Consider the following 113,602-nt stretch of genomic DNA (forward strand, 5'->3'; position numbering starts at 1 on the left):
CGCGCTTCGGAAGTGATATCTGCGCGGGCCTCATGGCTGACAAGCTGATTCCCCGCGAGAAGGATTTTTCCGAGTGGTACGTGGACCTCGTCCAGAAGGCGAAGCTCGCCGACTACTCGGACGTGAAGGGCTGCATGGTCATCCGTCCCAATGGCTATGCCATCTGGGAGAACATGCAGCGCGTCCTGGACAAGATGTTCAAGGACCTGGGCCACAAGAACGCCTACTTCCCGCTGCTCATCCCCGAGAGCTACCTGAAGAAGGAAGCCGAGCACGTCGAGGGCTTCAATCCCCAGCTGGCCGTCGTCACCCACGCGGGCGGCGCCAAGCTCGAGGAGCCCTACGTCATCCGGCCCACGTCGGAGACCATCATCAACCGCAGCTTCTCCAAGTGGATTCAGTCCTACCGGGACTTGCCGCTGCTCATCAACCAGTGGGCGAACGTGATGCGCTGGGAGATGCGCACGCGCCTGTTCCTGCGCACCACCGAGTTCCTCTGGCAGGAGGGCCACACCTGCCACGAGACGGAGGACGACGCGGAGAAGGAGACGCTGCAGATGCTGGAGGTGTACCGGAAGTTCGCCGAGGACTACATGGCGATGCCGGTGATGACGGGGCGCAAGACGGAGTCGGAGAAGTTCGCCGGCGCGCTGCGCACCTACTCCATCGAGGCGATGATGCAGGACAAGAAGGCGCTGCAGGCGGGCACCAGCCACAACCTGGGGCAGAACTTCGCCAAGGCCTTCGACACCCAGTTCCAGGGCCGCGACGGCAAGCAGCACCACGTGTGGCAGACGTCCTGGGGCGTGTCCACGCGCCTCATCGGCGGCCTCATCATGACGCACTCGGATGACGCGGGCCTGATTGTCCCGCCGCGCCTGGCCCCCACGCACGTGGTCATCATCCCGATCGCCGGCAAGGCCTCCGACGCCGAGAAGACGCAGGTGCTGGAGAAGACGCACGCGCTCGCCGCGGACCTCAAGAAGGCCGGCCTGAGCGTGTTGGTGGACGACGACGACACCAAGAGCCCGGGCTGGAAGTACAGCGAGCACGAGCTGGTGGGCACCTGCCTGCGCGTCGAGCTGGGGCCCAAGGACCTGGCCAAGGGCTCGTGCGTGATGGTGCGCCGCGACTTGAAGCAGAAGGAGTTCATCCCGCTGGATCAGGCGGTGGCCAAGGCCCAGGAGATGCTCGAGCAGATGCAGACGAGCCTCTTCGAGAAGGCGAAGAGCTTCCGGGACTCGCACACCTTCGAGGTGAACAGCTACGAGGAGATGAAGGCCCGGGCCGACGACGGCTTCCTGATGGCGCACTGGAACGGCGACCCCAAGGTGGAGGCGCGCATCAAGGAGGAGACGGGCCTCACCACCCGCAACCGGCCCTTCGCCCTCAAGCAGGAGCCGGGCAAGTGCGTGGTGACGGGCGAGCCCTCCCAGGGCCGCATCGTCTTCTCCAAGGCCTACTGAGTCAGACGGGCGAGGTCACCCGCACGCCCAGGGGAGGATTCACCGAGGGTGTGGGTGCCTCCGCGGTCAGCCGTGGAATGCTCGGCAGCCGCACGGTGAAGCAGGTGCCCTGGCCGGGCTCCGACTCCACCTCGATGCGGCCGCCGTGGGCGGTGATGATGCCGTAGGCGACGGCGAGGCCCAGGCCCGTGCCCTCGCCCACGGGCTTGGTGGTGAAGAACGGTTGGAAGAGCTTGTCGCGCACCTCGGCGGACATGCCCACGCCGTTGTCGCGCACGCGCACGAGCACCTCGCCGGGCACGGCCTCGGTGCTCACCGTCACCACGCCGCCCTTGCCGGACACGGCCTGCGCGGCGTTGACGATGAGGTTCACCAGCACCTGCCCTATCTGCCGGCCCTGGCCCACCACGGGGGGCACCTCGCCGAGCTCCACCCTCACCTGGCAGTGGCCCTTGAGCTCGCCCTGCGAGAGCCGCAGCGCCGAATTCACCTCCGCGTTGACGTCGAACGCCGCGGGCTCGCCGGAATCTTCCCGGGCGAAGCGCCGCAGGTCCGCGACAATCGCGTTGACGCGGCGGATGCCGTCGAGCGTCGCGGGCAGCACCTCCTCCACGTACTCGCGCAGCTCCTCGGGACGCTGGCCCAGGGTCTCCAAATCCCGGGCGAGCGCGCGCACGTTGCTCGTCACGAAGGCCATGGGGTTGTTGATTTCGTGCGCCACGCCCGCCGCGAGCAGGCCGAGGCTGGAGAGCTTCTCCTGCGCCACGAGCTGCGCCTGCATGCGCACGAGCTGCCCGTGCTTCTCGCGCGAGCTGTCCAGCGCGGACACGAGCATCTGACAGCGCTCCTCGCCGATGATGTAGAGCAGCCACGCGATGACGCAGAACGGGGCGATGGTCGAGACCGGGTTGCCCGCGCGGAACGCCAGCACGGCCGACACCGCGAGGAAGAGGCAGAGCCCGGCACGATTCAACACGGAGTGGGTCTCGCGCTCGCGGAAGCCGTTGAGGAAGACGGCCTGGAAGAGCACGTTGCACCAGGCCAGCGAGTTCCACTGAAGAATCACGGCGGTGGCCGTGCTGTTGAGCAGGTTGGAGCTCAGGATGACCCACACCCCGAGCCGCTCCAGCCCCTTGCGCTGAAGCCAGGGGAGCACCGCGGCGTTGATGCCGCCACGCACCGCGCAGAGCACGCACAGCGCCACCACCAGCGGCCAGTGGCCCCAGGAGGCCGCGACCAGGATGACCTGGAAGATGGCCAGGGAGAGGAAGGCCCAGAAGACGAGCCTCTCATTGACAGGATTGGCGTCCGCCTCACTCCCGATACCCGTCGTCCCAACGGGCGTGTGTCCCTTGTTCATGCCGCGCGACCCCCCACCGCCGATGGTAGAGCAGCACGCGGAGGACGGCGCTCCACCAGGGCGGAGCGCGGGTGCAAATTTCTCACATTTGTATAATGGGAGACGTCACACCGCGCCGGACAGGCCGCCGTCCACGTTGATGGCCGTGCCCGTCACGTAGGAGGCGCGCGCGGAGACGAGGAAGGCCACCACGTCGGCGAACTCCTCGGCCCGGCCGATGCGCCCGAGCGGCACGCCGGCCTCGCGGCTGCGCTCGGCGTACAACACCTCGGCGGGCTTGCCCGAGGCCGCGGCGCGGCGTTCCCACTGGCCGCTCTCGATCATCCCCACGAGCACCGCGTTGACGCGGATGTTGTCCGGCCCGAGCTCCTTGGAGAGCACCTTCATCAACGCCATGCCCGCGGCGCGCGACACCGAGGAGGGCGTGGTGTTCTTCCCGGGCTCCTTCGCCTTGATGGACAGCACGTTGAGGATGGAGCCACCACCGGCCGCGCGCAGGTGCGGCACCACGAGGCGCACGGCGCGCATCGCGGCGAAGAGCTTGAGCTGCAGGTCCTCCTCCCACTCGGCGTCGGTGACGGAGAGGAAGGCCTTGGCCGCGGCCGAGCCGGCGTTGTTCACCAGCGCGTCCACCCGGCCCCAGCGCTCGTGCGCGGCGGCCACGAAGCGCTCCACGTCCTCGGCGCGCGACACGTCGGCGGGCACCGCGAGCACCTCGCCCCCGAGCGAGCGCAGGCGGGCCGCGGTGGCCTCCAGCCGCTCCGGGTCGCGGGCACACAGCGCCACGCGCGCCCCCTCCTGCACGAGCCGCTGGCCCACGGCCGCGCCGAGCCCCTCCGAGCCGCCTGTCACCAGCACCACCTTGCCTGAGAGCTGTAGGTCCATTCGCGGAAGTCCCCTGCTGACGAGAGCGCCCTTCTTATACCCGCCGGGAGGAGTGTCGGGGTCCCTGTCCACTGGTGAGCCCGGAGGAAGAGGCCATCGCTTGCGGCGTGCCCCGAGCCCTCCCACCTTCGAGCGCGAGGAGGAGCAATTGACGAGACTCGGAGCGGGGCGAGGTGGGGCGAGGTCGATGCGGGTGGGACGACAGGGGCCGCGGAGCCTGCTCGCGCTGCTGATGGTGGCGGGACTGCTGGCCGGTGAGCGGACGGAAGCCTCCGAGGCTCCGGCGCCGAGCGCGAGCGCCTCGGACATCCAGCACATCGTGGTGGTGATGATGGAGAACCGCTCCTTCGATCACCTCGTCGGTTGGACGCCGGGCGCGGACGGGCGTCAGGCCGGGCTCGCCTATCCGGACCGGCTCGGCGTGCTCCAGCCCACGTACCCACTGGCTCCGGACTACCAGGGCTGCGGCCATCCGGATCCCGACCACTCCTATGAGGGCGGACGCGTCGAGTACGACGGCGGCGCGTGCGATGGCTGGCTCCGGGCCGGGACGAATGATGCGTTCGCCATCGGCTACTACCGGCAGGAGAACCTGCCCTTCCTCGGGCGGGCCGTGCCCCGCTGGACGACGTTCGATCGCTACTTCTCGGCGATCATGGCGGAGACGTACCCCAACCGCATCTACCAGCACGCCGCGCAGACCGACCGGCTCACCAATACCTTCGAGCTCTCCACGCTCCCCACCCTCTGGGATCGCCTCGCGGAGAAGGGTGTCACCGGGCGCTACTACTACACCGACGTGCCCTTCCTCGCGCTCTGGGGGCCCAGGTACCTGCCCATCGGCCGGCCCCTGGTCTCGTTCCTCGTGGACGCCGCCACCGGCCACCTGCCCCAGGTCTCCTTCGTGGATCCGCGCTTCCTCGGCGAGGAGCAGGGCGTGTCCGGCGATGACCATCCGCACGGTGACATCCGCAATGGCGAAGTGTTCCTGAGCCTCGTCTACAACGCGGTGACGCAGGGCCCCGCGTGGAAGAACACGGTGCTCATCATCAACTTCGACGAGTGGGGCGGCTTCTACGACCACGTGCCTCCGCCCACCGCGCCCATTCCCCCGGCGGATCAGCTCGCGGGCAACGCGGATGGACGGCTCGGCTTCCGCACGCCGGCCCTGCTCATCGCGCCCTGGGCCCGGCAGGGCGCCGTCTCGCACACCCAGTTCGATCACACCTCCGTGCTGCGCTTCATCGAGTGGCGCTGGGGCCTCGAGCCGCTCACCGTGCGCGACGCGACCGCGAACAACCTCGTCGAGGCGCTCGACTTCACGCAGCCGCCCCGGCGCGCGCCGCTGCTCCTCGTGCCGCCACTCCCCTACGGCCTGCCCTGCGCACCCGGTGGGCCGCCGCCGGACGCGGACCTCGAGAAGCTCGAGGACCTCGCGCACCAGTACGGCTGGCCGGTGTACCGCTGGCCCACGGCCTCGACGCCGCTCACGCCGTAGCGCGCAGCGCCTTGCCGGCCGGGACGAAGGTGGCCACCGGCTCGCTCTTGCCCGCCACCGGCAGCGGCGCCGCCGCCTCGAAGCGGAACTCCTCGCCACAGCGCGTGCGCGTGGCCTCGGAGACGAGCAGCGACACGCCCACCTTCTTGGTGAGCCCTTCAATCCGGCTCGCGAGGTTCACCGCGTCGCCAATCACCGTGTACTCGCGGCGCTGCTCGGGGCCCACGTCCCCCACCACCACGCTGCCCGTGTGCACGCCGATGCCGATGCGCAGCGGCTCCTCGCCCCGGGCGCGGCGCTCGGCGTTGAGCGACTCCAGCGCCTCGAGCATGGCCAGCCCGCACGCCACCGCCGCCCGCGGGTGCCCGCTCAGCTCCAGCGGCGCGCCGAAGTACGCGAGGATGCCATCGCCGATGAACTTGTCGAGCGTCCCCCCGTGGCGGAACACCACCTCCACCATGCGCGCGAGGTACTCGTTGAGCAGCCGCACCACCTCGGGGCTCTCCAGGCGCTCGGACAGCGAGGTGAAGCCGCGGATGTCGGCGAAGAGGAGCGTCACCTCGCGGTGCTCGCCCTGGCCCCCGTCGGCGCGGGCGCCGGACTCGAGGATGCGGCGGGCCACCTCGGGCGAGAAGTAGCGGCCCAGGCGCGTGCGGTGCGTCTGCTCCTCGGCCACCTCGAGCACCAGCCGGTACATCTGCCTGCGGGTGTACGCCGCCGCCATCGCCGCGAGCCCCAGCACCAGCGTCACGCCCGGGAGGTTGTCCGCCGCGCTCCGGCCGGTGCGCTGCACCAGCGCCGTCTCCAGGCCGATGCCCAGCAGCGTGGCCAGCCCCAGGCTCACGCGCGAGCCGCCCAGCAGCGCCATCAGCATCACCAGGACGATGTAGATGCCCACCGAGAGGCCGGCGATGACCTGCCCGTTGGGCGAGACGGCCACGGGCACCGCCTGGATGGCGAAGACGGCGGGCATGTCGAGCAGCAGCACGCCGAGCTCCGGCCGGCCGCGCAGCAGCGGGAGGAAGCGGCCGCCCGCCCACAAGGCCACCGAGAGCAGCAGGTACGCCCCCACGCCCGTGCGGGGCATGGTCCAGTCGAAGGCGAGCACACAGGCGAACCAGCCCAGGGCCGCCAGCACGCGGAAGCGGTACACCCAGTGCCCCATGCGCACGCGCTGGGTGTCGAGCCGCTGCTGGAGGATGTCGTCGAGAACGGACTCGTTGGCCACGGAGTGGGGAGGCTAGTCGAGTGCCCGGGCGTTCTCCAGGTGGGGTGTGGTGGACTATCCTTCGAGGTCCCATGGCGAGCATCGGTCACGTGGCGGTGGGCATGGCACTCGGACGGTGGGGCGCGGGCGCGGCGCCCCCGGGCCGGCTCGCCGCGTGGATGCTGGGGCTGTCCACGCTGGCCATGCTGCCGGACGCGGACGTCGTCGCCTTCGCGCTGCGGATTCCCTACGCGGCGACGTGGGGACACCGGGGGGCCTCGCACTCGCTGTGCCTCGCGGCGGTGACGGCGCTCGGAGTGGCGGCCGGGACGCGTCTGGGGCGGGGGCCCGCGCTCGAGGCGGGGCTGCTCGCCTTCGTGGCCATGGGGAGCCACGGCGTGCTGGACGCGATGACCACGGGCGGGCTGGGCGCCGCGCTCCTCTGGCCCGCCGACAACGCCCGCTACTTCCTCCCGCTGCGCCCCATCCCCGTGGCCCCCATCGGCGCGGGCATGCTCTCCGCCCGGGGCCTGTACGTGGTGCTGGCGGAACTGCTCCTCTTCCTGCCCTTCTGGGCCTATGCGCTCTGGCCGCGCCGCCGGGCCGTCCAGACCGCGGAGGGATGAAGCCATGCGCCTCTTCGTCGCCGTCACGCTGGGCAGCGCCATCGAGTCCTCGGCCACCACCGAGCTCCCCCGCCTCAAGGGCCTGGCGCCGCGCGCGCGCTGGGTGCCTCCGTCCCACCTGCACCTCACGCTGAGCTTCCTCGGCGAGGTGGACGCACAGAAGGCGGTGGCCGTGAAGGAGGCACTCGCGAGCGTGGGCCCCTCGCATGCCCCGCTGGTGCTCACCATCGAGGGCGGAGGCGCCTTCGGTGCGCCCGCGCATCCCCGGGTGCTGTGGGCGGGCGTGGGCGGGGACACGCGGGCGCTGGGGGCGCTGCAGGCGGACGTGGCGGCGGCGCTCAAACCGCTGGGCTTCGAGCCCGAGCACCGCGAGTACACCGCGCACCTGACGCTCGCGCGGGCCAAGGTGCCCCGGGGAGACCGCGAGCTGGCCGAGTGCGCGCGCGCCCTCGAGGACGCGAAGTGGGGCGAGGCGCGGGTGGACCGGCTCGTCCTCTTCGAGAGCCTGGGGGGCAAGTACCACGTCCGCGCCGAGGTGCCGCTGAGCCGGTAGCGCTGGCACCCGCCGTGCACAGGGGCCAGGGCTGGCGCGGGCTTCGCGCCTGAAAGGACCGGGTTTCCATGCATTGGCCGAGGCTCTCGCTGCTGTCCCTGCTGCTCCTGGCCCACACCGCGGCCGCCGCGCCACGGCCCCTCGAGGGCCAGTTGAAGACGGGGGACCTCGTCTTCCACACCTCGCGCTCGCAGCAGTCGGTGGCCATCCGCGCCGCCACGCACAGCCCCCTGTCGCACGTGGGCCTGGTGGAGGTGACGCCCTCGGGCGTCTTCGTGGTGGAGGCGGTGCAGCCGGTGCAGCGCGTGCCCTTCGCGAAGTGGAAGGCGCGCGGGGTGGACGGCCGCATCCTCGTGCTGCGCCCCGAGCAGCTCCCCGAGCAGCAGCGCGCCGCCGCCGTGGCCGAGGCCAAACGCCACCTGGGCAAGCCCTATGACTGGCGCTTCGGCTGGGGGGACGAGGCCCTGTACTGCTCGGAGCTGGCGCGCAAGGCGTACTCGGCCGCCGCGGGCGTGGACTACGGGATGATGGAGCGCCTGGGCTCCCTGGACGTGAAGAAGCTCGCCCCCGCCCTCCAGCAGCGCTACGGCGGCAAGGTGCCCCTGGACCTGGAGCTCATCACCCCCGCCAGCCTCGCCGCGGACGCTCGCCTGTCGGTCGTGTACTCGGACTTCCAGGGACTTCGCTGAAAGCCCAAATGGGGCATGATGGGGGGCATGTTCGCGCGTTTCGTGCTCCTCGCTGGCCTGCTGTCCCTCCTCGGCACCGGGTGCCGCAACGATGAGGGGGCGGTGAAGCTCACCGTCACCTACTCGGGCTTCCGGCCCGGCTGCATCCGCGTGGGGGTGAAGGACGCCCAGGGCCTGGGCGAGGCGCGCACCACGGAGCTCGCGGGCAAGGGCGAGGCCACCGGTGGCTCGGTGACGCTCGCCGCCTACCGCGAGTCCGGCTGGAGCACCACCCTCGCGGTGACGGCCGAGGCCTTCGAGCAGCAGTGCTCGGGCACGCCCGTCGTCACCACCACCGGGACGGTGACGGTGGACAAGGGCCAGACGGCCGAGCAGGAGCTGAAGCTCTCGGCCAGCGACGTGGACCAGGACGGCTACGTGTCGCGGGGCACGGGCGGCACCGACTGCGATGACGCGAAGGCCCCGGTGCACCCCGGCGCGCGGGAGCTGTGCAACGGCGGGGACGACAACTGCGACGGCATGCAGGACGAGGGCCTCGACGTGGGCGCCCTGTGTGACGCCGCGGGCGGCTGCCCGGGCCAGCGCGCCTGCGCTCCGGATGGCACCGTGATGTGCGCCGGCCCCACGCCCACCCCGCTGTACGCGGACACGGACAACGACAAGCACGGCGCGCCCGGCACGGCGGTGACGAGCTGCGAGCCCACCCGCGCCGGCTACGTGACGAGCTCGGATGACTGCGACGACACGCGGGCCAACGTGTACGCCGGCGCGCCGGAGCTGTGCGACAGCCTGGACAACGACTGTGACGGCACCCCGGACGACGGCTTCGGCCTGGGCGACAGCTGTGACCCGGGCCAGGGCTGCTCGGGCAAGCGCGCGTGCGAGACGGATGGCGGCACCCGCTGCGACTTCGTCACCCCGCCCTCCACCTGGTTCCCCGACGAGGACCTGGACCAGCACGGCAAGGCGGACGCGGGCGTCGCCACCTGCGCGCCGGACGCCGGCTACATCGCCCAGGCCGGCGACTGCAACGACGGCAACCCCTTCACGAACGCGGACGCGCGCGAGCTGTGCGACGGCGAGGACAACAACTGCAACGGCTCGGCGGACGAGAGCGGCGTGTGCCCCGCGGGCGGCGCGAAGTGGGTGGACATGTCCCCGAGCGACACCACCGCCCTGCGCTCGGTGTCCATGTACGCGGACGGCGGCGTCTGGGTCGCCGGAGCCAGCAGCCTGCTGCGCGTGCGTCTGCCGGGGGCCGCCACCTTCACCTCCTTCGACAACCAGTGCACGGGCGAGTGGAATGGCGTCTGGGCCCATCCGCAGAGCGGGTACGCCGTGAGCGGTGGCGACAACGCCGCCTTCGCCCTCCACTGGCCGACGACCACCGCCTGCGATTACGGCGGAACCGCGGCCACCGACACCCACGTGCGGGGCGTCGTCGGAGTGCCCGTCGGCTCGGGCAACTTCGAGTACCACGCCGTCGGCTTCGACAAGCTCGACTCGTACGGCGGGCGCGCGCTGCGGTGGACCGGCACCAGCTTCCAGAACATCCCCGTGCAGGGCCTGCTCTGGGACGTGCACGGCATCTCGCGCGAGGTCCTCTTCGCCGTGGGCGGCTACGACACCACCTCCACCGCCGGCGTGGGCGCGCGCATCTACCGCTTCAAGCCGGACACCAACACCTGGACCGACGAGGGCGTCCAGAACCTCTCCGGCGTGGTGGACGACCGCCTGAGGGGCGTCTGGGTGGTGAACCCGAAGCTGGCCTACGCCGTCGGCGAGAGCGGCTCCTTCCTCATGTGGAACGGCACCACGTGGAGCCCCATGACGGGCCCGTCCTCGGAGAACTTCACCTCGGTGCTCGCCTTCGGGAAGAACGCCGTCTACGTCTCCACGAGCACCGGCAAGGTGTACCGCTACAACGGCACCGCCTGGAGCAGCATGCCGGGCCTGACCTCCGTCAACGCCTCGCTCAACGACCTGGCGGGCCTCAGCCCGGACGACATCTGGGTGGTGGGCGACCTCGGGTGGCGCCTGCACTGGCCGCGCTGACGCGGGGCCTCAGGCGCGCGTGGCCACCACGAAGCGCCGGCGGAACAGGTAGGGCGTGCCGTGGGGGGACGCCGGGTAGTCCTGGCGCAGCAGGGGCCGCAGCATGTCCAGGAAGACCTGGCCCTCCGCGGGGCCGAGCGCCGTGAGCACCGGCCGCAGCGTCGTGCCCAGCAGCCACTGCGACACGGCGTCCTCGCCCGGGAGCACGTGGAGGTACGCCGTCTCCCAGGCGTCCACGGAGAAGCCGAAGCGCGTGAGCAGGGCCTCGTAGAAGGCGAGCGACTGCGCATGGCCCCGGCGCACCGAGGCGAGCGCGGGGGCGAAGCGGGGCAGCGCCCGCACCTCGTCGATGCGCCGGTGCGAGGGCTCGTCGAAGTTGGCGGGCACCTGGAAGGCGAGCACCCCGCCCGGAGCCAGCAGCCCCACCAGCCCCGAGAGCAGCGCGGCATGATCCGGCAGCCAGTGCAGGGCCGCGTTGGAGACGAGCACGTCGAGCGGCGCCGGGGGGCTCCAGCGCGCGATATCCGCGAGCTCGAAGCGCACGCGCTCCGGGGCGGGGCGGCGGAGGGCCTCGGCAATCATCGGCTCGGACGAGTCGACTCCCGTCACGCGGGCCGAGGGCCAGCGCTCGGCGAGGGAGAGGGTGAGGTCCCCCGTGCCGCACCCCAGGTCGGCGACGAGCGAGGGAGAGGACGCGGGCACCCGCGCGAGCAGCTCGAAGAAGGGGCGTTTGCGCGCGTCGCGGAAGTGCTCGTACTGCTGGGGATCCCACACGGCGGGCATGCGCGAGTCCTGGCCGCGAAAGACGCTCCCGCGCGGTGTCGCGGGACGGGGAGTGTCTCGACGCGGGACCGCGGCCGGCCGGCGAGGGAGACGGGGTGGAGCGAACCGCCCGGTGGCGGAACCCAGCGCACCGGGCGGCCGGGACGCGCGAGCACCGAGGCCCCGCGTGTCCCGGAAGGAGGGACTACTTGCGCGGCTTGGGGGTGCCGGCGTCGGCGCCGCCCGGGGTGCCGGCGTCGGTGGCGGGGGTACCGGCGTCAGCGGCGGGAGTGCCACCGTCCGTGGCGGCGGCGCCCGAGGCGGCCGGGGTGATGGCGGGCGGCGGGTTCACCAGCTCGAGCGAGGTGAGGAAGGCGTCGGCCTGGGGAGCGCCGATGCTCGGGTTGTAGAGGACGAGCAGGGTGTAGAGGCGCGGCCCGACGAGGAAGTTGCGCGCCTTCACCTCACCGGAGTCGGAGGAGACGGTGAAGGCCTTGCCGGGGTAGCCCTGGAGGGTGACGTCCTCCTCGGCCTTGACGGTGCCCTTGAGCTGCTTGACGAGGCCATTCTTGCCCTCGTTGAGGAAGGCGGCCGTGGGGTTGGCGGCGACGATCTTCTCCGGGTAGTCGGCGGTGCTGATGGAGAAGAGGACGCCCTCGACGTTGGAGGTCCAGGCGGCCGTCTTCACCTTGCCACCGGGGATGGCGACCTCGCCGAGCTGCGGCGGGGGATCCCCGGGGAACATGATGTTGAAGCCCTCGGCGGTGGTGAGCTTCTGGAGCTGCGCGGCGGGCTTGGCCTGCTCGGGGGTGCCACCCTCGTTGGGGACATCCTCGACGGTGGAGGAGCCGCCAGCGGTGGTGCCGGTGGTGGAGGACTCCTTGGTGGCGCAGGCGACGCCAATCAGCGAGAGCGTGAGGAGGGCGGCGAACAGGCGGGACAGCGATGACATATGAGCGAGTCCTGACGGTGGGTGGGTGGAGGAGATTGGCGGCGGAACCTAAACGAGTCCGCCGCCGGTCGCTACGTTCGAGTAGGGGGAGTGATGGGTTTCGAGAGGAACGAAACGCTCACGCCTCAAGGGCAGGAAGAGAGGGGAGTGTCGGGGTTGCCGGTGTTGCGCGAGTCGTGCTGGTACTTGGGCCAGGGCGCCGCGCCGTCCAGCCCCCGGCTGTCGACGACGAAGGCGAACAGCTTGCCGCCCTCCGCGACGTAGAGGGCCCCGAGGTTCTCGGCACGCGCCGCGCCCGTGGCATCGCGAGCACAGTCGAGGGCGGGCGAAATCGAGGTGGGCCCGACGCCGCTGGCCAGCGACCAGCGATTGGCACGGATGTCCGTGGACCATGCGCCGACGAGCGCCGTTCCATCCGTCGCCGCGAAGAGCGCATTGCCACTTCCGAGCACGGGCGCGCCCTTGAAGCTGCCAGCTCCGGATTGAAAGACATTGAGGCTGGTGCCACCCAGCGGAACCGTCGCCAGTCCCGCCGAGCTCGCCGGACTCGGTAGATTCTCCGAACCGAAGAAGATGTTACTCCCAGCTCCGATGGAGAACTGGTTGATGAACATGTCCGACGTCGTTGGGTAGCGCCAGGCTGGAGACGTCCCTCCGCCCATCTTCGGAATCGAGAACAGCAGCCCCTGGTCCGAGAACTGCCCACCGTTCGCCCCAACGACATCGCTTCCCGCCAGCGCCAGGCCGTTGATGGAGAAACCCGTGGGCACCGGCCAGCCCGAGCGCGCGGTCGTTGAGCCAAGTTGGTAGCTCGTCAGACGCCCCGAGGATTCGGCGTAGAAGACGGTGTCGCCTTGAATCACCAGGGGAGCAACCCCGGTGCTACTCGACTGGCTACGGACAACAGGATCCGTGGTGTTGCACGGAGTCACAGCCCCCTCTGGCCGAAGCGCGACCAGGGAGCCCACAATGCCACTCGTGCCCCCCAGGTTCACATTGATGACTGCGAGCGCGGTTTCGACGGAACCACCCCCGGATGCAATCTGCGTCAGCGCCAGGCTGCTCCCGATCTGCCCCTTGTTGATGTCACAGCGGCCGACCTCGACGCCAGTGCTTCCATTCAATGCGAGCAGCGTGGCCGCGGAAGTGCTGGGATTGACCCCCACATAGACCTTCTCCACGTTGGCATTCAACGTCCCTACGGTGGGCCCGCTGACAAAAAGCCCCGTGTTGACCTCCCACTGCGTCGTTCCATCAGGACGGAGCGCGAAAACCTTTCCCACCGAGGCGGAGCTAGCACCAAAGTAGATCGCGCCCTGCGCTCCGACTGCGGGAGGCGCCTTGATGGCAAGGTTGCCCCCAGAACTGCCATCGAACACCCACCTCCACCGCGTCACGTTGACGTTGGCAGCGGGTGCATTGCTCGCGTTGCCGACCCTGTCTCGTCCTTGCACCACGATGGGGAGCGCGCCACGGAACGCATCGAACGCAGGCTCCCAGAGCTTCAACTCCGCCGTCCCGCAGAACCCCGCGTCGCAGGCTCCCGTCACGGGCGTCACCGCCACCGCAGGCGCACTCCCTCCATCCGTGCCCTGCAACGCGACCATCACCGTGCTCGGATCCAGGTTCGGCTCGTTCGTCCGAATCTCCACCGGCACCACCTGATCGCGCCTCCACGCCGTGGCGAATCCCGCCGCCGGATCCGTGTACGTCGTCCCCCCATCCGCCACCCCCGCGTCCGCCGCGGGCACCACCACCGTGAAGCTCGGCGGCGTCGTGTCCACCGTCAGCCGCACCGTCGTGCTCGGCCCTCCGCTCGCCGGGTACGCCGCCGTCAGCAGGAACTCGCCCTCCCCCGGCGGCGTCCACTGCGTCGTGTACACCCCTCCACTCCCCGTCACCGGACCCAGCGTGCTCGCCGTCCCTCCATCACTCCGCACCACGCTGAAGCTCAACGTCTCCGGGAAGTTCTCCGCGAAGCCACTCGCCACCCGCAGCTCGGCCCGCACCGGCACCGCCCCCGCTCCCACCACCCCTCCGTCCCCCGGCGTCACCACCAGCTCCGTGTACCTCGCCACGCAGCTCCTCGCCGGCCCGCACGCCTGGTACTCCGCACACGCCGGCTCGCACGCCCCCAACAACTCCGTCCCGCCAAAGCACAGGTGCCGCTCCACATCGCACAGGCCACCGCCCGGGCAATCCCCGTCCGTCTCACACACTCGCAACGGTTGCGTACATGCCGAGACAGCCCCCAGCACCAGCAGCATTCCGAGGACCTTGCGATGCATCACGTCACCTCTCCAAACCCTTTGACGGCCTTCCCACGGTGGATAGCATGGGCTCCCTACTCGCGGAAGGTTGCGGCCCCTCGGCCAGCTCCCCTCGTTCCTCCGCTCCGCGAGCCCCTTCCGCCCTCGCGAGGTTCACCGTGAAACATCTCTCCTCCTCGCGCTCCCTCCTCCTCGCGCTCGGCCTGCTGCTCGCGCCCGCCGCCCAGGCCATGGAGCCCGAGCAGGCTCCGGCCGCGCCTCCCGCCCCGCTGGATATCGCCGCCCTGCATCCCTGCGCTGTCGAGGGCGAGAAGAACAAGGAGTTGCTCCAGAAATACCAGGCCGCCTGCGCCTCGGAGTTCGGCAACGTGCCGCTCGTGCCGGCAGACCAGGTCCTCGCCTTCCTCGAGAAGCAGCCCAGGAAGTCGTGCGCGCTGGCCGCGAAGGCCAAGGAGGCCAAAGAGGCCAGGGAGGCCGCCCAGTCCGAGTGTCTCGGCAGGCTCGCCACCGCCACCCAGGCCAGCCGGGCCCTCCTCATCACCATTACCCGCACACCGACCACGTTCGTCGTCCACGGGCTCGTGGTGGACTCCCACGGCCAGCTCGTCAAACAGCTGACCACCCAGAAGACCAACAACGGCGACCTGCCCGAAACGCTCGTCCGCGCGGCCCTTTCCAATCTGCACAAGCAGCTCAAGCCCGCGCTCCCAGAGAACCCCCCCGCCACCAGGCCGCCGCCGTCCCCGACGCTCACGGAAGCTCCCCCGCCCTCCCCTCAGCCCTCCGAGCCCACTCCGGACACGGCCCCGCCCGAGTCCATTGCCAACGCCAAGCTCCCGCCCGCGACCGTCGAGGCGGGTCCGCTCGAGCCCATCGCCGTGCAGACCTCGAGCCGCGCGCCCTCCTGGAGGCGGCCCGCGGCCTATGCCTCCGCGGGCGTGGGCGTGGTGGCGCTCGGGCTCGCGGGCTTCTTCGCCCTCTCGAGCAACAGCGACGTGGCCAGATCCAACACGTTCTACAAGGACAACGCCTACCCGGCCTTCAACCAGCTCGATGAGATCGCCCAGCTCCGCGAGAGTGCCAGCACCAAGCGCACCCTCGCGGGCGTGAGTGCCGGCGTGGGCGCCGCGCTCATCGGCGCGGGCGCCTTCCTCTGGCTCCAGGACCGGCCGGCCTCTCACGCTCCGGGCGTCGCCGCGTTCTCGGTGGGGCCCCACGGCGTGAGCGTGCTCGGCTTCCTGCCCTGAAGCGCCGGTGCGCGTGCGCTACTCGTACTCGAAGCGCTTGACCACCCAGATGCCCACCTCCCGGGCCATCTCCACCGTCCCGGGCTCCTTGCTGCCCCAGAGCTTCGGGATGCCCGGCTTGCGCTCGATGTCTCCGCCGAGCGCGAAGCACACGGGGATGATTTCCCCACTCGGGAGCTTCGCGCGGTCCCAGTGCCCGAGGATGCGATTCCCACTCACCCAGAGCTGGCCGTACACCAACGTCCCCGGGGGCATGCTCCGGTAGCCTTCCGGCAACACGCTCACCACGGGACCGTCCCGGAAGGTCGAGACGTCGGATGCACCGCCTGGACGATTGACGTCGAGCACCAGGCCAAACTCGTCGCCCAGCGTCACGTGCAGCTTCTTCATGGCCGCGCGCGCCTCCTTCGGGCAATCCCGCTCCGGGGGACGCGCCGGAACCGAGGCACACGCGGAGAGGACCAGACCGGCGGCGGCGGCCGCGGCGCACCACTCCAGCCCCTGCGCCTTGTCCTTCACCGTGGGACCGGCATCCGCCTGTTCCTGCAACGGGGCACTGCGAGCCTTCTCTGTCTTCATGGGTGGACCATCCTTCGTGAGAGACACCAGCGAAGCAGCGCGAGACAGCGCCACTTCACGAGTGAACCACACGAGTCCCACAAGACAGGTGACGGCCAACAACCTCCACGCGACCCTCCTGGCCGGCCATCCGAGTCCACGCATCGGGACCGTGGAAGGGGCGGGCGTGAGGGACTCGGAGGGACGGGGGCGCTTGCGCAGAGCCCGTTGTCTCCTCTGCCTCTGCTTCAGCTCGTGTCGCTGTGCGGAGACGTGGATGAGCGCCATTTCGTGCCCGGGTGCAGCGGGGCCCAGGAACTCCGTCTCTTCCGTAGACCGCGAGTGGGTGGACGGGCCGTCATCCCACTCGAAGAGGAGGCCGTCCCACCGGGCATCCCCATCCGCCATCGCCGCCCGGAGGGCCTCGTACACCTCCTGCGCGCTGGCCCCTCGTTCCTCCGGCCTCTTCGACAACAGGCGCATGGTCAACGCGCTCACGGAACGCGGCACCCGTGGATTGAGCAGCTCCGGCGCGGTGGGCTCCACCTCCTCGATGCGCTCGTAGAGCAGGGGCAGAAGGAACTCGGGCGCGAAGGGATACTCGTCCGTCAACAGCCGGTAGAGCATGACGCCCAACGCGTAGAGCTCGTCCGAGATCGTGAAGCAATACCGGGCCTCGGCCGGGTCGTGGCCTTCCAGGAGGAAATGCACCGCCTGCGCGCTGCGGTAGTGCGCGGTGCCCGGCGGCAGCGGCGTCCCCGTGAGCGTGGAGGCCCCCTCGTGGACCCCCGCTCCGAAGTCCAACAGCACCGGCTGATCATCCGGCTCGCGAACGAGCACGTTCCCGCCCTTCACGTCTCGATGGAGCACCCCGGCTTCATGCACGGCGTGCAGAGCCTGGGCGAGCGCACGCACCTGACCGACTACCTCCCGCGCCGTCCCGTTGCGCGCGGCCGACCAATCGTAGAGGTCGAGACCCGGCACGTACTCCAGCACCAGATAGGGCACGCCCTGGTGCTCGCCCTGCCCGAGGCACCGCACCACCCGGGCATGCACGACCCGGCGTAGGATGTCCCCTTCCCGGAGCAATCTACGCCGCGCTTGGGGATCCCCGTCCCGCGTCCGGCCCATGGCCAGCTTCAGCACCACGAGCCCCGCCACGCCCCCGGCTGACACCGGCCGCGTGTCCTCGGCGAGGTACACCACTCCATAACCGCCCTGCCCCAACCGCCGCAGGATGCGCCACGGGCCCACGCTCATTCCCGGCTGCAACCAGCGCAGGAAGACCTCGTCGACAGGCCGTGTCTCCGCGCTCTCGAGCTGAGACGATGCCGGAGAGGATGCGCTCTCGTTCATCGGCGGCCGTCCCGCACCAGCCTCAACCCGCGGCCCGCCTCGCGGTCCCGTACTTCCAGCCGAAAAGCCTCCAGTTCCTCTTCGAGGGGCCACTCCAGGACGACCCAACCCGTCTCACCCGGCAGGAGCTGGGGCACGCGCATGTGGGCCACGAGCGTCACGGGTCCCGGCCCCAGCGATTCACTCGTCAGCCGCACCACCCGGGGCGCCCAGGGAGCCGCTCCCTCGGGATTGTGAAGCAGGAGGGTGACCACCCGCTGCTCACCCAATCGGTAGAACCAGGGTGGATTCGCTTCCACGCCCTCGGAGAAGACCGTGGCCTGGAGCCAGTTCCCGACGAGCTTCGTCCCCGGCTCCAACGCGCCCGACAGCAGCAGCTTCACGAAGTCCGAGGGCTCGCGCGGCTCCTCGGGCTCCGCCTGCTCGGGCTTCCGCGGCAGAGGCTCCCGCCCCCTCGCATCCGCCCCGCTCGCGTCCGACACGAGCGCCAGCACCGCCCGCAACTCCTCCGGCTCCCGGGGCTCCGCCCACGCCTCCACCGCCACCCCCATCGCCAACACCGGCACCCACCTCAGAAGCGCTGCGAACACGTGACCTACCTCCCCGGTCACTCCATGCTAGCAGTCTTCTGCCGTCAGGTCAGCGCACGTTCCTCGGGCGCTCGGGAACACAGGCGGAACAACGTGGGAGGCGAGCTACCCTCACCCCGACCCTCTCCCGGAGGGCGAGGGAGTGTGGTTACTCGCCGAGGTACGCCTTGCGGATCTCCGGGCTCTCCAACAGCGCCTTGCCCGGTCCCGCCATCACCACCTCGCCCGTCTCCAGCACGTAGCCGTAATGGGCGAAGTTCAACGCCAGGTGCGCGTTCTGCTCCACCAGCAGGATGCTCACCCCCGCCGCGTTCACCTCCCGCAGATTCCGGAAGATCGTCTCCGTCACCTGCGGCGCCAGCCCCAGCGAGGGCTCGTCCAGGAGCAGCAGCTTCGGCCGGCTCAGCAGCGCGCGGGCAATCGCCAGCATCTGCTGCTCGCCTCCCGACAGCGTCCCCGCCTGCTGCTTGCGCCGGTCCTTCAGCCGCGGAAACAGCGTGTAGCTCTTCTCCAGGTCCGCCGCGATTCCCGCCGCGTCGTCCCGCAGGTACGCGCCCAGCTCCAGGTTCTCCAGCACCGTCAGGTTGGGGAAGATGCCCCGGCCCTCGGGCGCGTGCGCCATGCCCCGCGGCACCAGCGTGTGCGCCTTGGCCCCCGTCGTGTCCTCGCCCCCGAAGGTAATCCGCCCGCCCACCGGCTTGAGCATCCCGCTCACCGCCCGCAGCGTGCTCGTCTTCCCCGCGCCGTTGGCTCCAATGAGCGCCACCACCTCGCCCTTGCCCACCTTCAGCGTCACGCCCCGGAGCGCCTGGATGGCCCCGTAGGACACCTTCACCCCGTCCACCGTCAGCAGCGGAGGGAACTCCTGGCGCTCGCCCAGCCACTTCACCTGCGCCTCGCTCACGCCGCGCCTCCGTGCGACTCCAGGTAGCTGTCACCCAGGTACGCCTCAATCACCTTGCGGTCATTGCGCACCTCGGCCGGCGCTCCCCGGGCAATCATCTCGCCGTGGTCGAGCACCGTGATTCTCTCGCAGATGCCCATCACCAGCTTCATGTCGTGCTCGATGACGAGGATGCCCAGGTTGAAGTCGTCCCGGAGCTTGCGGATGAGCACCATCAGGTCCGCCTTCTCGCGCGTGTTCATGCCCGCCGCCGGCTCGTCCAGCAGCAGCACCTTGGGCCGCGTGCCCAGCGCGCGGGCGATCTCCAACCGCCGCTGCTCGCCGTAGGGCAGGTTGCGCGCCTCCTCGTCACGCCGGTGCGCCAGCCCCATCACCTCCAGCAGGCGCTCGGCCTGCGCCGTCAGGTCGCGCTCCTCGGCCTGGAAGCCCGGGGTGAGCAGCAGCGCGCGCCACCAGTCGGCGTAGTTGCTCATCGCGCCGCGCAGCTTCGCGCCCAGGCCCACGCCCCCGGACTCGAAGGCCTGCGCCCGGCACGCCACCTTCACGTTGTCCAGCGCCGTCAGGGCGCGGAACAGGCGGATGTTCTGGAAGGTGCGCGCCAGCCCCAGGTGGTTGATCTGGTGCGGCAGCCGCCCGTTCACCCGCAGCCCGGCCACGCGCACCTCGCCCTGGGTGGGCTGGTACACGCCGGTGAGCACGTTGAACGCGGTCGTCTTCCCCGCGCCGTTGGGGCCGATGAGCCCCTGCAGGTCTCCCTTGTGGATGGCGAGGTTGAAGTCCGAGAGCGCCTTGAGGCCCCCGAACTGGATGCTCACCCCCACCGCCTCGAGCAGCGGGGGGCTGGCCAGCCCTTCAATCGATTGGGGGGAGCCGCTCATCACATTCCCTTCCGGCGGCGGGGAATCCACCGCGGGATGACTTCCCAGAGCTCCCGCGTACCGAACAGCCCCTGCGGGCGCGAGAGCATCAGCACCACCAGCAGCAGGCCGTACACGGGCATGCGAATCTGGTCCACCTGCTGCGCCAGGCTGCCCCCACCGCCGAACTCGGTGAAGAGCGAGCGCAGGGCCTCGGGCAGCAGCGTGAGGAACACCGCCGCCACGATGGCGCCCGTCGTCGAGCCCAGCCCGCCCAGCACCACCATCACGACAATCTCCATCGACTTCACGAAGGTGAAGGAGCCCGGGTTGATGATGGGGACGAAGTGGGCGAACAGGCCGCCGGCCACGCCCGCGAAGAAGGAGGAGATGACGAAGGCGCGCACCTTGTAGCCGGTGGTGTTGACGCCCATGGCCTCGGCGGCCACCTCGTCCTCGCGGATGGCCCACAGGCTGCGGCCGTGGCTGGAGCCGGCGATGCGCCGCGCCACCAGCACCACGAGGAACACCCAGAAGCCCACCATGGCCACCGACGACGTCTGCGGAATGCCGCTCAGGCCCAGCGCCCGCCCGAAGGCCTCGGTGTTCGTCACCGCCACGCGGATGATTTCGCCAAAGCCCAGCGTCACGATGGCCAGGTAGTCGCCCCGCAGCCGCAGGCTCGGCAGGCCCACCAGGAAGCCCGCGAGCGCCGCGCAGATGCCGCCCACCAGCAGCGCCACCAGGAGGAAGACCTGGTCACTCACCGCCACGGGCAGGAACGAGAGGGCCACGTCCTTGAGCGCCAGCGACGTGACGCCCGCGAGGTAGGCCCCCACCGCCATGAAGCCCGCATGGCCGATGGAGAACTGGCCCGTCATCCCGTTCACGATGTTGAGGCTCACCGCGAGGATGATGTTCACCCCCATGATGGACAGGAGGTAGACGGCGAAGGGCGAGTCGCTCAGCAGCCACTCCACCAGGAGCAGCACCGGCAGGGCGACCAGCACGGGGAGGATGCCCTTGAGCCCCGCGGGCACCCGGGACGAGGACTTGTCGGAGGCAGAGGACACGGCGGCGGCGGTTTCCATGCGCGGCGTCAGACCTTCTCCGCCGCGACCCGGCCGAAGAGGCCTCCGGGCCGGACGAGCAGCACGAGGATGAGGAAGCCGAAGGCCACCGCGTCACGCCAGGTGCTCGCGCCGTAGCCCACCACGAACTCCTCCACCAGCCCCAGCAAGAGGCCCCCCACCATGGCGCCCGGCACGTTGCCGATGCCCCCGATGACCGCCGCCACGAAGGCCTTCAGGCCCACGTACAGCCCCATCAGCGGGCTCACCGAGGTGTCCTTGATGGCGTACAGCAGGCCCGCTCCCGCGGCCAGCGCGCTGCCAATCATGAACGTGACGGAGATGACCCGGTCGGTGGGGATGCCCATCAGCGCCGCGACCCGGTGGTCGAAGGACACCGCCCGCATCGCCCGCCCGAAACGCGTGCCGTACACGAGGTACTGCAGCCCCACCATCAGCCCCACCGCCACCAGCAGCGAGATGATCTGCCAGTTCCACAGCACCACGTCGGGGAACTCGGGGTCGCCCAGGGCGAACCACTGCGCGGGCTTGATGATTTGGGGGAAGGCGCGCGGCGCCGAGCCCGGCAAAAAGCCGATGTCCAGCTGGAAGCCGTAGGAGAGCGCGAACGAGATGCCAATGGCGGTGATGAGCGCGGTGAGCCGGGGCTTGTCGCGCAGCGGCCGGTAGGCGAAGCGCTCGATGAGGAAGCCCAGGAGGGCACACCCGCCCATGGCCACCAGGAAGATGACCGCCACGCCCCACAGCGAGCTCTGCGCCTGACGCCCCAGCGCGAACGCCGTGGCGTAGCCCATGTACACGCCGACCATCATCACGTCGCCATGGGCGAAGTTGATGAGCTTGAGCACGCCGTACACCATCGTGTAGCCGAGCGCGACGAGCGCGTAGATGGTGCCGGCGGCGATGCCGTTGATGAGATGCTGGAGGAGCTGGGCCATTAAGGATTGATGGTGGTGACGAACTGCGTCTTGCCGTCGCCAATCTTGAGGACCACCGCGGACTTCACCGCGTTGCGGTTCTTGTCCAGCGAGATGGTGCCGGCCACGCCCGGGAAGTCCTTCGTCTGGGCGATGGCATCCCGGATGGCCGGGCCGCTCAGGTCCGGGGCCTTCTTGAGGGCGGCGATGGCCACCTTCGCCGCGTCGTAGCCGAGCGCCGCCAGGGCATCCGGCGTGCCTTTGTAGGCCGCCCTGTAGTCGGCGATGAACTTCTGCACGCGGGGATCCGGGTTGTCCGGCGAGTAGTGGTTGGAGAAGTAGCTGCCATCCAGCGAGTTGCCGGCGAGCTCGAAGAGCTTCTCCGAGTCCCACCCGTCACCGCCCATCAGCGGCACCGTCAGGCCCAGCTCGCGCGCCTGGCGGGCGATGATGCCCACGTCGTTGTAGTAGCCCGGCACGTAGATGGCCTGCGGCTTCTTCTCCTTCATGTCGGTGAACTGTCCGCGGAAGTTCGTGTCGCCCTGCGAGTAGGTCTGCTTGGCGACGATCGTCCCGCCCATCTCCGCGAACTTCTTCTCGAACACCTCGGTGAGGCCGATGGAGTAGGCGCTCTTGTTGTCCTGGAGGATGGCCACCCGGTCGGCCTTCAGGTTCTCGCGGGCGAACTTCGCCATCACGTAGCCCTGGAACGGATCGATGAAGCAGACGCGGAAGATGTAGTCGCCCTTCTCCGTGACGGCGGGGTTGGTGGAGGAGGGGGTAATCATCGTCACGCCGGCCGCCTGGGCCTTCTCCGCCATGGCCAGGGAGTTGGACGAGGCCACCTCGCCGAGGATGAGCACCACCTTGTCCTGGGTGATGAGGCGCGTGGTGGACTGGGCGGCCTCCTCGGGCTTGCTCTGGTCGTCGTAGACGCGCACGTCGAGCTTCTTGCCCTTCACCCCACCCTCGGCGTTGGCCTCCTTGATGGCCAGCTCGATGCCGTTGCGCGTGGAGACGCCGAAGGTCGCCTGGGCGCCGGTGAGGCTGCCCACCTCGCCGAGCAGAATGGTGTCACCGGAAGCCCCCCCGCCCGAGACCGGCTGGCCCATCTGGCCCCCCTCGGGGGCAGTCGGAGTCTTCTTCTTGCAGCCGGCCGCGAACAGCGCGAGCGCGACGAGCAGCATCGGAGCGAAACGGCGCATGCGGGGCATCTCCTGGACCGGGGCGACTGAAAAGCCCCGGTTTTCTATGGGGACCCGGAAGGGGGGTCAAGCTCGCAACACCTCGGCTGGTTGCCCCCCCGGCGTTTTTCCACCCCGAGTCCCAGCGCGTCACGAGCCCCCTCCCCCGAGGGGCCACCGGGCCGCCGAGCCTTCCCTGCCCTTCCCTCCCGGGAACGCCCGGGGGCCCCCACCTTTCGGGAAGAAGAACATCCATCAGGAGGCGGACATGTATCAGCGCGGAGACCTCAAGGAAGGCATGACGGTCCGCAGCGTCGACGGCCACAAGCTGGGCAAGGTGTACGCCGTGGGCGAGACGGAATTCCACATCGAGAAGGGCCTCTTCTTCCCCAAGGACTACTCGGTCCGGTACGCGGAAGTCAGCGACATCCGCAACGGGGAGATCATCCTGGCCCACGGCAAGGAGAGCCTGCGGGCGTTCTCCGACGAGGTGCCCTATCAGTCCGGCCCCATCGCCCAGCGCGAGGGCATCGGCACCCGCCCCGTCACCCGCGCCGACGCCACCACGGACGCGGCCTGGTTCAACGCGGGCGAGGGCACCCACCTCCCCATCGGCTCGCGGCCCGAGGACCTGCGCACGGATGACCTGGGCAACCAGGAGATCGGCTCGTTCAACACCGAGGGCGCCCGGGCCAGCCCCATCCTCACCGAGGAGGACCGCGAGCGGGGCGTGGGGGACATCGGCATGCCCATCCCCCCCCAGGTGGTGGAGCGGCCCGTGATGCACGCCGGCCCCATGGACACGACGGTGGGGACGCCGCTGCGCGCCGAGGAGGAGTCGGCCCGCGCTCGCACGATGACGGACGAGGACGTGCCCGTCGTCCATGACGAGCTCTACGACGACCCGCGCCGCCTGGAGCACCTGGGCTCCAAGTCCGACGGGGAGACCGTGCGCAAGCTGAACCTCGGCGGCGAGGACGACCCGGAGAACAAGCGCGGCTTCTAACGGCCCGACCGGTCCGGCGCGGCGGGACGCAGCCGCGTCGGCTCGGAGGACGTGCCCGCCGGTGCCCCCGGGGACAGGTGCACCCGCTCCAGGCGCTCGAAGCCCCGCAGGCGCTCGGGGAAGTGCACCGACACCAGCCGGCCCACCTCCCCCTCGCGCGCCGCGGGACACACCTCCCCCAGCGCCTCCGCCAGCTGCAGCGCGCTGGCGTAGCGGTTCTCCGGCTTCTTCTCGAGCGCCACCTCCAGCACCTCCCACAGCGCCCGCGGAAGGCTGTCCGGCCGGCGCGGCGTGTCGTCGCAGATGGCGTGCATCGACGCCAGCTCGTCCCCCTTGTCGAAGGCCCGCTCGCCCGTGAGCGCCTCGTAGAGGATGAGCCCCATGGCGAACAGGTCGCTGCGCGCGTCCAGCCGGTTGCCCCTCGCCTGCTCCGGAGACATGTAGAGCGGCTTGCCCTTCACGATGCCCGGCAGCGTCACCGTGCGCTGCGCCCGCGCCTTGGCCACGCCGAAGTCCAGCACCTTCACCCGCCCGTCGAAGCCCACCATCAGGTTGTTGGGCGACAGGTCACGGTGCACCAGGTTCAACGGCACGCCGTCCTCGCCCCGCGCCAGGTGCGCCGCGTGCAACCCGTGCAGCGCCTGCACCACCACCGCCACCGTCACCGCCGCCGAGGGCCGCGTCGTCCTCAGCAACCGGTCGAAGTCCACCCCGCGCACCAGCTCCATCACCAGGTAGTACGCGCCCTGGGACTCGCCGAAGTCGTGGAAGGTGACGAGGTTGGGGTGGCTCAGCCGCAGGCCAATGCGCGCCTCGTCCAGGAACTGCTTCACCATGTCCGGGTCCGAGGCCATGTGGGGCAGAATCCGCTTGAGCGCCACCAGCCGCCCGAGCCCCTCGGGGCCTCGCGTGCGCGCCACCAGCACCTGCGCCATGCCCCCCGTCCCCAGCGGCGTCACCAGCTCGTAGCGGCCGATGCGGCCCCTGGGGCCCGTGAGCGGATCCTCCTCGGGCGCCAGGTCGTCCAGCCGTTCGAGGACGCTCCGCCCATCCGTCAACGACAGGAAGGCCAGCACCGCGTTGTCGAGCTGGTCTCCAATGGCGTCCACGAGCTTCATCACCAGCTCGCCGCCGTCCTCGAAGCGCCCCTCCACCACCAGCCCCAGCGTGCCCAGCTCCAGCTTGCCGAGCGCCAGCGGGGAGCAGAAGAGCATCCGCCCATCGCTCAGGCGGCGGGCGCCCTTCCAGGCCGAGGCCTCGAAGACGTCCACGCCCAACTGGCCCAGCACCCGGGTGAGCACGGGACGCGCGGTGCCCTTGAGGCAGACGAAGCCCGCCGAGGCATGCACCAGCCGCGCGCATTGGGTGAGGAAGACATCCACCGCCGCGTCGAGGCACAGGCCCCGCTCCAAGCAGTCCTCGAGGATGTCATCGGCCATCCGCACCACGGCGTTCAAGCCGCGAAGGAAGGCGACTTCGGCTTCGAGCGAGCGGAATTCCACGGGGCGCATTGAACACCGGGAAGGCGGGCCCCGGGAAGAGGCCCGCCCCGGCGCTCGGCCCGGCTCAGGAGCCCGACTTGGACTGGTCGGCGTAGAGCGCGTCCGCGATGCGGTAGGCGCTCGTCTCCAGCTGCTGGTAGGCCTCGCGGATGGCGGCCGGGTCCGAGCCGCGCAGCAGCTCCTTGAGCTTGTCCACGTCGGCCTTGATTTCCTCGCGCTCCTTCTCCTGGAGCACGTTGCCGTACTCCTCGAGGCTCTTCTCGGTGGTGTAGATGAGCGAGTCGGCGTTGTTGCGCAGCTCGGCCAGCTCCTTCTTCACCTTGTCGTGGGACTGGTTGGCCTGGGCGTCGGAAATCATCGTCTGGATTTCCGCCTCGGACAGGCCGGAGTTGCCCACCACGCGCACCTGCTGGACCTTGCCGGTGCCCAGGTCCTTGGCGCTCACGTGCACGATGCCGTTGGCGTCGATGTCGAAGGACACTTCAATCTGCGGCACGCCGCGGGGCGCGGGAGGAATGCCGACGAGCTCGAAGCGCGCGAGCGTCTTGTTGTCCGTGGCCATCTCGCGCTCGCCCTGGAGCACGTGCACGGACACCAGCGGCTGGTTGTCCACGGCGGTGGAGAACACCTGGCCCTTCTTGCAGGGGATGGTGGTGTTCTTGTCGATGATTTTGGTGAACACGCCGCCGGCCGTCTCGACGCCGAGCGACAGCGGCGTCACGTCCAGCAGGAGGACGTCCTTCACCTCGCCCTTGAGCACGCCGCCCTGGATGGCCGCGCCCACGGCGACGACCTCGTCCGGGTTGATGCCCTTGTGCGGCTCCCTGCCGAAGAACTCCTTCACCTTCTGCTGCACCGCCGGCATGCGCGTCATGCCGCCCACCAGCAGCACCTGCTGCACCTGGGCCGCGGTGACGCCCGCGTCCTTGAGCGCGACGCGGCACGGCTCGATGGAGCGCTCGACCAGGTCGGCCACCAGGGCCTCGAAGGTGCTGCGCTCCACCGTCTCGGTGAGGTGCTTGGGGCCCGTGGCGTCCGCGGTGATGAAGGGGAGGTTGACCTCCGTCTCCGTGGCGCTGGACAGCTCGTGCTTGGCGCGCTCGGCCGCTTCCTTCAGGCGCTGCAGCGCCATGCGGTCCTTGCGCAGATCCAGGCCGTTGTTCTGCTCGGCGAAGCGCTTGGCCAGGAAGTCGATGAGGCGCTGGTCGAAGTCCTCACCCCCGAGGAAGGTGTCGCCGTTGGTGCTCTTCACCTCGAAGACGCCGGAGCTGAGCTCGAGGATGGAGATATCGAACGTGCCACCGCCGAGGTCGTACACGGCGATGCGCTCGGAGGTGGTATTGCCGACCTTGTCCAGGCCGTAGGCGAGCGCGGCGGCCGTGGGCTCGTTGATGATGCGCAGCACGTTGAGGCCGGCGATGCGGCCCGCGTCCTTGGTGGCCTGGCGCTGGCTGTCGTTGAAGTAGGCGGGGACGGTGATGACGGCCTCGGTGACGGGCTCGCCGAGGTAGTCCTCCGCCGTCTGCTTCATCTTCATCAGCACGATGGCGCTGACTTCCGGCGGGCTGTAGCCCTTGCCGCGGATCTCCACCCAGGCGTCGCCGTTGGGGCTGGGGGCCACCCGGAAGGGACTCACGCTGATGGCCTTCTTGGCCTCGGGCGAGTCGAACTTGCGGCCGATGAGCCGCTTGACGGCGAACACCGTGTTCTCCGGATTGGTGATGGCCTGCCGTTTGGCAATCTGGCCCACCAGGCGCTCCCCGGACTCGGTGAAGCCCACCATGGACGGCGTGGTGCGGCTGCCCTCGCTGTTGGGGATGACGACGGGCTCACCGCCCTCCATGACGGCGACGCACGAGTTCGTCGTCCCGAGATCGATTCCAATCACCTTGCCCATGACGTCCTACTGGCTCCCCGCGGGAGAGGTACCGGTCTGTTCGGCGGTGGTCCCCCCCGTGGGTCCACCCTCCGGCGTTGAAGTTGAAACGGCTTCAGGCGCGGGCGGCTGCACCGCCGGCGCACGCGCCACCACGACCAGCGCGGGGCGCATGAGGCGCTCGTGCAGCGTATAGCCGCGCACGGCCTCGTAGAGGACATGGCCCGCGGGCACCGCGGCGCTCTCCACCTGCTGCATGGCCTCGTGAAGGCGTGGGTCGAACGGCAGGCCGGCGGCGGAGAAGACCTTCACGCCGTGCTTGCCGAAGGCGGTGTCGAAGAGCTTGCGCGTCATCTCCACGCCGGTGCGCAGGCTGTCGAAGTCGGTGGACTTCTGGGCGGCCTCCAGGGCGCGGTCCAGGTTGTCCACCACCGGGAGGAAGTCCTTGAGCAGGCGCTCGGAGCCGAACTTCTGGACCTCCTCCTTCTCCTTCTGGGCGCGCTTCTTGTAGTTCTCCAGGTCGGCCGTGGCCCGCAGGGCGCGCTCGTGGCTCTCCTTGAGGCGCTCCATCGTCTCGCGGCTCTTGGTCTGGCTGAACTCGAGCTGCCCGCGCGCCTCCTCCAGCTCGGTGCGCAGTTGCTCCAGCTCGCGGCGCGACAGGTCCAGCTGCTGACGCATCTCGCCGAGGTCGCGGTGGGACTCGTGCAGGGCGGCGCGCAGCTCACTGGTGCCCAGGGCGTCGGCGTCGGCCTCGGCCTCGGCCTGCTGGAAGACGGAGGCGGGGACGTCCACGTCCAGCGTCACGCCGCCCTCGGGCATTTCCACCTCCAGCGTCCGCACGGCCTCATGCACGGCCACGGCCTCGACCTCGGCGGCCTCGGCCTCGACGGCCTCGACCTCGGCGGCCTCGGCCTCGGCCTCGGGAGGAGGCGTCCGGGCGCGCTCGACGCTCTTCAGCGCCGCGTCGATGACGTCCTGGGAGATATCCGTATGGAAGCTGCTCTTCTCGTCACGGTTCGAGCCGGCCACGGACGCACTATGTCATGGGGCGGGGGCTGATCCAACGCCCGGAGCGGCCGCATTCGGGCCGCCCCTATGCTCCCCGTGGAGGTTTGCAGAGCAGATGGACGGCCTTCAGGACGCCGGACGGGCGGGCTTCTTGCGGCCGATGGACTTCGAGGCCCCCGTCTTCTTGGCGGCGGCCTTCTTGGCGGGCGCCTTGCTGGCCGTCTTCTTGCGGCCGATGGACTTGGTGCCCGCCTTGGCGGTCGGCTTCTTCTGGCGGGGCGCGGCCTCGGAGGCCGGGGCGGCGGGAGGGGGAGTGGGGGCCTGACGGGGCTGCTCACCGGGGGTGGGGCCGGGCATGCCCTCGTTCATCCCGTCGAAGGTCTTCTGGATGGTGTCCTCCACCTGGCGCGCGGTCGCCTCGATGCGCTCCGCGGCCTGCTTGCCGGTGGCCACCGCCCAGGTGCGCAGGTTCTCCAGGCCCTCCTTCACCTTGGCCTGCTTGGCGGGATCCTTCACCTCCACCAGGAGCTTCTGCGCCTCGGTCTTGAGCGCCTCGCTCGAGCGCTTGAGCTCCTCACCGGTGCGCTTGATGACGTCCATCAGTTGCTTGTCCCATTTCTCGGCCATCGGTCTCTCTCTCCCTCACGGACAGTGCGCGCCGCCAGCGCGGCGGGACAACGGCTATAGTGGGCTCCAGCAGCCCGTCCGGCGAGCGCAGGCCCGTCCCATCAGACTGCACCCTCGCCCGGCGCGCAAAGCAATCTTCACCCACGGAGAAACGGATGAAAGCGGTTCTGATTGCGGTGGCCACCCTGCTGGCCGTCCCCGCCCTGGCCCAGGGTGGTTCGGATGTGCAGCCCTCCACGTTCGGCCGGCCCAGCAACCCGGGCTACCCGCCCAACGGCAACCCCGGCACCACCGGCTACCCGCCGCCGCCCAATGGCAACCCGGGCACCACCGGCTACCCGCCGCCCAATGGCAACCCGGGCACTCCGGGCTACCCGCCGGCCGTGCAGGGCACCCCGGTGGTGGTGGACCGGGAGACGCTGATGCAGCAGCTGGCCAACATCAACGACAAGCTCGCCCAGGCCTCGGTCCGCGCGAAGAAGGACAAGCAGCAGCAGAAGCAGATCGAGGACGCGCGCACGGAGCTCAAGGATGTGGCCCGGCTGGTGACGAACGCCCCCCTGGCGCAGCAGCAGCAGCCCCAGCGTCCCCCGCCGCCGCAGTCTCCGCCGCCGCAGCCCCAGGTGCAGCCCATCACCGAGGCCATGCTGCGCCAGCTGGTGACGGCCGTGCGCAACGAGCCCTTCGCGGATGATCAGCTCAACGTGCTCGCGGACGCGTCCTCCAGCCAGTACTTCCTGGTGTCCCAGACGCAGCAGCTGCTGTCGATCTTCAGCTTCTCCAAGGACCGGCTGAAGGCGGTGCGCCTGGTGCGCCCGCACCTGCTGGACCCGGAGAACGGCTTCAAGCTCTACGAGTCGTTCGAGTACTCCAAGGACAAGGAAGAGCTCAAGCGCATCCTGGCCACGCAGACGCCGTAGGCCGTGGCACGCTTCTGTGCCGGCCAGCGGACAGGCTAGAATCCAGGCCCCCCGTGGGACCCCCGGGGTCCCGCTTCCGGAGCCCGAGAGCCATGCCGTTCGCCCGCCTGATGGGGACGCTCGCCGTCCTCACCCTTCTCGGTGCCTGCACCGGGTCCCCGCCGTCCGAGCACGACCCCGTCCAGCTGCCCGACCTGGAGCAGCTGGACGCCACCGAGGGCGCGCCCTTCGAGGTGAGCTTCTCCGCCACCGGGGGCGCTCCACCGCTGAAGTACTCGCTGGAGAAACTGCCACCCGGTTGCACCTTCTACATGAACGACGGCCTGCTGAAGGGGCCGGCGACGGTGCAGAGCCAGTACACCTTCACGGTGCAGGTGCGGGACGCCGAGGGCGACACGGACACGCGGACGTACAAGCTGCTCGTCCACCCGCCTCCGAGCATCACCACCCTCGCGCTGCCCGCCGCCACGGCGGGTGAGGCGTACTCCTTCCAACTCGAGGCCAGTGACGGCCAGGGGCCCATGCGCTGGACGCTCGCGAGCGGGACGCTGCCCGCGGGCCTCACCGTGGCCGAGAGCGGACTGATTTCGGGCGTGCCCCAGGCGTCCGGCTCCTACGCCCCCACCGTGCGCGTGCAGGACGTGCATGGCGCGCAGGCCTCGAAGCTGCTCGGCCTGGAGGTGCGCGCGGGGACGACGGGCGGGGGCACGAGCCTCGCCTTCAGCGCCGCCAACTGGAACCTCGACTGGTTCGGCGACGCGAGCAACGGCCCCACGGATGATGCCCTGCAGCTCGAGAACGTGAAGCAGGTCATCAACAACGTGGGCGCGGACTTCTGGGGCCTCGAGGAGCTGGTGGACGCCACGGAGTTCGAGGCGCTCAAGCAGCAGACCGGCCTCGCGGGCTTCATGGCCAACGACTCCGGCGTCACCTCGGGCTCGTCCTACTACTCGGCCGGCGAGCAGAAGGTGGGCATCCTCTACCGGCCGGACGTCGTCAGCGTGCGCGGCAAGCAGCTCATCCTCACCTCGAGCAACTACGACTTCGGCACGCGGCCGCCGCTGCGCGTGGACCTCACCGTCACCCGCAACGGGGCGAGCGTGGACCTGGTGGCCATCGTGCTGCACATGAAGGCGCAGACCTCGTCCACCGACACGTCGTCCTACGACCGGCGCTACAACGCGGGCCTGGCCCTCAAGAACTACCTGGACACGCAGCTGGCCACCACGCCCTTCATCGTGCTCGGCGACTGGAACGACGACGTGGACGTGTCCATCCTCAAGGACGCCTCGAGCTCGAGCGGCGCCTACCTGCCCACGCCGTACCAGAACTTCCTGGACGACACGGCCGACTACACCTTCGTCACCCGGCCGCTGTCGCTCGCCAACGTGCGCAGCACGGTGAGCAACTCCCAGTTCATCGACCACCAGCTCGTCAGCAACGAGCTGATGGCGAGCTACGTGAGCAGTTCGGCCCAGGCGGTACGGCCCGACGCGTACATCTCCTCGTACAAGACCACCACCACGGACCATTACCCGGTGTTCAGCCGCTTCTCGTTCGCGGTGAGCGCGCCGTAGGGCTCGCCGACCCGGAGACCGTGCGTGCGGCCGAGCGCTCCCTGAGATGAGCCGCCGCGTGTGCCTACCTTCCCCAAGGCGCCCCCGCACCGCCGGACGATGACGCCGGCGCTCGGGGCGGGAGGGAGGCGAGATGGCGAACGGAATCGGCCGGAAGGCGTCGGAGCTGAAGCAGCGAGGCGACCGCCTCGGCACGAGGGCCCTGCACAACCCCTGGACGGAGCGGCTGGCCCGCCTGGGCTACCTGGCCAAGGGCGTGGTGTACGCGGTGGTCGGGGTGCTCGCGCTCCAGGTGGCCTTCGGCGCGGGCGGGAAGACGACGGACAGCAAGGGCGCGCTGGCCGCGCTCGCCCAGGAGGGCTGGGGCAAGGCGCTGCTCGCCGTGGTGGCGGTGGGCATGGTGGGCTACGTCCTCTGGCGCGTCATCCAGGCGTGGATGGATCCGGACGGCAAGGGCACCGGGGCCAAGGGGCTCGTCGTGCGCGCGGGCTACCTCGTGAGCGCCGCCATCTACAGCGCCCTCGCGGTGGCGGCCTTCCGGCTGGTGCTGGGCACCGGGGGCGTGGGCGCCCACGGGGACCCGAGCGCCCAGTCCTGGACGGCCCGGCTGATGTCGAAGCCCTTCGGCCAGGCCCTCGTCGCGGTGGTGGGACTCGTCATCGCCGGACTGGGCGTCTGGGAAATCCTCAAGGCCTGGAAGGAGAAGTTCCGCGCCAAGCTCCGGCTGGAAGGGCTGCCACGCGCCGAGTGGGCCCTGCGCATCTGCAAGCTGGGCATCCTCGCGCGTGGGGCGGTGTTCGTGCTGATCGGCGCGTTCCTCGTGCAGGCGGCGCTCACCGCCAATCCCCGCAAGGCCCATGGGCTGGACGGGGCGCTGCGGGCGCTCGCGGCGCAGCCCTACGGCACGGTGCTGCTGGCGCTGGCGGCCGCGGGCCTCGTGGCCTACGCCGTCTACATGGCCATCGAGGCCCGGTACCGGCGCTTCCTCGGTGCCTAGCGTTCTCCGGGTGGGCGGCGTATGAGTCCCGGCCGCGCCCCCATGCTCCGCTCCCGCCTCTATCTCCTCGCCGCCGCCGCGCTCTGGTCCACGGCCGGCGCCGCCGTGAAGCTCTCCACCCTGTCCGGCTGGCAGATTGCCTCCGGCCGCTCGCTCGTCGCGGCCCTGGTGCTCGCGCTCGCCCTGCCCGCCGGCCGCCGGCTCCCGTCCGCGCGCGGGCTCGCGGCGTCGGTGGCCTATGCCGCCACGGTGGTGCTCTTCATCAGCGCCAACAAGCTCACCACCTCCGCCAACGCCATCTTCCTGCAGGACACCGCGCCCCTCTACGTGCTGCTGCTGTCCCCGCTGCTGCTGCGCGAGCGCATCTCGCGCAGTGAGCTGGCCGCGGTGCCCGTGTTCCTGCTCGGCTTGAGCCTCTTCTTCCTGGATCAGCTCGCCCCGGGGCAGCTCCTGGGGAACGCGGTGGCGCTGGGCTCGGGCGTCGCCTTCGCCTTCTGCATCCTCGGTCTGCGCGCGGTGGGCGACGAGGGCTCGGCGGTGCTCGTATGGGGCAACCTCATCGCCGGCCTCGGCGTCCTGCTGCCCGCGCTCGGCGGCCCCCGGCCCACCGCGCTGGACCTCGGACTCATCGTCTTCCTGGGCGTGTTCCAGCTCGGGCTCGCCTATGCCCTCTTCCAGCGCGGCCTGCGCGAGACGCCCGCGGTGGAGGCCTCACTGCTCATCCTGCTCGAGCCGGTGCTCAACCCCGTGTGGACCTTCCTCTTCGCCGGGGAGCGGCCCGGGACGTGGGCGCTGGTGGGCGGCACCATCATCCTGCTGGCCACCGCGTGGCGCACCCTGCAGGGCGCCGGAGGCGGCAGCGCGTCACCCCCGGAGGAGACTCCGGCTCGCGGTTGATGGTTCCCGGGTTGCCTCGGGCACTTTCCACTCCTCACCGGTGAGCAGTGAAAACCCTCAACGGCACTTTCCGCTTCTCACCGGTGAGAAGTGAAAACCCGCGCCGGGCCCACATTCCGCTTCTCACCGGTGAGAAGTGAAAACCCTCAACGGCACTTTCCGCTCCTCACCGGTGAGCAGTGAAAACCCTCAACGGCACTTTCCACTCCTCACCGGTGAGCAGTGAAAACCCTCGGCGGCACTTTCCGCTTCTCACCGGTGAGAAGTGAAAACCCTCAAAGGGCGCAGTGGTCCCACAGTTTTGCGCCCGGACGGTAGAAAGGCTCACCCCGCGACGCGCTTCGCATCATCCGCCCGGGGAATCCCCAGGCGCCGCGCGAGCTCCGCCTCGAGCCGCTTCGGGTCGATGGGCCTCTCGCGGTGCCCCACGTACCCGTCCGGACGGACCAGGTAGAAGCACTCCGCTCCGGCGCCGAAGCGGCGATGCACCGTGCCCTCCTCATCGGCCAGCACGAAGGCAGCCGGCATCCCCTCCCCGGCCACCACCACGCGCGCCTTCAGCAGCGGCCCATACGCCGCCTCGAGCCGCCGCGCGAGCGCCACCAGCCCACTCCGCACCCCCGCCTCGGGCGCCAGTCCGGTGAAGAGCAGCAGCGTGTGCTGGGGGCCTCTCAACACCTCGTGCAGGCGCGTCACGCCCTCGCCCTTCACCGGCAGCTCCGGCACCCTGTCCCCCGGCGCGGGACCCTCGTCCATCCGCACGCCGCCCACCTCCTCGCCCCAGAGGCGCTCGGTGGACAGCGGACTGTCCGGGTAGTGGATGGCGAGCTGCGAGACGAAGCGAGCCATCTGGCGCTGCGCGAGGTTGCTGCCGAACAGGCCTCGCGCGACGCGCGGCACCACGTACGCCCGCAGCATCCGCGAGGCGAGCCCTCCCCGCGCCATCAAGCCGAAGAGCCGGTCCGTCCCCTCCAGCAGCTTCTGCCCCACCGGGTGGCGCTCCTGCTCGTAGGTGTCGAGCAGCGACTCGGGCGCGTGCCCCCGGGTGACGAGCGCCAGCTTCCACGCGAGGTTGTAGGCGTCCTGGATGCCGGTGTTCATCCCCTGCCCGCCCGCGGGGCTGTGGATGTGCGCGGCGTCCCCGGCGAGGAACACCCGGCCCTGGCGGTATTGCGGCACGCCCCGGCGGTGCAGCCGGTAGCGCGAGAGCCAGCGCGGCTCGCTCGCGCGCAGCGGCACCGGCGCCATCCGGTCCAACAGCCCCTGGAACTCCTCCAGCGTGAGGGGCGCCATGTCGTCGCCCGGCGGGAGTGCGTCCCTCGGCATGATGCAGATGAGCCGGAAGCGCCGCTCCCCCGGCATGGGGAAGGCCGCCACCACGCCGTGCATACCCGGCATGATGCACACCGCGCCCGCTTCCATCGTCCCGTCCACGCGCACGTCCGCCAGCACGCACGCGTCGTCGTACGTCTCGCCCTCGAAGGGGATGCCGGCCACCTTGCGCACCCGGCTGCGTGCACCGTCGCACCCGAGCAGCCAGCGTGCCGACACCCGCTCCACCCGGCCGTCCGCGTGCTTCAGCGTGGCCTCCACCCCGCTCGCCTCCTGCCGGTAGTCCTCCAGCGCCACGCCCCGCTCCACCGTCACGCCGAAGGTGCCCAGGTGCCCGGTGAGCAGCTCCTCGGTGGCGTCCTGCGGCAGCATGAGCATGTAGGGGAAGCGCGTCTCCAGCCACGCGAAGGACTGCATGGGAATGCGCGCGTGCACGCCCCCAGCGCCGATGACATGGAAGGACTCGGTCCTGCGCCCCCGGGCGACGGCCGCGTCGGCGATGCCGAAGTCGTCGAAGAGCTCGAGCGTGCGCGCCTGCACCACCAGTGCTCGCGACAGCGGCGAGGGCTTCTCCAGCTGCTCCACCAGGCGGCAGCGCAGGCCCCGCCGCGCCAGCTCCGAGGCCATCGTCAGGCCCGTGGGCCCCGCTCCCACCACCAGTGCGTCCAACATGGGCTCCCCCTGTGCCGGTACTTCACCGTCCGTGCGAGCCACGCTGGCACAGGAGGGTCGGTGCCGCCAGCGCGCTCAGCCCAGGTCCACGCCGTGCCCCGCCCGCACGTGGCCGATGTCCACCCGCCCGTCCTTCATCGTCAGGCCGCCGCGGAACGAGTGCTCGCGGATGAAGAGGTGCGTGTCCAGGTCCGCGTAGTCGAAGCCACCCAACCCCGCGGCGAAGTGCGCCGCGCTGCTCATGGCCAGCGTGCTCTCCACCATGCCGCCCATCATCAGCTCCATGCCGTGCGCGCGCGCCAGGTTCCACATGGCCAGCGACTCCACCACGCCGCTCTTCATCAGCTTGAGGTTGATGCCGTGCGCCCCGCCCTCGCGCGCCAGGCGCACCACGTCCTGCACCGTGCGCGCCGACTCGTCCGCGCAGACGGGCACCCGCGACGAGCGCGTCAGCTCCGCCATGCCCTCCCAGTCCTCGCGAGGCACGGGCTGCTCGAAGAGCGCCAGGGGGATGTTCTCCGCCTCCAGCCCCGCGAGGAAGGTGCGCGCCCGCGCCACCGTGTAGCCCCCGTTGGCGTCGGCGAAGAGCCGCGCGTGGGGCGCCTCGCGGCGGATGGCCACCATGCGCCGCACGTCCTCCTCCGCCGAGCGCGCCCCCACCTTCACCTTGAGCGTGCGGATGCCTCGCGCAACGATAGCCCGCGCCGAGGAGGCCGCATGCGCCTCGTCACCGGCCGTCACCGTCATGTCGATGTCCAGCCCCGTGCCCGCTCCGCCGAAGAAGGCGAACAGCGGCATCCGGTAGTGCCGGCCCAGCGCATCCAACAGCGCCAGCTCGATGCCGCAGCGCGCGGAGGGCGCTTTCGGAAGGGCCTCGCCGAGCCACGTGCCCATGGGCCGCCAGCCGCGCGCGTCCCGTCCCAGCATGGCCTGGCGCACGGAGCCGAGCGCCTCGAGCGTGCTGGCCTGCGTCTCGCCGGACACCGCCGTGAGGGGCGCCGACTCACCCAGGCCCACCGTGCCGTCCGCCAGCGTCAGGCGCACCAGCACGTTGTTGGCCATGTCCGGGGCACCCGTGGCGATGGCGAAGGGCTCGGTGAGGGCCAGGTCCAGCGGCTCGAAGCTCAGTTCGGTGATGAGGGTCGGGAGCATGGGTTTCCAGAGGGGGGCTCAGCGTAGCAGCCGCTCGAAGGTGATGACCTTCAAGGCCACGAGGGTGGATACCACGGAGCCCAGCGTGAAGAACGCCGCGAGCAACAGCGCGCTCAGCAGGGGGCTCGGCACCGCGAGCGCGACGAAGAAGCAGACGAGGATGGTGGGGCCGATGAGCAGCCCGTTGATGTTGTTGGACGTGCGGAAGTCGCGCGCGAGCAGGCTCACGAGCAGCGCGGTGGTGGTGGAGTACGTCAGCGCCGTGAGCAGCACCGCGAGCAGCGCCAGCACGTAACCGGGCGAGCCGATGCCCAGCCCGAGGATGAGCGCCGCGTCGAGGGAGAAGAGCACCAGCGTGACGGCCGCGGCCAGCGAGAGCAGGGCCAGCAGCTTGGCGAGCAGAATCTGTCCCACGCGCACCGGCAGCGCCACCAGCAGCTCGAGCGTGCGCGACTCGCGCTCGGTGATGAGGGTGTAGCTGGCCGTCACCGAGGGCACGATGAGCCCGCCGAGCGCGATGAAGGGCACCAGCATGGCCCGCATCATCGCCACCGGGTCCTCCGCGAGCTCCCTCAGTCCTCGGGGCAGCACCATGCCGGGCGGCAGGTTCACCGGCGGCCGCGCCCCCCCGGCCTTCAGCCCGAGCATCTGCAACCCCGGGACGAGGACGAGCAGGATGATGGGCAGCAGCAGTGCCGTCACCATGGCCCCGCGGCTGCGCAGCAACTGGCGCCACTCCTTGCCGAAGAGGATGCGCACCTCACGTCCGAGCATCGTCCGCCCCCACGGCTTGCAGGAAGAGGTCCTCGAGGCTCGGCATGACGACGCGGCACTCGTACACCTCGAGCCCCTCGGCGAGCAGCCCGCGCAGCAGTCCGGGCGCCTCGGCCGCCGCGTCCGCCACGTGCACGCGCACCGCGTCCTCCTCGCGCACGGGCGCATGGCCCCGGGCGGAGAGGGCCGCCATCAACCGCTCGGGGCCTCCGGCGGCGCGCAGCACGAGCGCCGGTTGAATCCTCTGGCGCAGCGTGGCGATGCGCTCGTGCAGCAGCACCCGGCCCTGGCGCAGGATGATGGCGCTCTCGCACAGGGCCTCGGCCTCGGCGAGGTTGTGCGTGCACAGCAGCACCGTGCGGCCCGGCATCACCTGGCGCAGGAAGGTGTGCACCTCGCGCGTGGCCACCGGATCCAACCCCACCGTGGGCTCGTCCAGCAGCAGCACCTCCGGCGAGGACACGAGCGCGGCCGCCATGGACAGCCGGCGCTGCATGCCCCCGGACAGTTCCGCCATCCTCCGCGTCCGGAAGGGCCCCAGCCCGAAGGCCTCCACCACCTCGGGGATGTCTCCGCGGCCGTACAGGTCGCGCACCAACTGGAGGTAGTCGTCCACCGTCAAATCCCGGTACATGCCCGGCGACTGGGGGACGATGCCCACGCGCCGCTTGGCCAGGAGGAAGTCTCCGTCCTCGACGCCCAGCCCGAAGAGGCTCACCCGCCCGGACGAGGGCCGCAGCGCGCCGGTGAGCAGGCGGATGAGGGTCGTCTTCCCCGCGCCATTGGGGCCGAGCAGGCACGCCCGCTCGCCCGGCTGAATCCGGAAGCTCACCTGATCGAGCGCCCGCACGCCCCCGGGGTACACCTTGGTGACCGCGGAGACCTCCAGGGGCATGTGGACGTTTTGCGCCAGGCGACCGACCTCCCACTCGCGTGGCGGACATACCACGCGGGCCCGGCCTTGCATCCCGCCATGCGCATGGGCAAGAGCACTCGAGGAGCTTTCCGCGCGTCATGAATCCCTCCCCCTGGCCCGCGCCGTCCCCGGGAGCCCGGCGCCTCAAGGGCACGCCCGCCGCCCCCGCCGAGACGCCTCCCGCCTCAAAGGCCGAGGAGGACACCGGGTCCCGCGCGCCGGAGACGCCCCTGTGCTGCGCGCGCTGCGGCCACGTCATCACCCACGAGAAGCACCGCACCACCGTCAACGGCCGCCACGTCCATACCCGCGTCAACCCGCACGGCTACGTCTTCCACTTCGGCTGCTTCTCCCGCGCCGAGGGCTGTCTCGTGCTCGGCCCGCGCACCGCCGAGGCGAGCTGGTTCCCCGGCTTCGTCTGGGAAGTCGCCCTGTGCGCCGCCTGCAAGACGCACCTGGGCTGGGCCTTCCACGGCGAGAGTGACTTCCTCGGCCTGGTGCTGGACCGGCTCGCCGCCCCGAGCTGAGCGGCCCCCTCGCGTCAGCTCACCGCGGGGGGGTGCTGCTCCGGGTACTTCTTCTGGAGCAGCTGCCCGGTGGTGACGAGCGAGAAGCGCTCGCGCTCGAGCCGGGTGAGGATTTCGTCCAGCACCCGCACCGTCTGCGGGTGGATGTCGTGCATGAGGATGGGGCCGCCGCGCACCTTGATGCCATCGGCGACGGCGAACACGCTGCGCACGATGCGGGCGTCCTCGTTGTTGCGGAAGCGCCAGTCGCGCGAGTCCACCGTCCACAGCACCGCCAGGTTCCCTCGGGACTGGAACACCTCCTTCACCACCGAGTCCATGGAGCCATAGGGCGGCCGCACCTGCTGGAGCTCATAGGGGTGGCCGAGGGCCTCGTTCACCGCGGCCTGCACCGCGTCGAGCTGCCGCACCACCTCGGCCCGGTCCACCTTGGCCAGATCGGGATGGTCCTCGCTGTGGCTGCCCAGCGTGTGGCCCTCCGCGACGATGCGGCGCACCAGCTCCGGGTACTTGCGCACGTTGGTGCCCACCACGAAGAAGGTGGCCTTGGCGCCGTGGCGCTTGAGGATGTCGAGAATCTTCGGCGTGTTCACCGGGTGCGGCCCGTCGTCGAAGGTGAGGGCCACCTGGCCGGGGAAGCGCTCGGGCCAGAAGAGGCCGCGCACGTGCGAGGCGGGTGCGGGGGCCTGAGCACGGTTGGCCGGCGGCAGCTCGAGCGTCATGCCAATCACCACCCGGTTGGGGTCCGGGAGGATGTCCGGGTTGAGCGCGGCGATCTCCGGCCAGCGCTTGGGGTCTCCGAGCTTCGCCCGGGCGATGGAGCCCAGGGTGTCCCCGGACTGCACGGTGTAGGTGACGTTTCGGTGGGGCGGCGTCTGGACCGCGGCCTGGGCGCTGGTGTTGTTCATGGCGGTATTCCCTGGAGGTTCAACCGCCATGGTAGCCGGACCCTTCCACACGCCCGGAGCGCCCCCGGCCCGTTTTGACGGCTTGCGGACCCTCGGGTGCGTTTCCGTCGGGCACGACCGTCCGGTTCGCGTTAGTCGTAGCGCCTCCATAGCGGCTCGGGAGGGCACACCATGGCTGAGGCGAACGCGAAGGCGAGCGGCACATTCAAGATTGGCGGCGACCTGGAGGTGAACCGGCTGGGGTTTGGTGCGATGCGCATCACCGGCAAGGGCATCTGGGGGCCGCCGGAGGACTCGGCGGAGGCGCGCAGGACGGTCAAGCGCGTGCCCGAGCTGGGCATCAACCTCATCGACACGGCGGACAGCTACGGCCCGTTCGACAGCGAGGACATTCTCGCCGAGGCGCTGGTGCCCTACCCCAAGGGGATGCTCATCGCCACGAAGGGAGGCCTCACCCGCCACGGGCCCGACATCTGGCGTCCGGTGGGGCGGCCCGAGTACCTGCGGCAGTGCGTGCTGACGAGCCTGCGCCGGCTGAAGCAGGAGCGCATCGACCTGTGGCAGCTGCACCGCATCGACCCGAAGGTGCCGCGCGACGAGCAGTTCGGCGTCATGGCGGAGCTGCAGCGCGAGGGCCTCATCCGCCACCTGGGCCTGAGCGAGGTGAACGTGGAGGAGATCCAGGCCGCCGGCCGCTTCTTCAAGGTGGCGACGGTGCAGAACCTCTACAACCTGGTGAACCGGCAGAGCGAGGCGGTGCTCGACCACTGCGCGGCCAACGGCATCGGCTTCATCCCGTGGTTCCCGCTGGCGGCGGGAAGCCTCTCGGCGCCGGGGGGCATCCTGGACACGATGGCGAAGAAGCTCTCGGCCACGCCGTCGCAGGTGGCGCTCGCGTGGGTGCTCCAGCGCAGCCCCGTCATGCTGCCGATTCCAGGCACGGGCAAGGTGCGCCACCTCGAGGAGAACACCGCGGCCGCGGGCATCAAGCTCTCGGACGAGGACTTCCGCGCGCTCGATGCCCAGGGCCGCGAGGCGTGGAAGAAGAGCCAGCAGAAGTAGGGCGCGCCCTCACCGCCCCGAGCCGAACGCCGCCAGCGCCGCCGCCATCACCTGCTTGAGCGGGACTCCGGCGGCCTCGGCCACCTTGCGGCAGTCCTCGAACTCGGGGTGGGCGTTGAGCACCTCGCCGTTGCGCAGGCCGCGCTTCACGCGCACCCGGCCCCACGGCGTCTCCACCTCCACCCAGTCGCGCTCCAGCGCCGTGCGCTCCACCGCGTAGGAGCGCACCCCGAGCGTGGTGGACTCGCGCAGGAGCGTCTCCAGCACCGTCTCCTTCGCCCCGCCTTCCACCAGCACGCCGAGCAGGTGGCCCGGCCGCGCCTTCTTCATCGTCGCGGGCACCACCCACGCATCCAGCGCGCCCTTGCCGAGCACGTGCTCCAGCAGGTAGCCGAGCAGCTGCGGCGTGCTGTCATCCAGGTTGGCCTCCAGCACCCACAGGCCCTCGGCGCGAGCCCCGGCGCGGCCCATGGAGGCGCGCAGCACGTTGGGCCTGTCGCGGAAGTCCTTCGTCCCCACGCCGTAGCCAATGCGCTCCACGATGAAGTCCGGCGGCGGCTGGCCGATGCGCGCGAGCACCTTGAGCAGCGCCGCGCCCGTGGGAGTCGTCAGCTCGCCCACGCCCTCGAAGCGCACGGGCACGTCCTTGAGCAGCTCGAGCGTGGCGGGCACGGGGATGGGCATGTTGCCGTGCGCCACCCGGATGGTGCCGCTGCCCAGCGGGGGCGGCGCCGCGTACACCTCGGGGTCTCCGAGCAAGTCGAGCACCACCGCCGCCCCGCAGATGTCCACGATGGAGTCCACCGCGCCCACCTCGTGGAAGTGGATGGCGTCGATGGACACCCCGTGCACCTTGGCCTCGGCCTCGCCGATGGCACGGAACACCGCCAGGGCGCGCTCCTTCGCGCGGGGCGAGAGCGTGGGGGCCGCTTCAATCAGCTGGCGGATGTCCGCGTAGGCCCGGTGCGGATGGGCCTCGCGCTCGTCGAGCACCACGTCCAGGTGCGTGCCGCTGATGGCGTGGCGCACCGCGCGGCTCACCGCCAGCTTCCAGCCCGGCACCTGCAGCCCGCTGAGCGCCTGGGAGATGGCCTCGGGCGGCACGCCGAGGTCCACGCCCGCCGCGAGGAACATGTCTCCGGCGATGCCGCCCACCGGCTCGAGGTAGAGCACCTTGCGCACGTGAGTCTCTCCCATGGCTCAGCGCCTGCCCTTGGTGCGGGAGATGAGCGCCGCGTAGAAGCCACCGCCGAAGCCGTTGTCGATGTTCATCGTCGCCACGTTGGAGGCGCACGAGTTGATCATCGAGAGCAGCGCGGACACGCCGCCGAAGTTGGCCCCGTAGCCCACGGACGTGGGCACCGCCACCACGGGAATGCCCACCAGGCCGCCGAGCGCGCTGCCCAGGGCGCCCTCCATGCCCGCCACCACCACGGCCGCGTGCGCGTCTTGAATCTCCTCGCGCCGCCGCAGCAGCCGGTGGATGCCCGCCACGCCCACGTCGTACACGCGCTTCACCGTGGCGCCCATGGCCTCGGCGGTGATGGCCGCCTCCTCGGCGACGGGGATGTCACTGGTGCCCGCCGTCACCACCGACACCTTGCCCGCCTTGGGCTTGCCCTGGGGCAGGTGGAAGATGCGCGCCACGTCGTGGTAGCGGCCCTTGGGGAAGGCGGCCAGGAGCGACTCGGCCTTCTCCGGCTGGAGCCGCGTCACCAGCACCGTCTGCTTGCGCTCCACCAGCTTGCCGACAATCCCCAGCACCTGCTCGGCCGTCTTCGGCTCGCCGAGCACGACCTCCGGGAAGCCGAAGCGCAGGCTGCGGTGGGTGTCCAGGGTGGCGTAGCCGAGCTCGGCGAAGGGCAGGTCCTTGAGCTGGCCGACGGCCTCGTCCACGGAGACCTTGCCGCCCTTCACCTGCTGGAGCAACCGGGTGAGCGTCTTCTCATCCATGCCCGCCCCTCTACCCCACTGCGCGAGCGGGGGAAACGAGGAGCGTGAGAAACCTCGGCCCGGGAGGCCACTGTGGGGGCGGGTCCTCCCGGGTGAGACGAGGACACGGAGGCCAGCACCAGAAGGCCGGCCCCCGTGCCCGGAACAACAGGAGCGCTACTCCGCCCGGCGACGGCGCCGCGACTGAATCACGCCGCCGAGCAGCATCGCCAGGGCGCTGAAGGAGCCGCCGCCGGAGCCCGTGCAGCCGCCGCAGCCACCGCCCGAGTCGCCACCGCCGTTGCCCGTCCCCGCGTCGACGCCGGGGGTGGTGCCCGCGTCGGAGCCCGTGCCCGCGTCGGTGCCCGTGCCCGCGTCGGAGCCCGTGCCCGCGTCGGAGCCCGTGCCCGCGTCGCCCGAACCACCGTCCGTGCCCGGATCGATGATGACGCCGCCATCGGAGCCCGTGCCCGCGTCGACCTCGCCCGAGCCACCGTCCGTGGCCGTGCCGCCATCCGAGCCCGGGTCGATGATGACGCCGCCGTCGGAGCCCGTCCCCGCGTCCATGTCCGTGCCCGCGTCCGGCGTGGTGGGCGGCGCGTTCACGAACACCGCGGTGGTGCGGCCGGGGACCGTGAAGTCGCCGGACGACGCGAACGAGGCGCTCTGGACGACGGGGTCCGTGGAGGCCTGCTGCACGGGGTGCAGCCGCATCGGGATGCCCGAGTACGCGGGGATGTGGAACACCTGCTGCTCGTCGTTGGCGTTGAAGAGCACCACCACGTCCGTGGTGCCGTCGGTGGCCAGCTCGTCATGGAGGTTCATGACGATGAAGCCGGGCACCTGGGACGGGCCGGTGTTGAGGAAGCGCACGCGAGCCTGGATGTCCTCGGCCGAGCGCAGGCGGAACAGGGCCGCGCTCTTGCGGATGCTGAGCATCTCCTCGAAGTGCTCGAGCGCGCGCAGGATGTGCGGCGGCCGCGCCTTGAGGTCCGGGTTGGCGAGCAGCGACTTCATGACGGGCCAGTTGCTCTCGTTGTCCGCCTTGGGAGGCAGGCCCACGCCCCAGTTGTTGGACTGGTAGGTGAAGTCGAGCTTGTTGAACCAGTCGCCCGAGTTGTAGCTGTTGCGGTCGAGGGACTTGGAGCGCAGCAGCTCGTCGCCGGCGTGGAAGAAGGGGATGCCCTGGCCGAGCGCCACGAGGCTGATGCCCAGGTTGTGCATGCGCACGCGGGCGTCCAGGTTGGCGGCGGCGGGCGCCTTCATCTGCACGGCATCGAAGAGCGTCTCGTTGTCGTGCGCGGAGACGTAGGTGATGACCTCCTGGGGGTCCAGGGTGTAGCCGGAGGGCTGGCCGTTGTAGTCCACCTGCGAGCCCTTCACGGTATCGCCCACCTTGTTGACGAAGGAGTAGTCGCGCAGGTTGCCGGCCAGGCCCACGCGAATCTGGTCCATGTACTGGAGCAGGCGCTGGCGCTGCTCCTCGGTGGAGCCGGAGGTGGCGGAGTTGGGGTCGTACCAGAGGCCGCTGACGAAGCCCTGCTCCTGCAGGCCGCTGAAGGGGCCACCGCCGCGAGCCGCGTCACGCAGGCGGTCGCTGAAGGTGCCAATGCCGGTGCCGGGCATGTTGAGCTGGGTGGCGTTCACGCCGCGCGCGTTGTTGGCCACCTCGCCGAAGTTCCAGCCCTCGCCGTAGAGGTAGATGCGCGAGCCGTCCACGCCGTCCTTCTCCAGGGTGAGCGCGTGCAGGCGGTCGCGGATCTTCTCCATGTTGGCCTTCATGTGGTGGCCCATCAGGTCGAAGCGGAAGCCGTCCACCTTGTAGAACTTCGCCCAGGTTACGAGCGAGTCCACCATGAGCTTCTCGAACATGGCGTGCTCGGAGGCGGTGTTCTGGCAGCAGGTGCTCGTCTCCACGTTGCCGTCCAGGTTGAGGCGCTGGTAGTAGCCGGGCACCACCTTGTCGAGCACGGACTTGTCGCCCAGGCCCGAGGCGTTGGTGTGGTTGTAGACCACGTCCATGACCACGCGCAGGCCGCTGTCGGAGAGCCCCTTCACCATCTTGCGGAACTCGACGATGCGAGCGCTGCCATCGGGCCGGGTGGCGCAGCTGCCCTCGGGGACGGTGTAGTGGTACGGGTCATAGCCCCAGTTGAAGCCGTCCTTGTCGGCCACGGCGGTGACGGCGGCCTGCTGCTGCTCGGAGTCGGGGGGCATGGAGGCCAGGTCCCCGGCGGGCGACTGGTGCTGGGAGCGGTCCTCGTCGATGGTGGCGATGTCGAACACCGGCAGCAGGTGCACGTGCGTGAGACCGTGCGAGGCCAGACGCTTGAGGTGCTTCATGCCGTTGGAGTTGGCCTCGGTGAAGGCGAGGAAGGTGCCGCGCTCGTCGGCGGGCACGGTGGCGTCGCTGATGCTGAAGTCGCGCACGTGCAGCTCGTAGAGGACGATGTCCTCGGGGGCGGCCAGGGGGGGCTTCACCAGCGAGTCCCAGCCCGCGAACGCGAGCGCCGGGTCGGCCAGGTCGACCACCTGGCTGCGCTTGCTGTTGGTGGAGAGGCTGAGCGAGTACGGGTCGGTGACGAGGTTCTTGAGGACCTTGTGCTCGGAGGGGACGTAGACCTCGACCTCGTAGAGGTAGAACTGGTTCTTCCAGCTCGCGTCGCCGGTGAGGCTCCACACGCCCGTGGAGGGGTTGAGCGTCATGGCCGGAGTGGCGGTGGCCGTGGCGGTGGGGTCGGAGCTGGAGAACACGTGGAGGGTGACGTTGCGGGCGGTGGGGGCCCAGACCTTGAGCGTGGGGACGCCGCCGTTCCAGGTGACGCCCAGGGCGTCGTCATTGGCGTACAGCTCGTCGATCACTCCCGGCAGCTGCACGCCGGTGGCGTCCACCGGGTTGCCATCCTTGTCCGTGAGCGAGAGGGCGAGCTGGCCCTTGAGCAGGTCCTTCACCATGGCGAGGTCGGCGTCGGCGATGCGCAGCACCGGCTTGCCCACGAGGTGCGGGAACTTCGTGGCCACCTGCGGGGGCAGGCCCGCCGTCTCGAGCGTGAGGGGAAGGGACTGGCCACCGGAGATGCCCGTGGAGCCCAGGGTCATGTCCCCGTTGGCGTCGTAGTGCAGCCGGAAGGAGGAGCCGGAGGGGATGGCACCATCCTTGGGCTCCCACACCAGCAGGCCACCGGACACCCAGTGGGCGCGGGCCAGGAAGATGTCGCCCTTGGGCGCGCCGACGACTTCGATGGACAGCTTGTGGGTGGCCGAGTCGTAGCGGAAGATCACCGGGGCTCCCGTCGTGGGCACGGAGAAGCCGATGTTGGCGCCATCGCGCGCGCCCCCCTCGCCGTAGTTCTCGCTCCAGCTCTCGTTGATGGCGACCTTGCCCTGGTAGGAGCCCGCCGGGAGCGCGGTGGTGGTGAAGCTGTAGATGCCGTCCCCATCCACGTCCTTGAGCCACGAGCGCAGGCAGTCCGGAGACCAGTCACCGGGGCAGCCCAGCTCGCTCTGGAAGTCGCCGGGAGCGGTGGCGATGACGGAGTTGAACCGGGTCGTCACCCAGTGGGTGGCGCTGTCGTAATAGAACTTCACCTCCGTCGCGCCGGTGAGCGACAGGGAGAGCTCCTCCCCGTCGGAGGCGCCGCCCTTGCCGTAGGTGGTGAGCGAGCCCGCCTCGTCGACGGCGACGCGGAACGTATAGGTGCCGGCGGGCAGGTTGAACGAGCCCTGCCAGGCGTTGTCGCCCGAGTCGAAGCCCAGGCGGGAGGTGGTGCACGTCGCGTCACCCGCGGTGCACGACAGTGGGGTCTGCACGGAACCGACGAGCGTGACGGTCGTGGGCTCGGCGGCCGCCGCTCCCGCGGAGAGGAACGCGAGCGTGCCGAGCAGCGCCCCCAAACGGGGCTTTCTGAGGGGTGGAGCTACAGTTGTCATTCGAGACACCTTGTTGCGCGGAGCAGCCGCGCCAGGGGAGGCGGCGGCCGGGCACCTGTTGGAGGTGGGTGACAGCGTATAACAGAGGGGCCCCACGGCCTTCACCTCGGGCCGCTGGCACGGGCGCCGGAGCGCTGCTAGAGCCTTGCTCCCATGACGCGCTCCCGCTCCTCGCGCTTCCTCCCCCTGCTCGCTCTCTCGGCCTGCATCTCGAGCACGCCCACCGGGCATGAACCCGGTTCGTTACCCCCGGTGGAGCTCGCCGCACCCGCGGGCCCCGAGTGGTACCGGCACGCCGTCTTCTACGAGGTATTCGTCCGCAGCTTCCAGGACTCCAACGGGGACGGGAAGGGAGACCTCCCCGGCCTCATCTCGCGCCTGGACTACCTCAACGACGGAGACCCGAGCACCACCACGGACCTCGGCGTGGACGCGCTGTGGCTGATGCCGGTGTTCGCCTCGCCGAGCTACCACGGCTACGACGTGACGGATTACGAGCGCATCCATCCGGACTACGGCACCAACGAGGACTTCGAGCGCCTGTGCGCCGAGGCCCACCGCCGGGGCATGCGCGTCATCCTGGACCTGGTCATCAACCACACCAGCTCGCAGCACCCGTGGTTCGTGGACGCGGCGTCGTCGCCCGGTTCGGCGAAGCGGGACTGGTACCTGTGGAGCGACACGGACCTGGGGTGGCGTCCGCCGTGGGACCTCTACGCCAAGGGCTCCACGTGGCACGAGCTCAACGGCGCGTACTACTACGGCGTCTTCTGGGGCGGCATGCCGGACCTGAACATGCAGACGCCCGCGGTGCGCGAGGAGATCAAACGCATCGCCTCGTTCTGGCTGGGCAAGGGCGCGGATGGCTTCCGGCTGGACGCGGCGCGCTACCTCATCGAGACGGGCGCGGGCGTGCAGGGCCAGGCCGACACGCCGGAGACGCACGCCTTCTGGAAGGAGTTCTCCGCGTACGTGCGCGGCGTGAAGCCGGACGCGGTGCTGGTGGGGGAGAGCTGGACCACCACGCCCATCATCGCCACCTACTATGGCACCACGGCGCAGGTGCCCGGCGGGGACGAGCTGCCGCTCAACTTCAACTTCCCCATGGCCGAGGAGCTGATGGGGGCCGCCCGCTCGAGCGATGGCAACGGGCTCGCGCTCAAGCTGGCGGAGATGCGCAGCCGCTACCCGGCGGGTGTGGCGGACGCGCCCTTCCTCACCAACCACGACCACGTGCGCGTGGCCACGCAGCTCTCCGGCGACAAGGCGCGGCTGTCCACCGCGGCCGCGCTGCTGCTCACCCTGCAGGGCTCACCCTTCCTGTACTACGGCGAGGAGGTGGGCATGGCCAACGGCACCACCAACAACGACGAGGCCAAGCGCACGCCCATGGCGTGGGACGCGAGCGCCTCGGGCGGCTTCACCAGCGGCTCGCCCTGGTTCTCCCTCTCGCCGGGCCACGAGGGCACCAACGTGGCCGCGCAGACGAAGGACCCGGGCTCGCTGCTCTCGCGCTACCGCTCGCTCATCCACGCCCGCCACGCCTCGGACGCGCTGAGCCGGGGCGGACTGAGGCTGCTCACCTCCACGCAGGGCCGTTCGCCCACGGTGGCCTTCCTGCGCGTGCTGGGAGACGAGCGGGTGCTCGTGGTGCACAACCTCACCGACGACGCGCAGACGGCCGGCCCCTTCGAGCTGGAGGGAGAGCCGGCCGAGGTGCTCTTCGGCGACGCCGGGGTGGGCTCACCCGTTCGGAACGGGAGCGGCTGGAGCGTCACCCTGCCCGCCCGGGCCACCGGCCTCTGGCGCCTGCGGTAGCGCGGCCGGGGCGGGCACCACCGCCGGCCAGCCCGGCGCGTTGACGCCGAGCACGTCCTCCTGCCGCACGCCCTCGGGCACCAGCAGGTCCACCACGGGCGACTGGCTCGTGCCGCCCACGCGCCCGCCGCCGAAGCGCTCCTTGGAGACGCCGGGGCCGATGCCGAGCACCATCATCCCCTGCGCGGGGGGCGCCGTCATGCCGCCGAGCAGCGTGGGCAATTCCACGCGCCGCTCGAGGGTGGCGCCGGTGACGGCCACCGCGTAGCCCCACGAGGCCTTCGCCGGGCCACCGAGGAAGCTGTCGGGGACGAAGAAGGACACGGTGGGGCCGAAGACGCGCACGCGGGTGGGGAAGAAGACCTGGGCCTCCATGCGCTGCTCCACCTGGGCCTCCAGCGCGTGCACGGCGGACTCGCTCACCGCGCCCTGTTGCCGCTGGGCCTCGGCGACGGCGGTGTCGCGCCACAGCTTGCGCAGCACGTCGCGCGCCTCGTAGGGACGCGGGGTGAGGATGAGGGCCTTCTCCCAGGCGCTGCCCGGCGCGAGCGACAGGTTGCGGCCGGGGAGCGTGCCGGTGTGGCCGGAGCCCTCCTGCCGGTCCTCGTCCACGTACACGTCGAGGTTGAAGGTGTAGAAGCCGAGCTTCGCCTGGTCCGCCAGGGTGGTGCCGGCCGAGTCCACCGTGCGCCGCTGGGGCACGGGGATGGGGCGGGCGAAGGTGGCCTCGAAGCGGGTGCCACCGCTCTCGGGCCAGGCGCGGAAGGACAGCAAATCCATGGAGCCCGCGGGCAGGTCGTCGCGCAGCGGGTAGCGCAGCTCGCCGTCCCCGTGGTCATCCCCGCGCGGGTCCTCCAGGGTGAAGAGCGGCGAGCCACCACGCGTACCGCCATGGCAGGCGCTGGCGAGTGCGGCCAGCAACAGGAGCGGGGAGAAGCGACGGAGCAGCGGCATACGGAGGTCCCTCGGGGAGGCGGAAAAAGACGGGGGCCCGGCGGCGACATCTCGCCCCGGGCCCCCTCGGAACAGCTTGGAAGAAACGACCTGGAAGCGACGGCTAGAACTGCGCCTTCATGAAGGCCTTCAGACGCATCTGCTCGAAGGAGCGCGTCTCCAGGCTGTTCCAGCCGCCGTAGCGGTTGGAGAAGCCCTTGGAGCCCACGGCCACGTTGTGGTCGGCGGCGATCTTCTCGTCGGCCGTCTGCACCGCGTAGCCCGAGCCGAAGTCCGGGGTGAAGGTACCGAAGAGGTACTGGCCCTCGAGGCCGAACTCCACGCCGGCCAGGATGTACTTGGCCTTGACGGAGAGCAGGTTCTTGTCGTGCTGGCCCGACACCATCTCGTGCAGGTTGTACGACTGGAAGGCCGTGTTGCCGTCCTGGAGGCTGGCCAGGAACTTCGTGTAGCTGGCCGCCACGTACAGGTCGTCGGTCAGCTGGTAGCCGGTGCCCAGGTTGAAGCTGGTGTAGTTGAGCGTGCGGTCGTCATCCGCGATGTCGTCGAAGGGCTTGAACTGGTAGCCCGCGCCGCCGGGGACGAGGCTCGGATTGCTGTAGTAGTCGGCGGTGGAGAGCTTGCCCTCCGAGTCGTAGTAGCGCTTGTTGTTGCTGCACGCCGAGCCGCTCACGCAGTCCCCGTCCTGGTAGGGCAGGTACTTCTTGTCGTTCAGGCGCTTGTCGTTCTCGTGGATGTACTTGACCTTGCCGAACAGGTCGAGCCCGCGGCCGATGTCCAGCACGTAGCGGGCCTTGGCCAGCAGGATGTGCGTCTGCTTGTCCTGGAAGGGCTGGTAGGCGGTGCGGAAGTTGTGCAGCACGCCCGAGTCCAGCTCCGCACCCGGGTACTGGGTGTTCTGCATGGACCTGGTGTCATCGCCCCACATCTGCCAGTTGGTGTTGTAGGTGATGTACGAGTACTCACCGGCGATATCCAGCGCGCCGTTGCTGTACACGGGGTTGAGCGTCACGCCCTTCCAGCCGATGACCGTCTCGGCCATGGGCTCGTCGAAGTCGGTGAACTCGTTGTCCACGTTGAGCGTGGCCACCTGCTGCGTCTCGTTCGTCCAGCCGCCGTAGCCGATGACGGTGGGGTTGCCCGCGAACACGCCGTACTTGGCGTTGGAGGGGCCGGGGAACGCGAAGGAGCCGTCGTTACCCTCGGTGAGCAGCACGTCCGACTCGCGGCGCGCGGCCATGATGGACACGTAGTCGGCGCCGACGCTGAACGCCTGCGCGTTGAGCGACAGGCCGATGTCCATCGGATCATTCAGCGTGACGTCCACCTTCCAGCTGTTGTCCTCGTGCTTGCCGGCGGGGATGGGCGAGTAGCCGTTGATGCCGAAGCTCTTGGGCGTCCAGGACGGGTTGTTGTCCGACGTCTCGCCGAAGTAGTTGGTGTCCTCGGCGTGCATGTACGAGCGGTAGAACGAGCCCTTCACGTCCAGCGTGGAGCCCAGGTGGAAGCCGGCCTTGATGCCGCCCACCCCGTTGCGGAAGCGCGGGTAGAGATCGCGCCCGTTGTCCACGTTGGTGTCCGTCTTGTTCAGCTCGTTGTCGATGGCGTACTGGAAGATGCCGCCGACGTCGAACATGTCATTGAAGGTGTACTTGCCCTGGAACACGTAGGAGGCGTCCGTGGTGTGGAACGCGCCCGTGTTGTAGTTGGGGCCGGCCCACAGGCGGGGCAGGGAGATGCCGGCCACGTCGTAGGTGAACTTGCGCTCGAGCGCGGAGCCCTGGACGAGCACGCCGTAGGCGTTGTCGCGGTCGATGTAGCGGATGCGGCCCACCACGTAGGGATCGAACTGGCCGAAGTCGTTGGCGCCGATGGTGGCCGAGTCGATGACGTAGCCCGGCGTCAGGGTGACGGCCAGGCCGCGCAGCTTGATGTACTGGTTGGAGCGCGAGTCGAACTCACCGCAATCGCCATTGACGCAGGGGCCATTCGGGTTGCCGCCAAAGCCGCCGAAGTTGGTCCAGAAGTTCTGGCTGAAACGGCTGTGCAGACGGCCACGCACCTCGACCGCGCTGGACAGCCGCGCGTTGAGGAGCAGCTCGAGCTCGGTACCGATACCGTTCTCGCCGGAGCCCTCACCGGGGATGGTGGTGAAGTTGTACATCGCGCCCTGGGTGCGCGAGTTGCCGTACAGCCACTTGGTGTAGGTAGTACCGCCGATCTGCAGCTTGGGCGCCTCCTGGGCGAGCGAGGACGTGGCGGGCAGCAGGGCGGCGACGGCGGTGAGGGCGACTGCGCCCTTCCGCAAGGACTTCATCTTCATGGTGATTCCCCTCTCAATGGCAGCCGAACCGGGAAGGGGGCTCCCCGGCTGCCGGCGCGGAGGGCTCATCACCCTCCGCGCGGCCATCCGGCAGAAATGCTGAAAGCTGTGTGACTACTTCTTCTCCTCGGCCTTCTTCTCCTCGGCCGTGGCCTTCTCTCCAGCGCCCACCATCGACAGCGTGGCCATCTTCTTGGCCGTACCGTCCTCGGCGCACTCGTAGCTGAGCATATCGTGCTGGGCCTTCACTTCCGAGGCCTCCCCCTTGCCCTCGCCGGCGAGCAGGTCGATGACGTGCGGATCGCACTCGCCGTCATTGCCGCCGCCGAAGCGGTGCTGGCCCTCGTACTCGTTGACCTTGCGCGTCAACAGGTCGTTGCCCGCCGGGAAGCCCTCGTTGGACTGCACGATGACCTGGAAGCCCCACTGCGAGGGATCTCCCGTGAGGCCGGCCAGGTCCACGGTGGAGGTAATCTTGCGGCCCGAGCCCTTGGTCTTGTTGGGGACGAGGACGTTGTCCTTGAGGGCGCCGGCCTTGTTGCCGACCTCGGCCTTCACGCGGCCGGTGGCCTGCGGGGAGATGACGATGACCTTCTCCCAGGCGTCCTTGGGGGCGAACTTCACGTTGAGGCCCGGAGGAGCGTCGGTGGAGCCGCTGCCCTCCTTGTGGTCCGTGTCGATGAAGATGAAGGCCATCTGCACGGAGAAGCCGTTGCCCATCTTCCACGCGTCCTCGAGCGTGGTGTTGAAGCCGAGGGTGATCTCCCCCTTGTCGCCCTTCTTCTCGAAGGTGAAGTCGGTGAGGTCGAACGAGCCGCGCTTGTACACGGTGTCGGTCGGGTACTTGTAGGTGCCGGGACCGTTGTCATCCCCGGTGGGGTCCTTGAAGGACACCTTGTCGCCGGCCAGAGCGGGGGCGCCCACGAGCGCCGCGGCCAGGGTCCACAGAGCGAAACGCGAAGTCTTCATGTGCAACAGCTCCTTGTTGGGGGTTGCTGGGGAACGACGGACTAACCCTTGACGCTGCCGGCGGTGAGGCCGGACACGAGGTACTTCTGCAAGAAGAGGAAGAGGATGACGACGGGCACGGAGACGATGATGGAGCCGGCCGCGAAGTAGCCCCACTGCTGGGAGAAGCCGCCCACGAAGAAGCGCAGGCCCACGGGCGCGGTGTACATCGCCTCCTGATCCATGAAGGTCGCCGCGAGGACGAACTCGTTCCACGCCGTCATGAAGGAGAAGAGCGCCGTCACCGCCACCGCCGGCTTGGCCAGCGGCAGGATGATGGTCCAGAAGATCTTCCCCACGGAAGCCCCCTCGATGAGCGCGGCCTCCTCCAGGTCCTTCGGGATGGTGTCGAAGTAGCCCTTGAGCATCCACACGCTGAAGGGGATGGAGGTGGTGGCGTAGACGATCATCAGGCCCAGGCGCGAGCTGCCCAGGCCCAGCCACTGCACGAGGATGATGTAGAGCGGAATGAGCATCAGCGTGCCCGGGAACATCTGGGACACGAGGAAGGCCATCATGCCGGTGCGCTGGCCGGTGAACTTGAAGCGGCTGAAGGCGTAGGCGGCGGTGCAGGCCAGGAACACGCCCACCACGGTGGTGCCCAGGGCGATGATGGCGCTGTTGAGCATCCACTGGCCGAAGGGCTGATCCGTCATCACCGAGCTGAAGTTGGAGAGCGACAGCGTCTCGGGCCACGGGGCCACGGCGCGGACGCGGTCCATCATCGTCGGGGACTCGGGGAGCGTGGTGATGGCCAGGCTCTGCTTGCCCGAGAAGGCGATCGTGACGACCCAGAGGATGGGGTAGAGGGTGAAGAGGGTGAAAGCCACCAGCACCAGGTGCAGCGGCCAGTGGAGCACCCCATCGCGGCGCGAGAACATCAGGCGGCCTCCGTGGCGCGGGACATGCGGTTCTGCACCACGCTGTAGAGCAGCAGGATGCCGAAGATGACGGTGGAATACGCCGCCGCGTACCCGTAGCGGTAGCGCTGGAAGGCGTATTTGTAGGCCTGGGTGATGAGGATTTCCGTCGAGTTGCTCGGCTCGCCCTCGGTGACCAGGAAGATGACGTTGAACTGATTGAAGGTCCAGACCACCGACAGGATGACGGCCGGCACGAGCGCGGGCTTGAGCGCGGGCAGCGTAATGGCGGTGAACTGCTGCCAGCGCGTGGCGCCGTCCACGCGGGCGGCCTCGTAGAGCTCGACGGGGATGGAGGTGAGCGCGCCGAGCGACACCACCATCATGAAGGGGAAGCTCAACCAGCCGTTGGTGGCCAGCACCGTGAAGAAGGAGGTGACGGGCGTCTCGAACCAGGAGAGGCCCTGGCCGCCGAACATGCGGATGACGTGGTTCACCACGCCGAACTGCTGGTGGAACATGCCCTTCCAGATGAGGGCGGTGATGTAGTTGGGCATGGCCCACGGCAGGATGAGCAGCACGCGGTACACCGGGCGCAGCGCCAGCCCCTGCACGTTGAGGATGAGGGCGAGCACCAGGCCCACCGTCACGCCGATGGTGACGTTGGTCACCGTCCACACGATGGTGAAGAAGAGCGTGTAGTAGAAGTTGAGGTAGTTGAAGACGATGGAGCCGTCCTGCGCGCGTTTGGCGATGTTGAAGTCGCCGAGAATCTCCGCGTAGTTGCGCAGGCCCACCCAGATGTCCGACAGCGGCTGCCCCGTGTTGTAGAGGTTGGAGTCGGTGAAGGAGAGGGTGATGCCGTAGAAGAACGGGAAGAAGACGAGCACCACCATGCCCACCATGGCGGGGGCGATGTAGAGGTAGGCGGTGCGGTTCTCCACCACCGTCGCCACGGTGCGGGCCAGGCCGCCCAGGCCGATGAAGAGCAGGAAGGCGAGCGCCGCGACGCCCAGGCCACCGAAGGCGCGGTTGGCGCCCGAGCGCAGCTCGTCGATGCGAGAGGCCACGGCCGCCTCGTTCACCTCACCCGCGGGGGTGACGAGCCCGAGCGGGCGGCGGAACGCATCCGCGTCCCAATTGCCCGGCTGCAGCGCGGGCTCCGCGGCGAGCTGACGCTCGGCCATGACGGCCCGCGCCCGCTGCGACATGGCCTTCACCTGTCCGGCCACGAGCGCCTGCGTGCCGCTCAGCTCGGAGCGCAGCAGGCCCAGCGAGTAGCTCGCGTAGCCGCTCAAACCCACGCCGAGCGCCACCACCGCCACGACGACGAGCAGCACCTGGCGGCGCAGCACGAAGGACGCGGCCGCGGTCACCGCCAGCGGCACCAGCAGCCACAGCAGCAGCGGACCCATGTCGGGCTTCAGCGGCGCGGGCGGCATGGCGATGGCCAGCTCCACCATCCCCACCACCGAGCCCTCCACCTCCACCGGCGCGCTCAGCAGACGCCCACCGTTGGGGAGCGCCTCGGTCTCCACCTCCAGCTTGCGGGCGGTGCCCTCCTCGCGGTTGGTCTCCACCGCGGCGCGCATCCGCTGGCCGCGGTCATAGAGGGGCTTCTCCTCGCGCGACAGCCGGCGCGGGGCCGCCTTGTCCCCCTGGTCCTCGGGGAAGGTGGAGGCCTCGAGCTGGATGCCCGAGAAGGCGATGACGCGCACCGCGCTCCCGGCAGGGAGCTGCTCCTTCCAGGTGGACACCACGGCGCGCACGGAGTCCCCCGAGCCGCCCGCGCGCTGGACGAGGTCCTCCAGCGCACGCAGGGACACGAGGGCCTGACGATCGGCGCGCTCGGTGGAGACGCTCTCCAGGGTGCGCGACAGCAGCCCCTGGGCGAGCAGCAGCGAGGCGCCGAGCGCGAGCAACAGCCCCACGAGCACCCGCCCGCGGCGCAGAGCACCGGGGCCCCGGGTGCCCGGGGACTGGTCCGGGCCAGAGAGGGCTTCGGTGGAACCGCGCTCGTCGAGCGGGTGGCCGGCGGTGCCTCGTGGATCGCCGGTACGCTTGGGGGCCGTGTTGCTCACGCGGTGCCTCTCACTTCTTACGCAGACCGGCGACGTCCTTGGCGACGGCCTTCTGGGCGACGTCGAGGGCGGCCTTGGGGGTGGAAGCCTTCTTGAGGATGGAGTTCATCGCCGAGGTGGCGGGCGACCAGACCATCGTCATCTCCGGCACGTTGGGCATGGGCACGGCGACCTCGACCTGGTCGCGGAAGGCCTTGAGCTGCGCGTCGGCCTTCACCTTGGCGTCGGCGTACACGGACTGGTTGGCCGGACTCTGGCGGCCCTCCAGCGCGAGCACCTTGGCGGCCTCATCGCCGGTGAGGAACTTCGCCACTTCGAAGGCGGCGTCCTTGTTCTTCGAGGGAGCGGAGACGTACACGCCCTCCACGGTCATCCACGGACGCATGGGCTTGCCGCCGGCCTCGTCCAGGGTGGGCAGCGGCGCCAGGCCGTAGTCCACGCCCTTGGCGATTTCCCCGAGGAACCAGGGGCCGGAGAACACCATGGCGGCCTTGCCCTCGTTGAAGAGCGAGGTGATGAGGGCGCTGGAGGGCTCGGCGGGCATGATGCCGTCCTTCTCGGCCCACTTCATCATCTGCTCCACGGACTTCACGTTCTGCGGCGAGTTGAGGGTGGGCGTGGTGCCGGGGCCGAACACGCCGCCGCCGAAGCCGTTCATCAGGGCCGCGTGGTAGTAGAAGTCGCCGTACGAGTACGCCAGACCGAAGCGGCCGGCCTTCTTGTCGGTGAGCTTCTTGGCGATGGTGACCAGCTCGCCGCTCGTCTTGGGCGGCACCGGCACGAGCTTCTTGTTGTAGATGAGCGTGATGACCTTGTAGTCGAGCGGCAGGCCGTAGACGGTGCCGCGGTAGGTCATCGCCTCCATCGTGGTGGGGATGAAGCGCTTGCGGAGCGCGTCATCCAGGTAGAAGTCGATGGGCTCCACGGTGTTGCCGGCCTCGATCCACCCCCCCAGGCGGTCCTGGGCGAAGATGAAGAGGTCCGGGCCCTTGCCGCGCGGCACGGTGGCGGAAATCTTGTCCGCGTACGCGTCGTAGGGGACCGCGAGCGTGGTGACGTGGATGCCCTTGGCGGCATTGGCCGTGTTGAACTGGCCGATCACCTTCTCGAGCGCCGCCTTCTCCTCGGCGCGGTAGGCGTGCCACAGGACGAGCTCCTTCGTCTCGGCGGCGGCGGGCTTGGGGAGCAGGCCGAGGGCACACAGGCACACGGCCGCGATCATCAGTCGCAGGTTCTTCATGTCTGGGGAGCTCCTGGGAAGGGACTCGAACGGCTAGGCAGCGGACAGACGTTGCTCGGTTTCGGCGTCGAAGAGGTGCAGGGACTCCAGCTCGATGAGCACCTGCATCTTCGAGCCCATCTCGGGCGAGTGCTGGGGTGGCAGGCGGAAGACGACGGGGCTGTCGGCGAGGCGGGCGTGGACGATGACCTCGTTGCCGAGCGGCTCGACGAGCTCCACCTTCACCTCCACCGCGGCCGTCTCGCCGCGGGCGGTGGCCGTGGGCGAGATGATGTTGTCGGGACGGATGCCGACCTTGAGCTTGCGGCCGCCCTTCCCCGCCGTGAAGGCGCGCATCGTCTGGGGCACGGGCAGCTTGAAGCCCTCGCCCTCGAGCACCTCGCCGTTGGCCGAGAGCATGGCGGTGGTGAAGCTCATGGGCGGCGAGCCGATGAACTGGGCCACGAAGACGTTGGCCGGGCGCTCATACACTTCCAGCGGGGTGCCGAGCTGCTGCAGCTTGCCGTCCTTCATGACGGCGATGCGGTGGCCCATCGTCATGGCCTCGATCTGGTCGTGCGTGACGTAGACCGAGGTGACGCCCAGGCGCTGCTGGAGCTTCTTGATCTCCGAGCGCATCTGCACGCGCAGCTTGGCGTCGAGGTTGGAGAGCGGCTCGTCGAAGAGGAACACGGCCGGCTTGCGCACGATGGCGCGGCCGAGCGCCACGCGCTGACGCTGACCCCCGGAGAGCTGCTTGGGCTTGCGCTCGAGCAGGTGGGTGATGCCGAGAATCTCCGCGGCCTCGTTGACCAGGCGGTCCATCTCGGGCTTCGGCGTCTTGCGAATCTTGAGGCCGAACTCGAGGTTCTCCCGGATGGTCATGTGCGGGTAGAGCGCGTAGTTCTGGAACACCATCGCGACGTCGCGCTCCTTGGGCGGGAGCTCGTTGACGACGCGATCTCCGATGGACAGGGCGCCCCCGGTGATCTCCTCCAGGCCGGCGATCATCCGCAGCGCGGTGGACTTGCCGCAGCCGGACGGACCGACCAGCACCATGAACTCATGGTCGCGGATGTCGAGGTTGAGGCCCTCGATGACCGAGACCTCGCCGTACCGCTTGGCCACATTCTTGAAAACCACACCGGCCATTCAGGCTCTCCCCACACGGGCAGAATTCAGGTCATCCCGTTGCACGTTGGCGGACGGGTTGAAGCTCATCGCGCCCGTCCCAGGATGCGGACGGACAGGGGCTCGACGGTGACGTCCATCGTCGGAGCCGCGGTGAGGCGGCCCCCGTCGAGCAGATCTTCCGCGTCCGCGCCGCTCCAGGCCTCCGGCCAGGGGAACGAGACGGACGCCTTCTTGTCGCTGCGGTTCACCGCCACCACCACAGCGTCGCCCGACTCGGGCTCGTGGCGAAGAAAAGTGTAGACGTCTCCGTCGGTGGCGAGCCCCTTGTGGGTGCCCCGCGAGAGGGCCGGGTGCGCGCGGCGCACGGTGATGAGCTTCTGGTAGAACTGGCGCAGGGCCTCGTCGCGAGGCAGGCCGGCGCCGGGCTGCACCGCGCGCGAGCCCCAGGGCATGTCGCCGCGGTTGGCGGGCCAGTCACCGCCGGGGCGGCCCACCTCCTCGCCGTAGTAGATGACGGGGATGCCGGAGGTGGTGAGCTGGAGCGCGGCGGCGAGCCGGAAGCGCTTCGTGTCGCCCTGGAGCTGGAAGAGCGCGCCGGGCACGTCGTGCGAGGACAGGAAGTGCGAGAGGTAGTGGCCCTTGCGTACCTTGCCGCGCGAGCGCAGGTAGGCATCGAAGGCCACGGTGCGGCCGCGGCCCTGGGCCCACGCGAGCGCGCTGCCCTGGAAGCCGAAGTCGAAGCCGGCGTCCATCTCGTCGTCGACGAACCAGGGGTCGAGCGACTCGCGGTCCCCGCCCCACACCTCGCCGAGCAGGAAGAAGTCCTTGCCGAGCTCCTCGCGGGTGCGGCGGCGGTGCTCCTGCCAGAAGGGGTGGTCGACGTGCTTCACCGTGTCGAGGCGGAAGCCGTCCACGCCCGAGCGCTTGCCCCAGGCGAGCTGCGCGTCGAGGAGGTACTTCGCCACCTCGGGCAGCTCCGTCTTGAAGTCGGGCAGGCCGGACACGCAGCTCGTCAGGTCATCCTGGCCGCAGGTGCCCTTCTCCTCCGAGCGCAGCCAGCCGCGCGTCTCGGGAGCGGTGAGGTAGTGCGAGTTGTAGCCGGGGTGGTTGTAGACGACGTCCAGCAGCACGCGGATGCCGCGCTGGTGGCACGCGTCCACGAGCGCCTTGAAGTCCTGCTCGGTGCCGAAGCGTGGGTCGAGCTTCTGGAAGTCATCGGCCCAGTAGCCGTGGTAGCCCCAGTCGGGGAAGCCGGCGCCGGTGACGAAGCCGTCGATGTTCTTCACCACCGGGGTCATCCACAGCGCCGTCACGCCGAGGGAGGACAGCTCGTCGAGCTGCTCGCGCAGGCCCTCGAGGTCCCCGCCGTGGAAGGCGCCCGGGGCCTTCTTGTCCACCTGGACGTTGTTGGCGGCGTCGCCGTCGGCGAAGCGGTCCAGCACGACGAAGTAGAGGACCTCGTCGGCCCAGCGGCGCTCGGGAGCGGGAGCCGCGGCGGCGGGAGGGGGAGTGGGCGCGGGGGCCGGAGGCGACGCGCTCTTACCCACCTCCGAGGTTGCTTCCCCGGCGGGCGGCCGCTGCGAGTGAGCGCAAGCCGTCAACGTCAGGGGGAACAGCAACAGTGAAGTGGCGAGAAGATGACGACTATTCGCGCGTCTGGCCGGAAGGCGACAAGGCGACGAATCAACCATTGCGCGGGACTTTTCCACACCCGCTTTGGAAAGTGAACCCTCCCACTCCAGATGTTGGGGAACGGACGTGAATCCGGGAGGTTGACTGGTTTTTTTCACGTGAAGGGCGCGCACGCGCGCACCCCCAGCATGGAACGCCCGTGGGAACGCGGGTTGACGCAATGTGACAACACATTGCGTCAATCCCTGGCGTTAGCGACGGCCCACCGCGTCAGGGGACGGTGTTGGTCCGGTCCGGCACCTGGAGGGGGTCCGCCTTGCCCACGTCCTTCACGACGACGATGTCGCGGGCAATCATCTCCGTGTCCTGGTTGGCGAAGGAGGCGCGCACGGTGGAGCCCGGCGCGAGGAACTCGCGGCCAGTCTGCTTACCCCCCTGGTAGTAGCGCGTCTGCTCGGTGATGCGCAGGTAGCGCGTCTTGCCGTCCTTGTCCTCGATGACGAGCACGTCCGAGTACTCGGCGGTGACGGTGCCCTTGAGGGAGAAGCCGCGCTCGAACGACCAGGGATTCTTCGCGATGTTGCCCTCGCTGCCCGAGCCGCTGCGCATCGCCACCGTGCTGTCCGTGCGGCAGCCCGCGAGCACCACCGCGCCCCACAACGCGCCCCAGATGAGTCTCCGCATGCCCGCCTCCCCGGGGCGAGATGCCGCCCCCCACGCTGGGTGAAGGTGAAGCCGGGATGAAGGGGTCGCAACGGTCCCCAGGACGGGCTGGCTGCCCGGTTGCTCCAAGGGGTTGCTCCAGGGGACGCGGACGCCGAAGCGGACGTCAGCTCAGACGCCGAGCCGGGCCAGCAGTGCCCGGGAGCTCTCGCGCTCGAGCACCAGCAGCACTTGGCCGGACACCGCGGGCGCGCCCACCGAGGAGAAGCGCGTCTCGAGCACCACCACGCGGTCATCGCCCTGGGCTTCCTTCACGACACCGGCGACCACGGCGCCGGCCGCGCCGCGCACGAGCACCGGCACGGAGGGCAGCAGCCTCCAGCCCGTCAGCGTGCCGATGGCCGACAGGCACGCGCTGGCCACGATGTTGGCGGTCTCCGACAGCGCGCTCTCCCGCTCCTCCAGGGGCGCGTCGTGCCGCCGCAGCAGCAGCGCCTCGAGCGCCGTGCTGTCCTCTTGGGGCAGCACCAGCAGCAGCACGCCCTGGAGTTGGCCCTGCATGCCCAGCCTGGCGGCCACGACGGGCGCGTCGCTCCCGCCCAGCAGCCCGGCCAGCTCCGAGGCCGCAGCCAGTACCGCGCGCGGCACGGAGAGATTCACCGTGCGGCCACCCACCAGCCGCGCGAGCGCGCTCACCGCGTGCCCGCAGCCGATGTTGGCCACCTCGCGAAGGGCGTCCAGCTGAATGTCGCTCGGTTGAGGGCTCACGCGGACAGTAACCTCGGCACGTCCAGGATGAAGACCGGGCGGCCACTTCCCAGGATGGTCACCCCTGAGAGGCCCGGTAGCAAGTCCAAGGGCCGGGACAGCGGCTTGAGCACCGCTTCCTCCTGCCCCACCAATCGGTCCACCGCGAGCGCGACCCGTCCCGCGTCCCCTTCCATCACCACGAAGGGCCGCACGCCCTTGCGCGGAGGCGCCTCGACGCCCACCAGCTCGTCCAGCGCGTATACCGGCAGCAGCCCCTGGCCGTGGGGCAGCAGCGGCATCTCCCGGCTGCGCTCCAGCGTCTCGCTGTCGGCCTCCATCGCGCCCACCACCTTGGCGATGGGCAGGCCGAACACTTCGTCCCCCACCGCCACCAGCAGCAGGTGCACCACCGCCACCGTCAGCGGCAGCCGCAGGGTGAAGCGTGTGCCGCGGCCCAGCTCGCTCTCGATTTCGAGCGTCCCGCCCACGTTCTCCACCACCCGCTTCACCGCGTCCATGCCGACGCCGCGGCCGGAAATCTCGGAGACGTCCTTCGCGGTGGACACGCCCGGCAGGCACGCGAGCAGGAAGGCCTCGCGGTCCGTCATCCGCGCCGCGGCCTCCGCGCTGATGGCGCCGCGGGCCACCGCCGCCGCCTTGAGCTTCGCCGCGTCCATGCCGCGGCCGTCGTCCTCCATCTCCACCACCACCCGGTCGCGCGCGCGCCGCACCGACACCAGCACGCGCCCGCGAGGGCCCTTGCCCGCCGCCGCCCGCTCCTCGGGCGACTCCAGACCGTGGTCGATGCAGTTGCGCAGCAGGTGCAGCAGCGGGTCCGCCAGCTCGTCGAGGATGGCGCGGTCGAGCTCGATCTCCGCACCGGTAATCACGAGGTCCACCTCGCGCTCGCGGCGCCGGGCGATGTCGCGCGCCGCGCGGGGCAGGCGGTCCGTGATGAGCGACAGCGGCGTCATGCGCGCGCTCATCACCTTGTCGTGCAGGTCCTTCACCAGGGCCTGCAGCCGGTAGACGCCCTCCTCGATGGGCGGGCGCGAGCTCTCCGGCAGCACCTTGCCCAGCTCGCGCAGACGGGCGGTGGCCAGCAGCAGCTCGCCCACGGTGTCGAGGAAGTAGTCCAGCAGCTCCGTGCGCACGCGCACCGTGCGCGTGGCGTCCGTCCCCGCGGAAGTGGACCGGGGAGCCTCGGCCAGGGCCGGGCCGCCGGTGGGCGCCAGGGCGGGCGCGGGAGGGGGCGCCGCCACGGCCTGCTTCAGCGAGACGAGCTCCACCTCGGCGATATTGCGCAGCGCCTTGCGGATGCCCTCGTCGCTCTCGGCCGTCTCCAGCTCGAGCTGGATGTGGCCCTCGGGGATGCGGCCGGCCTTGAGGTCCTCCAGGGGCGGCTGCAGGTCGTGCAGCGTGCCCAGGCCCGTCAGCCGCTTGTGCACGAGGAAGGCGCGCACGCCCGGCGTCTGGCACGTGGGGGCGATGCGCAGCCGCAGGGCCCAGCGCACCGGCGCCGCCGCTTCCGGCTTCGCCTCTTCCACCTGCGGCGAGGACACCACGGCGGCGACCCTCGCGGCGAGCTGCTGCGTCGCGGGCGCGGGGTCGGCGGCCGGCATCACCGCGGCCACGCGGACCTCGGCCCCGGGAGCGGGCGCGCTGGGCGCCTCGGCCACGGCGGCCTGGGCCACGGGAGCGGCCACGGCGGCCTGGGCCACGGGAGCGGGCACGGCGGCGGCGACGGAGGCGGCCACGGCCGGCGCGGGCGCATCCGGCGCGGGCGTGGTGGAGACGCGGCCCAGCACGCGCGTGGCACCAGGGGTGCGGCCGGTGAGCACGCACACGCGGTCGGCGAGCTGTCCGAGCAGGGCCGAGGCGTCATCCGGCGGCTTGCTGTCCGCCACGGAGCGCACCTGGGCCATCATCACGTCGGTGGCGGACAGGAGCAGGTCCACGAGGCCGCGCTCCAGGCGGCTGGGGTCCTGGCGGATGGCGTCCACCAGGTCTTCCACGCGGTGGGCCAGCACGGCGATGGGCTCGAAGCCCATGGACGAGGCCATGCCCTTCACCGAGTGGGCGTGGCGGAACATGGAGTCCACCACGGCGGGGGCGCCCTCGCGCTCCAACTGCACGAGGTCCCTCCCCAGCCCCTCCAGGTGCTCGCTCGCCTCGGTCAGGAACAGACCGAGGTAGCGGGACATGTCCATCGTCATGTCCGGCCTCGGACGCGTGTCGGGGAGGGGCTCAGCCCTCGCCCAACACCTTCTTGACGACGGCCAGCACGTCTTCGGCGCGGAACGGCTTGACGATGAAGTCCGAGGCTCCCGCCTCGATGGCCTCCATCACCAGGCTCTCCTGTCCCAGCGCCGAGCACATGATGACCACCGCGTTGGCGTCGTACTTGATGATCTCCCGCGTGGCCTCGATGCCGCTCTTGAACGGCATGACGATGTCCATCGTCGTGAGATCCGGCTTGAGTTCCTTGTACTTCTCCACGGCCTCCAATCCATTGGCCGCCTCGCCGACGACCTCGAAGCCGCCGGACGCGAAGATGTCCTTGATCATGTTGCGCATGAAGATGGCATCGTCGACGACCAGCACCCGCTTAGCCATTTGAAGCTCCGCCTCCGCTCAAGGCCCCGAGAGGGCCGCGGACACTACCATCCGCCCATTTCTGGCGGCTACTCACTTCTGTTGTCCCGCGGTGAAGAGTCCAACCACCGCGGAATCCAGCCCTTCTGGATCCAACACCGTCACGGCCAGGCCCTTCAACCGGGCCACCCCGCGAACCGCCGGAATGGCCTTGCCCGGAGCCGTGCTCACCCGCTCCACCGCCTCGATTCCATCCACATCCGTCACCAACAGGCCCAGGTCCTTGCGCCCCCGCTCCAACAGCACCACCCGGCCCTGCGGCGTGGGCCCATCCGGCAGGCCCAACAACTGTCGCAACTCCACCACCGTCACCACCCGTCCCCGGAGGTTCATCACCCCCTTCACCGCCGCGGGCGCCCGAGGCACCCGCGTGAACCGCTCCGGAGGCACCACCACCTCCTTCACCGCCGCCAGTGGCAGGCCGTACCGCTCCTTCTCCACCCGGAAGATGACATGCCGCACGGTGTAGACCTTCTATCAGCAGGCCACGGGTTCAGGGAAATCGATCACAACGGGCAACCGCACGATCCCCACCCCGCCAGGGGGGATTGGAAACACTCAGGCGTTCAGCCGGAAGCTGCGCACCACGCTCTGCAGCTCGATGGAGAGGTTGGTCAGCTCGCTGGCCAGGGAGGTCATCCGCACCATGGCGTCCGACTGGTCCTGGATGACGGCCTGGATGGCCTCGGTGGAGGAGGCGTTGTTCTTGGCGACGAGGGAAATCTCCTCGGTGGCCTTCACCATCTCCTCGCTGCCCTTGAGCTGCTCGCGGGCGCTGTCGGAGATGAGGTGGACCTTCTCGGCCACCTTGCGCACCGTGTCGGTGATGGCGCCCATGGAGCGCACGATGCCGGTGAGGTCCTCGCGGCCCTCGGCCAGTTCCTCGATGCCCTCCTTCATGGCGCTCACCACCGCCGTGGACTGGCCGGAGATGTCGCGCGCCAGCCGGGAAATCTGTTCGGCGGAGCGGCCCGCGCTCTCGGCCAGCTTGCGCACCTCGTCGGCCACCACCGCGAAGCCGCGGCCGTACTCGCCCGCGCGCGCCGCCTCGATGGTGGCGTTGAGCGCCAGCAGGTTCGTCTGCTGCGCCACCTGGGTGATGGCGTCGACGATTTTGGAAATCTCCTGCGTCTTCTCGCCGAAGGCGAACACCTGCTGGCTCGCCGCTTCAATCCGGTTGAAGACCTTCTTCACCTTCTCGCCGGCCAGCAGCGCCGCCTTGGAGCCGTTCTCGGCCGCGCTGCTCGTCTCGGCGGCGGTGCGGGCCGCGTCCTCGGCGCTCGCCGCGGTGCGCTGGATGCTGCCCGCCATCTCGGTAATCACCTTGGACGTCTTGCCGACGAGCTGCGACTGCGTCTCCGCGCCCTGGGCGATCTTGTCCATGGACAAGCCGACTTCCTCATTGGTCGCGTTGACGTTCTCCGCCGAGCCCTGCAGGTCCTTGGCCGTGTCGGCCACGCTCTTGGCGGTGTCCTGGATCTTGCCCACCAGGTCGCGCAGGTTCTCCTGCATGCGGCGGATGGCCATGGCCAGCTCGTCGATCTCATCGCGGCGCAGGGCGCGAGGCGGCTCGACGAGCAGCGGCTTGGACAGGTCGCCCTGGGAGATTTCGAAGGCCGAGCGCGAGAGCACCCGGACACGCGTCACGCGCGCCAGGTAGCGCGGCAGCGTGACGGAGAGCGCCACGCTGATGAACACGCCGATGCCGATGCGGCCCCAGAACCAGCTTGGCCCCAGCGGCTCGGTGGCCATGAGCGCGCCGGTGAGCACGCCACCGAGCACGATGTAGCCACTGAAGATCTTCAGTTGCAGGGACACCTCATGCCCGCCTGTGCCGGTCTGCTCGACATTGCGCAGCAGCCGCTGCACGGGATCGCGGCGGGGGGAGAGGCCTGGGGATGAATCGTCGCGGAGAGGGCGGCGCACGGTTTCGCTTTTCCGGGGGGACAGCGACAGCAGTGGGTGGGTTTAGCCCTACCGTCCGGAACGGTCAATCCGCCCGCCTCCTCGGAAGTGGTCGAAGCCGGCGGGCAAGCGCAGGCTCCGGCCCGCTGCGTCACGAACGTGTCCGGGCGCACCCGGAGTGAGCCGGCCGATGCGCGTGACGGGCTCCTCCCCTCGGAGACAGGCCCGTTCGAAGGCCGAGGTGCGCGCAGGTGGGACGGCGAGCAGCAGCTCGTAGTCCTCGCCTCCCGCGAGTGCTCCCTCGGTCCCCAGGGTGGCTCGGACGGCACGGGAGAGGGGAAGCCGCTCGAGCTCCAGTTCGGCGCCCACGCGGGACGCGGCGCACAGGTGCCCGAGGTCCTGAGCGAGCCCGTCGGAGAGGTCCAGCCCCGCCGAGGCGTAGCGCGCGGCGAGCCGGCCCAGCTCCACCTTGGGCACGGGGCGCTTCTGACGGAGGATCGCCGCGGAGCGCCGCTGGCCCGCCAGGAGCTGCTGGAGGCCGAGCCGTGCGTCGCCCAGCGTGCCCGAGACGTACAGCACATCGCCCGGGCGGCCTCCGGCGCGGGTGAGGGGCGCGGAGCCCGGAGACAGCTCGCCCGCGGCGGTGATGGTGACGGACACCTCGCGCGCGGAGGTGAAGTTGCCGCCCACCAGCGTGATGCCGTGCGTGCGGGCCAGGGCGCTCATGCCCCTCGCGAGGCCGAGCAGCTCGCGGCGCGGGTAGTCCCGGGGCAGCGCCAGCGCGCAGACGAACCAGCGCGGCACCGCGCCCATGGACGCGAGGTCCGACAGGTTCACCGCCAGCGCCTTGTGGCCAATGTCCTCGGGCGAGTACCAGGCGCGCTTGAAGTGCACGTCCTCCACCACCGCGTCCGTGGTGATGCACTGCGCGCCCCTCGAGGGAGACAGCACCGCGCAGTCATCTCCCGGGCCCACCGGCACGCGGGCCCTCGGGAACTGCGACAGGAAGAGGTCGATGAGGGTGAATTCCCCCGCTGGCTTCTTGCTCACGGGCTCGGAGCGTAGATCCAACCCGTGGGGGCCGATACCCTCACCCCGTCCCTCTCCTTGGGGGGAGAGGGTGTTTGCTCAGAAGCGCTCGGGCTCCGTGTCCAGGTCCACCGGCGGCGGGATGAAGGCGGGCCCCTGCTGCGAGGACTGCGGCGGCTCCTTGGGCAGCACCACCCGGAAGCACGAGCCCCGGCCCACCTCGCTCGTCACCGACACCTGCCCGCCGTGCCCTTCCACGTAGCTCTTCACGATGGCCAGCCCCAGGCCCGCCCCGCCGTACTCGCGCGTGGGGCTGTCGTCCACCTGGTAGAAGCTCTGGAAGATGCGCTCGCGCTGGTCCTCCGGGATGCCCACCCCGGTGTCCTCCACCTCGATGCGGTAGCCCGGCATGCCCAGCTGCGGCTGCGCCATCAGCTCCGAGAGCCGCAGGTCCACCCGGCCGCCCGCCGGCGTGAACTTCACCGCGTTGGCCAGCAGGTTCACCACCACCTGCCGCAGCTTCTCCCGGTCCGCCACCACCTTCGGCTGCACCACCGGCGGCAGCAGCGCCTTGAGCGCCAGCCCCTTGCGCTGCGCCTGCGGCGTCACGCTGGTGATCGCGCTCTCCACCAGCTCCTGGATGTCCACCCACTCGAAGGCGAGCCGCACCTTGCCCGCCTCGATTTGACTCATGTCCAGGATGGAGGAGATGAGCTTGAGCAGCGTGTTGCCCTTGTCGATGATGGTGCGCGCGAACTGCATCTGCTCCGGGTTGAGCGAGCCCACCAGTCCCTCGGCCAGCATCTCCGAGTAGCCGATGATGGAAGACAGGGGCGTGCGCAGCTCGTGGCTCACCGTGCCCAGGAAGCTCGACTTCATCCGGTCCGCTTCCTTCAGCCGCTGGTTGAGCCGCATCAGCTGCGCGTTCTGCGCCTCCAGCTCGCGCTGCGTCTCCACCATCGCCTCGAGGTGCAGCTGCCCCGCCAGGTAGGACTTCTGCCCGGCCGCCAGCAGCGCCGCCATCACCTGGCCCACGTGCGCCAGCATCTTCATCACCTTGGACTCGGGCATGCGCCGCACGTGCATCACCAGCTCGCGCGCCCGCGCCAGGTCCAACCCCTGCACCTCGGCCAGCGAGGCCGGCAGCTCCTTCAAGTCCTCCGGCGCGAAGGGCCCGAAGACGACGCGCCCCAGCAGGTCGCCCTCCCACAGCACCGGCACCACCACGTAGCGCAGGCCGGTGAAGCACGGCTGGGTGAGCATCTCGCCGCCCAGGGGGCTCGTCCCGGCCAGCACCTGGGCGCCCTGCGTGGGGGCCAGCGGGCCCTCGTTCAACCGGGCCACCAGCGCGGCACAGCGCGAGCGGCCCTCGCCACAGCTGTTGACGAAGCCGCAGAAGTCTCCGTTGCTCCCCTTGGTGTCCGCCAGCGTGCGGCCCCGCTCGTCCAGCACGCGGATGCCCACCCGGTACAGCTCCCCGAGGCTGTCCACCACGTCGCCAAACGTGATGGGATCCAACATGTCCACCAGCGACAGCTTCTGCTGGAGCACGGAGCCCGCGTGCTCCGGCGCGCTCAGCGCGGCGCCCGGTTTGTCGGCGCTCATCGCGACTTCCCCCCGGCCGGAGGATACAGGGACTCCAGGGCCGTGCCCTTGAGCTCCATCTGCTGGAAGATGTGCGTGAGGAATTCCTTCTCCGTCAGCCCGACATTGCGCGATACCCGCATCCGCTCGTCCAGGTTGCGCCAGGCCACCTGCAGCAGCGCGTGCAGCGTCTCCATCACACCTTCTCCCCGGAGCGCCACCGCTCCCACCACCGGCTCCGCGCCCCGCTGGCGCGCCTGCTCCAGCTCCTCGTCCGTCTGCGCGTCCGGCAGATCCCGCTTGTTGAACTGGATGACCACCGGAACCTGGGAAGCGTCCAGGCCATTCTCCCGCATGTTGGACCGCAGCCTGCGCCAGTAGGCGTTGTTCTCCCCGGCCGCTCCCCGGCGGCTGTCGGCGATGAAGGCCACCCCGTCCGCGTTCTGCAGGACCACCCGGCGCGTGGCGTCGTGGACGACCTGCCCGGGCACCGTGAAGAGCTTGAGCTTCACCTTGAAGCCCGAGCTGCTGGTGAAGAACACCGGGAGCAGGTCGAAGAAGAGCGTTCGGTCTTCGTGCGTCTCCACGCTGAGCAACCGGCCACGCGCCTCGGGCCTCGCCCGAGCGTGGATACACCGCAGGTTGGTCGTCTTCCCACTCAGCCCAGGGCCGTAGTAGACGAGCTTCAGTGTGAGTTCGCGCTGGGCGTGGTTGAGTTGCACGTGCGGAGCTCAGGCTGCCGAGAGGGAAGAGGGGGAAGGGTCAGCCAACCCGCTCCAGGCGGACGGTTTTTTATAGTGAAAGGTGTTCAGCATTGAAAGCCGCCCCCTGTCGTGTCCATGTGGGACCCCCCGGATGAGGCAGGAGCGGGCGGCCTTGGAATGCCGGGGACACGTGCGCAGTTTGGATGAGTCCGGCTCCCCCCACCCGTGGGGGGAAATGTACGCCGCACCTAAGAGCGTGCGTGGGCACCGGTGAAGCGGTTAGGATCGTAGCGCAATGGAGGAGCAAGGCATGACGATGAAGCGGGTGGAACCGGGCGTGGAGGTGAGCGCTATGCCAGTGCCGGACATGGCCAACCTGCCCAACGACCTGGCGCCGGCGGTGAAGTTTTCCGCCCCGACCGACGAGGACCTGGCGTCCGTGGCCGCCCTGCGTGCCAACTCGGATCCCTGGAAGAGCCGGGGCGAGACGTTGGAAGATAGCGTGAAGTCGCTCACGGCGCTGAGGCCCTACATCCACGTGGCCAAGGTGCAGAGCCAGGTGGTGGGCTACGTGACGGTGGAGCGCGACGGCCCGGTACCGGGCGCGGCCTACATGCGCAACATCGTCGTGAAGCCGGAGCTGCGCCGGCGCGGCGTGGGCATGGCGGTGCTCAACCAGGCCCTCCAGGTCGCGCGGGACATGTTCCGCAAGACGATCGCCCTCCGGGTGGATCCGGCCAACGCGCCGGCGGTGAGCTTCTACCGCAACGCGGGCTTCACCACCGTGGCCACCGTGGTGTCCAAGAAGTCCGGCAAGCTGCGCCTCCTCATGTCGCGCGAGCTGTGACCGGTTGCTGAGAAGACGGGAAGAACGGTCACGTCCTCCAGGGCCGTGTCCTCCCGTCCCAGAATCCGCCCGGCCGGGTCCTTCACCAGGGACCTCGCCGGGCGTCTTCATTTCGCGGCCGTTCCCCCGCCCGCCCTCCGGCCCGGCGCCTCGCGGGCGGGCGTTCCGTTTCCAGAATTCGTGGCAATTCCCAGCTATGCTGCACCCGCTCTCCCGGTGGCCGAAGGGGCCCGGGATGGAAGAAGGATGGGCCGAGCATGAAGAGCACCGCGGAGTGGCTGCGTCACCTGGCTCGTCCAGGTGCACTGGAGCTGGCCCTGCTGACGGGGCGCACGCCCATGGTGAAGACCGGGGCCGGCTTCGAGTCGGTTGACGACACCCCGCTCACCACGGAGGTGCTGCAGGCGCTGCTGCAGGGCCTGGTGGGCGAGGCCCGTGCCGCCACCGTCTCCGAGAAGCCCAGCCAGTGGGCCCTGCGTCTCGAGGGCGTCGGCGCCGTCGTCGTCGGAGCCCTGCGCCGCGGCGACGCGCTCAACGTGCGCATCGTGCGCAACGAGCCCCACGCGGCCACCCCGCCCCCACCCGCCGCGAGTGCCCCCGCCCCCGCCGCGAGCGCCCCCCCTCCCGCGCCCGCCGCGAGTGCCCATGCTCCCGCGCCCGCCGCGAGCTCCCCCCTTCCTGCTCCCGCCACGCGAGCTCCCGCCCCGGCCGCCTCCGCCGCGCCTGCTCCCGCCGCGCGTCCGGCGCCCTCCCCCGCAGGCCCGCCCGCCAAGAAGGCCGGGATGCAGATCCTCCCGCCCGAGCAGCGCGAGACGGCCGCGCCAGCGCCCCCCGCGGACAACATCCCCCTGCCGGACGAGGTGCCCGCGGCCGAGGTGCCCCAGGGCCCCCGCATCGTCGTGCGGCCCGAGTCCGCGAGAGACCTGGGCATGCTCCTGGAGGACGCGCGCCAGGTGGGCGCCAGTGACCTGCACGTCATCGCCGGCCGCCCTCCCCTCTTCCGCCTCGTCGGCGAGCTGCTGTCCCACGGAGAGCCGCTCCCGCCCGAGGTGGTGGAGACGATGCTGCTGCCCCACGTGCCCGCGCGGCTGCGCCCGGTGCTCGACCGCGACGGCAGCTGTGACTTCTCGCTCGACCTGGCGCAGGCGGGCCGCTGCCGCGTCAACGTCTCGCGCCAGCGCACCGGCTACAAGGGCTGCTTCCGCCTCATCTCGCGCCAGATTCCCACCCTCACCTCGCTCGGCCTGCCCACGGACATCGCCAAGGCCACCCACCACCACCAGGGCCTCATCGTCGTCACCGGCCCCTCGGGCCATGGCAAGACGAGCACGCTGGCGGCCATCGTGGACATCATCAACTGCGAGACGAGCCACCACGTGCTCACCGTGGAGGACCCGGTGGAGTTCGTCCACCCGCGGCGCAAGGCCCTGCTGAGCCAGCGCGAGGTGGGCACCCACACCAAGACGTTCGCCAGCGCCCTCAAGGGCAGCCTGCGCGAGGACCCGGACGTCATCCTCGTGGGCGAGCTGCGCGACACCGAGACGGTGCGCATGGCGCTCGCCGCCAGCGAGACGGGCCACCTGCTCATCTCCACGATGAACACGCCCAGCGCGGCGAAAACCATCGACCGGCTCATCGACCTCTTCCCGCCGGGAGACCAGGCCCAGGTGCGCATGACACTCGCCAGCAGCCTGCGCCTCATCGTCAGCCAGCGGCTCATGCCGAGCGCGGACGGCCAGCGCCTCGTGGCCGCCGCCGAGCTGCTCCCCGGCTCGGTGGCCCTCGGCAACCTCATCCGCGACAACAAGACGTACCAGATTCCCTCCCTGCAGCAGCGCGGCAAGTCACTAGGCATCGTGCGCTTCGACGACTCGCTCGCCGAGCTGGTGCGCTCCGGCAAGACGACGCTGGAGATCGCCAAGGGCTACGCCGAGAGCCCCGACGAGCTGGAGGCCATGGTGACGGGCAAGCGGCCCGGCGCGCCTCCCGAGCCCCCCGCCTCGCCCGACGGAGCCAAGCAGCTGCTGTCCAAGATGGGCGGCCTCCTCAACCGCAAGAGCGCCTGAGCCATGAGCACCGTTCCGCGCATCGCCGTCCTCTTCGACAAGCTCCTGGAGAACAAGGGGAGCGACCTGCACCTGAGCATCGGCCACCCGCCCCTGGGGCGCATCCGCGGCCAGCTCACCGCCCTGCGCGAGGCCCTCCTCACCCAGGCCGAGCTGGAGACGCTGCTCTTCGAGCTCACCAACGCCGAGCAGCAGCGCCAGATTACCGAGGAGCTCGACCTCGACTTCGCCTACAGCTACGGCACGCGGGCGCGCTTCCGCGCCAACTACTTCCACAAGACGACGGGCATCGCGGCCGTCTTCCGCACCATTCCCAGCAAGGTGCTGTCGCTGGCGGATCTCAATACGCCCGAGGTGGTGCGCAAGCTCTCCGAGCGCCGCAGCGGATTGGTGCTCGTCACCGGCCCCACCGGCAGCGGTAAGTCCACCACGCTGGCGGCGATGATCAACCACATCAATCAGACCCGCTCGGCGCACGTGCTCACCATCGAGGACCCGGTGGAGTTCGTGCACGAGTCGGCGAAGAGCCAGGTGACCCACCGCGAGGTGGGCGTGCACGCCTCGAGCTTCGCCAACGCCATCCGCTCGGCGGGCCGCGAGGACCCCAACGTCATCCTCATCGGCGAGCTGCGCACCAACGAGACGATGAAGCTCGCGCTGCAGCTGGCCAGCTTCGGCGTGCTGGTGATGGCGACGGTGCACACCAACAGCGCACCGGCCACCATCGACCGCATCATCAACTCGTTCCCCGCCGAGGAGCAGCCACAGGTGCGCGGCATGCTCGCCGAGGGCCTGGTCGGCATCGTCGCCCAGCAGCTCATCCGCACCGCGGACGGCAAGGGGCGTGTGGCGGCGCTGGAGATCCTCATCGGCACGAGCGCCATCGCCTCGATGATTCGCGAGGGGAAGGTGTTCCAGATCGCGAGCAAGATGCAGTCGAGCCAGAACCTGGGCATGCAGACGCTGGACATGCACCTGGAGAGGCTGGTGGCCGCCAACACCATCACCGCCGAGGCGGCGATGGAGAAGGCCCAGGACAAGGAGGCCTTCGCGAAGATCCTCCAGCGGCTCAAGCCGGAGTACGAGGTGTCCGAGTTCGATTCCGGGGAGCCGGGCGGCTCGCACTGAGCCCCACGCGGCTCCGCACCGGGGCCCGGAGGCTACTGCTGCTCCGCCGTGACGTCCGAAACGCGGGTGGCTGTCAGGGCTCGCTCGAACCACTGGTCGAGGAGCGCCGGGTCCCTGCACGCCTGGATGAGCTTGCGAGAGTTCTCATCCACGGGCACCCCGCGCACGGTGAGAATCCGAACGATGTCCTCGGCTCGCCCTTCGAGCCTGCCTTCGACCCTGCCTTTCTGACGGCCCTGTTCGATGAGTTCCTCGCCAACGGTCATCATCAGTTCCTCCGTTCTCTGAGCACCCGCCACGGAACGTAGCACTTCCCGCGTGACCCCACGTGCCGCCTTGTCCCCCACCTGTAAAAGGTAACGAACGACCACGCGCAGGTTATCGAGTCCGTCGGGAGCGGCGTGAACCTCCGCGAACAGCGCCGTCCAGCTCGGGAGACGGTGGCTGAGTTCCTCGGAACGGCCGTAACGCAAGACGAGAAACGCCAGCCGCACCAGCGGCGGCCCCGGGCGTGACATCAACGCCTCCGCGCGCTCGGCCGTCAGGTCATCGAGCAGGAACTCGAAACGCGGGACGAAGGTGAGCCAGTGCTCCCGCTCCTCGGCTTCATCCGGCAGCTCGAAGAGTTCTTCGACCCGTCGCGGCGCCGTCCAGGCGCCCTCTGGCCCGTGGTACATGACCAGGGGGACAATCACCGGAAGCCGCTCGCTCTCCGGGTGCTCCTTGCGCCAGTGCTCGGCCTGCCGGACCACGTAGCGGAGCATGCGCAGAGCCATCCACCGGTCCACCGACGACTGATGCTCCAGCAGGATGTAGAGCAGGAGCTGCTGCCCGCCGCGCAGACGCGCCGAGAAGAGCAGGTCGCTCTGCGTCTCCCTCAGCTCCGGATCCACGACGGAGCCGGGCTCGCGGCGCAGCGTCGACCAGTCCACCCGCGATACGACGTCCGGAGGCAACACGGCGCGCAGCTCGGCCTCCGCCCGCTCGGGCTGGCCCCAGGTGAAGCGCACGAAGAGATCATGAGGACCGGGCATCGTGAGCGAGGCCCGAGCACGCGGTATGCCAGCGCGGCCTCGCAGAGGACTCACCGCAAGACCCCGTCCGCTCCGGCTCTCCGCGTCCCGCGCGAGAGACGCTCAGAAGTCGACGTCGTCCTCGGGCTCGGGCGTGACCGTGTACGTGCCGTTGAACCAGGCACCCAGCGCCTCGAGCTGGTCGATGCGCCGCGCCGGCGGAAGGCTCGTGAGGAAGGCGCGCCCGTAGTTCTTCGTCACGATGCGCCGGTCCAGCATCGCCACGATGCCCCGGTCCGCCCTCGTCCGGATGAGCCGGCCGAAGCCCTGCCGCAGCGCCAGCGCCGCCTGCGGCAACTGGTAGCCACCAAAGGCCTCCTCGCCCCGCGCCTCGAGCTGCCGGATGCGCGCCGCCACCACCGGATCTCCCGGCGAGGCGAAGGGCAGCCGGTCGATGATGACCAGGCTCAGCGCGTCCCCCGGCACGTCCACGCCCTCCCAGAAGCTGTGCGCCGCGAAGAGCACACTCGGGTGCTCGCGGAAGGCCTCCAGCAACTGCTGCTTGGGCCGCTCACCCTGTAGCAACACCTGGTACGGCAGCCGGTTGCGCGCGAGCGCGTGCGCCCGCTCCATGTTGCGCAACGAGGTGAAGAGCACGAAGGCCCGGCCTCCCGTCACCTCGCACAGCCGGATGATCTCCTCCGCCGCCGCCTCGATGAACCCCGGGGCCGCCGGGTCCGGCAGGTGCGTGGGCAGGTACAGCGCCGACTGCTGCTCGAAGTCGAAGGGGCTCGGCACCGAGACCGTGCGCACGCTCGTCACCGGCACGCCCTCCTCGTCGTACAGCCCCATGCGCCTCGCGAAGAAGTCGAAGCGCCCCTCCGCCGCCAGCGTCGCCGAGGTGAACACCACCGTGTCCACCCCTCCGTACAGCCGCTCCTGCAGCTCCCTCGAAATCTCGATGGGGCTCGCGCGCAGGAACACGCCCCGCCCTCGCGCCTCCGCCCAGTACACGTGGTCGTTCGACTCCACCTTCTCCAGGAACGACAGGTCCGCCACCAGCTCCGCGCACCGACGCGTGAGCAACGTCAGCTCCGGCTCGCGCTCCGTCGTCGTGAACGCCGACAGCGCCGAGAGCGACTCCTTCACCTGCTCGATGGAGCCCGACAACAGCGCCAGCCGCTCGGGGTTGAGCGCCACCGCGCCCTCGTGCTCCTTGAGGCCCAGCACCCGCGGCGCCTGCGAGAAGAGCGCCTCCGAATGCGTGCGCAGCCGCACCACCAGCGAGGACAACATCCCGAAGCGCGAGTCCGTCGTCGGCAGCGTCCCCAGCGCGTCGCGCACCAGGTCCTCCAGCCGGAAGCTCGACACCGAGTGACCGAAGTGGCTCCCCGCCGCGTCCTCCAACGCGTGCGCCTCGTCGAAGACGACCGCGTCGTACTGCGGCAGCACGCCCTCGCCCCGCTGGCCCCGGCCCCTCAACGCCAGGTCCGCGAAGAACAGGTGGTGGTTCACCACCAGCAGGTCCGCCGACTCCGCCGCCCGGCGCACCCGCGTCACGAAGCAGTTCTCGTACACCGGGCACTTCGAGCCCAGGCACGTGTCCGACGTCGTCGACAGCCGGCCCCATGCACTGAAGGACTCGGGCAGCTCCAGCTCGCTGCGGTCCCCCGTCTCCGTCCGGCTCGCCCACGTCTCCAGGTGCTTCCAGTACCGGCCCTCCTCGCGCGTGGCGAACTGAGGATCCTTCCGGAACGCGTCGTAGCGGTGCAGGCACAGGTAGTTGCTGCGGCCCTTGAGGTACACCGCCTCGAAGGACAGGCCCATCCGCTCGCGCAGCAGCGGCAGATCCTTGAAGAAGATCTGCTCCTGGAGCGTCTTCGTCGCCGTGGACACCACCACGCGCCGGCCCGACAGCAGCGCCGGCACCAGGTAGGCCAGTGTCTTGCCCGTGCCCGTGCCCGCCTCGGCCAACAGGTAGCCCCGCTCGTTGAAGGCCTTCTCCACCGAGCGCGCCATCTGCAACTGCTCCGGCCGGTACTCGTAGGCCTCCAGCGCGCTCTGGAGCGCACCACCAGGGCCGAGCAGCGTATCGACGGACAGGCGAAGCGAGGGAGCGGGCAAGGACATTGCGAGGGGACGCAGCGGAGGGAGGGGCACGCGAGGATAACAGCGCGACGCTCGCTCGTCGGGTTTTGTGACGGTGCGGCTCGCATGCCCGCCTGGTGGGCGGGAGACGGCCGTCGGCCCCTACTGCGCGGGCGGGTACTTCTGCAGCTTGCGCTGGAGCGAGCGCCGGTGCAGGCCCAACCGCCGCGCCGCCTCGGAGATGTTGCCGCCACAGTCCGCGAGCACCCGCTGAATGTGCTCCCACTCGGCGCGCGCCAGCGTGGGCGGCTGGAAATCCTCCGTCACCTGCGCGGCCTCTCCCGGGCCTCGTGAGAAGGCGAGCAACAGGTCATCCACGTCCGCGGGCTTGGGCAGGTAGTTGAAGGCGCCCAGCTTCACCGCCTCCACCGCCGTGGCGATGCTGCCGTAGCCGGTGAGGACGATGATGTGCGTGGACGCATCCAGCGCGTGCAGGGCCCGCACCAGCTCCAACCCGCTGCGCCCCGGCATCCGCAGGTCCACCACCGCCAGCTCGGGCGACTCGCGCGTGGCCAGCACGAGCGCCTCGTCATGCGAGCCGGCGGTGCTCACCTCGAAGCCGCGCTCGCGGAACGCACGTGCCAGCCGCTCGCGGAACACCGCTTCGTCATCCACCAGCAGCAGCGTGGGAGCATGGCCGGGCGTCGGGCTCGTCATGGGGCTAGCTGCACCCGCGAGGCCCCCGCAGGCAACGCGGCGGATTGTCGCAGCCCCCCCGCGGGCCATGTCAGCACCACCGTCGTCCCCTCGCCCGGTGCCGAGCGCAGCACCAGCCGGCCGCCCAACTGGTCCAGCACCGCGCGCGTGAGGAAGAGCCCCAACCCCATCCCCTCACCCGGGGCCTTGGTCGTGAAGAAGGGCTCGCCCGCCCGCGCGAGCACCTCGGCCGGCATGCCCGCCCCCGCGTCCTCCACCGTCAGCCGCCACCCCTCCGGCTCGCGCACCAGCTCCAGCCGCACCCGCCCCTCCTCCCCCGAGGCCTGCAGCGCGTTCTTCACCACGCCCCGGATGGCCCGGGCGAAGGCATGCGCCGGGACGAGCTCCCGCGCCTCCCTGGCCCGCGCGTCCACCTCGGCCCGCACCCGCTCGCGGCCTGGCAGCCCCGCCAGCGCCTCCTCCACCAGCGCCGCCGCGGAGAGCGGCACCATGGACTCGCCCTGGCTCGCCCCCGCGTCCGAGGCCATCTGCGTGAGGATGTCCCGGCAGCGCGCCACCTGCTCGCGGATGAGCCGCACGTCCTCGAGCGGCGAGGCCTCCGCCCCGGTGCGCGCCAGGTGCCGCTCCAGCTCCCGCGCCACCACGGCGATGGTGGACAGCGGCGTGGACAGCTCGTGCGCGGCGCCCGCGGCCAGCGTCGCCAGCGCCGTCAGCTTCTCGTGGCGCGCCGAGGCCGCCCGGGCCGCCACCAGCTCCGCCTCGCGCACGCCCAGCGCCCGCGTCACCCGCTGCACGAAATAGACGATGAAGCCCGCCGCCAGCGCGAAGGCCACCCACATGCCCTCGAGGTGCAGCCGCATGTCATGGATGTGGTGCTGGGGTGACGAGTCCACGAAGAGCGCGCCGAAGCACGACACGGCCAGCCCCGCCAGCGCCCACGTCCACCCCGCGCGCAGCACCACCGCCGCCAGCGCGATGTGCACTACGTACAGCGCGCTGAAGGGGTTGAAGGGGCCGCCGCTCAAGTCGAGCAGCACCGTGAGCACCACCACGTCCAGCGCCATCACCGACCACAGCAGCCCCTCGCGGATGGGGTGCTCGCGGCGGGCCCACAGCCCGAGCGCCCCGTTGCTCGCCGCCGCCACGGCGATGGTGGCGAACAGTGGCCCCAGCCGCTGCTCCATCCCCAGCCCGAAGTGCACGCCGAGGACGAGCGCCACCTGTCCGACGATGGCGCCCCAGCGCAGGCGCAGCAGCCACGAGAGGTTGATGGCGTGGGCGTCGCGCACCGGCTACGGAGCGCCACCACTCATCAACATGCGCTTGACCTGCGCGCCGATGAGCACCGCCGCCACCATGAGGAAGAGGAAGAGCAGGCCCAGGCCCGCCATCCGCAGCTTCGCCCGCTTGTCCGGCGCATCCGAGGGCGTGAGGGCCGAGCCCGCCGAGGCCAGCCGGAGCACCTCCTCGCGCCCCCGCTTCGCCATGGCGTCCTCGGGGTTGCGCGCCAGCCGGATGCGGTAGAGCCGGCCCAGCCCCGCGAGCTCTCCGCGCTCCGACGCCAGCGCGAGCACCTTCTCGTGGGCGCCCTTGCTCTCCCACAGCTCCACCACTCCCAGCCACGTGGAGGCGACGGTCGGCGAGGGACGGTGCTCTTCGATCCGGAAGCGCGCGTAATCCAGTCCGCAGAAGGGACACACCACCGCGCCGTCCTTGCGCGGCCCGATGCACTTGGGGCAGTAGCCCGGCGGCGGCATGAAGGGGTCCTCCGACGACGAGGACGAGGGCGCCGCGGCCATCCCAGGAGACGAAGAGGGCTCGGACGGCACCACGCGCAGCTGCGTGGTCGAGGCCCGGGCCGGTATCACCTCCACGGGGACCGGCACGGGCGCGGGCGCGGGCGTGGACGCGGCGGCGGACTCGCCTCCCGACGTGCGCGACTTCACGTCCGACAGCCGCAGCACCATCAGGTTCGACGCCGCCGCGGCCTCCGACATCGCCAGGCGGGGCGTGGGCGCCGGGGTCGAGCTCTTCGCCGCCACCGGCTCGGGCGCCGGGGCGCGCTCGGGCTCGGGCACGGAGATCTTCACCGGCGCGGAGGAACTCCGGGCCAGCAGGGGCTCGGGCTCGGGCACGGGCGTCTTCGCCTCGGGCCCCAGCACCGGCGCCTTGCCCGCCTCGCCCTCCTTCGCCTTGCGGCGCGCCTCCCGGGCCTCGTTCTCGATGGCCGACAGCACGGCCGCCGGCACCGCGATGCGCCGGGTGGGCTCGTCTTCGATGGGGTCGGGCTCGGCCTCGTTCTCGCCGAGCATGATCAACGGCTCCCCCGCCGACTTCGACCTGGCCGGGGCCGGCGCGGGCTCCGCTTCAGCGTCGGGCGCGCAGCGCATCTCCACCTTGCAGCGGGAGCACTTGAGCACGAGCAGGCCGAACTCCAACCGGAACGACGCCGGTGGAACGAGCCGCTCGCAAGCCTCACAGAAGTACTTCACCAGATCACCATTCGGATGGGCACGGGCATCGCACACCCCGCCAGGGCGAGGAAGCATACCGCGCAAACCAGCTTCCGCCCGAGTCCCAAAGGCTCGGCTGGCTGGGTCACCTCCGGGTGACCGAATCCCACCACCTTGGTGGCCACCAGCAGCCAGACGCCCCAGGTGATGGTGTAGAAGAGGGTAAGGAAAAGAAGCACCAGGGCCATGACCTTGCCCACCCACCGGGCGTGCTTGCCCCAGAGGGCGAAGGCCAGGTGTCCACCATCGAACTGGCCCACCGGCATGAGGTTGAGCAGCGTCACCAGCAGGCCGAACCAGCCGGCGATGACCGCCGGGTGCTCTTGAATGTCCTTGCCGGCCGGCAGGTGGCCGAGCACCAGCCACTTCAGCCCCCGCATCAGCAGGCTGTCGCTGAAGACGATGGCCTGATGGGAGAAGACCTCCAGCGGCGGGGGGACCGAGCCGGGGAAGAGCTTCTCCCGGGCCCACTGTACGAGCTCTCCCGCCAGGTTCCACAGGGAGGTGTCGCCCGGGAAGGAGGCATGCACCGGGGGCGCGTCCACCAGGGGCGAGTGCCCGAGCCCCCAGAGCAGCACGGGCAGGGCCACCAGCAGGCCCGCGAGCGGCCCCGCGGCGCCAATGTCCACCAGGGCGTTGCGCGTGGGGATGCGGCTGCGGATGCGGATGACGGCGCCCAGGGTGCCCACCCCGAGGTAGGGCAGCGGGATGAAGTACGGCAGCGAGGCGTCCACCCCGTGCAGGCGCGCCAGCAGGTAGTGCCCCATCTCGTGCGAGCCGAGGATGGCCAGCAGCGCGGCGCTGAACGTCAGCGCGTGGGCGAGCCGCTCCCCGTCCGGCAGCGGCCCCATGGGGAAGGCCTTGTCGAAGGTGAACGAGGTGGTCCCAACGGTCAGCACGAAGAGCAGCAGGTGCAGCCAGGGGCGGTTGGCGGTGCGAACGGTGGCGCTCTCCATGACAGAGGGGGGTAGCAACGCCCCCCCGGTATTTCAACGCGGGGGCACGCGGCTGGACACCTCCCGATACTCGCAGGATCCATTGCTTGACTTGAGAGGCGCCTTTGCTACGACACGCCCGGTAACTCGAAGACTCATCGACCCGCCGGGAGCACGGTCACCCAACCGGTCAGCGTCCCGTGCGTACAACTGAGAGGGAATCACACGATGAAGAAGGCCATTGTTTCGGCGATCCTGGCGAGCAGCCTCGTGGCGTGCACCAGCGTGGAGACGGCCGTCGTCTCCGGCAACGAGGTCGCGGCCACCGGTGGCCAGCCGATCGCCGTCGTCCAGGGCACCGCCCTGGGCCTGACCGCCATCTTCCACGTCATCGACCTGGTGCAGAGCGACCTGGACACCGTGGTGAACAAGCTCCTGGTCTCCGAGGCCAAGGCCATGGGTGGCAACAAGGTGCAGCTGCTGTCGGCCAGCACCACGCCGCGTCACGGCATCTTCGCCCTCACCGGCCTCATCATCGGCTTCCCCATGTCCCAGGCCACTGGCGTGGCGGTGAAGTAGTCAGCCTCCGCCGTTCGACCGTAGTGTGCGAAGGCCCCCTGGCGACAGCGGGGCCTTCTGCTTTTCGTGCTCCATGCGCCATCGCCTCCTGCCCCTGTTCCTGCTCGCGCTCGCCGGCTGCCGCCGCGGGGACGAGTCCTCCGCCCTCCTCTCCGACGCGAAGCAGCGCCTGGCCGCGCGTGACGGCAAGCTCACCAGCTACGCGCTGGCGGGCAGCGCGCACGAGGGCGCCCAGACGATGGACTTCCAGTTCGCCTACCGCGCCCCGCAGAGGATGCTGGGCACGCTGGGGGCGCCCACCTCGCGCACCTTCGCCTGGGACGGCGAGCACCTCACCGAGCGCAACGACGCGGCCAGGCGCCTCGTCACCTACGACAACGGCGGCCTCGCGGCGGAAGCGCGCACGGGCCTGCTCACCGCGCTCTTCACCCCCTTCGTCCCCGAGGGCTACCGCGCACCGCTGCTGCCGGGCCAGGGCGTGAGCGCCCGCCGCACCGAGCACCCGCGCGGCCCCGAGGCCGTGGAGCTCACGGTGAAGCCCGCGGGCACCGACGTGGAGGTGACGTACGTGCTGCGCTGGCCCACCCTGGACTTCCTCGGCAAGCGCACCCGCAGCGGCGAGGCCACCGCGGAAATCCGCGTCGAGGAGGAGCAGTGCGAGCAGGCCCTCGGCCTGTGCGTTCCCCGGAGGTTGACGCAGTGGAGCGCGGGCCAGCAGGTGGCGGAGACGCGCCTCACCCGCGTGGAGCTCAACCCCACCCTCCCCGCCGAGACGTTCACCCTCGCCGCGCCCGAGGGTTACGGCGTTGAGACGAAGACGCTCGCGGCGTTGGGCGTGCAATAGCGGGCCCGTGGGGTTGTACCGCCTGGGAGCCATCCCCACCTTCCCCGCCGGGAAGGAGTGCGGACAGCATGCCCCTGGTGCAGAACGTCATCTTCGATGTGGACGGTACGCTGGTGGACTCGGTGGACGAGCACGCCGAGGCCTGGAGGCGCGCCTTCCTGGAATTCGGCCGGGACGTGCCCTTCGCGCACGTGCGCAGCCAGATTGGCAAGGGCGCCGACCAGCTCCTGCCCGTCTTCTTCACCGACGACGAGCTGGAGAAGTTCGGCCAGGAGCTGAGCGACTTCCGCTCGGCGCTCTTCAAGCGCGAGTTCATGCCCAAGCTGCGTGCCTTCCCCAGGGTGCGCGAGCTGTTCCAGCGGCTGCGCCAGGACGGGCTGCGCCTCGCGGTGGCCTCGAGCGCCAAGGGCGACGAGCTCGAGTTCTACCTGAAGCTGTGCAACATCCAGGGGCTGACGGAGGGCGAGACGTCCAAGGACGACGCCTCGAAGTCCAAGCCGCACCCGGACATCTTCGAGGCGGCGCTGGAGCGGCTGGGGCGGCCAGAGCCGCACAGCACAGTGGTGATTGGAGACACGCCCTACGACGCGCTGGCGGCGAGCAAGGCGGGCATTGCCACGGTGGGCGTGCTGTGCGGCGGCTTCCCCGAGGAGGACCTGCGCACCGCGGGCTGCCGCGCCATCTACAAGGACCCAGCGGACCTGCTGGCCCACTTCGACACCTCGCGAGACACCTGGCCGTGGGCCGCCGACGCGGTGGCCGCCGCCAAGGACGACGAGTCGCGCTGAGGCCTACGCGAAGCCGAGCTCCTGCAGCAGGGGCTCCAGGGCCGCGCCGAGCCCGTGGCGGTTGCACACGTCATGCAGCTCGGCGAGATCCATCTGGTCCCGGTTGCGCTCGAGCAACTCCGCCACGTCCGCCTTCGATTTGTACCCACCCGCGTAGAGCTTCAGCGCGATGAGGTGGGGCAGGCTGACGACACGCAACGGGCTCTCGGGACTCAGCGGTATCCTGGCGTCGCGGAGCGCCTCCCGAGCCAGCACGGAACAATCCCGTGCTCCAGGCCAGGGGTTGTAGAAGTTCACGACCTCGATCGGCTCGAAATCATCACCCGTCACGCGCAACACGCCCCCGAGTGCATCGTCGGGGTCAGGTGCCTCGAACCGCGCGTCGAAGCCCTCTCTCCCAAGGGCTTCTTCCACACGACGAAGCCTGGGGAAGGGCTCCGTATTGATCGCCAGGTCGAAGTCCTCGGTGTAACGGGGGTAGAGGTGAACCGCCAGGGCCGCCGCGCCGATGACCGCGACTTGCAGCTCATGCTGTTGCAGGACTTCGGCAACCCGTTCGGCCACCTGGATCGTGCGTTCCTGCCGATTGATGGTGTTCGATTCACTCACTTGCGCTTCACATCCCCCGCCTGCGGGCGTTCGGGTACCACTCCCATGAGGCGCCTCCGCTCCTTGAGCGAGAGCGCGAGCAACACACGTTCCCGGGGAGACATCGCGGCCAGACGCTCGAACTCGCGCCGCCGCACGGCGTCCGCGCTCTTGCTCGGCCTCTGACCATAGAGGCCTCGGGTCGTCGGACCGTCACTCATGGAGCAACTCCCTCGCATCACCATCCGAGTAGCGCCCCATGCACGGGTGCAATACGGGTGCAATGCAGTGCGCTACCGACACAATCTAGTGCCGTACTGACTCGGATGGGGTGTCAGAGAGAAAAAATCCCGCCCGCAACCATTTCGCGGGACCCGGGTTCATGAAGCCGAGGCCGGACGCCACCCCTCGGAGAAAGCTCCATGATGGCCGAGGACGTGGACACCTCCACCCAGGCCCCCTCGGATGGCTCGGGCGTCTGTGACTTCGGCGCCCGCCGCCAGGAGGTGCTCGAGAAGTACGACACCAACGGCGACGGCCGCCTGAGCACCGGGGAGGCCCTGCCGCCGCGCCAGGAAATCCAGCGCCGCATCATCGAGGGCGCGGACGCGAATTGAGCCCCCGGCCCCTCGCTCCCTCCCCAGACGCACGAGCGCTGGAAGGCACTGGCCTCGAGTCCCATGTACTCCTGGCTCCCCTGCTCGCTCGTGCACACCTTTGTCGGCAATGGCAGGCGAGGCTTCTCCAGATACCGCGCTCACCGCGCCCACCAGGCGCCGTGCCCTCGACGAAGGGCCGGCGCTGCTGCTCGTCAACAACAAGTGCCGCATGGGACGCGAGGCCTTTCCCTCCACGCTCGCGGCGCTCGAGGCGCACGGCATTCCCCTCGCGGCCTGCCACCGGCTCTCCCGCCGCACGCGCACGGACGAGCTTCTCCGCGAGGCCCTCGCCAACGGCGTGCGGCGCATCCTCGTCGGCGGCGGAGACGGCACGCTCAACAACATCGTCCGACACCTGCTCGGACGCGACGTGACGCTGGGCGTGCTGCCGCTGGGCACCGGCAACGACTTCGCGCGCTCGCTCGGCATTCCTCCCACGCTGGAGGCCGCCTGCGACATCATCGCCGCGGGCTACACCGCCCGGGTGGACGTGGGGCTCGCCAACGGACGGCCCTTCCTCAACGCGGTGAGCCTCGGCCTGGCCTCGGCCATCGCCAGGCGGCTCACGCCCCGCTTCAAACGGCGCGTGGGCAAGCTGGCCTACCCCGTGGCCGCCGTCGCCGAGCTCTGGGAGCACCAGCCCTTCCACGTGAAGCTCGTCACCGACCGCGGAGAGATGGAGCTGGAGGTGCTGCAGCTCGTGGTGGGCAACGGGCGCTACCACGGCGCGGGCAACATGGTGACGCCGGACGCCACGCTCGATGACCACCGGCTGGATGCGTACACCATCGCCGCGCCCTCGGCCGAGTCCGGACGCGAGGGCACGGGGCTCGGGCACATGCAGGACATGTCCACCCTGGCGCGCATCGCGCTGTCGCTGCGCCGGGGCGAGCACGTGAGCCACCCGGCCGTCACCTCGCTGCGCAGCTCGCACCTGTACGTGGATGCGCAGCCCGCGCAGGACGTCAACGCGGACGGAGAGCTCATCGGCCACACGCCCGTGCGCTTCGAGCTCGCGCCCGCGGCCCTCCGCGTCTACGCGCCCGCGCCCACCCGGCACTGAGCTGGGATTTCGGGTGGCGCTCGGATTGCGACTAGGCTCTCCCATTGGCGGGGCTCGTGCTCGTCCCGCCCTCCCCCCGGAGCAGCCCGTGCGCCAACGTCCCCTCTTCCCGCTCCTGGTGGCCGCTGTCCTGTCCGTGGCGGCGCTCTTCCTGCTGTGGCATCGCAGCGGGCAGCCAGAGGGACACTCGGGCACGGCGGCCGCGGTGGTACGGCCCTCCTCGCGCCCGGGCCACTCCGACAACGCCTCCACCCGCGTTGCGCCGCGCCCCACTCCGCCGCTCGACACGCCCGCGACCCTCGCCGATGGCAGCTTCGTGGTGCGGGTGACGGCCTCGGGTGCCCCCCTCTCCCGGGCCACGGTGCGTGCCTGGGCGAAGGGGCCGGAGGACAGCTCGGGCCAGCCCTCGTGGCGCCGCGCGGGCGAGGGCACCACGGCCGAGGACGGCACGCTGCGGCTGCCCGCGGCTCCGGGTCTCTACCTCCTCACCGCTCGCGCCGAGGGCCATGCGCCCGCGCGGCGCGAAGTGGCCCGGCCCATCGGCGAGCCGGAGACGGTGGTGGAGCTGGCCCTGCCCGACGGTGTCTCGCTGCGGGGCCGCACGGTGGCCGAGGGCCATGACGAGCCCGTGCCCCTCGCCGAGGTGACGCTGCGCCCGTACACCGAGGCAGGCCCCTCGGCGCGGGCCCACGCACTGCCCGAGGAGGTGGCGGTGGCGACGAGCGACGCGCGCGGACGCTTCGACTTCACCGGGCTCGCGCCGGGCCGCTATGAGCTGGTGGCGGAGGCTCCGGGCTTCAGCCGCCGGACGATGCGCTTCGTGCCGGTGCCCGCCTCGGGCGAGCTGGTGGTGGGCCTGTGGGCGGCCTCCACGCTGGAGGGCTTCGTGCTGGGCGTGGACGGACAACCGGCGCCGGACGCGGAGGTGCGGGTGCTCGGCGGGCCCTCGGACTTCCGGAGCACCACCGGCGCGGGCGGCGGCTTCTCGCTCGAGGTGTCCAGCGGCACGTATTGGGTGATGGCCCGGAAGGGCACGCGGGTAGGGCGGGCTCCAGGCTCCATCGTGGTGGCACCGGGAGAAACAGCGCGAGGCCTCACGGTGCGGCTCGGGAGCGCCGGGCACCTGGAGGGCACGGTGACGCGCGGAGCGGACGCCGGACCCGTGGAGGGCGCCTCGCTCGTCCTCAGCCCGGCCGGCGCGGGCGGCGAGTCGGGCCGCGCACGCACGGACACCGCGGGCCACTACGCCCTGGAGCTGCCACCGGGGGATTACGACGTGACGGTGTCGGCACCGGGCCACACGGACACCTCGCGCGAGGGGCTGGTGGTGCAGGAGGACCGCTCCACCGTGGCGGACTTCCGGCTGGAGGGCACGGCCTCGGTGGAGGGCACGGTGAGCGACGCGCGGGGACAGCCCCTGGCCGGAGTGGCCGTGCGCGCGGGGCTGCTGCGAGGCGGCTCGGGCGAGGAGCACTTCACCCGCACCAACGCGGCGGGGCGATTCGTGCTGGAGGGGCTGCCGGTGGGCACGGTGCGGGTGCGCGCGAAGCAGGACAGCTCGGCCGTGTGGGCGAGCCGGACGCTCCCGCTCACCACGGGCACACGCGGCCACGTGGACTTCACGCTCTCGGAGACGGGCATGGTGATGGGCCGGGTGACGCAGGCCTCGGGCGCGCCGCTGTCCGAGCCCGCGCTCGTGCGCGCGATGGCGAAGCAGGGCCAGGGCGGCGTGCTCGACATGGGCCTCACGGACACGGACGTGGAGGGCCGCTACCAGCTCGAGCTCCCCGCGGGTGTCTACCAACTCACCGCCGTGCTGCCGGGCGCCAGCTACGCCTTCTTCAACGTGGACGACCCCGCGGTGACGGTGGAGTCCGGCGCCACGGTGACGATGGACCTCACGCTGCTGGACGAGCGCGGACTGCGGGGCGTGGTGCTGGAGCCCTCGGGCGCGCCGAGCCCCCATGCCCTCGTCGTGGCGACCCAGGGCGGCGACTTCCCCTTCTCCGTCACGCAGGAGGCGAACGACGAGGGCCACTTCAGCTTTCCGCCCCACGGCCAGCCCACCGCGCTGACGCTGCAGGCGTACAACGCGGGCCGGTTGAGCGAGCCCGCTCCCGTCAGGGATGGCTCGAGTGAACAGCGCCTCCAGCTCCGCCCCTCGGCCACGCTCCGGGGACGCGTGGTGGCCCGGAGCGGCGCCGTGCCGAGCGGCTTCACGCTGCGCCTGTTGAACGCGGATGGCTCGGCCCCCGAGTGGGCGCGCGACACGCAGCGGACCTTCCCGGGCAGCGAGTTCCTCCTCACCGATGCACCGGGCCAGCCGCTGAAGCTGAGCGTGCGCACCACCGATGGGCGTACGGGTGAAGCCTCGGTGAGTCTCGCTCCGGGACAGCGCGCGGATGTGGAGGTGCCGCTGACGAGCGGTGCGGCCTCCGTTTCGGGACGCGCGGTGTGGAGCGGCTCGGGCGCACCGGCGCAGGGCGTGGGCCTCTACCTCGACCACGCGCCGGGCCCGTCGGCCGATGCACGCACGGGCCCCGATGGACGCTTCCGCCTGGAGGACGTGACGCCGGGAGCGCACACCATGCGGCTGCTCGCCCCCGATGGCACACCGGAGGAGCGCTCCGTCACGGTGGCCACGAGCGAGGCGGTGGACCTCGGCGACGTGCAGGTGGCCCCACGCAAGGCGGACAAGGGCAGCGTGGGCGCGGGCTTCAGCGAGGACCGTGGCCAGGTGTCCTTCGCGTGGCTGACGCCGGACGGGCCCGCGGCTCGGGCCGGAGTGCGCGTGGGAGACCGGCTGCTCACCGTGGATGCACTCGTGGTGCGCAGCCGCGCCGAGGCCGAGAGCCGTACGAAGGGCCCCCCAGGCTCGACGGTGCGGGTGACGCTGCGGCGCGAGGGCGGCGCGGAGCAGACGCTCCAGCTCACCCGGGCCGAGTGAGACTCACGGGTTGAAGCACGGGCCCGGTTACCCTCACCCCGACCCTCTCCCGGTGGGAGAGGGAGAGAGGCTCAGGCCTTGTCGAGCGCCAGCGAGAGCACCTGCGCGGTGAAGTTCACCAGCGGGATGATGCGCTGGTAGTTCATCCGCGTGGGCCCGATGACGCCCACCGTGCCCAGCACCTGCTCGCGGCTGCCGTACGGGCTCGCGATGACCGTCACGTCTCCCGCCGAGGAGAACTCGCTCTCGGTGCCGATGAAGATCTGCATCTCGCGCGCCCGCTGCACGCGGTCCAACAGCTCCAGCAGCTTGTGCTTCTCCCCGAGCGTCTTGAAGAGCGCGCGCATGCGCTCCACGTCCGCGAACTCGGGCTGCTCCAGGAACGAGCCCGTGCCTTCAATCAGCACCCGCTCGCCCGTGTGCAGGTCCGTGGCCGCCGCGCCCAGCTTGAGCGCCTTGGCCGTCAGCGCGTTGTAGAGCGCCTGATCATGGTCCAGCTCGGTGCGGATGCGCTCGCGCGCCTCTTCCAGCGTCACCTCGTGCAGCAGCTCGGAGAGGTAGTTGCTCGCCTTGAGCAGCTCGTCCGAGGTGACGGGGAAGTCCACCGTCAGCACCTTGTTGTGCACCTGGTTGTTCTGCCCCACCAGAATCGCCAGCACCCGGTCCTCGCGGAGCCGCACGAATTCAATCCGGTGGAACACGGCCGCGTCCGGGCGCGGCGTCACGACGACGCCCGCGTGCCGGGTGAGCGAGTGCAACAGCCGCGAGGCCTCGGCGAGCATCTCCTCCATGCCCGACTCGTGTGCCAGCCCGGCGTGGATGAGCTCCCGGTCTCTCGGCGCGGGATCCTTCAGCCGCACCATGGTGTCCACGTAGAAGCGGTAGCCCCGGTCCGTGGGCACGCGGCCCGCGGAGGTGTGGGGCTTCTCGAGGAAGCCCAGCTCCTCCAGGTCCGCCAACACGTTGCGCAGCGTGGCCGAGGAGACGTCGAACTCCGGCTTGCGCGCGAGGTGTTGGCTCCCGACGGGGCCACCCGTGGCGATGTATTCCTGTACGACGGCGCGGAGGACTTCCTTCTCGCGCTCACCCAGCTCCTCGGACATCCTGCCTCACGCTCCCCAATGGCGTTTCGCCTACGGTCGGCGAAAACATCGAGAATGCCCTGAAAGATTAAGAAGGTGGAGGGGGCGGTTCAATCCCCCGGCAGCAGGGCAGCGCTCCAGCATGGCGCGCCAGACCCCACCCGCCCAGGGAGCGAGCAAGGGAGCCCCCCGCCCCCGCTACCTGCCCCCACACGGCTCAGGGCTGCCGAGTGCGGCAGGCGCGGTCCAATTCATTGATAAGCCCGGGGTCCATGGCGCGCGCCGTACCCGGGGACAGGGTCCTGAAGTGCCGGCAGCGCTCGGCCGGGTTCTTCTCCTGCTGGAAGTAGCGCGTCATGACGGCCGCCGCCTCGGCCATCCGCCCCTGCTTCTGGTGCAGGCGCTCCAGCTCGAGGTAGGGCTCCACCGGGACGGGGTTCTCCTGAATCTGGCGCTCCAACTCCTGGACGGCGGCGTCGTCCTGGCCCTGGCGCTCCAGCTCCTGGGCGTGCTCCAGGCGGGGCGTGTCCGCGCACGCGGCGCGAATCTCCCGGACCCGCTGCGCGAAACGGGCGCCGATGCGCTCGTAGGGGTCGAGGTCCACCGTCTTGAATATCTGGCAGCGCTGCGCGCGGCTCTCGTCGCGGGTGGCGTCCCAGACGGCGTCGTACACCTCCGCCGCCTCGCGCACGTGCCCGAGCTCACCGAGCTTCTTCGCGAAGCGGAGGTCCTCGAACGCGTCCGCCCGCTCGCGGGCCGGGTGGAGCGAGAGGTGGAGGCGGTACTCGCGCATCGCCTCGTCCACCTGGCCCCGCTCCAGCAGCGACCACGCCAGGTCCTTGTGGGCATCGGGGTGTTTGGGCTCGAGCGCCACGGCGCGCCGCAGCAGCCGCAGCCGGGTGTCCGGGTCTCGCGTCAGTCCACTGAGCCCGTAGTAGGGCCGGGGATCCTGGACGCCCTGGTCCACGAGCTGCTGGTAGAGGGCGAGCGAGCGCTGGCGGAGCCGTGCGCGTTCGGCGCTGCCGTCGGGCTGGCGGAAGGCCTGGTTCCACACGGCCTCCGCGAGCGCGAGCCGCGCGTCGAGCTGGCGCGGGTCATCCCGCACGACGGCCTCGAGCTGGCGCACGGCCTGTCCGCACAGGGCATCGTCGTAGGTCTCGGACAGGCAGCCGGCCTGGAAGAGCCGCAGGGCCTCGAGGGCCGCCGCGGAGGGCGCGGCGGGGACGTAGGGCGAGGGGAGCGCGGGCAAGGAGGGCTGACTCCCGGCGCTCGGGGCCGGAGTGCTCGGGGTGCTCGGAGCGGGAGGCGTCGTGGAGGAACCGCCCGTACCGGAACCACCGGTGCCGGGACGACTCGTGGAGGAACCGCTCCCGCTCGTGGCGGAACCGCTCGTGGAGGGACCACTCGGAGTCGGCGTGCTCGGAGTCGGCGTGCTCGGAGCCGGCGTGCTCGGAGCCGGTGTGCTCGGAGCCGGGGTGCTCGGAGCCGGGGTGCTCGTGACGGGAGTGCTCGGGGCCGGCGCGGGCTGGTGGGCACAAGCCGAGGCCAGGAGCACGGCGGAGGCGAACAGAGGCAGGGTGTAGCGACGCATGAGCAGGCTTCCTTTCCGGACCTCAGCGCTCGACATGGACGTGGTCTCCCGAGGGGCTGTCACACGGCAGGAAGAGGGCGGCCCCCTTCTCGGTGAAGGAGTTGCTCGCGCCCACGAGTGCGTCCCCGGCGGCTTCGACGACGCACATCAACTGCGCCGACGTCTTCCCGGGCACGGTGCTCAGGCGCGGGTCGATGTCCAGCGCACGTCCCTGGGTGTGGAAGCTGTTGAGGACGACGGAGCCGGCGGCGCGGTTGCGCTGCGGGTTGCGGAAGGCGCTGCTGACGATGTCCGCCAGCTTCATCTGCGCCCCCCGGTTGTTGGCGCGCGTCTCGGCGATGCCATTGGGCCCGGCGAGGATGGAGCCATTGCAGCGCCCGCCCATCCGCACGCCCACGCAGACATCATCCCCCTGGGGATCCGTATCCCCGAGCGCCCCCACCGTGAGAATGGGCGCTCCGGGAGACACCACCACCGTGCCCGGCGTCAGGCCGCGCGTGCCCACCGGCTTCTCCTGCACGTCGTTGTTGAGCAGCGCGTTGACCCGCTCCTGCATCTGATCCACCAGGCTCGCCAGCCCATTCGTGTTCTTCTGGGCGATGACGCTGTAGTTGCCGGTGTTGAAGGTGGGACGGCTGGGGATGGAGATCTGCGCGCGGCTCGGCCGGAAGCTCGTCCCGAAGTCGAGGTACTCCTGCCGCAACACGTCCTCCGTGTCCTGACGCAGGAAGGTGGTGGAGGGCAGGCGCACCTGGAGCGTCTTGCCGTTCTCCAGCAGCAGCGCGGCCACCAGCTCGTACTCCAGCGGAGGGTTGGGCGTGCGGCTGCCGGCGGTGCCCACGCGCGAGAAGGCGCGGAAGACGGCCTCGGGCCCCTCGCTCGTGGTGGGGTCCGCGTCCGCCGTCTGCGGCCCCACCGGCTGGAGGTGCCACTGGATGTGCTCCTCGAGCCCCTCGCCGCCGCGCACGCGGCCCTTCACGGAGAGGGGGTCGCCCGTCACGAAGGAGGTGCCCGGCGCCTTCTCGCCACCCCCCGAGCCGCTCACGGAGAGACTGGAGACCTCCAGGGTCACCTCCTCGCTGCCCAGCTTCGTGCTGTCGTGGCCCAGGGGCGCCGGCTCCACCGGGCCGCCCGAGCCGCCTGTCCCGGCATCCTCCGCCGCCGGGCGCTTGGAGCACGACATCCCCCCCAGCGCGACGCCGAAGCAGGCGAGTCCCACCCGCCAGCCAACCCACCGCTTCCTCATGTCCTGTTCCCTCCGCCGGCACCCTAGGTAGGAAGCAACCGTCAACGCCTCCATCGCCCCCGGGGACGGCTGTCTGGGAAAAGACGCCCCCCGTGCGGGATGTGAGCCAGCCAGCCGAGCATCGCCCCGCAGGGTAGGCCGAGGGAGTACATCGCGGGCGGCGAGTCCTGGCGTTAAAAGCGCGGCGCCTTGTCCACCGCCACCTCTTCGATTCCCGCCGCCACGCTGCCGGCGGACGCCACGCCCGCGGACAACCGCCGCGGGATGCTCCTCTTCTGCCTCTTCGCGCTCTACGGGGTGTGGGGCTCGACGTACCTGGCCATCCACTGGGCGCTGGAGGGCGGCTGCCCGCCCTTCCTCATGGCGGGGGTGCGCTACACCGTCGCGGGCGGCATCCTCTATCCGGTGCTGAGGCTGCGCGGGTACGCCCACCCGTCGGTGCGCGAGTGGGGCGCGGGCGCGCTCATGGGCTTCCTGCTGCTGGTGGTGGGCAACGGCTCGGTGGTGTTCGCGCAGCAGTGGCTGCCCTCGGGGCTGGTGGCCATCGTGGTGGGCAGCGTGCCGCTGTGGGCCTCGGTGTTCGCGGGCCTGCTCGGCCAGTGGCCCGGGCGCGCCGAGCGCTGGGGCCTGGCCATCGGCTTCTGCGGCCTCATCCTGCTCAACCTCGGCAGCGACCTGAGCGGCAACCTGTGGGCCGCCTTCGCGCTGCTGGTGGGCCCGGTGAGCTGGGCCTTCGGCTCCGTCTATTCGCGCCGGCTGCCCCTGGCGGCGGGGCTCATGTCCACCGCCACGCAGATGCTCACCGCGGGCGCCATGTTCCTGCTGGTGAGCACCCTCAAGGGCGAGCACCTCGCCGCGCTGCCGCCTCCGCGCGCCCTGCTGTCGGTGGGCTACCTCATCGTCTTCGGCTCGCTGGTGGCCTTCAGCGCCTACGGCTACCTGCTGCGCAACGCCCGCCCGGCGCTCGCCACCAGCTACGCCTACGTCAACCCCATGGTGGCCGTGCTGCTGGGCACCTTCCTCGCCGGCGAGTCGCTGAGCACCTGGGGCTTCCTCGCCATGGGCGCCATCCTCGGCGCGGTGGGACTCATCACCCGCTCCAAGCGCTGAAGCCCCAAGCGCTGAAGCCCCGGCGTCAAGCCCGAGTGTCGTCACGATGACGTGAAATCCCCCCGCACTTTCGGGTGCGCGAGGGGACTGTCACGCCGCGCGCACGTTCCTCTTTCCTCTGGAGGGCCGCGTTCCTAGTGTCCGCGGGCCCTGGAGTACCCACCGGCAGGAAAGGATTCCGGAACACCTATGACCACCAAGACGGCGAAGGATGTGCTGAGCCTGGCGAAGGAGCACGGCGCACAGATGGTGAGCCTGCGCTTCATCGACTTCATCGGCCGCTGGCGCCACTTCGCGGTGCCGCTGCACGAGCTGACCGAGGGCATCTTCGAGGAGGGCCTCGGCTTCGACGGCTCGTCCATCAAGGGTTGGCTGGAGATTCACAACTCCGACATGCTGGTGGTGCCGGATCCGAACACGGCGGTGATGGACCCGTTCACGCAGACGCCCACGCTGGTGCTGCTGTGCAACGTGAGCGATCCCATCACGAAGGAGCAGTACATGAGGGATCCGCGCAACATCGCCGCGCGCGCGGAGAAGTACCTCAAGAGCACGGGCCTCGCGGACACGGCCTTCTTCGGCCCCGAGGCCGAGTTCTTCATCTTCGACGGGGTGCGCTACAGCACGGACCCGCACCACATGTTCTTCGAGGTGGACTCCATCGAGGGCGCGTGGAACTCGGGCCGCGAGGAGCCGGGCGGCAACCTGGGCTACAAGCCGGGCTTCAAGGACGGCTACAACGCGGTGATGCCCACGGACGCGCACAACGACATCCGCGACGAGATGTGCCGGATTCTCGGTGAGGTGGGCATCACGGTGGAGCGCCAGCACCACGAGGTGGCGACGGCGGGCCAGTCGGAGATCGACTTCCGCTTCGACACGCTGGTGAAGACGGCCGACAACCTGATGTGGTTCAAGTACGTGCTGAAGAACGTGGCGGCGCGGCACGGCAAGACGGTGACGTTCATGCCCAAGCCGCTGTACGGCGACAACGGCAGCGGCATGCACACGCACCAGTCGCTGTGGAAGGGCGGCAAGCCGCTGTTCGCGGGCGAGGGCTACGCGGGCATGAGCGAGATGGCGCTGCACTACATCGGCGGCATCCTCAAGCACGCGCGGGCGCTGGCGGCCATCTGCAACCCGACGAACAACTCGTACAAGCGCCTGGTGCCGGGCTACGAGGCGCCGGTGAACCTGGCCTACTCCAGCCGCAACCGCAGCGCGTCCATCCGGATTCCGATGTTCAGCGCGAGCCCCAAGGCCAAGCGCCTGGAGTTCCGCTCGCCGGACCCGAGCTGCAACCCGTACCTGGCCTTCGCCGCGCAGCTGATGGCGGGCCTGGATGGCATTGAGAACAAGATCGACCCGGGTGAGCCGCTGGACAAGGACATCTACGGCCTGTCGCCCGAGGAGCTCAAGGACGTGCCGAAGATGCCGGGCTCGCTGGACGAGGCGCTCGACTGCCTGAAGAAGGACCACAAGTTCCTGCTCAAGGGCGACGTGTTCAGCGAGGACGCGCTCACCAGCTGGATCGAGCAGAAGCAGAAGGAGGTGGACGCCATCCGCCTGCGTCCGCACCCGATGGAGTACCAGCTCTACTTCGACATCTGAGCGAAGAGGGCGAAGCCCTCGCCCAGAACCCCTCGCCCTCCGGGAGAGGGACGGGGTGAGGGTAGCGAGAGCCCAGGGTTCCACACGGGGCGCTTCCGGGAGACCGGGGGCGCCTCGTCGTCGCTACGAGCCGAGCATTGCGCACGCAATCCGAGCCGCGCACCACCCCGGACGGGCGCTATCTCGTGGTGGAGGGGCGCCTGTGGAGGCGCTCGAACCCGGCGCTCGGGAAGAAGCAGCGCGCGCTGCTGGTGGAGGCGTTGATGCACGCGCGGCGGGACGTGGGCCGCGCGCTGCGCTCCGGCGACGGGGAGGCCGAGCGGAAGGCACGGGCGCGCGTGCACCGGGCGAAGGTGGCGCTCGGGGAGCGGGGGCCGCCGTGGTGGACGGACGGCGCCCCGGACCTCAACCGGCACCTCGTCGAGAACACCCCCTATGCCACGTGGTTTCGCGGCAAGCGGTGAGGAGGGCTACGCGGGGCCCATGCGGTTGGCTTTCGACTCAACAGGGAGTTTAGCCTCGGGCAGACCTAGCATCAGAGGGGGGGTTACAGGTGGCACCTCAGACTCGCGCAGGCCCGATTCTTCGCCTCGGGGATCGGGGAGAATTCGTACGCACCCTGCAGCTTCGACTCGAGTCACTCGGCTTCCATGTCGACGGGATCAATGGTGTTTTCGGTCCGAAGACCTTCAAGGCTGTGAAGGCCTTCCAGAGTTCGTGCAACCTGGAGCCTGATGGGGTCGTCGGCACCAAGACGAGAGAGAAACTTGGCCTCGACGTCCTGGGCCACACCTCCATCGTTCCAGATCTGTCCTGGCTGATTGATTACCGCTCGGGAGGCTCCACGGCGAGCTCCCTCATCCAGGGATACGACGCCAACATCCGCATCACTCAATACGTCCATCCAGCCAGGCAGTTGGCGCAACAGTTCCTGGCAGACGTCGAGAGCGGGAAGCTCTCCCACCTGGAGGGTCGGCAGTTGGCCTCCAGCCAGCGCAATGAGCTGCTCACGTTGACCCGCGAGAAGCTGACTCCCGGAGGGCGAGCATTTTCCGAGGCCATCAAGGACGAGGGCAAGACGCTGTCGGAGCTGATTCACAAGTACTCGCGCAAGCTCCTCGTCGAGTCTCCGGATCTGATGAAGCAGTACGGCTTGAAGACGCTGGATCCCAAATCACCCTTGTTCGATGCGGCCCTGTACGAGCGAACCATCGAAGAAGTCGGGCGCAGCGAGCGGATCTCGATGGAGATCATCAAGGCCGCGGGGCGCACCGGCAAGGCCGTGACACTGATGGCCCGGGTCTCGCGGGTAGCGGGGCCTGTCGGGGCCGGGCTTGGACTGGTCATGTCGGCCTATGAGATCAAGAGCGCGCCCCCAGGCCAGAAGCTTTACGTGGCGGGGAGGGAGGCCAGCGGCTTCGCGGGAGGGATTGTTGGCACCGTAGGTGGCGGGCTGTTGGCGGGGTGGACAGCGTCCCTGGCATGCGGTCCCGCGGCTCCCGTGTGCGCCATCGCCGTCAGCGTCGTGGTCGTGGGAGGAAGCGCCTGGGCAGGTGGCGCCCTGTTCGAGGCTGGCTATAAGGAGATGATGAGTCCGGGGAGGCCTGCAGGTACTGACAAACAGCTCAAGCCCGGTACCCAGCTCGGTGGGGGCGCCTACCTCGACGAGAAAATGCTCATCAGGCAGGGATTGGGCCCTAAACTCTGACTCCGCGAGGCCGCCCGGAAGCAGGGTTCAGAGGATGATTCACATGATGCTCCCCAGGTTTCCGGATGGCTGGCAGGTACGGCAAGGAGCGCGCACGGGAGTCACCATCATTCATGGCTGGGATTCACGGCAGGGCCTGGTGGTGACGCTGGTCGTGGCAGGGGTGCTCGTGCCCCTGTTGCTGGCTGCCAGTGTGTGGGCCGCGCTCGTGGCCTTCCTGACCTGCCTCGTCGTGGGGATGGGGCTGGGCTACCGGCTGGTGATAGCGCCGGAAGGGCTCATCTACCAACGCACCTGGTATGGCGTGCGCTGGCGTCGTCGCCCCCTGTCGTTGAAGACCCCTGTCGTCGAGTGGTCCACCTTCGAGGAGCCAGAGAGCGAAGCCCTCGTTCTGGAGAGCAAGCCCCCCATCACCCTCCCTGCACCGAGAGCGGGTGTGGAGACGTTGAGGCAAGCGCTGCAAGAGGCCATCCAGCGCGCAGCCGCGAGCACCCCAGCTGAACCACGGGGTTGAGAGCCCTTCCACCCCCGATGCTCATGGGCCCCAGATGGACGCGGGGTCCTCGAGCGCATCGCCGATGTGGCGCAGGACGCGAGCGGCGAGCGCATGGTCTGGGTTTGCCCCGCGGCCATATTCCCTCGCCCTCCGGGAGAGGGACGGGGTGAGGGTAGCGAGAGCCCAGGGGTTGCACACGGGGCGCTTCCGGGAGACCGGGGCGCCCCGTCGTCGTTTCGGGGGAGATGACGCCATGTCACCCGGACCGGGATGATGCGTACGCTGCATTCACGGAATCCCATCCCCCCGGAGCTCCTCCATGTCGTCCATCCTTCGCGCGCCCGTAGCCGCACGGCTGCTCGGTGTCTTGCTGTTGTGCCTGGCGTCCCTGGCCTACGCGGACAAGCCGAGCACCCCGCCCCCGGCCGGCACCGTCTTCCCCACCCCGCTGCTCCACTCGCAGGACATCAGCTACGCGGTGCTGCTGTACCACCCCACCGCGCCCAAGGGCGACGTGGTGGCCGACGCGCGCAAGTTGCTGGCGTCCAAGTACAAGGAGCTCGCCGGAGCTTGGAAGCCTGGCGCGCCCGCCCCCGAGGTCGAGATCCGGCCGGTGCCCCCGGAGGAGCTCGAGCCCCTCGAAGGCGAGGCCCTGCGCTTCTACGCACGGAAGCTGACGGAAGCGGAGCTCAAGAGCCTGACGGGAGCGCGGCACGCCACGATGCTCGCCTTCCACGTGCCGTTCGCCCGGCGCAACGAGGCGCTCCTGGCGGCCACGCGCTTCGCCCACCAGCTCGCGGCCGAGCGCGGCGCCCTCCTGTGGGACGCCGAGACGCGCGAGTACTACTCGCCCCAGCGTTGGAAGCAGGAGCGGCTGGACGGCTGGAGCAACGGTGTCCCCACCCTGTCCGCGCACATCACCATGCACGTGTACGGCGAGGGCGAGGGCGAGCGCATCATCACCCTTGGGATGACGAAGCTCGGACTGCCGGACCTCGTGGTGGAGCAGGTGCCACGCTCGATGACGATGGAGATGGGCACGCTCGTCAACGGCGTGGCGCAATTGCTGGCCGAGGGCCTCGAGCTGCCCGCGGATGGAACCCTGAGCGTGGACTTCACGCGCGTGAAGGACGCCAGGGCGAAGAGCCAGCTCGAGGCGAAGACGCAGAAGGGCGCGCGCCGGAGCGCGAAGCTGCGGGCCATCGAGGCCCAACGGGACCGGGGCGACCCGGAGAACTTCCTGCTCGAGCTCTCCTTCCCCGGAAGCGGGACGGTGCATGAGCGGCAACTCGCGGCGCTCGACGCGCTCCTCGGGACGCAGCCCGACGACGTCACGCCCGTCGAGCCGGGTGACCCCGAGCTGGAGGAGGTGACGCGAAAGGCCCGCCTCCGGCTCAACGAGCTGAAGCCGCGCGTGGAGAAGGGATTGCAGCCGCCCGAAAAACTGCTGGTCAAGGCGGGCTTCCGCACCGATAGCGGCAGCTCCGAGCACATGTGGCTCGAGGTCACCGGGTGGGAGAAGGGCCAGTTGCGCGGCACGCTCGCCAACGAGCCGTACGAGGTGAGCGGGCTGCGGCTGGGCTCGAGCGTGAGCGTCCCGCTGACGGAGGTGGACGATTACCTCTACATGCGCCCGGATGGCACCAAGGAGGGCGGCGAGAGCAGCCGCATCCTCATGCGCCGCGAAGGGCAACGCTGAGCCACCCACATGAACCTTCCGAATCCAGGGAAATGGCTCGCGCTCCTCGGTCTGCTGCTGAGCGCATGCGTCACCTCGGCGCCCACCGCGCGTGGGGAGGAGGAAACACCCGAGACCGTGTCCGACTCATGGGAGGAGGCCCGCGCGGACCCGAGCTGCGTGGTGCCGCTATGCGACGGAGAGCGCTGCGCACTCTGGCGCTGCCAGGACGTGGTGGAGGTGGAGTCCCATCCCGTGCTGTTGGCCCAGGCGATGGCGCCGGCCCAGGCGCCGATCCTGGAAACGGCGCCGATGCTCCGCAGCCCCTGGGTGGACAATCCCAGCCGTTGGTGGGGAGTCCCGCTGGGTGCGCCCGTGGGAAGGGAGCCCGTCTTCGAAATCCCCTGGCACAACTGGAGGGAGAAGGAGCGCGAGCGGCTCGCACAGAAGACCTACCGCCACTTCTGCATCCAGGGTCCGTACGAGCCCTACGAGAAGCACCACATCTTCCCGCAGCAAAAGGAACTGGCCGAATGGTTCGACGGAAGTGGCATCGACATTCACGCCTTCACCATCCGCCTGCCCAGGAGCTTCCACCAATGGTTGCACAGTGGAGGGCCCCAAGGCGGGCAATGGAACGAGGCGTGGCGGCAGTTCGCCATTGCGAATAGAACGACCGCCACCCCGGAGGACATCTGGCGGTTCGCGGGCGAGCTCATGATGCGGTTCGGGGTAAACGGCCCACTCGTGCCCTACCATTGCGATTGAGAAGACGGGGGAGCACACCCATGCAATACTTCGTCATTGATGAAGACAGGTCCGCTGGCTACACGGGCTTCGTCGACGCCGCACACAAATGGAGGCTTCCGGGCATCCGCAACTGTCCTGTCTGTAAGGCCACCTGGAGTGGTGCCGGTTTCGCGTATCCCTCCGTGGATCTGACCCCGGTGGCCGCCCTGGCCGATTTCGAGAAAGCCCGGCCCGAGCCCATCGAGGAATATGAACGGTTGCGTGAGCTGGTACGTCCCCTGCTGCCTCCGGGTGCGCTGTTGGAGCCTGGTACGACCTTTGGCCCCGCAGTCGGCAATGCCCAGGGCCGCTTCGGATCCTTCTCCATGAGCTGGCTCGGGGCGCTGAGGGTGCGGCGCGAGGCCCTGGAGAAGCTCCAGGCCGAGGGCCTCCGAGGACTCAAGGGCTGCCGCATGGAGGTGCGCTTCCGCCAACGCAACGCGCCCGAGCTCCTCGAGCTGGAGCTCCTCCCCATGGGCCGCCTGCACCCCGACTGCCTTCCCCCAGACAGAGAACCTCCCTGCCCCCGCTGTGGCCGTCCTCGAGTCCACAAGCCCAAGGAGCTCCTGCTGGACGCCCGCACGTTTCCCGGTGACCTGGACCTGTTGCGGTTGGCGGACTACTCCGTTGAGATCTGCACCGAGCGCTTCGCCGATGCCTGCCAACGCCTGGGACTGGATGGCCTGACCTTCCGCCCCGTACCCGTCGCGTGACCGCTCACGGGGGAGCCGAGCCAGACGCGGCAGGGCCCCAGGTGGACGTGGGGTCCTCGAGCGCATCGCCGATGTGGCGTAGGACGCGAGCGGCGAGCGCATGGTCGAGCAGGCGCGCGTCGAAGGTGCAGGAGAGCGTCATCACCTTGCCGGGCACGAGCGAGCCCCCCTCGAGCACGGGTGCGTCGCGCACGGCGCCGGGAGCGAGGTAGAGGGCCACGCGGGTGTAGGGCACCATGGCCAGCCACGCGCGCTCCAGCCCGATCGAGCCCACGTTGGACACGGCGACCGAGCCGAACGGGTCCCTCGGCATGCCCACCCACGCGAGGTCCACGTTGAGCGTGTACCAGACGAAGGACAGCAGGTTGAGCACGCCATTCATGAAGAGGCCGGGAACGCGCGAGGAGCGCCGCTTGCCCCGCTCGATGACGGCGTCCCGTCGCTGGCGAACGCGCTGGATACGCTCCTCCATGGCGTTGACGAACCCCTGGAGCGAGAGCGTATCCGCATCGGGCACGGTGGCCGTGGTGAGGTCCACGCGGCCGAGGTGCTCGGGCTGCACGACGAGGACACAGACGCTCACGTGCTTGCGCAGATAGGGGCGGTTCCAGCGCAGGATGGCATTGGCCTCGGGGTAGCGGCGCACGGCGTCGGCGGCGGCCTTGGCCACCAGGTGCGTCACCGTGATGCGCTGGCCCGAGCGCTCCCGGAACGCCTCCACGTACGCGAGCGCGCGCTCCATGCGCACCTCGATGGAGGCATAGGCACTCGGGTCCTGGGGGGACCTGTAGCTGCCGCGTGCGAGCCGCCGCAGGACGTGCCGCGGAAGCGTGGGGTGGGAGGAGCTCACGGACTGCCGGGTCCTCTATCACGTCCACCTCCTGACGTGCCCTTCCCCGCCCGGTGGCGCCCTCGCGGCCCGCCCGTCATAGATGCGACATGCGCACCTGCCTCGTGCTGTCCGCACTCGTGTTCCTCGCCTCCTGCTCCGGCTGCCGCAAGAGCCAGGCGAAACAGCTCGCCGCCCCCGACTGCATCCTCGTGGAGAAGGACTTCGGCTCCGACGGCACCGTCCCCATCACCGTCGATGTCGTCGCCGAGGGACTCGAGGTGCCCTGGGGCCTCGCCTGGCTGCCGGGAGGCGACGCACTCGTCACCGAGCGCCCCGGCCGCATCCGCCTGCTGCGCAACGGCGCGCTCCAGCCCGCTCCCGTCGCCACCGTGAACATCGCCAGCAGCAGCGAGGGCGGTCTGCTCGGCATCGCCGCCCACCCGGACTTCGCGAGCAACCGCCAGTTCTACGTCTACGTCACCAACGACGTGCAGGGCTCCACCCGCAACCACGTGGAGCGCTGGACGCTCTCCGAGGACCACGCCAGCGCCACCTTCGACCGCGTCATCTTCGGCGACATCCCCGCGTCCAAGTACCACGATGGCGGGCGCATCCGCTTCGGCCCCGACGGCATGCTCTACGTGGGCACGGGCGACGCGCGCGAGCCGGACAACGCACAGAGCCTCGACACGCCCTCGGGCAAGCTGCTGCGCCTCACCCCCGAGGGCGAAGTGCCGTCCGACAATCCCTTCCCGGGCAAGCCCGCGTTCCTGCTCGGCATCCGCAACCTCCAGGGCTTCGACTGGAAGGACAGGGACACGCTCTACGTCGCCGACCACGGGCCCAGCGGCGAGCTGCTGCGCCGCGGCCACGACGAGGTCAGCGTCGTGCGCAAGGGGGACAACCTCGGCTGGCCCACCCTCTACAGCTGCGAGGCCTCCGAGGGGCTCGTCACCCCGTCGCTCACCTGGGACGAAGCGGTGCCCCCGGGCGGCGCCGCCCTCTACACCGGCACCGCCATCCCCGAGTGGAAGGGCTCGCTGCTCATTGGCTCGCTGGGAGCGAAGCACCTGCACCGCGTGGTCTTCTCGCAGGAGAACCCGCGCCAGGTCGCCCAGCACGAGGTGTACCTGCGCAACACCTGGGGCCGCCTGCGGGAAACCATCATGGGCCCGGACGGCCACCTCTACGTCACCACCAGCAACTGCGATGGCCGGGGGGACTGCACGGCGCGCAAGGACCTCATCCTGCGCATCCGCCGCTGAATTCTCCGAGGGAGCCGCGTGCCCATGAGTGCCGGCACGCGGCTCCTTCCGGCTCACCAGCTCACGGAGTCGACCTGCACCGTGCCGGACCAGGCGGCATCGGTGAAGAGCTCGAGGCCGAGCTGGTACAGCGGTGACGCCGCGTTCGCGGGCACCTGCACGGTGACGGTGTTCCAGCCACCGGCCTTCAGCGCCGTGCCGGCGACCCACGAGCCCGTCCACTGCCAGCCGCCCGCCGAGCCCTGCTGCACATAGGGCTGGACGCCGGAGATGCGGCTGCCCGTGGGGAGCCAGAAGTGGAAGGACACCGTGCGGCCCGAGGGGACGGCGGGATTGAGGACGTAGACCCGCCCCATGCCCGCCGCGCTGGCCGCCATCGTCACCGCGAGCGAGCGGCTGCCCGCGTACGCCCGCGTCGTGGACGAGGACACGCCCGTGGCGGGCGCCGAGGACGCCCAGCCCTGCGGGCCCGACTCGAAGTTGTACGGCGCGCTGTCCGTGCCGGTCGCCGTGGTGGGCGGCGGCGTCGTGGTGGGCGGCGGCGTCGTGGTGGGCGGCGGCGTCGTACCGCTCGAGGCGCCCGCGGGGAGGGCCAGGCCACCGGCCTTCAGGAAGGCGCCCGCGCGGGTCTTCAGGTAGAGCTGGCCGTCCGAGCCGTAGTCGCTGGTGTGCGAGGCCTGCTGGCCCTCGCCGCGTCCGAACAGCAGCGCGATGACTCCGGCGCTCGCGAACTTCTCGCGGTGCGTGGCGCCGTTGGTGCCGAAGAAGTACTCGGTGCGGTTGTCCTTGTAGCCCGAGCTCGGCACGCTGCTGGAGAAGGGCGTGTTGCGCTGATTGGAGTTGCCCTCGGGGATCTGCCAGAGCACCCAGCGCTTGCCCGAGGTCACGTTCCACAGCCGCAGCCACTCGGCGTAGCGGTTGAAGCTCTTGGACGAGAGGGAGGCCGTGTCGCTCGCATCCCACCACCGGTTCTGCCCGTACTGGGCATAGAAGTCCGCGTCGCGATCGAGCGGGTCTCCCACGAGCACGTCATAGGTGGCCCCCGTGGCGTTGGGCCCCAGGCCGAGCGGCTTGAGGAAGTTGTAGACCTTGTCGACCTCGGGCTGGAGCGGATCCGTCACGGAGAAATAGGCGAGGTCCTTGCCACTGGCCCACCCCGAGATGTGGATGCCGAGGATGACGTTGCTCGCGCCCACGGCCTTGCGCAGCTGTAGGAAGGCGAGCCCCCAGCCAGCCGCCGTGTTGGGCAGCCCCGCCAGTTCCGGCAGCCCCGTGTCCGCCACCGCCGAGTAGGCATTGGGATTGTTCCCCGACTGCTGCTGCATGTACCCGTAGCCATCCGCCTCCATCAGCACGAGCACGGGCTTGCCGAACTCCCGGGCCCTCTGCATCAGCACCTTGAAGTCGGAGAAGTAGCTCCGCATGGTGCTGGCGTTCTTCGTCTTCTCGTAGAACTGGCCCTCGCCACCACCGGCCTCGTTGTTGACCTGGTAGTACTCGATGGCCGGGAGGAAGCCCTGCGCGGCGGACTCCTGCATGTACTTCAGGCCGAAGGTGCCGGGCAGCTCCGTCTGGGCCGCGAAGCCCCAGTTGTTGAGCCAGCCCTTGGTGAAGTAGCGGTAGCGCACGTCCCAGGGCACGGCGCTGTCCTTCATCCACGTCTGGCCGGTGTCCTCGAAGAGCCCCACCAGCAGGCGCGAGGGCAGGCCCGTGGGAATCGAGCCCGCGGGAGGCGTGGACGCGAACGTCTCCAGCGCGGCCTCGCGATTCTCCAGGCGGGTATCCGTGTTGTCGGAAGCGGCGTCTCCCGGCGTCTCGGGCCCGCAGGCCACGGTCGCCAGGAAGGCGAGGGATAGGAGGAGGTGTTTCATGGAACCCCCGAACCGGAGGCCCCTCCCTCCTCATCCCGGCCGCCCCGCCCCTCCCGAGGCTTCGGGACGGGGGCTCGCTTCCCTGCTCCCCGGGCGCGCGGCTCGTCACCTGGTTGCCGCCGATGACCACGGGCGGGTGCACTCAACCAACCCGTGCAGCCACCGCGCGCATCTGCAATCTTGGCCCCGCCGTGCACCTCAAAATGTCCCTCATCATCGGCCTGATGGTGGCCGCCAGCGCGCTCGCCATCGCCTCCAAGCGCGTGCGCATTCCGTACAACGTCGCGCTGGTGGTGGGCGGACTGCTCATCTCCGTGGGAGGCATCCTCCCCGGAGTGCCTCCGCTCAACCCGGAGGCCGTCTTCCTCGTCTGCCTGCCGCTGCTGCTCTTCGAGGGCGGCATCACCGCGGACGTGGCCAACGTGCGCGCCAACCTGCTGCCCATCGCCATGCTGGCCACGCTCGGCATGGTGCTCGCCATCGCCGCCACCGGCACCGCGCTCCACTTCGCCCTGGCGCTCGCCTGGGGGCCCGCGCTGCTGCTCGGGGCGATGCTCGCCGTCACCGACACCGTCTCCATCCTCTACGCCTTCCGCCGCGCCCCCGTGCCCCGGCGCCTCTCCGGCATCATGCAGGGCGAGAGCCTCTTCAACGACGGCACCGCGCTCGTGGCCTACGCGGCCATCGCCAGCGTGGTGGTGGGCGGCGAGGCCTCGCTGCCCCTGCCGCTGCTCGGCGCCAAGGTGCTGGGGGCCACCGTGGGGGGACTCGCCATCGGCCTCACGCTGGGGCTGGTGGCCAGCTTCGTCATCCGCCGCACGGAAGACCCGCTCGCGGAGATCATGGTCACCACGGCGCTGGCCTTCTCGGCCTTCGTGGTGGGCGAGGAGCTGCACCTGTCGGGCGCCATCGCGGCGGTGACGGCCGGGCTGAGCACGGGCATCAACCTGCGGCGCCACGTGGCCGCGCAGAGCCAGGTGGCCCTGCACACCTTCTGGGAGTACGCCGCCTTCGGGGTGAACACCTTCCTCTTCCTGTCGGTGGGGCTCACCACGAAGCCGGAGACGCTGGTGCGCTACATGCCCCAGACGGTGCTCGCGGTGGTGTGTGTGTTCGCCGGGCGCGCGGTGGCCATCTACCTGCCCTTCCTGCTGCTGCGGCTGGTGCGCCCCTCCGAGGCCGTGCCCCTGCGCTGGCAGCACGTCTTCGTGCTCGGCAACATCAAGGGCGCGCTGTCCATCGGCCTGGCGCTCGGCCTGCCCGAGGACACGCCCGCGCGCGAGCTGCTGGTGGCCATCGCCTTCGGCGTCACCTTCCTGTCGCTGGTGATTCAGGGGCTGATGCTCTCGGGGATCCTCAAGCGGCTGGGGCTCTTCCGGGAGGATCCGGTGGCCTACGCGGTGGCCGAGCAGCAGGCGCGCCTCATCTCCAGCCGCGCCGCACGCCAGGAGCTGGAGGTGCTGCACGACCAGGGGCTCATCCCCCGCGCCGCGTACGAGCACCTGCGCAGCGACTACCAGGTGGGCATCGCCGGCGCCGAGCGCGAGCTGCGCCGGCTCAGCGAGCAGCACCTGGAGCAGGGGGCGAGAATCGTGCTGGCCACACGCCGCCGGCTCATCGACGCGGAGCGCACGGCGCTGTTGTCGGCGAGGCGCTCGGGGCTGATTCCGGAGGCCACGGCCGAGGCGCAGCTGGCGAAGCTGGACGAGCGCGCGCTGAAGCTGGAGCACGTGATGTCGGACGCGCACGACGACGAGGCGGGCAGCGGGCTGGAGCACGTGCGGACGGACACGCGCGACGACGAGGCGGGCAGCCGGAGGAAGACTTCATGAAGATTGTCATCGCGGGTGGCGGACGGGTGGGCGGAGCGCTGGCGGCGCGGCTGGTGGCCGAGCACCACCAGGTGACGGTGGTGGAGCGGGACCAGGCCACCTGCAACCGCATCTTCGAGGACATCGGCGCGGTGACGGTGTGCGGGGACGCCAATGATCCGCACGTGCTGGACTCGGCGGGGATTTCCAACGCGGACATCGCGGCCGGGGTGCTGGCACGGGACGCGGAGAACCTGGCCTTCTCCACGCTGGTGCGCTCGATGAGCAGCGCGCGGGTGATGGTGCGCATGCTCGACAGCCGCTACCGCGCCGCGTACCGGCTGGCCGGGGTGAGCGAGCTGGTGGAAGAGGCCGAGGTGGTGGTGGCGAAGATGACCACGGCCATCGACTTCCCGCAGGTGGCGGGCTCGCTGCCGCTGGCGGCGGGGACGGCCATCCTCTTCGAGCTGGAGGTGAGCGCGAAGTCGCTGGTGTCCGGGCGCACGGTGGCGCAGGTGCGCGGCCTGCCGGAGTTCCCTCGCGAGTGCGTGTTCATCGGCCTGGTGGACCCGGAGGGCCACATCACGCTGCCGGACGGAAACACGGTGCTGCGAGCGGGGCACACCATCATCCTCGTGGCCCGCCGCGCCGAGCTGGCCCGGGCCGTGGAGTGCCTCACCGCCGAGCCCCAGCGCCAGGCCGACACGCCGCTCGCGGAGATGTTGCGCAAGGTGGACTTCCTCGCGCCGCTGAACGACGAGGAGCTGGCCACGGTGGCGCGCGGCGCCGAGTACCTGCGCAAGGAACCCGGAGAGGCCATCTTCAAGAAGGGCGACGCGGGGGAGACGTTCTACGTGGTGGTCTCCGGGCAGGTGAACCTGCTGGCCGAGGGAGGCCGCATCGTGGAGGTGGTGAAGCCCGGAGGCTTCTTCGGGGAGATCGCCCTGCTCACCGGCGAGCCCCGGGCCACGAGCGCCACGGCGGGCACGGCGTGCGAGCTGGCCAGCGTGGGGCGAGATGACTTCCGGGGGGTGGTGATGGCCAACCCCGCCATCGCGCTGGAGATGAGCCGCATCCTCGGCCAGCGGCTGGCGAAGATGGCGCAGCAGGACAAGGGGCCGCAGAAGCGCAGGGGCTTCTTCGGGCGCTGAGCGGCGGGGAGCCGGGACCGTCCGTCACGCGGCGAGACGGTGCCGGGCCTGCGCCTCCGCGAGCGCCTGCGCCGCGCGGACCAGCAGCTTCACGTTGTGCCGGACCTTGTCGGTGTCTTCGGTTAGCGGGGCCGTTTTGTAGGCGAGGCCGACACGGTTGTTCTGCACGAAGCCCGAGGCCTCGGGGAGGATGAGGTCCGCGAGGGCCCGCAGGACCTCGGCATCCTGGAGGAGCTTCGGACCCAGCTCGGTCTGGTAACTCTGGAAGATGTAGGCCTCGTCGACCGCGGGCTCCCCCGTCTTGAAGACGTTGGGGGCCGTCACCCGATCGCTCCAGGACGTCCACTTGCGCGGCGCGGCCACGAAGCCAGAGGGCAGCTGACCAGGCACCTCCGCCTGCATCACGTACAGGACGATGCGGTGCTGGCTCTGCCCCATGATGTTGTTCCTCTCCACGTAGAGGCGCACGGGCACGCCCTCCACCTCTCCGGCGAGGGCGCCATCCTCGTACGTCAGCCCGAGCGGCTCGGCCATCGCGGCCCAGGACTCCTGTCGTTGGCGCTCGCGCGCCTGCTGCACTCGCGCGGCCCAGAAGGAGGCGCCGATCGCCACCGCCATGAAGATGAAGCCGAAGAAGACGGGGTTCAGCATGATGCGCCTCTCGAGAGGAAATGCCCCACCGGCTACATGCTACGCCAGGTGGGGAAAGTCCTGTCAGGGGTGCTCTCGCGGCAATGAACGAGGCACCCTCTGGTCGCGCTTCGTCCCGACTGGTACGACCATCGGACCAGTTGCGGGAAAACGCGCCCGGAGCCCCCCTCACTGACAGGACCTACTCAACCTGGCCTGGCTGGGGAGCCCCGTACCGCCTATCGCCCGGGCGCGGGCACGAGCCCGTAGAGCGTGGTGACCTCACGCGAGCGCGCCGCGTGAAGTGGGTCCGCCTTGTCCTTCGCCTTCGAGTGGCGCGCCGGGGTCGACCGCTTCCACTTCACGGTGAGCCCACAGCGCGCGAGCTCCTGGTCGAGCCAGTCCGCGGGACGCAGCCCGAGCAGCACCGCCAGGTCCGAGAGGATCAACAGTCCCTCGCCGCCCGGGTTGAGGTGCTCGGTGAGTCCCTCCAGGAAGCCGCGCAGGAAACGGTTGTCCTCGTCGAACACCGCGCGGTCCACCCGGTTCTTCGGCGGCTCGGGGAGCCACGGCGGATTGCTCACCACGAGGTCGGCCTTCCCGGGCGGGAAGAGGTCTCCCTCCATGACGGTGAAGCGTTTGGAGAGTCCCAGCCGCTCGGCGTTCTCCCGGGCGCAGGCCACGGCGCGTGAATCAACATCGGTCGCCGCCGCCGAGCCCGCCCCGCGCTGCAGCAGCAGGAAGGAGAGCACGCCCGTGCCCGTGCCCACGTCGAACACCTTCTTGCCCTTCACGTCGGTGACCGAGAGCATCAGCTCGACGTAGTCGGTGCGCGTGGGCAGATAGACGCCGTAGTGCGGATGCAGCTTGCCCTCGAGGCCCGGCACCGAGAGCCCCTTGCGCCGCCACTCCGCCGCCCCGAGCATGCCGAGCAGCGTCTTCAACGCCACCACGGTCTGGTCCGCGTCGGGCTCGCCCCACACCTGGCGGCAGGCCTCGGCCACGTCGGGAGCCCGCTTCAACTGGAGCTGGTAGGAGCGGTCGAGCGACACCACGATGCGCGAGAGCGTCTCGTGCTCGAGCTGTCGCGCGCGGCGTTCGGCCCGGAAGGCCTCCAGGGGCGAGGGCGCCGCACGCGGCGGGGGGAGCCGGCGGCCCATGGCGCCGAGGAGCTGCTTCGCGTTGTGGAAGTCGCCCGTGTAGAGCAGGTACTCGCCGCGCCGGACCCGGCGCAGGGCGGCATCCGCGGTGAGGCGGTCATCGACGGGAGAGAGTCGCGACGGCGCGGGCTCGTCGCTCTCCGAACGCCAGTGGAATGGATTCACGGGCGCACTCTACCTCTCGCTGGAACGTCCAGCACTGCAACCTCGCGCGCCGCGAGTGTCCGCGGGTATACCCGGCGCGCTCGCCCCCGCTGGCCTCCCGGGCACGCCCGTTCCATAGCGTTGCCCCCTGCGAAGCCAGAGGAGAGCGCCATGAAACACGTCGTGAACGCACTGCTGCTCGTTGGAATGCTGTGGACCACCGGAGCCGCCCAGGCCCAGGGCCAGACGCGCGGCAAGACGATGGACTTCCGGGGGATGACGGTCTCCACCGAGCCCAAGCAGTTCGTCGAGCGGCTGCTCTACCTCCAGGAGGAGGTCGTCGACGAGGCGCAGCGGGCCCAGCGCAGCAGCCAGTCGCCCGAGGTGAAGGAGCTCGCCGCCACGCTGGTGAAGACGCACCAGGGCTTCGATGAGCGGCTGAAGCAGGCCATGAAGGACCAGAAGCTCAAGCCCGGCACCTTCCAGGCCAAGACCAACGAGGAGCGCAGCACCGTCGCGGCCGAGAAGTCCACCGAGGAGAAGCTCAAGGCGCTCTCCGGCGATGCCTTCGATCAGGCCTTCCTCGCCGCCCAGGTGAACGACCATGACCGGCTCCTCCTGAGCGTCATGGCGGGGCAGCAGCTCTTCAACGGGCAGCCGCTCGGCACGGTGTTGGCGGAGCTGCAGCCCGAGCTCCTCCGGCTGCGCGAGCGCGCCTACCAGCTCCTCGGCCAGCAGGCGGCGACGCTCGGCACGGGCGGCGCCGGTACGGGCTCGGGCGACATGCAAAAGGACAGCGGGAAGAAGTAGTCAGGCCCCGCTCGCGAAGAGGGGCTCGGGGGCGGAGACGCGCCGCCGGCCCCGCGAGAGGAAGAGCACCCCGCCCAGCGCCGCCACGCCCAGCCCGAAGCCCAGCCACTGCGGGGGCGAGCTGCCCGGCTCCACGGTGAGGGTGTAGCTCCCGGGGGCGAGCCGCACGCCGAGCAGCCCGTCCTCGGAGAATGTCTCCAGGGCCCGCGCGCCGTCCCCGTCCCGCGAGGCGCGGTAGAAGTCATAGGCCACCAGGGGCAGCACGAGCGTGCCGCCCTCGGGCGCGTCCACCCGCGCCCTCCACCGCGAGCCCTCGCGCGACGCGTCGAGCACCTGGACGTGCGCATCGGGCAGCGGCAGGTGGAGCACGCGCGGCAGCCACGCCCTCGCCGCATGGGTGCGGGGCAGGAACTCGCCCAGGCGCGTGTAGCCGAGCGCCCCGCCGCGCAGCAGGAGCCCGGGGGTGAGGATCGCGTCGTTCCACTCGGTGATGAGGTCCGTGCGCTGCTCGAAGGGGGGCGTGGCCAGGGCGAGCACCACGGCCGCTCCCGCGAGCACCCGTCCCAGGCGAGGGAGGATGGGAAGGCGGGCCAGGAAGAGCCCGGTGGCGGCGAGCGCGAGGAAGAGCGTCACGCCCTGCAACCGCCACGGGAACTGGATGTAGCCGAACGCCCGGGGCAGCACGAGGAGGAAGGGCAGCGGCGCCATCATGAAGACGAGGCAGCCGAGCCACAGCGCGACGAGGACCTTCGCGAGCGAGGACAGCCGCGCATCCCCCTCCGCCAGCCCCCGCCGCGCCACCACGGCGTAGGCCCCCACCGCCAGCACGAGCGCCAGCCACTGGCCCGCGCCCAGGGCGAAGCACATGCTGTCGAACTGGTTGGGGCTGGAGATGCCGGTCCACCGGTTCGGGTCCTGGTCGAACCACTGCCAGGGCAGGACGCGGTGGACGTGGACGAAGTCCGGCGCGCCCCAGACGGCGTCGGGAAGCCCCGCCCAGACCTCATCCAGGGAGAGGAGCACGGGGAGGTAGTGCCAGAGCGTCATCGCCGCGCCCAGGAGCGCTCCGGCCACCACGCGCCCCACGCCGCGCCAGCCCAGCCAGGAGCGGCAGGCCGCGAGCAGCAGCGCGCACAGACAGCAGAAGTAGAGCGCCAGCACCGTATGGGTGAGCAGCAGCGCCGCCACGGACACGGGCAGCAACCACGACAGCCTCCCGCGCGTCGCCGTCCACCACGCGCCGGTGAGGACGAGCGGATACCAGACGAACGTCCAGGACTCGGCGAGCGCCCCCAGCACGAGCACGTTCAGGAGCCGGTACGGCAGGGAGATGTAAAAGAGGGCGCACATCATGGCCAGCCACCGCCGTCCGGTGAGGGCCACGCCCATGCCGTACAGGGCCAGGCCGGAGAGGAGCACCGCCAGGACGAAGGACGCGTTGACGCCGAGGACCAGGTCGCCGAGCGACAGGCCCAGCAGCGCCGACACCCAGTACGCGAGGGGCGGAGAGAAGAACGGGAAGGCGGCGCCTCCGCCGGCGAGCGCGTCCGGAAAGACACGAGGGGGGAAGTGCCCCGTGGCGAGCTCCACGGCGTACTGCTGGACGCGCACGTACAGCAGGAGGAGCTCGTGGTTGTCGAAGCCCACGTCCGAGAGGATGCCCCGGAAGAGGAAGAGCGCCACGGCGGAGATGAGCGCGAGGGGCCCCGCGTGCGAGGCACGCAGCCGGTGCCAGGCGGTGGTGCTGGGAGTCAGGGAGGCAGTCAGCGGGGCGGTCATCCGGCGCCCATCTTTTCAACGCGGAGCGGCAGGGTCCAGGAGCGGCACGGAGGAAGCCCCGGCGCCGCTCCGCACGGGGTACGGGCGAGCGAGCACCCGGCGCGTCAGTGCACCACGTGCTCCGGTCCGCGCGAGGGCCGGGAGGGCCCCGCCGAAGGAAGCGGCGAGCGCGAGCGCGGGTCTATCTCCAGGGCGTCGACGTAGCACCAGCCCCAGTGCTCGCCCGGCTCGAAGGAGCGCATGAGGGGATGGCCCGTGTCCTCGAAGTGCTTCATCGCGTGCCGGCCGAAGGAAGCATCGCAGCAACCCACGTGGCCGCACGTCAGGCACATCCGCAGGTTGTGCCAGCGCAGGTGCAGCTCCAGGCACTCCTCGCAGCCGGGGGTCCTGGGCCGCACGTCGTCGCGCAGCAGTTCCAGGTGCGAGCACTCGGTGGCCGTCGTGCCGCGCCGCAGCCCCCCCATGGTGCCGAGCATGCGCCGGGGCCCGGAGACGGGGCCGTGCTCGGGCACGCCCTCGTGGCGCAGCGCCGCGAGCAGCTCGTTCATGACCTCCTCGGCCACGCCGCCCGAGTGCAGCACCCGCGTCACCGCCTCCAGGGCCGTCTCGAACTCACCGGCGACGATGTCGCTCGCGCCCCGCTCGTGCAGGTCGCCGATGTCGCGCAGCCGCGGCACCTTCACCAGGATGGGCACGTCCGGGGACAGCCGGCGCGCGGCCGACACGGCCCGCTGGGAGCCCTCGGGGTCGCTGATGAGCAGCACCAACGCGCGTGCCCGGTGGATGCCCGCCCGCTCCAGAATCTCCGGGCTGGTGATGTCGCCGTAGTACATCACCTCGCCGCGCCGCCGCGCCTCGGCCACCACGTGTGGATCCAACTCGATGACCACGTGGGGCAGGCTGCTCGCGCGCAGGGCCCGCACCACCATGCGCCCGGCGGTGCCCAGCCCCGCGACGATGAAGTGGCCGGAGAGCTCCGCGTGCTCGGGCTCCAGCCGGTGGGGCCCATGCGCGCCGAAGAGCACCTCCAGGGGCCGCAGGTGCGCCACGCCCGCCGCCAGCCGGGGCGCGAAGCGCAGCGCCACCGGGGTGATGACCATGGTGAGGACGCTCATGCACACGAAGAGGTTGCGCTCGTCCGCGCTCAGCAGGCCCTCGTGCAACCCCGCGTTGGCCAGCACGAAGGAGAACTCGCCAATCTGCGCCAGCCCCACGCCCGCGAGCACCGCCACCCGCAGGGGGAAGCGCATCACCAGCGCCCCCACCCCGCCGAGCACCGACTTGCCCACCAGCACCCCCACCAGCAGCACCGTCACCAGCAGCGGGTGCGCCATGACGACGCGCACGTCGAAGAGCATGCCGATGGAGATGAAGAAGACGCTGGCGAACGTCTCGCGCAGCGGCAGCATGTCCGCCAGCGCCTGGTAGCCGTAGTCACTGTCGGCCAGCGCCACCCCGGCCATGAAGGCCCCCAGCGCCAGTGACAGGCCCGCGAGCCACGCCAGCCACGCGATGCCCGCGCACAGCCCCAGCACCGCCAGCAGGAAGAGCTCGCGCCGGCGCGTGCCCGCCACCGCCTTCAGCAACGGCGGCACCGCCACCCGCCCGAGGATGAGCGTGGCCACCACCAGCAGCGCCGCCTTGGCCAGCACCCAGGCGATGGACAGCGCGCTCAGCTCGTGCCCCGCCAGCAGCGGAATGGCGAGCATCATCGGCACCACGCACAGGTCCTGGAAGATGAGCGCGCCGACAATCAGGTAGCCGTGGGGCGCGTCCGTCTCCTGCCGCTCGGCGAGCACGCGCAACACGATGGCCGTGCTGGAGAGCGCCACCAGGAAGCCGAGGAACACGCCCTTGCGCGCCGGGAAACCCAGGGCCCCGCTCACCGCCACCACCGCCAGCAGGGTGAGCGCCACCTGGAGTCCCCCGCCCAGGGTGAGCACCTTCCACAGCCGCCGCAGCCGCTCGAGCGAGAACTCCAGGCCGATGCCGAAGAGCAGCAGGGCCACGCCAATGTCCGCCAGGGCCTCCAGGCGCCAGCTGTCCGGCACCCAGCCCAGGCCACTCGGGCCGATGAGCGCTCCGGCGGCGATGAGGCCGGCGATGGTGGGCAGGCGCAACCGGCTGAGCGCCAGCACCACCACCACCGCCACGCCGAAAACCACCACCAGTTCCCGGAGGAGCTCGGGAGCCTGCTGCATGGCGCGCCCACCTCCTTCCCTCACACCCGGCTGCGCGCGACTCTACCTCTCTCAGGCTTGCGTAACGTTCAGCAGCGTGGCGCGCCTGGCCGTGTCGGGCAGGGGCTCCACCTCGTGGAAGCGCCTGTAGTCCAGTACCCGGCGGCCGTCCGGGTCCGTGCGGATGATGTCCACCAGCCGCGCGTTCC

General features: G+C 70.3%; 97 protein-coding genes (1 of these 97 cut by a window edge). 37 read left to right on the forward strand and 60 right to left on the reverse strand.

The window, feature by feature from the left end:
* The first annotated feature begins 32 nt into the window (after positions 1–32).
* A complete protein-coding gene (gene proS, locus ACJ8AN_RS30505) occupies positions 33–1,466 on the forward strand; it encodes a proline--tRNA ligase (protein ID WP_407759183.1) in 1,434 nt (477 codons plus the stop codon).
* Between the two features lies 1 nt (position 1,467).
* Here the strand turns inward: proS and ACJ8AN_RS30510 are convergent, their stop codons facing one another.
* Positions 1,468–2,826, reverse strand: coding sequence for a sensor histidine kinase (locus tag ACJ8AN_RS30510; RefSeq protein ID WP_407759040.1), 1,359 nt, complete (start codon positions 2,824–2,826; stop codon positions 1,468–1,470).
* A gap of 105 nt (positions 2,827–2,931) precedes the next feature.
* Positions 2,932–3,711: an SDR family oxidoreductase gene (locus ACJ8AN_RS30515; RefSeq protein WP_407759041.1), complete on the reverse strand. Its 780-nt coding sequence runs from the start codon at positions 3,709–3,711 to the stop codon at positions 2,932–2,934.
* A 187-nt stretch (positions 3,712–3,898) separates the two neighbouring features.
* Between ACJ8AN_RS30515 and ACJ8AN_RS30520 the strand changes: the two genes are divergently transcribed.
* Positions 3,899–5,209, forward strand: a complete 1,311-nt coding sequence (locus ACJ8AN_RS30520) for an alkaline phosphatase family protein (protein ID WP_407759042.1) — start codon at positions 3,899–3,901, stop codon at positions 5,207–5,209.
* Here ACJ8AN_RS30520 and ACJ8AN_RS30525 read toward each other — a convergent pair.
* Complete coding sequence (locus ACJ8AN_RS30525; RefSeq protein WP_407759043.1) at positions 5,199–6,437, reverse strand: adenylate/guanylate cyclase domain-containing protein; 1,239 nt, start codon at positions 6,435–6,437, stop codon at positions 5,199–5,201. The two genes, ACJ8AN_RS30520 and ACJ8AN_RS30525, sit on opposite strands and share 11 nt — an antisense overlap.
* Before the next feature lie 71 nt (positions 6,438–6,508).
* Here ACJ8AN_RS30525 and ACJ8AN_RS30530 point away from each other — a divergent pair, with 71 nt between their 5' ends.
* The 4 genes from ACJ8AN_RS30530 to ACJ8AN_RS30545 all read left to right on the forward strand — a co-directional run bounded on the left by ACJ8AN_RS30530 (position 6,509) and on the right by ACJ8AN_RS30545 (position 10,339).
* On the forward strand, positions 6,509–7,042 hold the full coding sequence (locus tag ACJ8AN_RS30530; protein ID WP_407759044.1) for a metal-dependent hydrolase: 534 nt from the start codon (positions 6,509–6,511) through the stop codon (positions 7,040–7,042).
* Between the two features lie 4 nt (positions 7,043–7,046).
* The gene (gene thpR, locus ACJ8AN_RS30535; protein WP_407759045.1) at positions 7,047–7,595 is read left to right on the forward strand and encodes an RNA 2',3'-cyclic phosphodiesterase; all 549 of its coding nucleotides are present in this window, start codon (positions 7,047–7,049) and stop codon (positions 7,593–7,595) included.
* Positions 7,596–7,663: 68 nt separating this feature from the next.
* Positions 7,664–8,284, forward strand: a complete 621-nt coding sequence (locus ACJ8AN_RS30540; protein ID WP_407759046.1) for a YiiX/YebB-like N1pC/P60 family cysteine hydrolase — start codon at positions 7,664–7,666, stop codon at positions 8,282–8,284.
* Positions 8,285–8,311: 27 nt separating this feature from the next.
* Positions 8,312–10,339, forward strand: coding sequence for a MopE-related protein (locus tag ACJ8AN_RS30545; protein WP_407759047.1), 2,028 nt, complete (start codon positions 8,312–8,314; stop codon positions 10,337–10,339).
* 9 nt (positions 10,340–10,348) lie between these two features.
* On the opposite strand, the gene ACJ8AN_RS30550 is transcribed toward ACJ8AN_RS30545, so the two are convergent.
* The 3 genes from ACJ8AN_RS30550 to ACJ8AN_RS30560 form a co-directional block, all read right to left on the reverse strand.
* Entirely contained in the window at positions 10,349–11,122 is a 774-nt protein-coding gene (locus ACJ8AN_RS30550) for a methyltransferase domain-containing protein (RefSeq protein ID WP_407759048.1), read from the reverse strand.
* A gap of 184 nt (positions 11,123–11,306) precedes the next feature.
* Complete coding sequence (locus tag ACJ8AN_RS30555; RefSeq protein WP_407759049.1) at positions 11,307–12,053, reverse strand: hypothetical protein; 747 nt, start codon at positions 12,051–12,053, stop codon at positions 11,307–11,309.
* Between the two features lie 125 nt (positions 12,054–12,178).
* Positions 12,179–14,341, reverse strand: a complete 2,163-nt coding sequence (locus tag ACJ8AN_RS30560; RefSeq protein WP_407759050.1) for a hypothetical protein — start codon at positions 14,339–14,341, stop codon at positions 12,179–12,181.
* A 140-nt stretch (positions 14,342–14,481) separates the two neighbouring features.
* On the opposite strand from ACJ8AN_RS30560, the gene ACJ8AN_RS30565 reads away from it, so the two are divergent.
* Positions 14,482–15,570 carry a hypothetical protein gene (locus ACJ8AN_RS30565; RefSeq protein WP_407759051.1) on the forward strand — a complete coding sequence of 363 codons (1,089 nt, stop codon included), beginning with the start codon at positions 14,482–14,484 and terminating at the stop codon, positions 15,568–15,570.
* An 18-nt stretch (positions 15,571–15,588) separates the two neighbouring features.
* Here ACJ8AN_RS30565 and ACJ8AN_RS30570 read toward each other — a convergent pair whose 3' ends face one another.
* From ACJ8AN_RS30570 to ACJ8AN_RS30600, 7 genes are all read right to left on the reverse strand, one after another.
* The gene (locus tag ACJ8AN_RS30570) at positions 15,589–17,484 is read right to left on the reverse strand and encodes a serine/threonine-protein kinase (protein ID WP_407759052.1); all 1,896 of its coding nucleotides are present in this window, start codon (positions 17,482–17,484) and stop codon (positions 15,589–15,591) included.
* Positions 17,481–18,074, reverse strand: coding sequence for a DUF2381 family protein (locus ACJ8AN_RS30575; RefSeq protein WP_407759053.1), 594 nt, complete (start codon positions 18,072–18,074; stop codon positions 17,481–17,483). Before ACJ8AN_RS30575 ends, ACJ8AN_RS30570 begins: the two co-directional genes overlap by 4 nt.
* A 148-nt stretch (positions 18,075–18,222) precedes the next feature.
* Positions 18,223–18,978: an ABC transporter ATP-binding protein gene (locus ACJ8AN_RS30580; protein WP_407759054.1), complete on the reverse strand. Its 756-nt coding sequence runs from the start codon at positions 18,976–18,978 to the stop codon at positions 18,223–18,225.
* Positions 18,975–19,856 carry an ABC transporter ATP-binding protein gene (locus ACJ8AN_RS30585; protein ID WP_407759055.1) on the reverse strand — a complete coding sequence of 294 codons (882 nt, stop codon included), beginning with the start codon at positions 19,854–19,856 and terminating at the stop codon, positions 18,975–18,977. Before ACJ8AN_RS30585 ends, ACJ8AN_RS30580 begins: the two co-directional genes overlap by 4 nt.
* Complete coding sequence (locus tag ACJ8AN_RS30590; protein WP_407759056.1) at positions 19,856–20,926, reverse strand: branched-chain amino acid ABC transporter permease; 1,071 nt, start codon at positions 20,924–20,926, stop codon at positions 19,856–19,858. The genes ACJ8AN_RS30585 and ACJ8AN_RS30590 overlap by 1 nt, the downstream gene beginning before the upstream one ends.
* Before the next feature lie 8 nt (positions 20,927–20,934).
* Positions 20,935–21,864, reverse strand: a complete 930-nt coding sequence (locus ACJ8AN_RS30595) for a branched-chain amino acid ABC transporter permease (RefSeq protein ID WP_407759057.1) — start codon at positions 21,862–21,864, stop codon at positions 20,935–20,937.
* Positions 21,864–23,048 carry an ABC transporter substrate-binding protein gene (locus ACJ8AN_RS30600; protein ID WP_407759058.1) on the reverse strand — a complete coding sequence of 395 codons (1,185 nt, stop codon included), beginning with the start codon at positions 23,046–23,048 and terminating at the stop codon, positions 21,864–21,866. Before ACJ8AN_RS30600 ends, ACJ8AN_RS30595 begins: the two co-directional genes overlap by 1 nt.
* Positions 23,049–23,295: 247 nt before the next feature.
* On the opposite strand from ACJ8AN_RS30600, the gene ACJ8AN_RS30605 reads away from it, so the two are divergent.
* Complete coding sequence (locus tag ACJ8AN_RS30605; RefSeq protein ID WP_407759059.1) at positions 23,296–24,033, forward strand: hypothetical protein; 738 nt, start codon at positions 23,296–23,298, stop codon at positions 24,031–24,033.
* Here the strand turns inward: ACJ8AN_RS30605 and ACJ8AN_RS30610 are convergent.
* From ACJ8AN_RS30610 to ACJ8AN_RS30625, 4 genes are all read right to left on the reverse strand, one after another.
* Positions 24,030–25,544 (reverse strand): serine/threonine-protein kinase, encoded by a 1,515-nt coding sequence (locus tag ACJ8AN_RS30610; RefSeq protein ID WP_407759060.1) that lies wholly within the window; start codon positions 25,542–25,544, stop codon positions 24,030–24,032. The two genes, ACJ8AN_RS30605 and ACJ8AN_RS30610, sit on opposite strands and share 4 nt — an antisense overlap.
* A gap of 55 nt (positions 25,545–25,599) precedes the next feature.
* Entirely contained in the window at positions 25,600–27,432 is a 1,833-nt protein-coding gene (gene dnaK, locus ACJ8AN_RS30615; protein WP_407759061.1) for a molecular chaperone DnaK, read from the reverse strand.
* A 6-nt stretch (positions 27,433–27,438) separates the two neighbouring features.
* The gene (gene grpE, locus ACJ8AN_RS30620; protein WP_407759062.1) at positions 27,439–28,440 is read right to left on the reverse strand and encodes a nucleotide exchange factor GrpE; all 1,002 of its coding nucleotides are present in this window, start codon (positions 28,438–28,440) and stop codon (positions 27,439–27,441) included.
* Positions 28,441–28,545: 105 nt separating this feature from the next.
* On the reverse strand, positions 28,546–29,046 hold the full coding sequence (locus tag ACJ8AN_RS30625; protein WP_407759063.1) for a transcriptional regulator: 501 nt from the start codon (positions 29,044–29,046) through the stop codon (positions 28,546–28,548).
* Between the two features lie 155 nt (positions 29,047–29,201).
* Between ACJ8AN_RS30625 and ACJ8AN_RS30630 the strand changes: the two genes are divergently transcribed.
* The 4 genes from ACJ8AN_RS30630 to ACJ8AN_RS30645 all read left to right on the forward strand — a co-directional run bounded on the left by ACJ8AN_RS30630 (position 29,202) and on the right by ACJ8AN_RS30645 (position 33,437).
* Complete coding sequence (locus tag ACJ8AN_RS30630) at positions 29,202–29,966, forward strand: DUF4476 domain-containing protein (RefSeq protein ID WP_407759064.1); 765 nt, start codon at positions 29,202–29,204, stop codon at positions 29,964–29,966.
* A gap of 92 nt (positions 29,967–30,058) precedes the next feature.
* Positions 30,059–31,543, forward strand: a complete 1,485-nt coding sequence (locus ACJ8AN_RS30635) for a putative Ig domain-containing protein (protein WP_407759065.1) — start codon at positions 30,059–30,061, stop codon at positions 31,541–31,543.
* A 133-nt stretch (positions 31,544–31,676) separates the two neighbouring features.
* Positions 31,677–32,540, forward strand: coding sequence for a DUF1206 domain-containing protein (locus ACJ8AN_RS30640; protein ID WP_407759066.1), 864 nt, complete (start codon positions 31,677–31,679; stop codon positions 32,538–32,540).
* A gap of 42 nt (positions 32,541–32,582) precedes the next feature.
* On the forward strand, positions 32,583–33,437 hold the full coding sequence (locus ACJ8AN_RS30645) for a DMT family transporter (protein ID WP_407759067.1): 855 nt from the start codon (positions 32,583–32,585) through the stop codon (positions 33,435–33,437).
* A 324-nt stretch (positions 33,438–33,761) separates the two neighbouring features.
* On the opposite strand, the gene ACJ8AN_RS30650 is transcribed toward ACJ8AN_RS30645, so the two are convergent.
* The 4 genes from ACJ8AN_RS30650 to ACJ8AN_RS30665 form a co-directional block, all read right to left on the reverse strand.
* The gene (locus ACJ8AN_RS30650) at positions 33,762–35,441 is read right to left on the reverse strand and encodes an FAD-dependent monooxygenase (RefSeq protein ID WP_407759068.1); all 1,680 of its coding nucleotides are present in this window, start codon (positions 35,439–35,441) and stop codon (positions 33,762–33,764) included.
* A gap of 75 nt (positions 35,442–35,516) precedes the next feature.
* On the reverse strand, positions 35,517–36,593 hold the full coding sequence (locus tag ACJ8AN_RS30655; protein ID WP_407759069.1) for a dipeptide epimerase: 1,077 nt from the start codon (positions 36,591–36,593) through the stop codon (positions 35,517–35,519).
* Between the two features lie 18 nt (positions 36,594–36,611).
* Positions 36,612–37,367: an ABC transporter permease gene (locus ACJ8AN_RS30660; protein WP_407759070.1), complete on the reverse strand. Its 756-nt coding sequence runs from the start codon at positions 37,365–37,367 to the stop codon at positions 36,612–36,614.
* Entirely contained in the window at positions 37,354–38,262 is a 909-nt protein-coding gene (locus tag ACJ8AN_RS30665; RefSeq protein ID WP_407759071.1) for an ATP-binding cassette domain-containing protein, read from the reverse strand. The genes ACJ8AN_RS30660 and ACJ8AN_RS30665 overlap by 14 nt, the downstream gene beginning before the upstream one ends.
* A 119-nt stretch (positions 38,263–38,381) precedes the next feature.
* On the opposite strand from ACJ8AN_RS30665, the gene ACJ8AN_RS30670 reads away from it, so the two are divergent.
* On the forward strand, positions 38,382–38,810 hold the full coding sequence (locus ACJ8AN_RS30670; RefSeq protein WP_407759072.1) for a cereblon family protein: 429 nt from the start codon (positions 38,382–38,384) through the stop codon (positions 38,808–38,810).
* Positions 38,811–38,824: 14 nt separating this feature from the next.
* Here the strand turns inward: ACJ8AN_RS30670 and ACJ8AN_RS30675 are convergent, their stop codons facing one another.
* A complete protein-coding gene (locus ACJ8AN_RS30675) occupies positions 38,825–39,718 on the reverse strand; it encodes a polysaccharide deacetylase family protein (RefSeq protein WP_407759073.1) in 894 nt (297 codons plus the stop codon).
* Between the two features lie 171 nt (positions 39,719–39,889).
* Between ACJ8AN_RS30675 and ACJ8AN_RS30680 the strand changes: the two genes are divergently transcribed.
* Positions 39,890–40,780 (forward strand): aldo/keto reductase, encoded by an 891-nt coding sequence (locus ACJ8AN_RS30680; RefSeq protein WP_407759074.1) that lies wholly within the window; start codon positions 39,890–39,892, stop codon positions 40,778–40,780.
* Positions 40,781–40,789: 9 nt separating this feature from the next.
* Here ACJ8AN_RS30680 and larC read toward each other — a convergent pair whose 3' ends face one another.
* The 3 genes from larC to pulA all read right to left on the reverse strand — a co-directional run bounded on the left by larC (position 40,790) and on the right by pulA (position 46,606).
* Complete coding sequence (gene larC, locus ACJ8AN_RS30685) at positions 40,790–41,977, reverse strand: nickel pincer cofactor biosynthesis protein LarC (protein WP_407759075.1); 1,188 nt, start codon at positions 41,975–41,977, stop codon at positions 40,790–40,792.
* A gap of 3 nt (positions 41,978–41,980) precedes the next feature.
* Positions 41,981–42,733: a nickel pincer cofactor biosynthesis protein LarB gene (gene larB / locus ACJ8AN_RS30690; RefSeq protein WP_407759076.1), complete on the reverse strand. Its 753-nt coding sequence runs from the start codon at positions 42,731–42,733 to the stop codon at positions 41,981–41,983.
* 156 nt (positions 42,734–42,889) lie between these two features.
* Entirely contained in the window at positions 42,890–46,606 is a 3,717-nt protein-coding gene (gene pulA, locus ACJ8AN_RS30695) for a pullulanase-type alpha-1,6-glucosidase (RefSeq protein ID WP_407759077.1), read from the reverse strand.
* Positions 46,607–46,795: 189 nt separating this feature from the next.
* Between pulA and ACJ8AN_RS30700 the strand changes: the two genes are divergently transcribed.
* Positions 46,796–48,460 carry an alpha-amylase family glycosyl hydrolase gene (locus ACJ8AN_RS30700; RefSeq protein WP_407759078.1) on the forward strand — a complete coding sequence of 555 codons (1,665 nt, stop codon included), beginning with the start codon at positions 46,796–46,798 and terminating at the stop codon, positions 48,458–48,460.
* On the opposite strand, the gene ACJ8AN_RS30705 is transcribed toward ACJ8AN_RS30700, so the two are convergent.
* From ACJ8AN_RS30705 to ACJ8AN_RS30785, 17 genes are all read right to left on the reverse strand, one after another.
* A complete protein-coding gene (locus ACJ8AN_RS30705) occupies positions 48,386–49,414 on the reverse strand; it encodes a glucodextranase DOMON-like domain-containing protein (RefSeq protein WP_407759079.1) in 1,029 nt (342 codons plus the stop codon). The two genes, ACJ8AN_RS30700 and ACJ8AN_RS30705, sit on opposite strands and share 75 nt — an antisense overlap.
* 103 nt (positions 49,415–49,517) lie before the next feature.
* A complete protein-coding gene (locus ACJ8AN_RS30710) occupies positions 49,518–51,737 on the reverse strand; it encodes a hypothetical protein (protein ID WP_407759080.1) in 2,220 nt (739 codons plus the stop codon).
* 114 nt (positions 51,738–51,851) lie between these two features.
* On the reverse strand, positions 51,852–52,706 hold the full coding sequence (locus tag ACJ8AN_RS30715; RefSeq protein ID WP_407759081.1) for a glucodextranase DOMON-like domain-containing protein: 855 nt from the start codon (positions 52,704–52,706) through the stop codon (positions 51,852–51,854).
* A 41-nt stretch (positions 52,707–52,747) separates the two neighbouring features.
* Entirely contained in the window at positions 52,748–53,626 is an 879-nt protein-coding gene (locus tag ACJ8AN_RS30720; RefSeq protein ID WP_407759082.1) for a sugar ABC transporter permease, read from the reverse strand.
* The gene (locus ACJ8AN_RS30725) at positions 53,626–55,686 is read right to left on the reverse strand and encodes a carbohydrate ABC transporter permease (RefSeq protein WP_407759083.1); all 2,061 of its coding nucleotides are present in this window, start codon (positions 55,684–55,686) and stop codon (positions 53,626–53,628) included. Before ACJ8AN_RS30725 ends, ACJ8AN_RS30720 begins: the two co-directional genes overlap by 1 nt.
* Before the next feature lie 10 nt (positions 55,687–55,696).
* Positions 55,697–56,926, reverse strand: a complete 1,230-nt coding sequence (locus tag ACJ8AN_RS30730; protein ID WP_407759084.1) for an extracellular solute-binding protein — start codon at positions 56,924–56,926, stop codon at positions 55,697–55,699.
* A gap of 33 nt (positions 56,927–56,959) precedes the next feature.
* On the reverse strand, positions 56,960–58,057 hold the full coding sequence (locus ACJ8AN_RS30735; protein WP_407759085.1) for an ABC transporter ATP-binding protein: 1,098 nt from the start codon (positions 58,055–58,057) through the stop codon (positions 56,960–56,962).
* Positions 58,058–58,122: 65 nt separating this feature from the next.
* Positions 58,123–59,586 carry an alpha-amylase family glycosyl hydrolase gene (locus tag ACJ8AN_RS30740; protein ID WP_407759086.1) on the reverse strand — a complete coding sequence of 488 codons (1,464 nt, stop codon included), beginning with the start codon at positions 59,584–59,586 and terminating at the stop codon, positions 58,123–58,125.
* A 355-nt stretch (positions 59,587–59,941) separates the two neighbouring features.
* Positions 59,942–60,355, reverse strand: a complete 414-nt coding sequence (locus tag ACJ8AN_RS30745) for a hypothetical protein (RefSeq protein ID WP_407759087.1) — start codon at positions 60,353–60,355, stop codon at positions 59,942–59,944.
* 150 nt (positions 60,356–60,505) lie between these two features.
* A complete protein-coding gene (locus ACJ8AN_RS30750; protein ID WP_407759088.1) occupies positions 60,506–61,102 on the reverse strand; it encodes a chemotaxis protein CheC in 597 nt (198 codons plus the stop codon).
* The gene (locus tag ACJ8AN_RS30755; RefSeq protein ID WP_407759089.1) at positions 61,099–63,300 is read right to left on the reverse strand and encodes a chemotaxis protein CheW; all 2,202 of its coding nucleotides are present in this window, start codon (positions 63,298–63,300) and stop codon (positions 61,099–61,101) included. Before ACJ8AN_RS30755 ends, ACJ8AN_RS30750 begins: the two co-directional genes overlap by 4 nt.
* Before the next feature lie 31 nt (positions 63,301–63,331).
* A complete protein-coding gene (locus ACJ8AN_RS30760) occupies positions 63,332–63,700 on the reverse strand; it encodes a response regulator (RefSeq protein WP_108067310.1) in 369 nt (122 codons plus the stop codon).
* 72 nt (positions 63,701–63,772) lie between these two features.
* The gene (locus ACJ8AN_RS30765; RefSeq protein WP_407759090.1) at positions 63,773–64,201 is read right to left on the reverse strand and encodes a chemotaxis protein CheW; all 429 of its coding nucleotides are present in this window, start codon (positions 64,199–64,201) and stop codon (positions 63,773–63,775) included.
* Between the two features lie 96 nt (positions 64,202–64,297).
* Positions 64,298–65,665 carry a methyl-accepting chemotaxis protein gene (locus ACJ8AN_RS30770; protein WP_407759091.1) on the reverse strand — a complete coding sequence of 456 codons (1,368 nt, stop codon included), beginning with the start codon at positions 65,663–65,665 and terminating at the stop codon, positions 64,298–64,300.
* A 48-nt stretch (positions 65,666–65,713) separates the two neighbouring features.
* The gene (gene thiL / locus ACJ8AN_RS30775; RefSeq protein ID WP_407759092.1) at positions 65,714–66,694 is read right to left on the reverse strand and encodes a thiamine-phosphate kinase; all 981 of its coding nucleotides are present in this window, start codon (positions 66,692–66,694) and stop codon (positions 65,714–65,716) included.
* A 78-nt stretch (positions 66,695–66,772) separates the two neighbouring features.
* Positions 66,773–68,278, reverse strand: a complete 1,506-nt coding sequence (locus ACJ8AN_RS30780; RefSeq protein ID WP_407759093.1) for an ATP-binding protein — start codon at positions 68,276–68,278, stop codon at positions 66,773–66,775.
* Positions 68,275–68,979 carry a GTP-binding protein gene (locus ACJ8AN_RS30785; RefSeq protein ID WP_407759094.1) on the reverse strand — a complete coding sequence of 235 codons (705 nt, stop codon included), beginning with the start codon at positions 68,977–68,979 and terminating at the stop codon, positions 68,275–68,277. Before ACJ8AN_RS30785 ends, ACJ8AN_RS30780 begins: the two co-directional genes overlap by 4 nt.
* Positions 68,980–69,271: 292 nt before the next feature.
* Here ACJ8AN_RS30785 and ACJ8AN_RS30790 point away from each other — a divergent pair, with 292 nt between their 5' ends.
* From ACJ8AN_RS30790 to ACJ8AN_RS30800, 3 genes are all read left to right on the forward strand, one after another.
* A complete protein-coding gene (locus tag ACJ8AN_RS30790) occupies positions 69,272–69,808 on the forward strand; it encodes a GNAT family N-acetyltransferase (RefSeq protein ID WP_407759095.1) in 537 nt (178 codons plus the stop codon).
* Positions 69,809–70,065: 257 nt separating this feature from the next.
* On the forward strand, positions 70,066–71,874 hold the full coding sequence (locus tag ACJ8AN_RS30795; RefSeq protein WP_407759096.1) for a type IV pilus twitching motility protein PilT: 1,809 nt from the start codon (positions 70,066–70,068) through the stop codon (positions 71,872–71,874).
* Positions 71,875–71,877: 3 nt separating this feature from the next.
* On the forward strand, positions 71,878–73,002 hold the full coding sequence (locus ACJ8AN_RS30800) for a type IV pilus twitching motility protein PilT (RefSeq protein WP_407759097.1): 1,125 nt from the start codon (positions 71,878–71,880) through the stop codon (positions 73,000–73,002).
* A 32-nt stretch (positions 73,003–73,034) separates the two neighbouring features.
* On the opposite strand, the gene ACJ8AN_RS30805 is transcribed toward ACJ8AN_RS30800, so the two are convergent.
* From ACJ8AN_RS30805 to ACJ8AN_RS30830, 6 genes are all read right to left on the reverse strand, one after another.
* Positions 73,035–74,036, reverse strand: a complete 1,002-nt coding sequence (locus ACJ8AN_RS30805; RefSeq protein ID WP_407759098.1) for an Rpn family recombination-promoting nuclease/putative transposase — start codon at positions 74,034–74,036, stop codon at positions 73,035–73,037.
* A gap of 102 nt (positions 74,037–74,138) precedes the next feature.
* Positions 74,139–76,145, reverse strand: coding sequence for an ATP-dependent DNA helicase (locus ACJ8AN_RS30810; protein WP_407759099.1), 2,007 nt, complete (start codon positions 76,143–76,145; stop codon positions 74,139–74,141).
* A 120-nt stretch (positions 76,146–76,265) separates the two neighbouring features.
* Complete coding sequence (locus ACJ8AN_RS30815; protein WP_407759100.1) at positions 76,266–76,820, reverse strand: response regulator transcription factor; 555 nt, start codon at positions 76,818–76,820, stop codon at positions 76,266–76,268.
* A complete protein-coding gene (locus ACJ8AN_RS30820) occupies positions 76,817–78,109 on the reverse strand; it encodes an ATP-binding protein (RefSeq protein ID WP_407759101.1) in 1,293 nt (430 codons plus the stop codon). The genes ACJ8AN_RS30815 and ACJ8AN_RS30820 overlap by 4 nt, the downstream gene beginning before the upstream one ends.
* A gap of 3 nt (positions 78,110–78,112) precedes the next feature.
* The gene (locus ACJ8AN_RS30825; protein WP_407759102.1) at positions 78,113–79,312 is read right to left on the reverse strand and encodes a hypothetical protein; all 1,200 of its coding nucleotides are present in this window, start codon (positions 79,310–79,312) and stop codon (positions 78,113–78,115) included.
* Positions 79,309–80,289 carry a site-2 protease family protein gene (locus ACJ8AN_RS30830; protein WP_407759103.1) on the reverse strand — a complete coding sequence of 327 codons (981 nt, stop codon included), beginning with the start codon at positions 80,287–80,289 and terminating at the stop codon, positions 79,309–79,311. The genes ACJ8AN_RS30825 and ACJ8AN_RS30830 overlap by 4 nt, the downstream gene beginning before the upstream one ends.
* Positions 80,290–80,496: 207 nt before the next feature.
* Here ACJ8AN_RS30830 and ACJ8AN_RS30835 point away from each other — a divergent pair, with 207 nt between their 5' ends.
* The 3 genes from ACJ8AN_RS30835 (at position 80,497) to ACJ8AN_RS30845 (ending at position 82,479) form a co-directional block, all read left to right on the forward strand.
* Positions 80,497–80,847, forward strand: a complete 351-nt coding sequence (locus ACJ8AN_RS30835) for a hypothetical protein (RefSeq protein WP_407759104.1) — start codon at positions 80,497–80,499, stop codon at positions 80,845–80,847.
* 73 nt (positions 80,848–80,920) lie between these two features.
* A complete protein-coding gene (locus ACJ8AN_RS30840; protein WP_407759105.1) occupies positions 80,921–81,691 on the forward strand; it encodes a hypothetical protein in 771 nt (256 codons plus the stop codon).
* Positions 81,692–81,765: 74 nt separating this feature from the next.
* Positions 81,766–82,479, forward strand: a complete 714-nt coding sequence (locus tag ACJ8AN_RS30845; RefSeq protein WP_407759184.1) for an HAD family hydrolase — start codon at positions 81,766–81,768, stop codon at positions 82,477–82,479.
* 3 nt (positions 82,480–82,482) lie between these two features.
* On the opposite strand, the gene ACJ8AN_RS30850 is transcribed toward ACJ8AN_RS30845, so the two are convergent.
* Complete coding sequence (locus tag ACJ8AN_RS30850; RefSeq protein WP_407759106.1) at positions 82,483–83,088, reverse strand: nucleotidyl transferase AbiEii/AbiGii toxin family protein; 606 nt, start codon at positions 83,086–83,088, stop codon at positions 82,483–82,485.
* A complete protein-coding gene (locus ACJ8AN_RS30855; RefSeq protein ID WP_407759107.1) occupies positions 83,085–83,288 on the reverse strand; it encodes a hypothetical protein in 204 nt (67 codons plus the stop codon). The genes ACJ8AN_RS30850 and ACJ8AN_RS30855 overlap by 4 nt, the downstream gene beginning before the upstream one ends.
* Before the next feature lie 201 nt (positions 83,289–83,489).
* Here ACJ8AN_RS30855 and ACJ8AN_RS30860 point away from each other — a divergent pair, with 201 nt between their 5' ends.
* The 3 genes from ACJ8AN_RS30860 (at position 83,490) to ACJ8AN_RS30870 (ending at position 87,736) form a co-directional block, all read left to right on the forward strand.
* Positions 83,490–83,684 (forward strand): hypothetical protein, encoded by a 195-nt coding sequence (locus ACJ8AN_RS30860; RefSeq protein ID WP_407759108.1) that lies wholly within the window; start codon positions 83,490–83,492, stop codon positions 83,682–83,684.
* A gap of 109 nt (positions 83,685–83,793) precedes the next feature.
* On the forward strand, positions 83,794–84,789 hold the full coding sequence (locus ACJ8AN_RS30865) for a lipid kinase (protein WP_407759109.1): 996 nt from the start codon (positions 83,794–83,796) through the stop codon (positions 84,787–84,789).
* 88 nt (positions 84,790–84,877) lie between these two features.
* Positions 84,878–87,736, forward strand: coding sequence for a carboxypeptidase regulatory-like domain-containing protein (locus tag ACJ8AN_RS30870; RefSeq protein ID WP_407759110.1), 2,859 nt, complete (start codon positions 84,878–84,880; stop codon positions 87,734–87,736).
* Between the two features lie 71 nt (positions 87,737–87,807).
* Here the strand turns inward: ACJ8AN_RS30870 and hrcA are convergent, their stop codons facing one another.
* Both hrcA and ACJ8AN_RS30880 read right to left on the reverse strand, forming a co-directional pair.
* Complete coding sequence (gene hrcA, locus ACJ8AN_RS30875; protein WP_407759111.1) at positions 87,808–88,839, reverse strand: heat-inducible transcriptional repressor HrcA; 1,032 nt, start codon at positions 88,837–88,839, stop codon at positions 87,808–87,810.
* Positions 88,840–89,035: 196 nt separating this feature from the next.
* The gene (locus ACJ8AN_RS30880) at positions 89,036–90,067 is read right to left on the reverse strand and encodes a tetratricopeptide repeat protein (RefSeq protein ID WP_407759112.1); all 1,032 of its coding nucleotides are present in this window, start codon (positions 90,065–90,067) and stop codon (positions 89,036–89,038) included.
* Positions 90,068–90,194: 127 nt separating this feature from the next.
* On the opposite strand from ACJ8AN_RS30880, the gene ACJ8AN_RS30885 reads away from it, so the two are divergent.
* Entirely contained in the window at positions 90,195–90,401 is a 207-nt protein-coding gene (locus ACJ8AN_RS30885) for a hypothetical protein (RefSeq protein ID WP_407759113.1), read from the forward strand.
* Between the two features lie 30 nt (positions 90,402–90,431).
* Here ACJ8AN_RS30885 and ACJ8AN_RS30890 read toward each other — a convergent pair whose 3' ends face one another.
* The gene (locus tag ACJ8AN_RS30890) at positions 90,432–91,655 is read right to left on the reverse strand and encodes a hypothetical protein (protein WP_407759114.1); all 1,224 of its coding nucleotides are present in this window, start codon (positions 91,653–91,655) and stop codon (positions 90,432–90,434) included.
* Positions 91,656–91,844: 189 nt separating this feature from the next.
* Between ACJ8AN_RS30890 and yedA the strand changes: the two genes are divergently transcribed.
* From yedA to ACJ8AN_RS30930, 8 genes are all read left to right on the forward strand, one after another.
* On the forward strand, positions 91,845–92,765 hold the full coding sequence (gene yedA / locus ACJ8AN_RS30895; protein WP_407759115.1) for a drug/metabolite exporter YedA: 921 nt from the start codon (positions 91,845–91,847) through the stop codon (positions 92,763–92,765).
* Positions 92,766–92,954: 189 nt separating this feature from the next.
* A complete protein-coding gene (glnA, locus tag ACJ8AN_RS30900; RefSeq protein ID WP_407759116.1) occupies positions 92,955–94,376 on the forward strand; it encodes a type I glutamate--ammonia ligase in 1,422 nt (473 codons plus the stop codon).
* Between the two features lie 137 nt (positions 94,377–94,513).
* Positions 94,514–94,840 (forward strand): hypothetical protein, encoded by a 327-nt coding sequence (locus tag ACJ8AN_RS30905; protein ID WP_407759117.1) that lies wholly within the window; start codon positions 94,514–94,516, stop codon positions 94,838–94,840.
* 89 nt (positions 94,841–94,929) lie between these two features.
* On the forward strand, positions 94,930–96,084 hold the full coding sequence (locus tag ACJ8AN_RS30910; RefSeq protein WP_407759118.1) for a peptidoglycan-binding domain-containing protein: 1,155 nt from the start codon (positions 94,930–94,932) through the stop codon (positions 96,082–96,084).
* A 43-nt stretch (positions 96,085–96,127) separates the two neighbouring features.
* Positions 96,128–96,598 (forward strand): hypothetical protein, encoded by a 471-nt coding sequence (locus ACJ8AN_RS30915; RefSeq protein WP_407759119.1) that lies wholly within the window; start codon positions 96,128–96,130, stop codon positions 96,596–96,598.
* Between the two features lie 301 nt (positions 96,599–96,899).
* Positions 96,900–98,279 (forward strand): DUF2314 domain-containing protein, encoded by a 1,380-nt coding sequence (locus tag ACJ8AN_RS30920; RefSeq protein WP_407759120.1) that lies wholly within the window; start codon positions 96,900–96,902, stop codon positions 98,277–98,279.
* A gap of 9 nt (positions 98,280–98,288) precedes the next feature.
* Positions 98,289–99,026, forward strand: coding sequence for a TIGR02269 family lipoprotein (locus ACJ8AN_RS30925; protein WP_407759121.1), 738 nt, complete (start codon positions 98,289–98,291; stop codon positions 99,024–99,026).
* A gap of 20 nt (positions 99,027–99,046) precedes the next feature.
* Positions 99,047–99,760, forward strand: a complete 714-nt coding sequence (locus ACJ8AN_RS30930) for a double-CXXCG motif protein (RefSeq protein ID WP_407759122.1) — start codon at positions 99,047–99,049, stop codon at positions 99,758–99,760.
* 4 nt (positions 99,761–99,764) lie between these two features.
* Here the strand turns inward: ACJ8AN_RS30930 and ACJ8AN_RS30935 are convergent, their stop codons facing one another.
* Entirely contained in the window at positions 99,765–100,610 is an 846-nt protein-coding gene (locus tag ACJ8AN_RS30935; protein ID WP_407759123.1) for a 2-oxo acid dehydrogenase subunit E2, read from the reverse strand.
* A gap of 89 nt (positions 100,611–100,699) precedes the next feature.
* Here ACJ8AN_RS30935 and ACJ8AN_RS30940 point away from each other — a divergent pair, with 89 nt between their 5' ends.
* The gene (locus ACJ8AN_RS30940) at positions 100,700–101,857 is read left to right on the forward strand and encodes a PQQ-dependent sugar dehydrogenase (protein ID WP_407759124.1); all 1,158 of its coding nucleotides are present in this window, start codon (positions 100,700–100,702) and stop codon (positions 101,855–101,857) included.
* A 53-nt stretch (positions 101,858–101,910) separates the two neighbouring features.
* On the opposite strand, the gene ACJ8AN_RS30945 is transcribed toward ACJ8AN_RS30940, so the two are convergent.
* The gene (locus ACJ8AN_RS30945; RefSeq protein WP_407759125.1) at positions 101,911–103,728 is read right to left on the reverse strand and encodes a hypothetical protein; all 1,818 of its coding nucleotides are present in this window, start codon (positions 103,726–103,728) and stop codon (positions 101,911–101,913) included.
* 203 nt (positions 103,729–103,931) lie between these two features.
* Between ACJ8AN_RS30945 and ACJ8AN_RS30950 the strand changes: the two genes are divergently transcribed.
* Complete coding sequence (locus ACJ8AN_RS30950) at positions 103,932–105,560, forward strand: cation:proton antiporter (protein ID WP_407759126.1); 1,629 nt, start codon at positions 103,932–103,934, stop codon at positions 105,558–105,560.
* Positions 105,557–106,690 (forward strand): NAD-binding protein, encoded by a 1,134-nt coding sequence (locus ACJ8AN_RS30955; protein WP_407759127.1) that lies wholly within the window; start codon positions 105,557–105,559, stop codon positions 106,688–106,690. Before ACJ8AN_RS30950 ends, ACJ8AN_RS30955 begins: the two co-directional genes overlap by 4 nt.
* A gap of 24 nt (positions 106,691–106,714) precedes the next feature.
* Here the strand turns inward: ACJ8AN_RS30955 and ACJ8AN_RS30960 are convergent, their stop codons facing one another.
* Positions 106,715–107,341 (reverse strand): hypothetical protein, encoded by a 627-nt coding sequence (locus tag ACJ8AN_RS30960; protein ID WP_407759128.1) that lies wholly within the window; start codon positions 107,339–107,341, stop codon positions 106,715–106,717.
* 218 nt (positions 107,342–107,559) lie between these two features.
* Entirely contained in the window at positions 107,560–108,645 is a 1,086-nt protein-coding gene (locus ACJ8AN_RS30965; protein WP_407759129.1) for a methyltransferase, read from the reverse strand.
* Positions 108,646–108,795: 150 nt separating this feature from the next.
* Between ACJ8AN_RS30965 and ACJ8AN_RS30970 the strand changes: the two genes are divergently transcribed.
* Entirely contained in the window at positions 108,796–109,434 is a 639-nt protein-coding gene (locus tag ACJ8AN_RS30970; RefSeq protein WP_407759130.1) for a DUF4142 domain-containing protein, read from the forward strand.
* On the opposite strand, the gene ACJ8AN_RS30975 is transcribed toward ACJ8AN_RS30970, so the two are convergent.
* The 3 genes from ACJ8AN_RS30975 to ACJ8AN_RS30985 all read right to left on the reverse strand — a co-directional run.
* Positions 109,435–111,213 carry a hypothetical protein gene (locus ACJ8AN_RS30975; protein ID WP_407759131.1) on the reverse strand — a complete coding sequence of 593 codons (1,779 nt, stop codon included), beginning with the start codon at positions 111,211–111,213 and terminating at the stop codon, positions 109,435–109,437. It abuts the gene before it with no gap.
* A gap of 104 nt (positions 111,214–111,317) precedes the next feature.
* Positions 111,318–113,414: a cation:proton antiporter gene (locus ACJ8AN_RS30980; protein WP_407759132.1), complete on the reverse strand. Its 2,097-nt coding sequence runs from the start codon at positions 113,412–113,414 to the stop codon at positions 111,318–111,320.
* A 51-nt stretch (positions 113,415–113,465) separates the two neighbouring features.
* Positions 113,466–113,602 carry the 3' end of an ion channel gene (locus ACJ8AN_RS30985; protein WP_407759133.1) on the reverse strand. The gene runs 805 nt beyond the window's last position, so only the last 137 of its 942 coding nucleotides appear in the window; the start codon falls outside the window, past its right edge; its stop codon occupies positions 113,466–113,468.

Source organism: Archangium sp., from assembly GCF_045802675.1.
GTDB lineage: Bacteria > Myxococcota > Myxococcia > Myxococcales > Myxococcaceae > Archangium.

What these genes read in the sequence shown, in the direction of transcription:
- proS (WP_407759183.1), top strand. Translation starts at nt 33, where the DNA reads ATGGCTGACAAGCTGATTCCCCGCGAGAAGGATTTTTCCGAGTGGTAC.
- ACJ8AN_RS30510 (WP_407759040.1), bottom strand. Translation starts at nt 2,826, where the DNA reads ATGAACAAGGGACACACGCCCGTTGGGACGACGGGTATCGGGAGTGAG.
- ACJ8AN_RS30515 (WP_407759041.1), bottom strand. Translation starts at nt 3,711, where the DNA reads ATGGACCTACAGCTCTCAGGCAAGGTGGTGCTGGTGACAGGCGGCTCG.
- ACJ8AN_RS30520 (WP_407759042.1), top strand. Translation starts at nt 3,899, where the DNA reads ATGCGGGTGGGACGACAGGGGCCGCGGAGCCTGCTCGCGCTGCTGATG.
- ACJ8AN_RS30530 (WP_407759044.1), top strand. Translation starts at nt 6,509, where the DNA reads ATGGCGAGCATCGGTCACGTGGCGGTGGGCATGGCACTCGGACGGTGG.
- thpR (WP_407759045.1), top strand. Translation starts at nt 7,047, where the DNA reads ATGCGCCTCTTCGTCGCCGTCACGCTGGGCAGCGCCATCGAGTCCTCG.
- ACJ8AN_RS30540 (WP_407759046.1), top strand. Translation starts at nt 7,664, where the DNA reads ATGCATTGGCCGAGGCTCTCGCTGCTGTCCCTGCTGCTCCTGGCCCAC.
- ACJ8AN_RS30545 (WP_407759047.1), top strand. Translation starts at nt 8,312, where the DNA reads ATGTTCGCGCGTTTCGTGCTCCTCGCTGGCCTGCTGTCCCTCCTCGGC.
- ACJ8AN_RS30550 (WP_407759048.1), bottom strand. Translation starts at nt 11,122, where the DNA reads ATGCCCGCCGTGTGGGATCCCCAGCAGTACGAGCACTTCCGCGACGCG.
- ACJ8AN_RS30555 (WP_407759049.1), bottom strand. Translation starts at nt 12,053, where the DNA reads ATGTCATCGCTGTCCCGCCTGTTCGCCGCCCTCCTCACGCTCTCGCTG.
- ACJ8AN_RS30560 (WP_407759050.1), bottom strand. Translation starts at nt 14,341, where the DNA reads ATGCATCGCAAGGTCCTCGGAATGCTGCTGGTGCTGGGGGCTGTCTCG.
- ACJ8AN_RS30570 (WP_407759052.1), bottom strand. Translation starts at nt 17,484, where the DNA reads ATGAACGAGAGCGCATCCTCTCCGGCATCGTCTCAGCTCGAGAGCGCG.
- ACJ8AN_RS30585 (WP_407759055.1), bottom strand. Translation starts at nt 19,856, where the DNA reads ATGAGCGGCTCCCCCCAATCGATTGAAGGGCTGGCCAGCCCCCCGCTG.
- ACJ8AN_RS30590 (WP_407759056.1), bottom strand. Translation starts at nt 20,926, where the DNA reads ATGGAAACCGCCGCCGCCGTGTCCTCTGCCTCCGACAAGTCCTCGTCC.
- ACJ8AN_RS30595 (WP_407759057.1), bottom strand. Translation starts at nt 21,864, where the DNA reads ATGGCCCAGCTCCTCCAGCATCTCATCAACGGCATCGCCGCCGGCACC.
- ACJ8AN_RS30600 (WP_407759058.1), bottom strand. Translation starts at nt 23,048, where the DNA reads ATGCGCCGTTTCGCTCCGATGCTGCTCGTCGCGCTCGCGCTGTTCGCG.
- ACJ8AN_RS30605 (WP_407759059.1), top strand. Translation starts at nt 23,296, where the DNA reads ATGTATCAGCGCGGAGACCTCAAGGAAGGCATGACGGTCCGCAGCGTC.
- ACJ8AN_RS30610 (WP_407759060.1), bottom strand. Translation starts at nt 25,544, where the DNA reads ATGCGCCCCGTGGAATTCCGCTCGCTCGAAGCCGAAGTCGCCTTCCTT.
- dnaK (WP_407759061.1), bottom strand. Translation starts at nt 27,432, where the DNA reads ATGGGCAAGGTGATTGGAATCGATCTCGGGACGACGAACTCGTGCGTC.
- ACJ8AN_RS30625 (WP_407759063.1), bottom strand. Translation starts at nt 29,046, where the DNA reads ATGGCCGAGAAATGGGACAAGCAACTGATGGACGTCATCAAGCGCACC.
- ACJ8AN_RS30630 (WP_407759064.1), top strand. Translation starts at nt 29,202, where the DNA reads ATGAAAGCGGTTCTGATTGCGGTGGCCACCCTGCTGGCCGTCCCCGCC.
- ACJ8AN_RS30635 (WP_407759065.1), top strand. Translation starts at nt 30,059, where the DNA reads ATGCCGTTCGCCCGCCTGATGGGGACGCTCGCCGTCCTCACCCTTCTC.
- ACJ8AN_RS30640 (WP_407759066.1), top strand. Translation starts at nt 31,677, where the DNA reads ATGGCGAACGGAATCGGCCGGAAGGCGTCGGAGCTGAAGCAGCGAGGC.
- ACJ8AN_RS30645 (WP_407759067.1), top strand. Translation starts at nt 32,583, where the DNA reads ATGCTCCGCTCCCGCCTCTATCTCCTCGCCGCCGCCGCGCTCTGGTCC.
- ACJ8AN_RS30650 (WP_407759068.1), bottom strand. Translation starts at nt 35,441, where the DNA reads ATGTTGGACGCACTGGTGGTGGGAGCGGGGCCCACGGGCCTGACGATG.
- ACJ8AN_RS30655 (WP_407759069.1), bottom strand. Translation starts at nt 36,593, where the DNA reads ATGCTCCCGACCCTCATCACCGAACTGAGCTTCGAGCCGCTGGACCTG.
- ACJ8AN_RS30660 (WP_407759070.1), bottom strand. Translation starts at nt 37,367, where the DNA reads ATGCTCGGACGTGAGGTGCGCATCCTCTTCGGCAAGGAGTGGCGCCAG.
- ACJ8AN_RS30665 (WP_407759071.1), bottom strand. Translation starts at nt 38,262, where the DNA reads ATGCCCCTGGAGGTCTCCGCGGTCACCAAGGTGTACCCCGGGGGCGTG.
- ACJ8AN_RS30670 (WP_407759072.1), top strand. Translation starts at nt 38,382, where the DNA reads ATGAATCCCTCCCCCTGGCCCGCGCCGTCCCCGGGAGCCCGGCGCCTC.
- ACJ8AN_RS30675 (WP_407759073.1), bottom strand. Translation starts at nt 39,718, where the DNA reads ATGAACAACACCAGCGCCCAGGCCGCGGTCCAGACGCCGCCCCACCGA.
- ACJ8AN_RS30680 (WP_407759074.1), top strand. Translation starts at nt 39,890, where the DNA reads ATGGCTGAGGCGAACGCGAAGGCGAGCGGCACATTCAAGATTGGCGGC.
- larC (WP_407759075.1), bottom strand. Translation starts at nt 41,977, where the DNA reads ATGGGAGAGACTCACGTGCGCAAGGTGCTCTACCTCGAGCCGGTGGGC.
- larB (WP_407759076.1), bottom strand. Translation starts at nt 42,733, where the DNA reads ATGGATGAGAAGACGCTCACCCGGTTGCTCCAGCAGGTGAAGGGCGGC.
- ACJ8AN_RS30700 (WP_407759078.1), top strand. Translation starts at nt 46,796, where the DNA reads ATGACGCGCTCCCGCTCCTCGCGCTTCCTCCCCCTGCTCGCTCTCTCG.
- ACJ8AN_RS30705 (WP_407759079.1), bottom strand. Translation starts at nt 49,414, where the DNA reads ATGCCGCTGCTCCGTCGCTTCTCCCCGCTCCTGTTGCTGGCCGCACTC.
- ACJ8AN_RS30710 (WP_407759080.1), bottom strand. Translation starts at nt 51,737, where the DNA reads ATGAAGATGAAGTCCTTGCGGAAGGGCGCAGTCGCCCTCACCGCCGTC.
- ACJ8AN_RS30715 (WP_407759081.1), bottom strand. Translation starts at nt 52,706, where the DNA reads ATGAAGACTTCGCGTTTCGCTCTGTGGACCCTGGCCGCGGCGCTCGTG.
- ACJ8AN_RS30720 (WP_407759082.1), bottom strand. Translation starts at nt 53,626, where the DNA reads ATGTTCTCGCGCCGCGATGGGGTGCTCCACTGGCCGCTGCACCTGGTG.
- ACJ8AN_RS30730 (WP_407759084.1), bottom strand. Translation starts at nt 56,926, where the DNA reads ATGAAGAACCTGCGACTGATGATCGCGGCCGTGTGCCTGTGTGCCCTC.
- ACJ8AN_RS30735 (WP_407759085.1), bottom strand. Translation starts at nt 58,057, where the DNA reads ATGGCCGGTGTGGTTTTCAAGAATGTGGCCAAGCGGTACGGCGAGGTC.
- ACJ8AN_RS30745 (WP_407759087.1), bottom strand. Translation starts at nt 60,355, where the DNA reads ATGCGGAGACTCATCTGGGGCGCGTTGTGGGGCGCGGTGGTGCTCGCG.
- ACJ8AN_RS30755 (WP_407759089.1), bottom strand. Translation starts at nt 63,300, where the DNA reads ATGACGATGGACATGTCCCGCTACCTCGGTCTGTTCCTGACCGAGGCG.
- ACJ8AN_RS30760 (WP_108067310.1), bottom strand. Translation starts at nt 63,700, where the DNA reads ATGGCTAAGCGGGTGCTGGTCGTCGACGATGCCATCTTCATGCGCAAC.
- ACJ8AN_RS30780 (WP_407759093.1), bottom strand. Translation starts at nt 68,278, where the DNA reads ATGAGCGCCGACAAACCGGGCGCCGCGCTGAGCGCGCCGGAGCACGCG.
- ACJ8AN_RS30790 (WP_407759095.1), top strand. Translation starts at nt 69,272, where the DNA reads ATGACGATGAAGCGGGTGGAACCGGGCGTGGAGGTGAGCGCTATGCCA.
- ACJ8AN_RS30795 (WP_407759096.1), top strand. Translation starts at nt 70,066, where the DNA reads ATGAAGAGCACCGCGGAGTGGCTGCGTCACCTGGCTCGTCCAGGTGCA.
- ACJ8AN_RS30800 (WP_407759097.1), top strand. Translation starts at nt 71,878, where the DNA reads ATGAGCACCGTTCCGCGCATCGCCGTCCTCTTCGACAAGCTCCTGGAG.
- ACJ8AN_RS30805 (WP_407759098.1), bottom strand. Translation starts at nt 74,036, where the DNA reads ATGCCCGGTCCTCATGATCTCTTCGTGCGCTTCACCTGGGGCCAGCCC.
- ACJ8AN_RS30810 (WP_407759099.1), bottom strand. Translation starts at nt 76,145, where the DNA reads ATGTCCTTGCCCGCTCCCTCGCTTCGCCTGTCCGTCGATACGCTGCTC.
- ACJ8AN_RS30815 (WP_407759100.1), bottom strand. Translation starts at nt 76,820, where the DNA reads ATGACGAGCCCGACGCCCGGCCATGCTCCCACGCTGCTGCTGGTGGAT.
- ACJ8AN_RS30830 (WP_407759103.1), bottom strand. Translation starts at nt 80,289, where the DNA reads ATGGAGAGCGCCACCGTTCGCACCGCCAACCGCCCCTGGCTGCACCTG.
- ACJ8AN_RS30835 (WP_407759104.1), top strand. Translation starts at nt 80,497, where the DNA reads ATGAAGAAGGCCATTGTTTCGGCGATCCTGGCGAGCAGCCTCGTGGCG.
- ACJ8AN_RS30840 (WP_407759105.1), top strand. Translation starts at nt 80,921, where the DNA reads ATGCGCCATCGCCTCCTGCCCCTGTTCCTGCTCGCGCTCGCCGGCTGC.
- ACJ8AN_RS30855 (WP_407759107.1), bottom strand. Translation starts at nt 83,288, where the DNA reads ATGAGTGACGGTCCGACGACCCGAGGCCTCTATGGTCAGAGGCCGAGC.
- ACJ8AN_RS30860 (WP_407759108.1), top strand. Translation starts at nt 83,490, where the DNA reads ATGATGGCCGAGGACGTGGACACCTCCACCCAGGCCCCCTCGGATGGC.
- ACJ8AN_RS30865 (WP_407759109.1), top strand. Translation starts at nt 83,794, where the DNA reads ATGGCAGGCGAGGCTTCTCCAGATACCGCGCTCACCGCGCCCACCAGG.
- hrcA (WP_407759111.1), bottom strand. Translation starts at nt 88,839, where the DNA reads ATGTCCGAGGAGCTGGGTGAGCGCGAGAAGGAAGTCCTCCGCGCCGTC.
- ACJ8AN_RS30890 (WP_407759114.1), bottom strand. Translation starts at nt 91,655, where the DNA reads ATGAGGAAGCGGTGGGTTGGCTGGCGGGTGGGACTCGCCTGCTTCGGC.
- glnA (WP_407759116.1), top strand. Translation starts at nt 92,955, where the DNA reads ATGACCACCAAGACGGCGAAGGATGTGCTGAGCCTGGCGAAGGAGCAC.
- ACJ8AN_RS30915 (WP_407759119.1), top strand. Translation starts at nt 96,128, where the DNA reads ATGATGCTCCCCAGGTTTCCGGATGGCTGGCAGGTACGGCAAGGAGCG.
- ACJ8AN_RS30920 (WP_407759120.1), top strand. Translation starts at nt 96,900, where the DNA reads ATGTCGTCCATCCTTCGCGCGCCCGTAGCCGCACGGCTGCTCGGTGTC.
- ACJ8AN_RS30925 (WP_407759121.1), top strand. Translation starts at nt 98,289, where the DNA reads ATGAACCTTCCGAATCCAGGGAAATGGCTCGCGCTCCTCGGTCTGCTG.
- ACJ8AN_RS30930 (WP_407759122.1), top strand. Translation starts at nt 99,047, where the DNA reads ATGCAATACTTCGTCATTGATGAAGACAGGTCCGCTGGCTACACGGGC.
- ACJ8AN_RS30940 (WP_407759124.1), top strand. Translation starts at nt 100,700, where the DNA reads ATGCGCACCTGCCTCGTGCTGTCCGCACTCGTGTTCCTCGCCTCCTGC.
- ACJ8AN_RS30945 (WP_407759125.1), bottom strand. Translation starts at nt 103,728, where the DNA reads ATGAAACACCTCCTCCTATCCCTCGCCTTCCTGGCGACCGTGGCCTGC.
- ACJ8AN_RS30950 (WP_407759126.1), top strand. Translation starts at nt 103,932, where the DNA reads ATGTCCCTCATCATCGGCCTGATGGTGGCCGCCAGCGCGCTCGCCATC.
- ACJ8AN_RS30955 (WP_407759127.1), top strand. Translation starts at nt 105,557, where the DNA reads ATGAAGATTGTCATCGCGGGTGGCGGACGGGTGGGCGGAGCGCTGGCG.
- ACJ8AN_RS30960 (WP_407759128.1), bottom strand. Translation starts at nt 107,341, where the DNA reads ATGCTGAACCCCGTCTTCTTCGGCTTCATCTTCATGGCGGTGGCGATC.
- ACJ8AN_RS30970 (WP_407759130.1), top strand. Translation starts at nt 108,796, where the DNA reads ATGAAACACGTCGTGAACGCACTGCTGCTCGTTGGAATGCTGTGGACC.
- ACJ8AN_RS30975 (WP_407759131.1), bottom strand. Translation starts at nt 111,213, where the DNA reads ATGACCGCCCCGCTGACTGCCTCCCTGACTCCCAGCACCACCGCCTGG.
- ACJ8AN_RS30980 (WP_407759132.1), bottom strand. Translation starts at nt 113,414, where the DNA reads ATGCAGCAGGCTCCCGAGCTCCTCCGGGAACTGGTGGTGGTTTTCGGC.